The sequence below is a fragment of the Paenibacillus durus genome (genome assembly GCF_000756615.1).
Classification (GTDB): domain Bacteria; phylum Bacillota; class Bacilli; order Paenibacillales; family Paenibacillaceae; genus Paenibacillus_AQ; species Paenibacillus_AQ durus.
This window is the reverse complement of the sequence record NZ_CP009288.1, coordinates 57672-173014: the sequence shown is the minus strand read 5'-3', so window position 1 is coordinate 173014 and position 115343 is coordinate 57672. Positions and strand designations below refer to the sequence as shown.

Sequence of the window (115343 nt, the reverse complement as noted above, 5' to 3'; positions counted from 1 at the left end):
GATAGCCGTAATATCAAGCGGCATCTCTTTCAAGCCGCGAAGCATAACGGACAGTCCGGTTCCGCCGCCCATAACGACGATCCGCGGACGCTGTCCCGATTGTACAGCCACGATTATACCCCTTCTCTCCTAATGCCGGTCGCGTTCGGCATCCCGGTGGCTGACCGATACCGTTTCCGTCTCGCTGACCCCCAACATTTTGCCCAAATACTCCGAAATGGCCACCGAGCGATGCTTGCCGCCTGTGCAGCCGATGCCGATAATGATCTGAGCCTTGCCTTCCTTACGGTATTGGGGAATCAGAAATTGAAGCATATCCAGCAGCTTCTTCAGAAATGCCTGCGTCTCGGGCCACTTCATTACATATTCGTAAACATCGCTATCCTGTCCCGTATGAGGCCGGAGATGATCCACATAATGCGGATTAGGCAAAAAGCGCACATCAAACACGAGGTCCGCATCAATCGGAATGCCATATTTGAAGCCAAATGAGGTGATGTTGACGGAGAGCGTGCTTTTTCCAAGATGAGAGTAGCGGGAGACAATCTTCTCCTTAAGCTGGGCCGGCTTCATATTGCTCGTATCAATAACCTGCGTAGCCGAATTCTTGAGCTCCTCCAGCATTTTGCGTTCGAGCCGGATACCATCAAGCGGCAGGCCCTTCGGAGCGAGCGGATGCCGCCGCCGGCTTTCTTTGTAACGCTGCACCAGTACGGAATCGGTAGCATCAAGAAACAGAATCTCGCAGCCGATCGTAAAGTGATCCTTGATAAAGCTGAGCGATTCCGACAAAGCGGTAAAAAACTCGCGGCCCCGCAGGTCAATAACAAGCGCTACCTTCGCAATTTTCCCCTTGGACTGCTCAATCAGCTCCGCGAACTTGGGAATAAGAACGGGCGGAAGATTGTCAACACAGAAAAATCCGAGGTCTTCGAGACTTTGCACGGCAATGGTCTTGCCTGCTCCCGACATTCCGGTAATTATGATCAGGGTGGCCGCCGACGGAATATTCTCCTCTTCGGTCATCAAGCTTCCCCCTCCCTAGTATTAGTGTATGAATGATTTCCGTTTTCCGTTTCTTAAGAACGCAGCAAAAGGCCGGCTGCGCCGACAATACCTGCATCGTTGCCGAGCAGTGCGGGAATGATCTTTACATCCTTCTGCAGCGGTTCAGGAGTAACCTGAGCGTATACACGGCGGATTTCTTCGAACAGAATTTCACCGGCTTTGGATACGCCGCCGCCGATAATGAATACCTCAGGGTTCAGTACAGCCGCAACTGCCGCCATAGATTTACCGAGGTAAAATGCCGCCCGGTTCACGATCCGCAGCGCTACTTCATCGCCGGCCTTGGCCGCATCGAATACTTCCTTCGCGGCGATCTTCTCCACCGTAGCAAGCGTTGTCCGGTCGCCCCGCGCTACCGCGTCATTTGCCATGCGAATGATGCCCGTTGCCGAGGAAACGGTTTCCAAACAGCCCATCTTCCCGCACCCGCACTGAATCGCTTCCAGATCGGGAACCACGCAAATATGGCCGAGCTCACCGGCAAGACCGGAGAAACCTTGATAAACTTTGCCGTTAATAATAATGCCGCCGCCGACGCCCGTTCCCAGCGTGTAGCAGACACAGTTGTCCACACCGCGCCCGGCCCCGCTCCAAGCTTCTCCAAGCGCCGCCACATTGGCGTCGTTATCTATTTTGACCGGCTTGTTCAATCGACTCTCCAGAATGGCGCGGATTGGCACGTCTCTGAATCCAATGTTAGGCGCAAGAATAATGATGCCTTCACGAATGTTCGTGAAACCGGCGACTCCCGCTCCAACACCGGCTAGCTGGTCCCATTCATATGGCGAATCAGCTACAATTTGACGCACGTATTTCTCGATGTTGTCAATGACAGTATCCGCACCGGTCTCAGTTCCAGTAGGCCCTTCATAGGTATGCAGCAAATGGCCTTCACTATTACAGATGCCCACCTTAATGGCGGTTCCGCCCAAATCCACGCCTACGTAGATATTTTCCGACATGTAACAAGCCACCTTTTCCTATGCTAAAATAGTAAATCCCACGATACCCACTATAATAGAAGCCTTCCCTGCGGTCAAGGCAAGACGGTACACCCGGGTAAGATGCGCCGCCGAAAGTTCTTGGAGTTGTGCTCAAAAGGAAAAAAAGCCTTCAGGATAGTACTCGTCCTCCTCCATTTCCACATCGGGATAACGTGTGAATACAGACTTAAATTCATTATTATTCATCAAAGGGTTATGAAATCAGCCCATAAAAAAACACCCGCCGGGGCGGATGATTCGGGCTGTCCCTAATTTTAGGGAGAGTATGCCAGCTCTTGATTATTCCATTTTTATATATGATCCCGACAGCATCCGCTTCTGGCCTTCCAGCGCCCGAAGAGGCGCGATATTCTGCGTGAATTCCAGCGCTCCCATGTAACGGCCGCTGCCGTCGCGCACGGCAAAGTAACGAATATGAATGAACTGGTCCCGGATATGAATCCAGAACTCCTCGCTCTCCTTGCGTCCGGCTTTGAAGTCCTCCAGAAGCTTTTCGATGGCAGATTCCCCTTGCGGCGGATTGCTGTCCTGTACCGGACATCCCAGAATCGCCCCGGACCTGGTAAAGAGGCTCTCTTTTCCCTGTGAGAAATAACGAATTACATCATTCTCGTCAATAAACGTCAAATCCACCGGCAAATGGTTCAAAATCAGTTCCAGCTGATCCACTGCAAGACTTCCCGTTCCGAAACGGACATAGCCGCGGGGAGAGGTCACCGCCGAATGGGAACTTTGACCCGCTGCCGCCGCCTCATCAATCTTGTGTTCCGGAACCCAGTCCTCCTCCGGCACCGACAGACAGTAGCCGATTTCCGCACTTTCCTTAGCTATTGTAAACCACTCTTCCTCAGTCAGCTTCTCAAGCGCGGCCGGCAGCAGCACATGCTCTTCCTTATAGATCATTTGGTTGACCTCCAGGATGATGCGGGAAAGTGCCTCGCCGACCTCTGTCTTGTTGCCCCGGTAAGGCATAAGCAAAGCTCTGGCGCTCTTAATCATGCTGCGGATGCTGTCGTCTGCGCCCCACATGACGCTGGACGGGCCGTATGCGCCGTGCTTTTTCAAATAAGGAAACAGCAGATCCTCCTTGCGTCTGTAATGCTTGTCGAGATCAAACAGCAGAGCAAGATCATCCTGAAGCTTCCGGGCGTTTTCAGGACTGTCGTTCTTTTGAAATTTACTCGCGTGAAGCTTCAGCTTGAAATTGACGAGACGCTCGACATCCCGGTTCTCCCGCTTGAATGTATGCACAGGATGCCCCGGCTGATCCTCCGGCTTCGAGAAACGGTGAATTTCCTGGATCGTACCCTGAAATACAGCCTCATGCACGGCGCACAGACGCCGAATCTCCGCCGCAGGAACTCCCTCCTCGTTAATTAGCGCATTCTCCATGGCCGCAATCTCGGATACGTTAATTCCGGCTACCGCCTGCTCGAACCGGTCCTTCACCTCATCCACCGACTTGCCCGCATGCAGTTCCTTGATAACCTCTTTCAGCATTTCCCGGCGGCGGCTTTCATGCAATACCCCAGATACCTGCCGGATTATCCGTCTGTTCATGTTTCTCTCCCCTTTTTAAAAAAGTGCTAATAGGTTATCCGATGCTATATATCTGCTCACCAGAGCGGGACTTGTCGAATGATCTGCCTTATCTAATTGAGAATTGTTCTCATCGTATCACAAGGGGAAAAGAATATTTTATGACGTGGGTCACAGGGTTGCGATTTTTCTACATTTTAAATAAAGGGATATTTCCGGCAGCAAAAGCGGTGAACCGACCTTTTCCGGCCGCATCACAACGTTCTGCGAATTCTTTTTAAAGCCAAGGACCATAGGTTCCCTCTCTCTCGCTTCAATTGCCTGCTCTTAACGTTCTCGGCAGCCTGTATTCTCCACTGTCTGTCTGCCAGACAATCAAGCTCTTCCCGGTTCTTCTCCATCAACATTTCCGCTATTGCAGGATGAATCACAATCACAATGATCCTGCCCCTTTCTTTGCCGTATCTCACATCCGGATGTTATTTTTAGTATACCTTTTCCAAAAGGGGTAAAAAGGGTATAATCCGAATTATTCGCTTCACCTTTTTTGCTGAATGAAGGAGGTTGTCCCTTTGCTGGCCACTCTGCAATTTCTTGAGCTTCGATCGTCTTACGCCGACCGCGAACTGAATATTCCCTTTCCCGCCACGGTTCAAACGCTGACCGAGATATGGCATTGTACTCCGCGCAACGTTAAGATCGTCCTCCGCAAACTTTCCGATCTTGGATGGATTAGCTGGCAGCCCGGGCTTGGGCGGGGGAATTCCTCCATGCTCACTTTTCTCGCCGACGCGCAGGATATACTGCTTGAAGAAGCCATAGCTCAAACGAAAAAAGGCGATGTCAAAGGAGCGCTCGAACTGATCGACCGCTTCGGCGAGTCCGCGCAGGTCAAGAACGGATTCCTGGAGTGGCTCTCAGGGGGCATGGGCTTTACCCGGACTTTGGGTACCGACACCGTGCTGGATGCGCTCCGGTTCCCGGTGCAGCGCTCCATTGTAACGCTCGACCCCGCTGCGATTTATTTTGCTTTCGACTCGCATATTATTGGGCATATTTACGATACGCTGGTTGATTTCGATCCGATTAGCGAAACCTTTCGGCCTTCCATTGCCCATTTCTGGGAAAGCTCGCCCGACTGCAGCGAATGGATCATCCACCTGAGAAAAGGCGTAAGCTTCCATCACGGCAGGGAAGTGACGGCCCAGGATGTCATCTATACCTTCGACCGGCTGCGGCTGAATCCGGAGCGCTATGAGCAGAGCTGGATGTTTACGGGAATATCCGATATCCGCATGCTGGACCGCAAAACGGTCCACATTACGCTCACAGGACCCAATTATCTCTTTCTCCACCTTCTTTCCGTCAAAGCGTCCTCCATCCTTCCCGCAGACCTGTGCGGAGCCGATGAAGCCGCCTTTATGAGACAGCCGGTGGGAACCGGGTCGTTCAAGCTGGTCCGGCATGATGAAAGCATCTGCGTATTGGAGGCTTTTTCATCCCATTTTCGGGGCAGGCCGCACATCGACCGGGTAGAAATCATACACCTGTCCGAGCAGGATGCGGGGATGCTAAAGGAGCCGGACTGGTCCCGCGCCTCCTGCACGGAACAGAATGTTTACAATGGATATTTGCGAAAAAGCGCCGGCCCGGACGCCGAATGGCGTGAGGTGGAGACGATTTCTCCGGGCTGCAGCATGCTGGTCTTTAACCAGCGCAAGGAAGGACCCCAGAGCAGCCTCGCCTTCCGGCGGGCGCTTGATCTGATCATTGACCGTAAGCGGATGATTGCAGATCTTGGGGAGAACCGAATTTACCCAGCGCGAGGATTTCGCACTCACCGCAGCGGAGCGGCTGACGAGGTGGAAAGAATGGAACCGTCGCCGGATGCAGCGGATATTTACCGGCTGTTAGAGCAAAGCGGTTACCGGGGAGAGACGATACTGTTGTCAACCCGAAGCCGCCATGTCACCGACGCACAGTGGATTCAGCAGCGCTGCCGCGATCTCGGCATCCGCATGGAAATTAAGGTGCGCAAGGCGGAGGATATGGCGGGTCCGGGCTTTTCGCCAGAGGATGATTGCCAGCTATATGAGGTCGTTCTCGGCAATGACGAAATCCAGGATCTGGAATTATACTTGCAAAAAGGATTTTTTCCTTCAGCCTTGGCGGACGGCATGCGGGAGACTGTAGAAGCTTCGGCTCGTGCGGTGATGTCCGACTCCGACCCGCACAGCCGCTGGCACAGACTCTATGAGCTGGAAGAGCTGCTGCGTCAATCATGCAGCGTTCTCTTTCTGCTCCATAAGAAGAGTAACACCCGGTTCCATTCCTCCATCCAGGGAATCAATCTGAATTCATGCGGCTGGCTCGACTTCCGCACCGTCTGGTTCCAGCCGCATTCCCTCGGGGAATTAGGGAGTAAAGGCATTCGGCTTGGATAGAATGATTTCACGCAAAGAAGCCAAGCTTCCCGTTTCAGGTGAAGCTTGGCTTCTTTATAAGTTTCGGATTATCGCCGCTTGAAGGCTCCCGGCCTTATTATTTATCCAGTGTCTCGCTCCAGTCGTGCACCATCGAGCCTTCAAGATACTTCTCGGCGTCCATCGCCGCCATACAGCCCGAACCCGCTGCTGAAATGGCCTGACGATACCGGGTATCCTGAACGTCACCGCAGGCAAATACACCTGGGATGTTCGTCTCTGTTGTGCCCGGACGGACCACGATATAGCCGTTCGCGTCGGTTGTGATCTGGCCGCCGAGAAAAGCGGTATTCGGCGTATGGCCAATCGCCACGAAGACGCCGTCGGATTCAATGAGTTCTTCCTTACCACTCTCGTTATCGCGGACAAGCAGTCCTTTCACTCCGGTCTCGCCGGTCACAACTTCCAGCGGAGTGCGGTTCAGCGCCCATGAAACTTTGCTGTTTTCTTTTGCGCGGTCCTGCATAATCTTGGACGCCCGCAGCTCCTCGCGGCGGTGCACCAGCGTTACATTGCTTGCAAACCGCGTCAGGAAGCCCGCTTCCTCCATCGCGGAGTCGCCGCCTCCTACGACAATGATCTTCTTCCCGCGGAAGAAGAAGCCGTCGCAGGTAGCGCAGGTGCTGACTCCGCGCCCCACATTGTCCTGCTCTCCGGGGATGCCGAGATACCTGGCCGAAGCGCCCGTTGAGATAATGACCGTTTCCGCTTCCAGCACGCCAAGGCCGTCCACATTCACTTTAAAGGGCCGCTGCGAGAAATCGACGGACTCAACCCAGGCGCTCTTGAATTCAGCCCCGAAGCGTTCCGCTTGCTTGCGCATATTGTCCATAAGATCCGGTCCGAGAATGCCTTCCGGGAATCCGGGAAAGTTCTCCACTTCCGTCGTCGTTGTCAGCTGTCCGCCCGGCTGCAAGCCTTCAATCACCAGCGGATTCAAATTCGCGCGCGCCAAATAAATGGCGGCGGTTAGACCGGCTGGACCGGTTCCAATTACAATAGATTTATACATCTTAAGCCCTCCTCGCAAACGGATTATTATAAAGTTTGGCTGTATGCCAAGCATGTTATCCCTATTATGCCTAAAGGGGACAATCCCGGGGCTCCGCACCCGGACTGCTAGCCGCGCGGAAGCCTTTCTTTTTCTTCGGGGCGCGGTTCCTTGTCCGTCTCCATACCAATAAGCTTCTGCAGGCGGAGAAGACCGGATTCCTCCTGCTTTCCGTCCTGTACCGGCTCGTTAAGCAGTTCCTTGAGGGCTCCGGCCATCTCTTCGTCGCCGATCCAAGTCAGCGCTTCGGTGACCTGCCGCTTCAAGCTGGCATCTCCGTACCGCAGCGCCCAGAAGAAGGACGAGCGCAGCAGCGGATTTACCCTAACCTGCTCAACAAAGCTGCCTTTATTGGCCTTCCACAGCTTAAGCTGCTCCTGAAATGGGAGCTGATAGTTATAGCTAACGGCTGGCAGTTCCGAACCCTCCGCCGTCGACTGATGCAGCAGGTTCAAGAAGAACCGGGGCACCTCCGACTCCGGGTCGAGCTTGGCGGCCTGCCGCCAGCAGCGCTCGGCCTCCAGCCGCAGTCCGCTGTTGCAGGCTGCGGCTGCACAGTAATGATACAGCCCAGCGTCACCGCTGATCTCCTCGTCTTTCAGCAGACGGCGGAAATGACCATAAGCAACTCTGTGCCGTCCCAGAATGCCCATCGTCGTCGCAAGCTTGAAGACATGCTCCCGGTGGAATGGAACGGTGACCTCCAACGTGCGCAGCAGCCCATCCAGCGCGCTCCGGTCCCCTTCGTATTGCAGGAAAATCGCCAGATTGCAGAGCGCATGCAAATTTCCTGGCTCCTTCTCCAGCACCCGCGCAATACATTCCTTCGCCTTGGCAAACCGGCCCATATAAAAATGCGCCAAAGCCAGATTATTATGCGCCGCCAAAAAATCGGGAGTTCCCTCAGTGATCTGTTCCAAGAGACGAACCGCCTCCGGAAATTTCCCTTCTTCCAGCAGGCCCCGGGCACGGTCATGTTCTACCGCCCCTTCCCGGCTGCGGATCCGGTTCAGCGAAACAGGACGGTCGAGCTCGTAGTGCAGCAGCTCCATCAGCTCCTCCGATTCCGCTAGGAACTCCCCGTTCGCATCCTCCTCAAGATATGTCACGAGCGAGCGCTCCGCTTCCTCGAAGCTTTCCATATTGGCAAAGTTATTGGCCATATAAAAATGGCATTCCGTCATTGACGGGTCCACCTGTTCCAGTACATGGGCCAGAATGGCGTTAGACGCCTCGTAATCTCCCATCTCCGACAGTATACCCGCCATATTGCAATGATTAACCGGATTTTCCGGTTCATATTCAGCCGCTTTGCGGAAATTTTTCAGTGCTTTTTCATATTGAAAGCGATCCAGCGAACGGACGGCTCTTTCAAAGAAAAAGTTAGCGTTCAGAGCGACGGGGATAACGTTTCCTGTCCCGTCATCAATCTCTGAAATCTTTTCTATCATGGAAGCTGGCACCTCCTTGTAAGCTCCCTAACCCTCTTTCCAACAGAAGACTCGCTTTGCCCGAGCGGTTCTCCAAACTTCACGTTTGCCGTTACCAGGGTCGGCCCCGGCTGTCTTCACACAGTATACCATAAAACCGAAAGAGGTTTTCAAGTTGAACGGGAGCCTGAAACCGTATCTTATTTCATTCTAGAGATGAAAAAAGACGGGGAATGTTATATTCCCGCGTCTCCAAACAATTTGTCTATAGAACCGCCCTCGATAATAATACTTATGGCCCTCGCCAGCATTGGAGCGACCGAGAGAACGGTGAAGCAGTCGGAATGGTCGGCAGGCAGCTCGATGGAATCAGTTACCACCACTTCCTCAATTCCGGGGTGATCCAGCCGTTCGATCGCCGGACCCGAGAACAATCCATGCGTGGCGCAGACGATGCTGTCCTTGGCCCCTCTCTCCTTCAGTCCTTCGACAACATTGACAATAGTAGTTCCCGTATCGATCAGGTCTTCGATAATGACCGGAGTCCGTCCCTCCACATCGCCAATGACGTGGGTTATGACCGATTCGTTATGGGCCGGACGCTTCTTGATCATAATGGCAAATGGCGAATCCAGCTTGCTTGCCAGCTTCTCGGCCGTGGAAGCACGCCCGGCATCAGGCGAAACAACCACCACATCGGACAAGTTCTTTGCCTTCAGATAGCCGCTGATCAGGTCAAGCGCCGTCAGGTGATCCACCGGAATGTTGAAGAAGCCCTGGATCGCCGCCGCATGCAGATCAATGGTCAGTACGCGCGTAGCCCCGGCTGTCGTCAGCACGTCGGCAACCATTTTGGCGGAGATTGGCTCTCTTGGTGCGGACTTGCGCTCTTGACGGGCATAGCCGTAGTACGGAACGATAATATTGACCGTTCGCGCCGACGCCCGTTTCGCGGCGTCTATCATTACCAATAGCTCGACAAACAGCTCATTGATGGGATGGGAGAGAGATTGCACCAAAAAGACATCGCAATTCCGGATGCTTTCTTCGTAATGCACATAAATCTCGCCACTCTTGAAGCGGGTCAGCTTAATCTTCCCCAGCTCCGCGCCAAGCCTTGAGGCAATATCCGCAGCCAGCTTCGGATTGGACGACCCGGAAAAAATACGCAATGTATGGTGCTGCATAGCGCCCTCCTTAATTCATTCATTATCCTTCAAAAGAGACCATTTCCCGGCAGCGGCCTTCAAACACCGCGAGTTCACGGAATCCCGTATCCCACAGCAGCTTGCGAGCCTCCGCAAGGCCTTCACCAAGCTTGGCCGGATCATGGGCGTCCGAGCCCAGCGTCAGCGGGATGCCCAGCTCAAGCGCTTGCTTCAGCACATGCGGAGCCGGAAACATCTCCGCACACGGCTTGAACAGGCCGGAAGCGTTCAGTTCCATCGCGATTCCCGCATCCGCTATTCTCCGCAGCGCGCTCAGCTCAAGCTCCTTCACTTCCGCCTGCCCTTCTGGTGTATCCGGTCCATAGCCGAATCTTTTGATGACATCCATATGCCCTATTATATCGTATATCCCCGAAGATGCAGCCTTGCTTATGGCTTGATAATAACGCCGGTAGACCGCAAGGGGATCTTGGCCTTCCCAGCCGTGAACCTGCCGGAAGTCGGTAATATCCCACTCGCCCAGAAAATGCACCGAGCCGATCAGGTAATCCCAAGGGTAAGGAGCGAGAAGTTCGCGGATCTCCTCTTCATAGCCTTCGATATAATCGGCTTCAAGCCCTACCCGGATATCAATGACTCCCCGGTAACGCTCCTTCAGGGCCAGACATTCCTCGACATAGCGGGGAAGCTCCTCAAGCGGCATAGCCATCTCCGGATAATACTGCGCCGGGTCGACATGAACCAGCGGCAGATGATCCGACAGGCCGAGCTGCTTAAGGCCGAGTTCGATGCCCCGGCGAACGTAATCTTCGAGCTTGCCTACGGCATGTCCGCAGCGCTCGTGATGGGTATGATAATCGATATGCATGGGAGGCTCCCTTCTGTACTAATCGCGGCGGGGCCGCTCGTGGCGCGCGCTGAGCTCTGCCATAATGTCGTCGAGCGGAAGCTTGCGCTCCTGCAACAGGACGAGCAGATGGTAGATCAAATCGCTGACTTCCAGCCGGAGCTCGGCATTATCCTTGTTTTTGGCCGCAATAATCGTTTCCGCCGTTTCTTCGCCGACCTTCTTCAGGATCTTGTCAACGCCCTTGTCGAACAGATACGTGGTGTAAGCTCCTTCCGGACGCTCCGCCTCTCTCTCGGCGATAACACGCTCCAGTTCGGCCAGCACGGCAAACCGTGCCTCTGTTGACTGACTGCCGCCGCTATGTAATTCATCCGTCTGCGGGTTGGCTGCCCCAGCTTTGCTCCCGAGCGGAAGCTCGCGGTAGAAGCATGACACCTTGCCTGTATGGCAGGCCGGCCCTTCCGGTTTAACCTTCACAAGCAGTGTGTCGCTGTCACAATCGTAGTGTATCGAGGTAATCGCCTGTGTGTTGCCCGAAGTGCCGCCCTTATGCCACAGCTCCCCCCGTGAACGGCTCCAGAACCAGGTCTGTCCGCTCTCCAGAGACAGCTTCAGCGATTCCGGGTTCATGTACGCGAACATAAGCACTTCCAGGGTGGTGTCGTCCTGCACGATAGCCGGAAGAAGCCCGGTTTCATTCCAGCGTATTCCTTCCAAAATTTCCTGCTGCTCAGATGTCGCCTTATTTTGCTGTTCGTTCATCGGATCTCCACACCCTTTTGTTTTAAGTCGGCCTTCAAATCACCGATCCCAATTTCCTTATAATGAAAAATGGTCGCCGCAAGCCCGGCATCCGCCTTGCCCGCAGTGAACACATCGTAAAAATGCTCAATCTTTCCCGCTCCACCCGAGGCGATCACCGGAATATCCACCAGATCACTGACAGCAGATGTGAGTTTTATATCAAAGCCGTCCTTGGTACCGTCGGCATCCATGCTGGTGAGCAAAATCTCACCCGCTCCCAGCTTCTCGGCCTGTTTCACCCACTCCAGCGCCTTGATTCCGGAAGGCTTGCGTCCTCCGTGGGTGTACACTTCCCACTCGCCCCAATTTTCATTATATTTGGCATCTACCGCCACTACAATACACTGGGAACCGAACCGCCGCGCTCCTTCGAGAATGAGCTGAGGATTGTTTACGGCCGCAGTGTTAATGCCGATCTTGTCGGCTCCGGCGCGTAAGATCGTCTTCATATGCTCGGGGGCCGATATGCCTCCTCCCACCGTGAACGGGATGGAGATCTCGCCCGCCGTTCTGCGGACGACCTCGACCATGGTCGCCCGTCCTTCCACCGATGCGGAAATATCCAGGAACACCAGCTCATCCGCGCCTTCCCGGTCGTAAATCGCCGCGAGTTCCACCGGATCGCCGGCATCCCGCAGGTTTACAAAGTTAACGCCTTTTACTACCCGTCCGTCCTTAACGTCCAGGCAGGGTATGATGCGTTTGGCCAGCATTGGTTATACCTCCTTTTTCGATCCCCCTAAATCCCCCTTAGCCAAGGGGGACCCCAAGGGCTCCGCCCTCTGGACACCCGGAAGCTTGGCGGGGTCAGGGGCGAAGGCGCTCCTTAGTTTATTTTTGTGTTGCGACCGCTTATCCCTGCGGGACCGCTTGGACTGCGGCGCTCCTGCTGTTAAGGGCAAAAACTTCAAAACCTAAACCTTCGCGTGCCGCGGGTCTGGCCCCTACGGGGTGGCGGGCTCTGCTCCGCCTGCGAAACAACCTTCAAAACCTTAAAACCTTCGCGTGCCGCGGGTCTGGCCCCTTCGGGGCGGCGGGCTCTGCTCCGCCTGCGAAACAACCTTCAAAACCTTAAAACCTTCGCGTGCCGCGGCTCTGGCCCCTTCGGGGCGGCGGGCTCCGCTCCGCCTGCTAACAGCTAAGACCCTAAACCTTCGCGTACCGCGGTCTTCGCCCCTTCGGGGCGGCGGGCTCTGCTCCGCCTGCGAAACAACCTTCAAAACCTTAAAACCTTCGCGTGCCGCGGGTCTGGCCCTCCGGACCAGATTACTTCAGCGCCGCCAAAGCTTCGGCAAGCTTGATGTTGCCGGTATACAGCGCCTTGCCAACGATGGCGCCGCCGATACCGCTGTTCTTATGCGCACTGAGGCGAAGCAGATCGTCCTGGACGGTAACCCCGCCGGAGGCGATGACGCTCTTGCCACTGGCCTGCGCCATGGCGAGAATGCCCTCCACGTTCGGGCCCTGCATCATTCCGTCACGGGAGATATCCGTATAGATAAACGTTTCCGCACCCTTGGATGCGAGTTCCTTTGCCAAATCCGTAGCCAGCACCTCGGACGTGTTCAGCCAGCCATGAGTAGCGACATAGCCGTTCCGTGCATCGATGCCGATCGCGACTTTATCGCCGTATTTTGCCAATACGGTTTCGGTGAATTCACGGTCATTGATGGCAGCGGTACCGATGATGACCCGGCTGACGCCGAGCGCCAGCAGCTTCTCCACATCCTCCAGCGTGCGCAGCCCCCCGCCAACCTGAACCGGCACGTTCACGCCAGCGGCGATGGATCCGATAATGTCAACATTGACGGGATGCCCGGCTTTCGCGCCGTCCAGGTCGACAAGATGAATGAACTCTCCGCCCTGCTCTTCCCATGATTTGGCCATATCGAGCGGGCTGTCGCCGTAGACCGTTTCCTGATTATAGTCGCCCTGCAGCAGCCTGACGCATTTTCCGTTCCGGATATCAATCGCCGGATACAAGATAAAAGAAGACATTTCGCCGTTCCCCGCTTTCCCGTTACTAAGTTCATTTATGATGTTTGCGGTATGCCGATGACTCCCGCATATCATTTGTTAATTGGATAACGCCCGGTTAGATTTCGAGCTTCAAAAACTGCTCCAGCAGCTTCCTTCCCAGCTCCCCGCTCTTCTCAGGATGAAACTGCATGCCGAATACATTGCCCCGCCCGACGATGGCCGTAACTGGGTGTCCGTAATCCGTCACGGCCAGCAAATCGCTTTTCTGCTCGACCAGCGCATGATAAGAGTGAACAAAATAGACATGTCCATCCTCCAGCGCCTTTAGCAGCGGATTCTCCGGTTGAAGGTACTGCAGCTTGTTCCAGCCCATATGGGGCACTTTATAGCCTTCTCTCGGCTCGAAGCGCACCACTGTTCCCGGCAGAAGATCTAGCCCCTCATGGCTGCCGTATTCCTCGCCTCGGGTGAACAGAAGCTGCATGCCGAGGCAGATCCCAAGCAGCGGCTGCCGTCCCGCAGCAGCAACCTCTTTGACAACCTTGTCCAGTCCGTTCTGCCGCAGATGATCCATCGCGTCTCCAAACGCGCCGACGCCGGGCAGAATAACGCGATCCGCAGCCAGAATCTCGCCGGCTTCCCCGGTTACAAGCGGCTCATGGCCCAAACGCTCAATCGCCTTGCTGACGCTGTGCAGGTTGCCGATCCCGTAATCGACGATAGCAACGGTCATAGGCTACAGCACTCCTTTCGTGGATGGAACGCCCTTCACCCGGGGATCAATTGCTGTCGCCTCGTCCAGTGCACGCCCGAGCGCCTTAAATACCGCCTCAATCATGTGATGCGTATTGAAGCCGTAATGCACGATGACATGCAGGGTCAGCCGCGCTTCCAGCGCAAATTTCCACAGGAATTCATGCACCATCTCCGTGGAGAAGCTGCCGACCTGCTGTGAAGGATACTCCGCGCGGTATTCAAAATGCGGACGGTTGCTGATGTCGATGATAACCTGCGCCAGCGCTTCGTCCATCGGCACAAATACGCTCGCATAGCGCTTGATGCCCTTCTTGTCGCCGAGCGCTTCGCGCAGAGCCTGGCCGAGACAGATGCCGATGTCTTCTACCGTGTGGTGATCATCAATCTCGATATCGCCGCGCGCCTGAACAGACAGATCGAACTGGCCGTGCTTCGTGAACAGATCGAGCATATGGTTCAGAAAAGGGACATCGGTCTCAAGCTCCGCTTGACCGCTTCCATCCACTGTCAGCGACAGCTTAATGTCCGTTTCATTCGTTTTGCGGGAAAGACCCGCCTGCCTGGTTTGCTGCCCGTTATTCTCCATCCGCTTCTCCACCCTTCGCTTCGTTCTCCAGCCTGATTTCCACCGCTCTGGCATGAGCTTCCAGTCCTTCGCGGCGAGCCAGTTCAATGATCGTCTTGCCGTCGCGTAAGAGCGCCTCTTTGCTGTAATAAATCAGGCTCGATTTCTTAATGAAATCGTCCACATCTACCGGCGACGAGAACCGTGCCGTGCCGTTCGTCGGAATAATATGATTCGGCCCGGCAAAATAATCTCCTACCGGCTCCGAACTGTAAGGCCCGAGGAAAATCGCCCCGGCGTTCCGAACCGCCCCGGTCAGCGCCATCGGGTCCTGCGCCACGATTTCCAGATGCTCCGGCGCAAGCCGATTGACTACGGAAATCCCTTCTTCCAGCGTCTCGACTACGATAATAGCGCCGTAATTTTCCACGGAAGCCCGGGCAATTGCCTCACGCGGCAGCTCCCGAAGCTGCCGCTCCACCTCGGCGGCGACCGCCTCGGCTAACGTCTGCGAAGGCGTCACGAGAATGGCCGAAGCCATCTCGTCATGCTCCGCCTGCGACAAGAGGTCTGCGGCGACATAAGCCGGTTCGGCGGTGTCGTCCGCCAGCACGACGATCTCGCTCGGACCGGCGATGCTGTCGATATCGACGGCGCCGTACACCTCGCGCTTGGCCAGCGCGACGTAAATATTGCCCGGTCCGCAAATTTTATCGACCGGAGCTATCGATTCCGTGCCGAAGGCCAGCGCGGCGACCGCCTGAGCGCCGCCGACACGATAGATTTCATTCACGCCAGCCTCAGCGGCGGCGACCAGAATATAAGGGTCGATGCCCTCCTTCCCGCCTGTTGCCGGCGGCGTTACCATAACGATCTCCGGAACGCCAGCAATCTGGGCGGGAATCACGTTCATCAGTACGGAAGAAGGATAGGATGCCTTGCCTCCGGGAACATATACGCCCACACGCTGCAGCGGCCGGATGATCTGTCCGAGGATTGTGCCGTCGGGCTGCAGATCCATCCAGGAGTTGCGCTTCTGTCTGGCATGGAAGGCACGGATGTTGTCCGCTGCGGCCCGGATCGCCGAGACAAAGGATTCTTCAACATGCCCGTAAGCGGCCTGAAGCTCTTCCTGGGTTACACGCACATTGTCACGGCTGAGCCGGGCTCCGTCGAATTTTTCCGTATAGCGGAAAAGGGCGGCGTCGCCCTCCTGCTTGATGTCGGCCACAATTTGCTTAACGGCCTTATTTTGCTCAGGGGTACCATAATCGACATCCCGCTGCAGCTTGAAATCCCTGCTGGATTGCACCTTCACTGGTTTTCCTCCTTATATATCGCCGGATTGCCCTCCTTTGGGCCACCCGTTTACGCCTTTCGTTTCTTCTCAAAAAATTGCCAGGGAACGGCCGGCTGACAGCCGCCGTTCATTGCGCATTAGATGGTGACCAGACTGCCCGGCTGTCATCGTATCCCTGATGTACACCGGAACAGCAACATTAACGCAATTACCGGGCCGGCTCGGCAATAACGCTCTGCAGCCGGTCGCACAGCTGCTGGATTTCCGCATTTTTCATCCGGTAGCTGACCCGATTGGCCACCAGCCGGCTCGTAATCTCGAAGATGCTCTGCTGTTCGACCAGTCCGTTCTCGCGCAAGGTCTGTCCCGTCTCCACCATATCGACGATCCGTTCGGCCAGCCCGATCAGCGGCGCCAGTTCTATAGACCCGTTCAGCTTGATGACTTCCACCTGCTGGCCTTGCTCCCGGAAATACCGGGAAGCGACATTCGGGTACTTCGTCGCCACGCGCTGGTGAATACCCGGCTCCCAGTTTGGCAATCCGATGATCGACATCCGGCAGCGGGCGATGCCAAGGTCCAGCAGCTCGTACACATCCCGGTTCTCTTCCAGCAGAACATCCTTGCCGACGATGCCGATATCCGCCGCTCCGTACTCCACGTAGGTGGGCACATCCACCGGCTTCGCCAAAATAAATTCCATTCCCGCCTCAGGCAGCGGAATGACCAGCTTGCGCGAGGCCTCGCCCTCCGGAGGAATCGGCAGTCCCGCAGCGCGGAACAGCTCCGCCGCCTTGTCATAAATGCGGCCCTTCGGCATAGCCACTTTAAGTATCTCCGCCATTTGCTTATGTCCGCCTTTCAGTTCGTAAATTATTGTTTTATATATCCGTTACGCCTTTGCACGATTCGTCTTTAGCTGCGCTCTTTGACAAATGAAACAAAGGTGTAAATCTCTCCATACCGCTTGCCGTCCTCCGTACCTGCTCCGGCCTTAGCATCGGCTGTTGTTAGATCTCCAGGCTCCGATACCAGCCGCGTTACCACCACATGGCCTTTGGCCCGCAGCCGCATCGACTCCTCAAGTCCCTCCCTGCGCCGCAGCGCATCATATTGAACGAGAGTCGGCAGCTCTTGCCTTTCTTCCGTTCCCCGAACGCCGTCGAGAATACGGTTCGTCTTCAGCGAGAAGCCCGTTGAAGGAACCGATCGCCCGAACTGCTGCAGCAGATTGTCGTAACGTCCGCCGCTGCACACCGGGAACCCGAGTTCGGCGGCATAGCCTTCGAACGTCATGCCCGTATAATAGGTGAAATCACCGACCATGGTCAGATCGATCAGCACATGCTGGGATACTTCATAAGCCTCCAGCACCTCCCACACCTTGCACAGATGCTCAATCGAGGCGCGGGCGAGCGGATGCCGGCTAAGCTCCAGCGCTTGACCGCAGATTTCCTTGCCGCCGCGCAGCCGCAGAAGCCCGTCCATCTCTTCTTTCTGCTCTTCAGTCAGAGTTAGGCGGCCGAGTGCATCACGGAAAGCGACATAATCGCGGCCCAGCAAATGGCTCTTAAGCTCCTCCTGCACTTCCGGCAGCCCCGGAGCCACCTCCTGGAACAGTCCGTTCAGGAAACCGACATGGCCCATGGCAATCTTGAACGTTCCCACTCCCGCCGCCTGCAGTGAAGCAATGGCCAGAGCCACAACCTCCGCATCGGCTTCCGGAGAATCGTCGCCCACCAGCTCGACACCGGTCTGGTAAAATTCAGCCTCGCGTCCGGCCTCCTCCTCAATCGCCCGAAATACATTGGCATGGTAGGACAACCGCAGCGGCAGCGGCTCGTCCTTAAGCAGCGAAGAGACAACGCGCGCCACCGGAGCCGTCATCTCCGAACGCAGCACCAGCGCCTGGCCGCGGTTATTCAGCAGCTTATACAGCTTCTGGTCCGAGGTCGAACTGGCAACCCCAACCGTATCGTAATATTCCAGCGTGGGTGTCATAATCTGGCGATAGCCCCATTGATTCATGCAATTCAGTACATCATTCTCAATTTTGCGCAATTTGCTCACGGCATGCGGGAGATAGTCCCGAAAGCCAATGGGCTTCTCAAAGCCCTTCGGTTTGGACATATTGAAATTCACCTCATCGGTTAGTAGAAAGTCAAAACAATAGATATTTCGTAAAAGATGCTCCTGATCCTTTACCATGGTAAAGTGGTAGTAAAGTAAAGCATTTCTGATATCGTACCATGACATGTTATTTTTCGTCAATTAAAGCCTTTAAATCGACTATTGTCCCCTTATTATAGTCCATTATATCTTTTTTTCGATCGGCCTACCTACTTTAAAAAAGAGCATCAGTAATCGCTTACAAATTTCTCTTTACAAATTTTTGCCTCGGGCGTATGATACAAACAGAAGTTGTATACAGGTATACTTGCATTAATGAAACCGGTTAAAGGGGTGATTAGAGATGAAATTGGGTCTGATAGGACTCGGCAAGATGGGCTACAATCTGACTTTGAATTTGTTGAACCATGGTCATGAGGTTGTTGTAAGCGATCTCAATCCGGAGCCTGTCCGCCAGCTTGAAGGGCTTGGAGCCATCGCGGCCCCCAGCATAGCCGAACTTACCGCACAGCTTCCTCGCCCGCGCATCCTATGGGTAATGGTTCCCGCAGGAGCGCCGGTCGACAGCCTTATTAATACTCTTTCCGGTCTGCTGGATGAAGGCGACATTGTCATCGAAGGAGGCAACTCTCATTACAAGGATTCCATTGCCAGAGCTGAGAAGCTGGGCGAGTCCGGTATTCATTTCTTCGATGCGGGAACTTCAGGCGGAACCGAGGGCGCGGCCCATGGCGCCTGCTTTATGATCGGAGGCAATCCCGAGATTTTCGGCACCATCGAACCGCTGTTCCGCGATCTTGCCGTAGAGAACGGATATTTGTACGCTGGTCCAAGCGGCAGCGGCCACTTTTTAAAAATGATCCATAATGGCATTGAATACGGTATGATGCAGGCGATTGCCGAAGGCTTTGAGCTTCTGGAGAAGAGCCCCTTCGATTTCAACTATGAGGATGTTGCCCGGGTATGGTCGAACGGTTCCGTTATTCGGGGCTGGCTGATGGAGCTTACCGAAAGCGCTTTTTCCAAAGATCCGAAGCTTTCCGGCATTCGTGGAGTCATGCAGAGCTCCGGTGAGGGCAAATGGACGGTGCAGACAGCGCTTGACCTTGAGGCCAGCACGCCGGTAATCGCGCTTTCCCTGCTGATGCGCTATCGTTCACTTGAGGAGAATACGTTCCACGGCAAAGTAGTCGCCGCTCTGCGCAATGAATTTGGCGGCCATGCCGTTGTAAAAGAGGAGTAACGTTCTCCCTGAGGCTGAAGCCTGACCCAAGTCCTGCATTTCATACATAGAACCCGGATGCGCATGTGTGCTATTATCGTAAATAACGAATGTTGGCATACAGCAAAATCGTCCGCAGAGGAGTCGTGTGAAATGCAGTATCCTACCGCCTGGCTGCAGGGTGTCTCGCTTGGAGAGTCTATCGCCTGCCGTCTGAGGCTTCAAATTATAAATGAACAACTTAAAGCTGGAGAAGTTCTCTCGGAGAACCGGATCGCCGAGGAATTCGGAACAAGCCGTTCCCCAGTCCGGGAAGCGCTTAAATCTCTGGCCGCCGAAGGATTGATCCGATTGGAACGGATGGGCGCCGTAATTGTCGGTTTGAATCTTGAGAATGTAAAAGAGCTATACGACGTACGCTATCTTATCGAGAGCTTTGCCCAGCAGCGGCTTGCGGGAAGCCCTCAGGATGCGCTGATACAGCAGCTTGAGCAGACGATTGACCGGATGAAGCTGGCCGTCAAATATAACGACTACGTGGAGTTTGCCTATCAGGATTTTTCTTTCCATGAGGCGATTGTCCTTCAGGCCCGTCATACCCGGATTCTTCATTTATGGAACAGCATCCGCCAGATTGTTATGACCGTTATCCTGGTGACAACCGAACAGGGCTTCGCCGAAGGCGAGGAGAGAATGAATTGGGTCGCAGACAAACACCGAAGCATCGTTGAAGGACTGCGGTCGCAGAATGCGGAAACGATCCGCCAGGTGGTTCAGAACTATTTTGCCGATTCAATGCTGACGCTCGGGCACGCTCTTCCATAACCTTAAAAAATCATCTGCCGAACTCTGTCCAATGTACGCTTTTTCTTGTCGACAAGTATACCAATGAATAAAACTGCTTGTTGAAAACGCTGTACAGCAAAAAATGGAAAATATCCGATGCCGTTCCACTTCCCTGGCATCCACTACTTAAAGGGGGATTATCATGAACAGTTTGTTCGGGCTTAGCCATAATGCGACGCTGCTGGTATGGACACTGCTCGTTATTGTATTTCTGGTTACACTGATTGCCAAATACAAATGGAATCCGTTCGTCACCCTGCTCCTTTCCGCGCTGGCTCTGGGTCTGCTTGCCGGTATGGAGTATCAGAAGCTGATCAAATCAATTACCGGCGGTCTCGGCGGCACCCTCGGCACAATCGCCATCGTCATCGGCCTAGGAACCATGCTGGGGAAAATGATGGCCGAATCCGGCGGCGCCGAGCGCATCGCCACAACACTCGTGGACCGGTTCGGGGAAAAAAGGGTTCACTGGGCCATGATGCTCGTCGGCTTTGTCGTTGGGATTCCCGTATTCTTCGAAGTTGGTCTCATCCTGCTTATTCCAGTCGTCTTCATGGTCGCCCGCAAAACCAAAATGTCTCTGCTGCAAATTGGAATTCCGGTACTCGCCGGTCTGTCCACCGTACATGGTCTTGTGCCGCCGCATCCCGCGCCGATGATTGCCATTGACGCTTACGGCGCTAATTTGGGCAAAACGATTCTGTATGCCTTAATCGTCGGCCTGCCCACCGCTGTGATCGCCGGACCGCTGTTCGGCAAATTTATCGGTAAACGCATTCAGGTGCAGCCGCCAACGGAGTTGGCCGAACAGTTTGCCACTAAAAGCGTAAAGACTCTTCCAAACTTTGGAATTACACTCGTGACAATCCTGATGCCTGTTATTCTGATGCTGATCGGCTCCATTGCCGACATTCTTGATCCCGAAGCTGTACACGTATTTACGCCATTCGCTAAATTCATCGGACATGAAGTCATTGCCCTGCTGATCTCGGCTGTCTTCTCCTTCTTCTCCCTCGGCTTTGCCCGCGGCTTCAAGAAAGAGGATATCTCCCGCTTCACAAGCGAATGTCTCGCGCCAACCGCTTCGATTATCCTGATTATCGGCGGCGGCGGAGCGTTCAAGCAGGTGCTGATCGACAGCGGCGTCGGCGGAGCCATCGCTTCGCTTGCAACGCAGACTCATGTGAATCTGATCTTCTTCGGTTGGCTTGTGGCCGCGTTGATCCGCGTCGCTACCGGCTCCGCAACCGTAGCGATGACGACGGCGGCCGGAATCGTCGCCCCGGTTCTTGCTGTAAGCTCCGGCGCTCCTATCGAGCTTGTCGTTCTGGCGACCGGCGCCGGCTCACTCATCCTCTCACATGTTAATGACGCCGGCTTCTGGATGATCAAGGAATTCTTCGGCATGTCCGTCGTTCAGACTTTGAAAAGCTGGACAGTTATGGAAACACTCTTGTCTGTCGTTGGCCTCATCTTTATCTTGATTTTGAGCGTCTTCATATAATTCAATATAAGAATAAACGGCTTCGCCGTCCTCTGGAAGAGGAAGGCATCCGTTTCTCGTAAAAATATCAGGCCAAGGATAAGCGCGAAGCTTATACTTTCTGATATTTTAAGAAAAGCACATATGGATGGTTATGCGAAGACGTCGCCCTGATCCTTCTTTAGAGGCGGAGAATCAGTCCGGCCCCCTTCGCATCATTTTTGGAAAGAAGGTTTAAGTTATGAGCACTCAATATATGATTGGTGTCGATATGGGAACTACGAGCACCAAGTCTGTGCTGTTCGCGGAGAACGGAACCATCGTAACCAAGGCGGATCAAGGCTATCCGCTATATACCCCCTCACCATCCATCGCCGAGCAGGACCCCGAGCAAATCTTTCGGTCCGTCATGCACACCCTTTCGGCCGTTATGCGGCAGAGCGGGGTGGAGGCCAAGGATATCCTGTTCGTCTCATTCAGCTCCGCCATGCACAGCGTCATTGCCGTTGACAAAGACGGCCATCCGCTGACGAAATGCATTACATGGGCCGACAATCGCAGCGCCGAGCAGACGCTGCGATTGAAGAACGAGCTTGGCGGACATGAGATTTATCTGCGCACAGGTACGCCGATTCATCCGATGTCGCCGATCACGAAGCTAATGTGGCTGCGCGAGGAGCAGCCCGAGGTGTTCGAGGCGACGTATAAATTCATCTCGATCAAGGAATATATCTTCTTGAAGCTGTTCGGGGACTATATCGTGGATCACTCTATTGCCTCTTCCACCGGCATGATGAATCTGGAACGGCTGGAATGGGATAAAGAAGCGCTGAATATTGCCGGCATTGATGAAAGCCGCTTATCCCGCCTTGTGCCGACAACCTATGCCGCCCGCGGACTGCTGCCGGAAGCTGCCAAAGAAATCGGGCTCTTGCCGGATACTCCCTTTATCGTCGGCGCCAGCGACGGCGTTCTCTCCAATCTCGGTGTAGGCGCCATTGAGCCGGGCGTCGTGGCCGCCACCATCGGCACGAGCGGAGCGATCCGTACAGTAGCCGATCGGCCGGTAGTCGATCCGAAAGGGCGGATCTTCTGTTACGCCCTGACCGAGAAGCACTGGGTTATCGGCGGTCCAGTCAATAATGGCGGCATGCTCTTCCGCTGGGTCAGGGATGAATTTGCTGCATCCGAGGTAGAGACGGCCAAACGGCTGGGCATTGATCCTTACGATGTGCTCACCCGGATTGCCGAGCATGTGCCGGCGGGAAGCGAAGGACTGCTGTTCCATCCTTACCTTACCGGGGAGCGCGCTCCGCTCTGGAACGCCGATGCCAGAGGCTCCTTTTTCGGACTCACCATGAACCACCGCAAGGAGCATATGATCCGTTCCGTGCTGGAAGGCGTCATCTTCAATCTGTACACCGTTATGCTGGCGGTGGAGGAACAAATGGGGCGCCCGCAGCGGATTATGGCGACGGGCGGTTTTGCCCGCTCCGCCCTGTGGCGGCAGATGATGGCCGATATTTTCGACCAGGAGGTTGTCGTTCCGGAGAGCTTTGAAAGCTCCTGCCTGGGCTCAGCCGTTCTCGGTCTGTACGCGATCGGGCGAATCGATTCCCTGAGCGCCGTATTTGGCATGATTGGCACAACCCATCGACATTTGCCGAATAAGGCTAACGCAAGCGTGTATAAACAACTGCTGCCTATTTTTATCTCGCTGTTCCGTACCCTGGAAAGCAACTATGAGGCGATTGCCAAATTCCAACGCGAACAGGCTGGGGAATAAGATCTCTTATCCAAGTAGCAGCATCACGTTCCTAAATACCCAAAAAGGGGCGTCCACAGTCACCAATCATGACTGTGAACACCCCTTCTTTTTTTCCATTCAATCCATTGCCCTATACTCCTGCGGCAGATTCTGCGGCTGCTTCACAGGACGCCGCGGGGCCGAGCCGAACAGAACCCAGGCGTACTTGATGTACCGGAAAGCTATCGCCACAATAATCCAGGATAGAATCAGCGCGGCAAGCCAGCCGCCGGCAATCGCCAGCGCATAGGCAAGATAGCCGCCGTGAAAGTCGATCTTCCGGTATAAATAGAGAACTACCGGATGAATCAGGTAAATACCGAACGAGCAAACGCCGGCTGAGACCAACAATCTGGACCAGAGCCTTAGGCCCGTACCATATAACAAAAAGGAAAGCTGGAAGACCACCAGACAGGACAGTAGCGCATGAGCATTCGCCGCTCCTTCGAACCAGAAACTGTTGATCACCGTTTTTTGCGTATAATTGCTGTTCCACAGCTCCACGTGAGCGGTCCCTGCGGCAATCCAAAGCACCCACACAAGCGCCCACACCAGCCACTTGCCAGACCGTAATCCTTCACGTGACGGAATGAGCCACGGCTTCAGCGAAGAATAAAAGACCGCGATCGACGCCCCAAACAGAAAATACGAGAAATAGGTGATCGCCAGACTTCCTTTGGAGACGTGCCAGTAACCGTGATTGACCATGTACTTGTTGAGCACCACGAACCCCCACTGAAGCGCCAGCCCGATAAGCGGCGCCCAGGCCGCCAGAGGGCGGCTTTTTTGCAGGCACCACAACAGCAGCGGAAACAGCACATAGAACTGGATAATGATAATAACGTAGTATAAATGCGTATAAGCCGTTCCGGTAAGCAAATATTTGGACAGCTTCGCTGCCATTTCCTGAGGCGGCATGCTCCACTGATTCCCCGCATACAGCTTAAGCCCAAAATAAAGCACTGAGAATACGACATAAGGCACGATAATGTAGATCAGTCTTCTGCCGTAGAATTTGCCCAGTGTCTTTCCGGTCAGCGGCCGGTCGATATAATTGTAGAACAGCACAAAGCCGCTTAAAAACACAAAGGAAGGCACGGCAAACTGGCTGAATTTATTCATAAACAAAAATGGGTGAAACAGCGGTGTATTCAATGTTTCCGCGAGGGTACGCGAAGTCGCATGGATCGCCAGTACAGCAAGGATGGAGATTGCCCTGAAAATATCCAACTGCGGAATACGTTCTTTTTGTTCCATATTCTCCTCCTGTAACTCCTCCCGCCAATACAAGACAATCTTCCTTCGATTCGTCTTTCTCCCAGCTTAGCGCGGTTCTTGTTGCTCCTCCTCCGTCTCCGGACAACGGCTTCCCTTTAATTCACGAAGCGGATTTCCGCCGACAAACATTCCCGCCGCCACATCCTTGTGAACGACCGAGCCTGCGGCCACAACCGCTCCGTCGCCGATGGTTACACCAGGAAGAATCGTCGTATTGGCCCCAATCATCACATTCTCGCCGATAACAACCTTACCCAGACGATACTCCTTGATCAGATATTCATGCGCCAGAATGGTCGTATTGTAGCCAATAACCGAATTTTCACCCACGGTAATCAGTTCCGGAAAAAACACATCCACCATAGCCATCAGCCCGAAAGCTGTATGCTTGCCTACTTTCATTCCGAGCACACGGCGGTAGATCCAGTTCTTAAGCGGAAGAATCGGACAATAGCGGGCGATCTGAATAAAAATAAAATTTCTGATACCCTTCCACGGGCTGACCGTCCGGTAAATGTACCATAGCGAATTATGCCCTTCCACCGGATAGCTGGTCACCTTTCTGCTCACGGTTTCACTGTTCCCCCGCTAACAATCTCATACAGGTCGGTCATATCCTGAAGAATAAAATCCGGCCCATATTTACGAAGGGTATCCTCACCCTTCAGCGACCATGCCACCCCGGCTGCCAGCACGCCCGCAGCTTTGGCCGATTGAATATCGACTCCGCTGTCGCCGACCATCAGCGTCTTCTCCGGGTTTACGCCCAGATTGCGTACCGCAGTCAGCACCGGCTCCGGGTCGGGCTTAAGCTTAGTGACATCGTTAAGTGTTACAACCGTATCCATGTATTGCTGCAAATCGAACATCTCCAGCGCCCGAATCGTCGTGGGCCGGATCTTGGTGGTTACAACCCCTAGCTTGATCTCCCGGCGGCGCAACTCTTCCAGCGTTTCATTCACATTTGGAAAAGACCGAATCAGCTCGTCGTGGTACTCAACTTGGTAGTGACGGTAGGACGCCTCCAGAGCCGAGACATCTTCGAGATTGGTGAACGCCTTAAGCTGGTCCGGGAGACTGGTTCCCATATGGGGGATCATCTGCTCGCGGGTAATTGCTGGCTGAGCATGCTGCTGCAGTGCGTACATAAAAGAGCTGATAATCAGCTCATTCGTATTGACGATCGTGCCGTCCAAATCAAATAGAACACATTCAATCATAAGTGACTACTCCTTTTTATCTTCCTCCAACGTCGGATGGTTTGGATCAGATGGAGGAACGGAGACATTCTGCTCCGGGGTATCAGGTTGTTCCATTACTACAGGATCGGCTGCATGCGTCTTGGAGGACACAATCGGGTCCGAGTAATGATCTTTGGCTGCTCCTGTTGTCCGGCGGATAATAATGAGCAGCACCGCAGCAACGATAATTAGCAGCGACAGCAGCTGGGATATGCGAATGTTCCCGTAATTCGGGTCGAGATAACCCTGCTCGAAGCCAAGTCCCTTCATCGGGCTCCATAAACCGTTGATGAACGAGGCAAGGCCGCTGCCCCCTTTGAAAGCTAAACTATCCGTCCGCAGCCCTTCAATAAAGAATCGCCCAACGGAATACCAAATGAAATACGACAGAAATAATTCTCCGGCGCGCATAAACCGTTGTCTTCGAAGCACCATAAGCAGGACAATGCCCACCAAGCTCCAGACAGACTCATATAAAAATGTCGGGTGATGATAGGCTTGATTCGCTTCTATGTACATCTGATTTACAATAAAGTCCGGCAGATGCAGATTGTTCCGCAGAAAAGTCTCCTGAACAGGGCCGCCATAGGCCTCCTGGTTCACAAAGTTGCCCCATCGTCCGATCATTTGCCCTGCCAGCAGTGAAGGAGCGCAGATATCGGCAATACGCCAGAAAGAATAGCCTTTATAGCGGAAATAAATGATGCCGCAAATAATGGCACCGATCAGCGCACCGTAGATAGCGATACCACCGTTCCATATTTTGAAGACATCCAAGAGATTATTTCTGTATTCACCCCACTTAAAAGCTACAAAATAAATACGCGCGCCGATAATCGCCGAAGGAACTCCAAGCAGCAGCATATCCATAAAGAATTCTTGCGGTATGCCGAAGCGTTTACCTTCGCGGATTGCAAGATACAGCCCGGCCAAAGCGCCGAATCCAAGAATCAGGCCGTACCAGTGTACACTTAAAGCACCGATTGAAAAGGCGATCGGATTTAAAGCCAACGGAAACATACTCTCATCCTCCTAGTCCAGATCATCCATGTCTTCGGATATAGTAGCCGTAAGCTTGTGGGTGAATTGCAGTGCGGCATTGAAGCCCATCTGCTTCAACCGGTAATTCATCGCCGCCACTTCGATAATAACGGCAAGGTTCCGGCCAGGGCGCACCGGAATGGTTACCAGCGGAACATCGGTGTCGATAATACGCGTCGTTTCCTCGTCCAGTCCAAGCCGGTCATATTGCTTGTCCTGCTGCCATGCTTCCAACCGGACGACAAGCGTAATCCGCTTGTGGTTGCGAATCGCTCCGGCGCCGAACAGCGTCATAACATTAATAATACCGACCCCGCGGATTTCCAGCAGGTGCCGAATCAGTTCCGGTGCGGTTCCATGCAGTTGGTTATCCGACGTCTGCCGGATTTCCACCGCATCGTCGGCAATCAACCGATGTCCGCGCTTAACCAGTTCCAGGGCCGTCTCGCTCTTGCCGATGCCGCTGCTGCCGGTAATCAGCATGCCCACGCCATATACATCACACAGAACCCCATGAATGGTCGCCGTTGGAGCCAGTCTTCCTTCCAAAAAACTGGTCAAACGGCTGGAAAAGATCGTCGTCGCCATTGAGCTGCGCAATACGGGTAGTCCTTTTTCATTACTCACGTCAATCAGCTCTTGAGGAACATCCAGACTGCGTGTGATCACAATGCAGGGCGTCTGGTCGTCAAAAATGCGGCGAATCCGGCTGATCCGTTCCTCTTCAGGGAGCATTGAGAAGAAGGCCAACTCCGTTTTACCCAACAGTTGTACCCGGTCTTCAGGATAATATTCGAAATATCCGGCCATTTCGAGGCCGGGGCGGTTCAGGTCATCGACCGTAATCAGCCTTTTCAGGCCCTCTTGTCCGGAAATGACTTCCAGTTGAAAATGCTGTACCAATTCCGATACTTTTACCTTCTTGGCCATATCTGTTTCTTCCTTTCATCGCCTGCGGTATATTCCCGCTTATCCTGCTTCCCTTGACCGGCAGGGTTGTATAATCCTTCCTTCCGGCAGGTAATTCTCCTGCTATCTTAAAGGATAACGGAGTCGATTGCAATCATTATGCCGGGTAAGGCGGGTCTAGAGGCACAGTCTTTTTGCCAATATCGAGACCTTGAAGACTCTGCATAATCTGGACCCGAGAGTTTTCCAGAGTTTTCCTGAATTTACTTTTTCATAAGAGCGGCGCTTGCCGAACCTGTATCTAATGAAAAAAGCCGCCCAAAAGGGCGGCTCCTCAAAGGACCGAAGCTGGCTCTTATCCCAGCAGAATGTTCAGTTCGGATTCCTTGTCAAACAGATGAACTTTGTTCATGTCGATAGCCAGTTTCGCTTTGCTTCCTTCGCGGGTTGTCGAACGTCCGTCCACGCGGGCGATTACGGAATCTTTGCCTACACCGCTCAGGTACAGCAGCATTTCATGACCGAGGTTCTCGGTTACGTCTACCAATGCGGTAAAAATTGTGTTCGGCGAAGCTTCCAGGAATACCGGCTCTTCGTGGATGTCCTCCGGGCGAATGCCCAAGATGATTTCCTTGCCAATGTAACCTTTGCTGCGGAGCAGTTGAGCTTTGCCCCCTGGAACTTCGACATCCAGATTCTCCGCAAGGAAACGAATAGTACCGTTAACTTCGGACAAAGTGCCCGAAATAAAATTCATAGTCGGGGAACCGATAAATCCGGCCACGAACAGGTTCTCCGGATTGTTGTACAATTCTTCAGGAGAAGCAGCTTGTTGGATGATGCCAGCTTGCATAACGACAATACGGTCGCCCATTGTCATAGCTTCAGTTTGGTCATGTGTTACGTAGATGCAAGTGGTTTCAAGACGTTTAACCAGCTTCGTGATTTCGGCGCGCATCTGTCCGCGCAGCTTGGCGTCAAGGTTGGAGAGCGGTTCGTCCATCAGGAACACTTGAGGATCACGGACGATCGCGCGGCCCAGAGCGACACGCTGACGTTGGCCGCCGGAAAGCGCCTTCGGTTTGCGTTCAAGCAGATGCTCGATATCGAGAATTTTTGCGGCTTCACGCACTTTTCTGTCGATTTCGTCTTTTTTCACCTTGCGCAGCTTCAGACCAAACGCCATGTTCTGGTATACACTCATATGAGGATACAGGGCGTAGGATTGGAATACCATCGCGATGTCGCGGTCTTTAGGAGCCACGTCGTTGACGACGCGTTCGCCGATGAACAGCTTGCCTTCAGAGATTTCTTCCAGCCCTGCGATCATTCGCAAAGTCGTAGATTTACCGCAGCCGGAAGGTCCGACCAGTACGAGAAATTCCTTATCTTTAATGTCAAGATTGACATCGATTACCGTTGCTTTATCGGAACCTGGATATTTTTTGAATACATGCTCTAAACGTACGCCTGCCATTTGAATTTCCCCCTCGGATTCGTAATAGAGTTCGGAAATAATTCCTGTCACTATCTTACCCCAGTCCACCCAAGCTGGCTATTTGTAACGTTCACAAAAAACCTATTTCCTTTTCGTCACTTTATACAATAGCATGGTCAGCTTCATAATCGCCGCGTCTCCAAAGCTCCGTACGTCCGCTCCCGTCTCCTGTTTAATCTTGTCCAAACGATAGAGCAGAGTGTTACGATGAATGTACAATTTCTTCGCGGTTTCACTGACATTGCAATCCATCTGAAAAAAAGTCTCCAGTGTCAGCAGCATCTCCTTTTCGGCCAGCACGGCTGTATAATCGCCAAATTGTCCAAGCAGCTGCCGGCGCCGCCCGTCGGGAATGCTGTTGACCAGCCGCTCCAACTGAAGCCCCCAAGGCAAATGAATGTATTCCCCCACCTGAAAAATACGCCCAAGGCTGATCGTCTCCCTGAGCAGCGTGATCACTCCCGCCAAGCCTTTGACTGGAATGATCGAGGAGGACACGCTTACATGAAATACTCCGACCCACTCAGAGGCGATCAATTCGTGAAGCCCCATACAGGCCTGCGCCAATAGCTCCTCGTCATCGCTCTCCTCAAGCTCGTCCTTGTCTTCCGTGCCGGTTAGCAGCTCTTTACGGGTCAGGATCAGCCATTCCTTTTCCTGCAAAGGGATAAGCAACGCCGAACTATCGAAATAACTTCGTACCAATTTCAGCAGCGGCCGGTATGCAATTTCGGAACCATGTGTATTTTCGCTGATTAGCAGGAAAGGAATCATATCGGTGAACAGTCTGCTTTTTAAAGTAATATCATCGGGAATTTCGCCGGCGTCATCATCCAGCTCAAGCTGAGTGTTCAACCATGCGCTAAGCTGCCGCGCTTCCTTTTCTCCTTCCTCCTTGAAGCCCGAAGCCTTCAGCACGGCGGCATAATTCTCGGCGGCGAACTGCGCTAGTTGCAGCTCTATCGGGGAAAGCCCCTTCTTCTCGATCCAAAGGGCGGTAACCCTCCCTTCGCTTTCATATAAGGGAACCCAGAGACTCCCCTCATATATTACCGACTGCTCTTGCGCTTCCTGTCCAGCACCAAAAAGGGAAGCCGACTGCTGCCTCCCAAATTGCTTGATTCCTGTCTTGTTACCGGTGAGCTGCTCCAATTTTTGCCGCAACGTTTCAGTGTCCATTGTCAACCTACTCCACCACTTTGCTCTTTTCGCCTATTCTATCATATTTACAGCGCTCCGGAAAAAAGTGCTTTTTTTTGCAACTTTCGATACTCTCAAATAGCAAAAACCATCACCCTAAGGTGATGGTTAGCTTGAATCAGAATGAGCCATGAAGGACTCGAACCTTCGACACCCTGATTAAAAGTCAGGTGCTCTACCAACTGAGCTAATGGCTCAAATACTGGTGGAGGCTGATGGATTCGAACCACCGAACTCGTAAGAGAACAGATTTACAGTCTGCTGCGTTTGGCCACTTCGCTAAGCCTCCAAGAAAGTGGCTCGGGACGGAATCGAACCGCCGACACGAGGATTTTCAGTCCTCTGCTCTACCGACTGAGCTACCGAGCCATAAGTTGACATAAAAATGGCGGAACCGACGGGATTCGAACCCGCGATCTCCTGCGTGACAGGCAGGCATGTTAGGCCTCTACACCACGGTTCCGCGTTTGTGACAATGGTGCCGGCGAGAGGACTTGAACCCCCAACCTACTGATTACAAGTCAGTTGCTCTACCAATTGAGCTACACCGGCAAGATGTCATATGTCATTATTAAATTGTCAAATGGTGGAGGCTGAGGGGATCGAACCCCCGACCCTCTGCTTGTAAGGCAGATGCTCTCCCAGCTGAGCTAAGCCTCCGTATGTATGGTAGCGGCGGAGGGGATCGAACCCCCGACCTCACGGGTATGAACCGTACGCTCTAGCCAGCTGAGCTACGCCGCCATACTAATATTAATGAATTTGAAATGGCGGAGAGAGAGGGATTCGAACCCTCGCACCGCTTACGCAGTCTAACCCCTTAGCAGAGGGTCCCCTTATAGCCACTTGGGTATCTCTCCAAACAAATCTTTACGCTTCTTACTAGTGAACCGTTAAAGATGGGTCTTCCAAACTCATTCAGGCTTGATCACCTGAAAACTGGATTCGAAACGAAACATTGCGTTGTTTTGGATAAGCCCTCGACCGATTAGTATTGGTCAGCTCCACACGTTGCCGTGCTTCCACCTCCAACCTATCTACCTCGTCGTCTTCAAGGGGTCTTACATACTGGGAAATCTCATCTTGAGGGGGGCTTCACGCTTAGATGCTTTCAGCGCTTATCCCGTCCGTACGTAGCTACCCAGCCATGCTCCTGGCGGAACAACTGGTGCACCAGCGGTACGTCCATCCCGGTCCTCTCGTACTAAGGACAGCTCCTCTCAAATTTCCTGCGCCCACGACAGATAGGGACCGAACTGTCTCACGACGTTCTGAACCCAGCTCGCGTACCGCTTTAATGGGCGAACAGCCCAACCCTTGGGACCTACTTCAGCCCCAGGATGCGATGAGCCGACATCGAGGTGCCAAACCTCCCCGTCGATGTGGACTCTTGGGGGAGATAAGCCTGTTATCCCCAGGGTAGCTTTTATCCGTTGAGCGATGGCCCTTCCATGCGGTACCACCGGATCACTAAGCCCGACTTTCGTCCCTGCTCGACTTGTAGGTCTCGCAGTCAAGCTCCCTTCTGCCTTTGCACTCTTCGAATGATTTCCAACCATTCTGAGGGAACCTTGGGACGCCTCCGTTACACTTTAGGAGGCGACCGCCCCAGTCAAACTGCCCGCCTGACACGGTCCCCGTACCCGATGAGGGTACCAGGTTAGAACCTAGATACGATCAGGGTGGTATCCCAACGGCGCCTCCACCGAAGCTGGCGCTCCGGCTTCTCAGGCTCCCACCTATCCTGTACAGATCGTACCCAAGTTCAATATCAAGCTGCAGTAAAGCTCCATGGGGTCTTTCCGTCTTGTCGCGGGTAACCTGCATCTTCACAGGTATTAAAATTTCACCGGATCTCTCGTTGAGACAGCGCCCAAGTCGTTACGCCATTCGTGCGGGTCAGAATTTACCTGACAAGGAATTTCGCTACCTTAGGACCGTTATAGTTACGGCCGCCGTTTACTGGGGCTTCGGTTCACAGCTTCGGATTGCTCCTAACCGCTCCCCTTAACCTTCCAGCACCGGGCAGGCGTCAGCCCGTATACTTCGCCTTGCGGCTTCGCACAGACCTGTGTTTTTGCTAAACAGTCGCTTGGGCCTTTTCACTGCGGCCCCCTCGGGCTATTCACCCTACCGAGGCACCCCTTCTCCCGAAGTTACGGGGTCATTTTGCCGAGTTCCTTAACGAGAGTTCTTCCGCGCGCCTTAGAATTCTCTTCTCGCCTACCTGTGTCGGTTTGCGGTACGGGCACCTTCTCCTGGCTAGAGGCTTTTCTTGGCAGTGTGAGATCATGACCTTCGCTACTACAATTTTCGCTCCCCATCACAGCCCAGCCTTACGGTGTACGGATTTGCCTATACACCAGCCTCACTGCTTGGACGGACATCCATCAGTCCGCGTCACTACCCTCCTGCGTCCCCCCATTGCTCATAACGGATTATGGTGGTACAGGAATATCAACCTGTTGTCCTTCGACTACGCCTGTCGGCCTCGCCTTAGGTCCCGACTTACCCTGAGCGGACGAGCCTTCCTCAGGAAACCTTGGGCTTTCGGCGGATCAGATTCTCACTGATCTTTTCGTTACTCATACCGGCATTCTCACTTGTATGCAGTCCAGCTGTCCTTACAGTCAACCTTCAACCCGCATACAACGCTCCCCTACCCCTGATGCAAAGCATCAAGCCATAGCTTCGGTGGTGTGTTTAGCCCCGTTACATTTTCGGCGCAGAGTCACTCGACCAGTGAGCTATTACGCACTCTTTCAATGGTGGCTGCTTCTAAGCCAACATCCTGGTTGTCTGTGCAACTCCACATCCTTTCCCACTTAACACACACTTGGGGACCTTAGCTGATGGTCTGGGCTGTTTCCCTTTTGACAATGGATCTTAGCACTCACTGTCTGACTCCCGGCGACAAGTAGATGGCATTCGGAGTTTGACTGAGCTTGGTAACCCTTGCGGGCCCCGCACCCAATCAGTGCTCTACCTCCATTACTCTTAATCACCGAGGCTAGCCCTAAAGCTATTTCGGGGAGAACCAGCTATCTCCGAGTTCGATTGGAATTTCTCCGCTACCCCCACCTCATCCCCGAACTTTTCAACGTTCGTGGGTTCGGGCCTCCAGTGCGTGTTACCGCACCTTCACCCTGGACAGGGGTAGATCACACGGTTTCGGGTCTACGCCCACGTACTAAGTCGCCCTATTCAGACTCGCTTTCGCTGCGGCTCCGGCTCCTCGCCTTAACCTTGCACGTTAAACGTAACTCGCCGGTTCATTCTACAAAAGGCACGCCATCACCCCTAAAATGGGCTCTGACTTCTTGTAAGCACACGGTTTCAGGACCTGTTTCACTCCCCTTCCGGGGTGCTTTTCACCTTTCCCTCACGGTACTGTTTCACTATCGGTCGCCAGGGAGTATTTAGCCTTGGCAGATGGTCCTGCCGGATTCATACGGGGTTTCACGTGCCCCGCACTACTCGGGATCCGTCTCGGAGGGAACGACTTTTCAGCTACAGGGCTTTTACCTTTTCCAGCGGGCCTTTCCAGACCTCTTCGCTTAAACCGTTCCTTTGTAACTCCATGTGAGACGTCCCACAACCCCGAAGAGCAAGCTCTTCGGTTTAGGCTGTTCCGCGTTCGCTCGCCGCTACTGACGGAATCACTCTTGTTTTCTCTTCCTCAGGGTACTTAGATGTTTCAGTTCCCCTGGTCTGCCTCTAGCTCTCCTATGAATTCAGAGAGAAGTGACTGTGCATTACCACAGCCGGGTTTCCCCATTCGGACACCCCCGGATCCACGCTTGCTTACAGCTCCCCGAGGCCTTTTCGTTGTTCGCCACGTCCTTCATCGGCTCCTGGCGCCTAGGCATCCTCCGTGTGCTCTTACTAGCTTAACCAACGCTCCAATTTTCGCCTGATCGCTCCGTCTTGTTTGAAAGGCTGCTTCCGGATATCTCCGTTCGCTTTCGCCTTTCAAGCCAAAAGTCGCTCTCATTCGAAAATCTTCGCTCTCAGCTAATAACTATTTCAACTTGTTTGGACACAAGTTCAGCTAAAAGATGTTCTAAAACGCAATTTTCGTTTCGGTATCCAGTTTTCAAGGATCAAGACATAACAAATAGATGAAATTTGTTGGTGGAGCCAAGGAGGATCGAACTCCTGACCTCCTGCTTGCAAGGCAGGCGCTCTCCCAGCTGAGCTATGGCCCCATAAAAGGGTATGGAATTATTAGTGGTGGGCCTTAGTGGACTCGAACCACCGACCTCACCCTTATCAGGGGTGCGCTCTAACCAGCTGAGCTAAAGGCCCTTAGTCTTGCATATACTCTTATGGGAAACCCATAAGGTTGCGCTTGGCAGCGTCCTACTCTCCCAGGACCCTTCGGTCCAAGTACCATCGGCGCTGGAGGGCTTAACGGTCGTGTTCGGGATGGGTACGCGTGGAACCCCTCCGCCATCGCCACCAAACGCTTGAAAGAGGTTTGCTCTCTCAAAACTGAGCAACGAGTGAGCGTTGCCGGAAGTCAAGCTTCCGCATTTGAATGTTTCCGCTGCGGGAAACGATTCTCCATAGAAAGGAGGTGATCCAGCCGCACCTTCCGATACGGCTACCTTGTTACGACTTCACCCCAATCATCTACCCCACCTTCGGCGGCTGGCTCCTTGCGGTTACCCCACCGACTTCGGGTGTTGTAAACTCTCGTGGTGTGACGGGCGGTGTGTACAAGACCCGGGAACGTATTCACCGCGGCATGCTGATCCGCGATTACTAGCAATTCCGACTTCATGCAGGCGAGTTGCAGCCTGCAATCCGAACTGAGACCGGCTTTCTAAGATTGGCTCCGCCTCGCGGCTTCGCTTCCCGTTGTACCGGCCATTGTAGTACGTGTGTAGCCCAGGTCATAAGGGGCATGATGATTTGACGTCATCCCCACCTTCCTCCGGTTTGTCACCGGCAGTCACTCTAGAGTGCCCAGCTTGACCTGCTGGCAACTAAAGTCAAGGGTTGCGCTCGTTGCGGGACTTAACCCAACATCTCACGACACGAGCTGACGACAACCATGCACCACCTGTCTCCTCTGTCCCGAAGGCCGCGCCTATCTCTAGACGATTCAGAGGGATGTCAAGACCTGGTAAGGTTCTTCGCGTTGCTTCGAATTAAACCACATACTCCACTGCTTGTGCGGGTCCCCGTCAATTCCTTTGAGTTTCAGTCTTGCGACCGTACTCCCCAGGCGGAGTGCTTACTGTGTTAACTTCGGCACCAAGGGTATCGAAACCCCTAACACCTAGCACTCATCGTTTACGGCGTGGACTACCAGGGTATCTAATCCTGTTTGCTCCCCACGCTTTCGCGCCTCAGCGTCAGTTACAGCCCAGAAAGTCGCCTTCGCCACTGGTGTTCCTCCACATCTCTACGCATTTCACCGCTACACGTGGAATTCCACTTTCCTCTTCTGCACTCAAGCTGTCCAGTTTCCAGTGCGACCACAGGTTGAGCCCATGGTTTAAACACCAGACTTAAACAGCCGCCTGCGCGCGCTTTACGCCCAATAATTCCGGACAACGCTTGCCCCCTACGTATTACCGCGGCTGCTGGCACGTAGTTAGCCGGGGCTTTCTTCTCAGGTACCGTCACTCTTGTAGCAGTTACTCTACAAGACGTTCTTCCCTGGCAACAGAGCTTTACGATCCGAAAACCTTCATCACTCACGCGGCGTTGCTCCGTCAGGCTTTCGCCCATTGCGGAAGATTCCCTACTGCTGCCTCCCGTAGGAGTCTGGGCCGTGTCTCAGTCCCAGTGTGGCCGTTCACCCTCTCAGGTCGGCTACGCATCGTCGCCTTGGTGAGCCGTTACCCCACCAACTAGCTAATGCGCCGCAGGCCCATCCCTTGGTGACAGATTGCTCCGCCTTTCAGCCTCTTAGCAGGAGCTAAGAGGAATTATCCGGTATTAGCTACCGTTTCCGGTAGTTATCCCAGTCCAAGGGGCAGGTTGCCTACGTGTTACTCACCCGTCCGCCGCTAAGTCTTTTGAAGAGCAAGCTCTCCAAAAGACTCCGCTCGACTTGCATGTATTAGGCACGCCGCCAGCGTTCGTCCTGAGCCAGGATCAAACTCTCCAATAAAGTATTGAAAGAGCGATTAGCTCAATTTGAAACATCTGACGAGAATTTGCATTCTCAATTTTGGAACTCGCTTGAAGCGAATTCCCACTCACTCGTTGTTCAGTTTTCAAAGATCAATGTCTCTCTCAGTGCATCACCGCGTCTCACGCAGCGACCTTTATAATATATCACAGGTTGTTCATTATCGTCAAGCATTTTTTTAATTTTATTTTTCAAACGCTTTTCGATAATTGGCCGCTTCATATCTTGTCCGAAGAGCCGAATATTAATGTATCACATAACGCGATTCGCCGTCAACTACCCAAATAAGGTAATTTTTAAACCTACAAGCATGACCACTCCCGGAAGACCGAGAACGGATACGGTTCCTATCGTTGCCGGGTTCAGCGGAATGTACACCGTTCCCGCCAATTGAGTGAAATCGACGATGTATAGCCCCACTGCGGCCAGAATCAGGTGGGAGCCGAAAAGGCCCAGCCACCCCCAGCCTAGTCTTTTTTTAAATACGACTGCCACAAGTAACACTACGGATAGAATCAGTATGCCTGCCGCTATTGCTTTCATTGCCATTGCCTCCTTACCTTCGAACGATTCTTATAACTGGTTACGCTTCAAGCCAACTCTTTTGGCATGCTTCAGGTGAATTTGATATTTTCGCTCTGCGGCTTGCAAAATAAAAATGGCATAATCAATCTGATCTTGGCCGACGGCTTCGTCAAACATCAGATGAGCTCTTTCCCATTCCATTTGAGCCTTCCTCACATCGGTAAACACATCCCAACTCTCATCTTGATCCTCCCCCGGTTCGTTGCCGGCCTTCCGGCGCCACTCGCTCCACCAGCCCATCTTCATTCCTCCTTTGTAATGAATTGTCTATGACGGATAAAGTTGATTGCCGTACATTCTAATTCATATCGGAATAAGGACAAACTTAGAACCAGGAAGTAGCGCATTCTCATCGAGGGATATTTGATGCATACAGGAATATAATTGCCTATTGAGATAAGCCCGTCTTAAAAATTGCATTAAAAAAAGAAGCCCTTGACGGACTTCTGTCTCTAAATGCAGCTATTTCATTAAAAAAGCTCGCGCCGGCCTTCCAGCGCCTTGGACAAGGTCACCTCATCTGCATATTCGAGATCGCCGCCAACAGGCAAACCATGGGCGATCCTTGTTACTTTAACTTCAAACGGACGGACGAGCCGGGAAATATACATCGCCGTCGCTTCTCCCTCAATATTGGGATTTGTAGCAAGAATAAGTTCCTGCACTCTTTCATCACTGAGCCTTGTGAGCAGTTCCTTTAACCGAATATCGTCGGGTCCGACGCCTTCCATTGGGGAGATAGCGCCCTGCAGCACATGATAATATCCGTTGAATTCTTTGGTCCGCTCCATAGCGACAAGATCCTTGGAATCCTGCACCACGCAAATGACCGAGGCGTCGCGCGCTTTGTCTTGGCAAATCCGGCACGGGTCGGTATCGGTAATATTGCAGCAGACCGAGCAATAGTGAAGATTGCGTTTTACGCTGACGAGCGCTTTGGCAAAATCAATCGTCTCGTCTTCTTTCATGTTCAACACATGAAATGCAAGCCGCGCGGCCGTCTTAGGGCCGATTCCCGGCAAACGCGTAAAAGCATCGATCAGCTTGGCAAGCGGTTCGGGGTAATACAATAAGATATCTCCTTTATGTTTAACTTAAGCCTTCAACGTTATTAGAACAGGCCGGGAATTTTCATGCCTCCGGTAAATTTGCCCATATCCGAGCTAGCCAGTTCTTCCGCTTTGGTCAGAGCGTCATTCACGGCCGTAAGAACCAAATCCTGGAGCATTTCCACATCTTCCGGGTCTACCGCTTCCGGCTTGATTTCGATGGATAGCAATTTCTTGTGTCCGTTAACCTGAACGGTTACGACTCCGCCGCCGGAGGAGCCTTCCACCGTTTTGTTGCCAAGCTCTTCTTGGGCTTTCAGCATCTGCTCCTGCATTTTTTTGACTTGCTTCATCATTTGGTTCATATTGTTCATTTGTTATCTCTCCTTGTAAATGCGCGCAACCTGCGCGCTTGATATGCTGCGGGTTAATCTTTGATGACAATGAGGTCTTCACCAAAAAGCTGAATGGCCTCGTCAATCCAGGGTTCCTTGGCGGCTTCTCCGGCCTCATGTTCATGTTCCAGGCGAAGCTCTTCCTTAGGCGCAGGCTGCGCCGATTTCGCGGAGGCTTCATTCCAATCCCGAAGCATGACAGTGACTAAACGGTACGGCTTGCCCAGACGAGTCTCCAGTACACGTTCGATAACCTGCTTGTTAGCCGGCTTCTCGGTGGTTTCCCGGTGTATCGTATTCTTAAACGCCACGAGAACTGCGTCGTCGGTCATTGATACGGGTTCACCGTCGACAAACCAGGCGTGAACCGTTACCTTCTCTTCCTTAACCGCCTGAAGCACCTGACTCCATTGTTTATATGCGTTTGCAAAATCCCCGCTGTCCTTGCCTGCTATGAATTTATCCATTTGCGGCGGAAGCTTAGAGGTGGAGGATACGCGCGGAGCGGCGGAAGCACGGCTACCCGCCGACTTCGAATGAGCACTCTCCCTGCCAGTTCCAGACACACCCCCGGCCTGAAGCGCTTGCTCCAGCTTCTTCTCCAGAGCGGCAATTTGCCGCTTGAGCACATCCAGCTCTCCATGATCGACCGGTATAGCACCGCCGCTAATATGTGCCTGCATCCCAGAGCTGCTCTCCTTCTCCTGTGGACTGCAGAGCTTCATAAGCGCCACCTCAAACAACGTCTGCGGATGCGTGGCATATTTCATCTCACCTAAATAACGGTTCAGCGTGTCTACAATGTCGAACAGCCGCTCACGCGAGAAGGCCGCAGCCATGTCCCGGAATTCCTCCGGACTCAGCACACGGTCAGTCAGCGCGGCCGAACCCGGCACCATCTTGATCATAAGCAGATCGCGGAAGTAATACAGCAAATTTTCGAGGCATTTGTCGGCGCTCTTCCCTTCATGCATCAGCTGCTCGACCAATTCAAGCAGCCTCCCCATATCGCTCTCCAAAATGGCTTTAGCCAGGCGGGCAAATTGCTCCGCCGGTATACCGCCGGTCATCCCGAGTACCTGCTGATAGGTTACATGTCCGTCGGTAAAGGAAGAGATTTGATCCAGGACACTGAGCGCATCGCGCATCCCTCCGTCCGACAGGCGGGCAATGTACTGCAGCGCATCATCCTCGGCGGAAATGCCCTCCTTCTCGCAAATAACCTTCAGCCGGTTCGTCTGTTCCTCCAGCGAAACTCTGCGGAAATCAAAGCGCTGACAGCGTGATATAATCGTCGCCGGCAGTTTATGGGGCTCTGTTGTCGCCAAAATGAACATGACATGTGCAGGCGGCTCCTCCAGCGTCTTCAGAAGGGCATTAAACGCCTCCGTAGTCAGCATATGCACTTCGTCAATAATATACACTTTACGCCGCACCTCGGTAGGAGCGTACTTCACTTTATCCCGCAGGTCGCGAATTTCCTCCACGCCCCGGTTGGATGCAGCGTCGATTTCCTGCACATCCATCACCGCGCCCGAAGCAATCCGTAAGCACGAAGGACATTCATTGCACGGTTCCGGTCCCGGTCCCCGCTCGCAATTGACCGCTTTGGCCAATACTTTGGCGGCACTCGTCTTCCCGGTGCCCCGAGGGCCGCTGAACAGATAGGCGTGTGAAACCCGCTGCTCGCGAATCGCGTTCTGAAGCGTCTGGATAATGTGCTGTTGTCCGACCATGTCCTGGAACGCCTGAGGCCGCCAGGCACGGTACAACGCGATGTGTTCCAATTAAACATTACCCTCTTTCAACCGCCGCTTCCCGGGCGTTTATCGCTTCATTATTATACTATATTCTCCGCCTCAAGACCAAAAACAAAAAGCATCTTCGCTTGTCGCAAAGATGCTGATATGCTCATAATTTAAACCGCGCACCTGTTATTGATGACTGCGATCCGAGCGGCAACCCTACGCGGCTGCTCGGGCTAGGCTGCCCTCCGGCACAAGAGCAAACTTGCTTATGGCTGCTTCCTTCCGGACCTGACCAGGTTCACAAGCGCTCATTGCGGAGGACCCAACCGTCAACACAGCGCGTAGGGACCAAACCTCACATCGACAGCACCTCTAACAGGAATTCAACCTCGCTATAGCGGATTGCGAGTTACAGGGCACCGCTACCTCCCCGTCTAGCACGGCGAAGATAAGTATAGCCTACGCCAAAGCAAAAATCAACTGGATAAGAAAACCGATGTTGTCATCCTTATAAGAGGGCAGCTCCCAAGTCTTCATTAAAGAAAAAACAAAACCCTCCGCCATAAGGCGGAGGGCTTCCTACCGATCATTGCCGACCAGCGGCAAACCGGATTAGATTCCGTATTTCTTCTTGAATCTGTCGACGCGGCCGCCGGCATCCAGGAACTTCTGCTTGCCAGTAAAGAACGGATGGCATGCGGAGCAAATTTCGACGCGCAGATCCTGTTTCACAGAACCAGCTTCGAACGTGTTACCGCAGGCGCAAGTTACAGTTACAAGATTATATTTCGGTTGAATTGCAGTTTGCATTTAGATTTCACCTCTTTTGCCCTGAGCCTCAGGCGGACCCAGAGTTAATATAAGACACATAGACACAGTTTATCACGAACAATGCAGAGAAGCAATAGATTTGCCCTTGGATTAAATATTACGGCTTTGAGGCAAGACTCGTGCAATAGCCTTCTTGGGCCGGGCCTCCCCAGCCGGAGGAACATGTGTATACGAGCCGATCACCACTCCCGGAAGTTCCTCACGAAAAATCTCAAGCATTGTCTTCATTCCCAGGAGCTCGCCCCGGGCTGGCGGGATCAGCTCAAGATAGCTCTCCGGGTCAATATTAAGATTGCGCATCTGGATAAGCTTGAGGCCGGTACGCTTCACAAACTCCACCATCGCTTCAACCTCTTCCTCCCGGTCGGTGACCCCCGGAAATACCAAATAATTGATGGAAGCGTAAACACCCTCCGACGCCGCATACTTTAGCGATTTCTCCACATTGGCCAGCGTGTAGCCGCGAGGCTTGTAATAGGCATTGTAGTGCTCATCCAGCGCACTGATGGTGCTGACGCGCATCAAATCGAGTCCGGCGTCGACAATCCCCCGGATATGATCGCTGAGTCCGGCGTTCGTGTTAATATTGATATAACCCATATCGGTAACGGAGCGGACTTCACGGACCGCTTCAATGATCAGCTTCGCCTGCGTCGATGGCTCTCCCTCGCAGCCTTGCCCGAAGCTGATAATGGATTCCGGTGTCTTCAAGTGCTCCAGCATGACTTCAACAATCTCTTCTACTCTCGGCTTGAAATTCATCCGAGTCTGCGGCGAGACAAAGCCGCTGTCATCCGGCTGTTCGGAAATGCAGCCGAAACAGCCCGCATTGCACGAATAGGATACCGGAACGCCTCCCTCCCAGCGGCTCAGAAAGGTATTGGAGGAAGTCAGACATTCATAGCCGAGCGCACAATTGGAGAGATGTCCGTACAGACGATTCTCGGGATATTTGCTAGTCAGGCTGTTCGCCCCGCTGCGCACCGCATCGCGGTCGCAGTTGAGCGGATTCCATTTGTAAGGATCATCGGTCTGTTCGGCGGCCACGTAGAAGCCTCCGTCTTTCCATACAACAGCTGAATAACCGAACAGCGGGAGCTTGTACGATTTATCAGTCTTGATATATCCCGGCAAACAGAGACGGGTAAAGCCCTGCGGAAGCAGCGCTCCTACCGCATGCGATCCTTCAGGCAGCGGCAGCATCTCGCCGGTAAACGGATTCATTCCGACGGCTCTCGTATTCGGCAGTAGAGAAAGCGTTGCCCCTTCAGGCAGCGGAATCAATTCTTCCTCCAACAGTTCGACAATCATATCTCCGCTGCGGGCCAGCCCGTGCAGTTCGGGATGATCATATACGTTTCCTTGCCCGTCGGCATATACCAGATGCATAGTATTCTCCTCTTGAACTTATTTCTTAGGTGGTAGTCGTTACGGAAGCGGTCTTGGTGCGTATCGGACGCCGAGCGGAAGCCCCGCTGTTCGATGTGCCTCCGCTGCTTGCGGTAGCGGCGGCCGAATCTTTGCTGCCCGAAACATCGAAGGAAGCAAGGAACTCGGCGTTCGTCTTGCTGTCGCGCAGCTTCTTAATAAAGCTCTCTACAAAGTCGTAAGAGTCGTTCATACTTTTGCGGATCGCCCAAATGGTATCCAGCTCTTCCTTGCTCAGCAGCACTTCTTCGCGGCGCGTACCGGAACGGCGGATATCGATAGCCGGAAAAATGCGGCGCTCCGCAAGCTTCCGGTCGAGATGAAGCTCCATATTGCCCGTACCCTTGAACTCTTCATAAATAATATCATCCATCCGTGAGCCGGTATCAATCAGCGCCGTCGCGAGAATGGTCAGACTTCCGCCTTCCTCAACATTCCGCGCCGAACCGAAGAACCGCTTAGGCCGGTGGAATGCCGCCGGGTCAATCCCGCCGCTAAGCGTCCGGCCCGAAGGAGGAACGACGAGATTGTAGGCGCGCGCAAGGCGGGTGATGCTGTCCAGCAGAATAACGACGTCTTTTTTGTGCTCGACGAGACGAAGCGCCCGCTGAAGCACCAGTTCAGCCACCTTGATATGATTTTCGGGTAGCTCGTCGAACGTCGAGGCGACCACTTCGCCTTTTACGGAACGCTGCATATCGGTTACTTCCTCGGGGCGTTCGTCAATCAGCAGTACAAACAGTTCGATCTCAGGGTTGTTCGTGGAGATGCTGTTGGCAATCTCTTTGAGAAGGAGCGTCTTGCCGGCTTTGGGTGGAGCGACGATCAAACCGCGCTGTCCAAGGCCGACAGGTGCGAGCAAATCCATGATCCGGGTGGACAAATGAGTAGGCGAGGCTTCAAGCGAAAGCTTGTCCTGGGGATATAACGGCGTAAGAGCTGGAAAATGAAGGCGCTCGGCCGCACTGGCCGGATTCTCGCCGTTGACGGCATTAACCTGAAGCAGCCCGAAATAACGTTCATTCTCTTTAGGGGTACGGCATTTGCCGGATACCAAATCTCCGGTACGGAGATCAAATTTGCGGATTTGCGAAGCCGAAATATAAATATCCTCAGCGCTTGGCAAGTAGTTGATCGGTCTAAGAAAACCGTAGCCCTCCGGCAATATCTCCAGAACGCCTTCCATAAACATCAGACCGCTCTGCTCCGCCTGTGCGCGCAGAATAGCAAAGATCAGCTCCCTTTTCTTCATCTGCCCATAATAGGGAATCTGATATTTCTTTGCCAACTTGTATAAGTCGGTCAGCTTCATTTCTTCCAAGTCGGAAATTTGAAGATCCATATAATAACCACCTATTCAATTTAGATAAGTTCGAAAAAAGTGTATACCTCAAAAATAATAACGAAGCAATCCTGGCATTTCAGAAAAAATAGGTGACAAAATGCAAGAGGGTGGGTGAGCGGCAACTGGACGCGATAGGCGCCGGTGGGTGACCGCAAGGACATTATGCTGTCTACTAGCAAATGTCTGAATTCAGAAGCGAGGAATCGGTTGCACAACATCATAGCATAGCTGATTTGGCTGAAATATTTGATTTCGCTTAAATAACTGCAGTTGTATGGCAAAAATCCTCATTAGGATAGCATTACCCAAAACGGAAGAAGATATGCAGGTTGTCGAAAATTTTATGAAAAATCGGGGGATTCCTTAACGGGTCGGCACGGCGCCGGCCAATAACAATTAGTTATTGGCGGACCACCGTGCGCTCCGCTTCAGGTGTAAAAGCTCTCGAGGATTACTCTTTCTCCCGCCACACCTCAGCACCCAATTCACGAAGGTTGGGTACGAGATTATCATAACCGCGGTCGATATACTCGACGCCGGTCACTTCCGTAATGCCGTCTTCTACGGTCAGTCCGGCGATAACCAGCGCAGCACCGGCCCTAAGATCCGCCGCTTTAACTTTGGCCGCATTCAGCCTGCTGCCTTCAATAATGGCCGATCTTCCTTCAACGCGTATCTTCGCTCCCATTCGCAGCAGCTCCGGGACATGCTTGAAGCGGTTGCTGTAGACGAAGTCGCTAAGCACGCTTACGCCTTTTGCCTGCGTCAGCATACTGGTCATCGGCGATTGCAAATCGGTAGCAAACCCGGGGTAGATAAGCGCCTTAACATCAGCCGGCTCGTAAGCCATCTTGCCAATCACCCGGATGCTCTCATCCAGTTCCTCGACTTCAACGCCCATTTCCAGCAGCTTCGCCGTTAGCGCCTCCAGATGCTTGGGAATAACGTTGTCTATCAGCACATCGCCGCGTGTAGCTGCCGCCGCGATCATGTAAGTTCCTGCCTGAATCCGGTCGGGAATAATGGAGTGGCGGCAGCCGTGCATCTCCGTTACGCCTTCGATCCGGATGGTTTCGGTTCCGGCGCCCTTAATGACAGCGCCCATGGAGTTAAGTAAAGTCGCTACATCTATAATCTCAGGCTCTTTAGCCGCATTTTCGATAATGGTAGAGCCTTTGGCCCGGGAAGCCGCCAGCATAATATTAATAGTCGCGCCTACACTGGATACATCCAGATATATCTTTGCGCCGCGCAGCTCTTTGGCATATAAATGAATGGCGCCATGTTCGTTGGTTACGCTCGCGCCTAGCGCCTCGAATCCTTTGATATGCTGGTCGATAGGTCTTGGCTCGAAATTGCAGCCTCCGGGAAGTCCGATGGTCGCTTCTTTGAAGCGTCCCAGGAGGGCACCCATCATGTAATAAGACGCCCGAAGCTTCTTGACAGGCCCGTTAGGCATAGGAATTGAAACAATCCGTGAAGGATCTATTCGCATCTGGCTGCCCGACCATGATACTTCAGCGCCAAGCTCTTGCAAGATTTCAGAATAGACGGCCACATCGCTAAGGGAGGGCAAATTATCCAGAATAACTTCCGATTCAGCCAAAATCGCCGCAGGAATGAGCGCAATCGCGCTGTTCTTTGCACCGCTGATTGTCACCATGCCTTGCAGCGGACGCCCACCGCCAATCATTAATTTTTCCATCGAATATCTGGTTCCCCCTAGATGTATTGCAGTTACTGTTGGCAATACGAACTGCGGCATGTTGAATAATGACAGGAGAGCGCGGCATAGCCGCCTGTAACACGGTCCCGCTGCCCGCCATAGGATTAAACCGAAAGGGTGTAGGACATTAATTTTCTGTAATTAAACGGAAAGACACCGGCTAAGCGGTGTGCTCTCCATTTGACGCTATTCAGTTCATTATAACCGAATCAAGCGGACTTGCCTATTATACACGATTTACGCTTTGTTGTTGGAACCGAATTCGCGGATTTTGCCGATTACTGTTTGTTTGATAGCTTCGCGGCCTGGTGCGATAAATGTACGAGGATCATAGGCTTCCGGTTTAGCGGCCAGCACTTCACGGACAACCTTGGCGAATGCGATTTGGTTCTCGGTGTTCACGTTGATTTTGGAAGTTCCCAGGGAGATTGCTTTGTCAATGTCATGTTTCGGGATGCCTGTACCGCCATGAAGAACAAGCGGAATTTTAACCGCGTCGCGAACTTCTTCCATTTCCTTGAATCCAAGGTTAGGCTCGCCGAGGTAAGGTCCATGTACGGAACCAAGCGCAGGAGCCAGGGCATCGACGCCGGTTTCTTTTACGATAGCTACGCATTCTTCCAGTTTGGCGTACATAATGCCGCCAATAACGTCATCTTCCTGACCGCCAACCGTACCAACTTCAGCTTCTACGGAAGCGCCTTTGGAATGAGCGTAATCAACGACCTTCTTGGTCATTTCAATATTTTCTTCAATCGGATGGTGGGAGCCGTCGATCATGACGGAAGTAAATCCGGCGTCGATGGCTTCTTTACACTTGTCGAAGCTCGAACCATGGTCGAGGTGAATAGTTACCGGAACGGTAATTTTCATATCTTGAATCAGACCCTCTACCATTTTCACCACGGTGTTGAATCCGCCCATATGACGAGCTGCGCCTTCGGATACACCCAGGATAACCGGGGACTTCTCTTCTTCAGCAGCACCCAAAATCGCTTGGGTCCACTCCAGGTTGTTGATGTTGTACTGACCAACCGCATATTTTCCTGCAAGAGCTTTGTTCAACATGTCTGTCATTGATACCAATGGCATAATTCATCCTCCTAAAGATAGTTTATAGCTATTTTAATGAAGCCGACATCACATACAGGCCTATTATAGCACAACCTGTCTCAAATACTAAATAGGGTTGATAAAAAAATGTCCCGGCGGGACTAAATTCGTCCACACCCCTTAATATTATGACTCTGTCTGCCGAGCCGGAGTAAACGGCACTCCCCCTAAAAAGGGACTCCGCTCACCGCAGAGTCCCCACTTTAGCTGCACTGGTCGATAGATCCGGTACGTAAATGCAGATTAACCGCTACCCTCATTTCATCAATATCGAAGGGTTTCGTGAAATGCATAAGCGCTCCCAGCTTCGTCGCTTCCTTGATCATGTCCAGTTCGCCGTATGCGGTCATCATGATTACTTTAACCCCCGAATTGATCTCTTTGATATGTTTCAGAATTTCCAGTCCGTCCATTCCAGGGATTTTCATATCGAGGAGGACCAGGTCGGGGCAGTCGCTGCGTACGATGTCTAAAGCCGCTTTTCCGTTAGCTGCCTGTAAAGTCGTGTATCCTTCGCTATTAAAAACCTCCATAAGCAGGATTCGAATCCCATTTTGGTCATCGACAATTAATACTTTCTTTTTCTCCATTCGTAACCCTCCCTGAGTATAACGCAGATTCACCACACCGCTCCGACGGTCCTTCTCATAAATCCGTTACGAAGAACTATAATTCGTGCTTGACCGCCAAAATCCTGCTAACTGGTAAAAATGCGTAATTGCGCGTCCTAAAACAGTACAAATGAGGGTTGCCGAGCCCAAGCCAAAAATAGCCCTGCAAAGCGTGCCCCGGACATCCGAAGCATGACTTAAAGTCCACTCGAGTCCTTCTGGAGGGGCTCCCGAATACTCCGTAAACGTAAAAAAGCCTCCGCAAGGGAAGCTATTTTATGTTCCGGAGGTCCGGATAGGGAAAGTTTAGACTGCTTCTTATAATTGCTCCGCATGGGTGAGCGAGGCTTTGACAAATTCACGGAACAGCGGCTGCGGACGGTTCGGACGGGAGGTAAACTCCGGATGGAACTGTACCGCCAGGAACCACGGATGCCCCGGAAGCTCTACGATTTCGACAAGACGCCCATCCGGGGAAGCCCCGGAAATCAGCAAGCCGGCTTTTTCAATTTGATCGCGGTAAGAATTGTTGAACTCGTACCGATGACGGTGACGTTCATATACCAGCTCTTCCCCGTAACAGGACATAGCCAGGGAATTGGGCTGAAGCTTGCAGGGATAAAGACCCAGGCGCATGGTGCCCCCAAGATCCTCGATATCCTTCTGCTCCGGCAGCAGGTCGATGACCGGATGCGGTGTTGCCGAATCGATCTCCGAGCTGTTGGCTCCCGTGAGTCCCAGGATGGAACGGCCATATTCAATAACGGATACCTGCATTCCCAGACAGATGCCGAAGAACGGAACACCCTGCTCGCGGGCATAGCGAATCGCGGAAATTTTGCCCTCGATGCCCCGGTCGCCAAAGCCGCCCGGAACGAGGATTCCGCCGACGCCGCGCAGCATTTCGGCCACATTCTCGTCCGTTATTTCCTCAGCGTTCACCCAGCGGATGCTGACTTCGGAGTTAGCGTCAAACCCTGCATGGGAGAGGGACTCCACTACGCTGAGGTACGCGTCATGCAGCGCCACGTATTTGCCGACAATCGCGATCTCCACATTGCGCTCCAGCTTGTTGATGCGCGCAAGCATGGCTTCCCATTCGCGCATATCCGGCGCCGGCGTAGTCAGCTTCAGATGGTTGACGACAATCTCGTCAAGTCCTTCGTCGCGCAGATTAAGCGGAACCTCGTACAGTGTCGATGCATCGCGGCATTCCACAACCGCATTTGCGTCGATGTCGCAGAACAGCGCAATCTTAGCCTTCATGTCCGCAGAAAGCTCATATTCCGTACGGCAGACAATCACATTCGGCTGGATTCCGATGCTGCGCAGCTCCTTGACGCTGTGCTGGGTCGGTTTCGTCTTCACTTCGCCCGCAGCCTTGATATAAGGAATGAGGGTTACATGGATATACATTACATTTTCACGGCCGATATCGCTCTTGATCTGACGGATAGCCTCTAGGAATGGCAAGCTTTCGATGTCGCCGACGGTGCCGCCGATCTCCGTAATGACGACGTCCGAACCGGTCTCACGGCCAGCGCGGAATACGCGCTCCTTGATTTCGTTCGTAATATGGGGGATGACCTGAACGGTACCGCCCAAGTACTCGCCGCGTCTTTCTTTGCTGATCACGGAGGAGTAGACTTTACCTGTCGTCACGTTGCTGTTCTTGGACAGGTTGATGTCGATGAACCGCTCGTAGTGTCCAAGGTCGAGGTCGGTCTCCGCTCCGTCATCCGTAACGAATACCTCGCCGTGCTGATAAGGACTCATCGTTCCCGGGTCCACATTAATGTACGGATCGAATTTTTGAATCGTCACCTTGAGACCCCTGTTTTTGAGCAGTCTGCCCAGAGAAGCGGCCGTGATTCCCTTACCCAGGGAGGATACCACGCCACCTGTTACAAAAATATACTTTGTCACTGCATAACCCTCCTAAATAAAATCCGTGTGATTCAGGCGACGTATGATGTTATCGTAACCCGTTTTCAGACCGTCAAAACGAAGAAATTCAAAAGTCGCTGAGTCCTTTCGGGAAAGCTTCCCGCCGTAATTCGAATGGCCTTCAAAACGGCGTTTATCCGGCATCAAAATGCCATCTAAAAAACAAAAAAGTGACACCCGTAGAGCCGGGGCACTTTTTATTTTTGAAATATAGAATTACCTTTCACCATAAGCCCATCAAATAGTTTACTCTGTCGGCTTTATTGATGTCAAGGAAGAATTATTGAATGGAAGTTCCCTTAAAATTTCTCGTCATCTTCCTCATCCAAGCCTTCTTCGTCGGCCTCTTCCTCGGAATCCTCATCGTCCAAATCCTCGTCGTCCAGATCTTCATCATCCATAACGACCTCTTCATCGACTTCCTCGTCGCTGTCATCGTCGGAATACAGGTCGTCGCGGTCCTCGTCGATCACGTCGAAGTCTTCTTCGTCGCCGGAGTAGACATCTTCTTCCTCGGTAAAATCGTCATCCTCCATATCATCGTCGTCATCATTAATGATGCGCGGACGTTTGGAATTGGCGATCGGATCGTCGGAGCGTTCCAGCGGATACCAGCGTTTCAGGCCCCACAGATTCGTTCCGACACAGGCAAAACGCCCGTCGATGTTAATTTCGGTATATAACTGGGCGATCGTATCGTTGATTTCTTTATCGGACATTCCGCGCAGCTTGGCCACCTCGGCCATCAGATCACGGTAATAGAACGGCGTATTGGCCGCCTTCAGAATTAGAAAAGCCAAGTCTACCATTGGCATTTCTTTGATTTTCTCAGGATCAAGCTTCAAATTAAGTGGCGTACTCACTTCTCAGGGACACTTCCTCTCACGCATTGTTCACGCTATGGCTTTATTCGGGCGTTATATCATTAATATCCATTGACAAACCTAAGTAAAACCTATTTGGGAACAAAATGCAAGTCAATTCGGCGCATACGGCAAACCCTGCTCCGTATAGAACGATATCGGCGTTTGGCAGAGATTTCCCGGGTATTTACCGGCAGCTCCAGAAAGCTTGTCCAGTCGGACGGCGGGTATAGGCGGATATGAAAAAAGGCGGAGGAAGTTCCTCCGCACCTGACTGTATCCACGCCAAGGATTGGCTCCGGCGGCGTTTGTTTCAAAGAGGGCTTTTGCCTCTTTCGATATTTTATGTGTTCCGCACTCTTTTGACACGCCAGACGGCCTATTTCGGCAAAAAAGGGCAAGTTCCCATGCGGGCTCCTCCGCTCCTTCATAAGATATCGGAGCACGGCAACAGGAGGGGATGGCGAAAAAAATGGACTATTACGAATTTTGGCAAGCGGTAATTAAAGAAATAGCGACCGCCCCCGCAAACGAAGAACGCCGCATCGTCACCTTTCACGATCCCCGACAGTATGCCGGAGCGCTGTCGCAGTGGAAGTCTCTGAAGCCCAGCCGGCCCGGACTGCGTAAAGTCAAAATTTCTCCGCTGATCCGAGCGTTTGTTGTGCCTGCCGCCAGCGCCGTGAATCTGATGCATAAATACGCCGGTGCTCTCACTATTGAAGAAGATTTGCGCATACAGATCCATTCGTCAGCCGCATCCCCCACCACGCGTAAGACTTCCCATTACCTGCCTTGGGGCGTAAAGGCGATCCGCGCTCCTCAAGCATGGTCAAGATCGACCGGCGTTCATATTAAAATTGGCGTCATTGATACCGGCGCGGATTTCCTTCATCCCGACCTTAAAGCTTCGCTCGCCTCCGGGGTAAATCTGCTGCACCGGGGCATTCTGCCGCTCGACGACAACGGGCACGGCACGCATATCGCCGGAACGCTCGCCGCGGCGGGCGGTACACGGGGTATGATGGGCGTGGCGCCGCGTTCCCTGATCTACCCCGTCAAAGCCTTCGATCATACAGGTTCCGCCTATGTGTCCGACATTGTCCTCGGCATTGACTGGTGCGTCCAGAACCGGATCGACCTCATCAATATGAGCTTCGGAATGAAGACCCGCAGCAAAGCGCTGCATGATGTTGTCGTCAAAGCATACCGCGCCGGCATCCCGATTATCGCCTCGTCGGGCAATGACGGCAAACGTGGAGGCGATTATCCGGCCCGGTACAGCGAAACAATCGCCGTCGGAGCTATCGATAACAAGCGCCGGGTCGCCTCTTTCAGCAACCGCGGCTCATATATCGACGTATACGGGCCGGGAGAGAATGTGCCTTCCTGCTGGCCCAAGGAAGGCTACAGGGAAATGAGCGGCACCTCCATGGCGACCTCGCATGTGACGGGAGCCGCCGCCCTGCTGCTCGCTCTGTGCCCGGGTCTTACGCCCCGGCAGCTCAAGCTGCTGCTGCGCCGCACCTCATCGCCTCTGCGGCTGCGCAAGGGCCAGCGCCGGGCGGCGCTGGGCGGCGGCGCCGTGGACGCAATGCGCCTATTGCGGGCACGGACGCGGGTCCGCCGGATAGCGGCGGGCGAAGGCCCAGCCTCTACGGGATAAGGGGCTTCACGGCACCGATTGCATCCCGGATGAGGCGGCCCCAGGCTCCGGCTGTGCCGCGCAGGGTCAAAACCCTCCCCTCCGGCCCCCAGTGTAACCGCCTCCGGCGATTGAAACTGCAGAAATTTTCCCGGCAATCCGCCAAAAATTTCCCCGGTAATTAAAAGATGCCGCCCCGCAGGACGGCATCAAGCTTATGATTGCGCGGCAGACCGACGCGGGCAGCGGCCCTTCCGGACGCTACATCCGTTCCGGCGCCGTCACGCCAACAAGGCGCAGCACGTTCGCAATCGCTTGGCGAACGGCGCCCAGCAGCGCGAGACGCGCCAGCGTCTGGGCGGCGTCCTCGGTGATTACACGCTCAGCCTTGTAGTAGCTGTGGAAGAGGGACGCCAGTTCGTACACATAGCGGATCAGGCGGTGCGGAGCATACCCTTCCACGGCCAGATCAATCTCGGCCGGAAGCTCGCCGACTTTGCGCAGCAGAGCGTATTCATGCTCTGCCGTCAGCTTGGAATAATCAATTCCGGCGAGATCCGGCAGGACGATGCCCTGCTCCTCGGCTTGACGGAATACGCTACAAATACGCGCGTGCGCATATTGTACATAGAACACCGGATTTTCGTTCGAAGTCGAAACGGCGAGATCCATATCGAAGTCGAGGTGGGAATCCATGCTGCGCATGGTGAAGAAATAGCGGATCGCATCGACGCCAACTTCGTCCATCAGATCCTCCATGGTGACCGCTTTACCGGTCCGCTTGGACATTTTCACCTTCTCGCCGTCCTGGAACAGGCTGACCATTTGGGCAATCAGCACAACCAGCTTGTCCGGATCATTGCCAAGCGACGCCATTGCGGCTTTCATCCGCGGAATATAGCCATGGTGGTCAGCTCCCCAAATATTGATCATTTTATCGTAGCCGCGGCCGAATTTATCGCTGTGATAAGCGATATCCGGCGTCAGGTACGTATAGGTGCCGTCATTCTTGATCAGCACGCGGTCCTTATCGTCACCATATTTCGTCGTCCGCAGCCATGTGGCGCCGTCCTGCTCGTACACTTCCCCGCGGTCCCGCAGCTCGTCAAGCGCCCGCAGCACTTCCCCGGTCTCATACAGCGAGGTCTCGCTGTACCAGATGTCGAAGGCGACGCGGAAGCGTCCAAGATCGCGTTTGATTTTGTCCAGTTCCTTCTCCAGCCCGTAGGCACGGAAAAAGGCGGCGCGGTCGCCGGGCGACAGCTCCAGAAGCGAATCGCTTTTATCTGCGACAAGCTCTTTGGCAAAGCCCTTGATATCTTCGCCGTAATAGCCGTCCTCGGGCATTTCGGCCTGTTGGCCAAGCTCCTGCAAATACCGGACCTCAATCGATTGGCTCAGGTTGGAAACCTGATTGCCCGCATCATTGATATAGTATTCGCGCGTGACCTTGTAACCGGCGAAATCCAGCACATTGCAGAGCGCATCGCCAACGGCCGCTCCCCGGGCATGGCCCAGATGCAGGCTTCCCGTCGGGTTAGCGCTAACGAACTCAACCTCGACCTTTTGTCCTTGGCCCGCGTCCGTGCGGCCGTAATCGGCGCCCTGCTCCAGAGCAAGAGCAATGACCGGATAAAGGTACGATTTGGACAGCGTAAAGTTTATGAAGCCGGGACCGGCGATTTCCGCTTTTTCAATTGAGGCTTGGCTTAGATCCAGATGCTCCACGATCGCCTCGGCGATCTGGCGCGGATTACGCTTGGCAATTTTGGTAAGCTGCATGGCCGCGTTGGTCGCCAGATCGCCATGGGTTTTGTCTTTGGGGACTTCCAGCACGATAGCCGGAAGCTCTTCCCGCTGAACCAGGCCTGCTGCGACAACCGCATCAGCGATGGCCTCTTTCACCCTTTCATTAATGAGGGCAAGCGGATTTGGACTTTTTGTCATACTAAAGGTTCCTCCTGTATATGCAAACTAATGGCGAACTGTCCCGACAACTCGTCGTATACGTATAAATCGTATTCCCATTTCACTGTCAGGGAGCGTTCTTGCCGTGAGATCCCCAGCATCCTTGTCTCGGTGGACAGATTAAACTGGGTATAGGGAGACCGGTAAAATCCGGGCAAACGCGCGCCGCTCCGGAAAGATTGCTCCGACTGGACGCCGCCGTGGCGGATAATCCGCAGCTCGTCATCCAAAATCTTAACCGTCGTCCGAACGGCCGCTTCGGCGCCATCCGGTCCCTGACCGGGTTCCTCAAAACGAATATAAAGCTGCGGTCCCTTTTGCGTGGCCTCGCCGCTTACGTTAAGAATGCTTGTCTCTCCTTCGTGCCGGCTTATGAGTGTAACGGAGACGCCGTATTTATGCGTAAGGTTATCAGGCAACCTGGCACCTCCCGTTCTGCCTTCTTCGTTTGGGCCTTAAATTCCGGTATCTTTCCCATTGTACTACTATATCCAGTTCGCTGGGCCAATTCAATCGCTGTATTTATGTAGAAGTTTAACACACCGGGGGGCAAAATCACATTGTCGCCCGTATTCCGCCCCCCAATGCTGTCTTATTTCGTCTTAAAAGAGAGCTTCAGCTTCCAGGTGGAGCCTCCGTCATGCGTTGCATACAGCGAGGACCGTTCCAATCCCCTGACGGCAAGCCAGCCTTCCTTCGCGCCGGTGAAAGAAATCACGCCGTCAAACCCCGGTATGCCCGGCAGATTACGCCACTTCTTGCCGCCCGTATAGGAGCGGCCCACGCCGACCTGTTCTCCAGCCGGCGAGTAGCCGAGCAGGAAGACTGCGCCGCCCGCAAGCTGCATATTGCCGGGCTTGCCGGAGACCGGGCCCTTGGCCAGCACCTCGCTGCCGCTGCCCGGCGCAGGCCCTCCGCCCGCCGTCGATTGGGCGATGACGCGCCGCCATTTCCCGCCGCCGTCCGCGCTGGCGTACAGGGAATATGACGTCTGGGACATGCCGGATTCACCGTACAGAACCGCCCACACCTGACTGCCGTCCGCATAAATCTCGGCGCCGATCGGGTAGCTGAAGGCCGATTTCAGCTTGAGCACCCAGCTCTTGCCCCCATCCGTGGTCTTCATTATCCGGTATCCGGCTCCCGGAGCAACCGTTACGGCCCAGCCGCTGCTCCGGCTGGTGAACACGGCGCCTCGGGTGTTGGGCGGCGTCGGAATTTTGCTCCAGCTCTCTCCTCCGTCCGCCGTGTAGTAGGCAAATGCCTGGTCATACGCGAAGCCGTGCCTGCGGTCCGTAAACTGAATCTTCGTGTAGGATACAGGCCCGCTTAACAGCCGTTTCCAATGCGAGCCGCCGTCCGCCGTCTGGATCAAATAGACCGGCTGTCCTTCCTGGACGGACGCAAGCGCCCAACCGTACACGTTATCGGGAAAGTCGATTGTCCGAAACGACCACTGGCCTTCATAAATCGTCTGGAACGTGCAGCCGCCATCCGAAGTTCCGATCATAAAGCCGTTCCCCGCCGCGCGGCCGGTTGCTGCGCTAAGAAACTGAATATCGGCAAAGGAAAGCGGCGAGCTGTCAGCATCCATATGCTTTTGCTGAAGCTCCTTCAGCAGCCCGTGATCGCCCGTCCTGCAGACGGGAGCGGAAGCCGCCAAAGCCGGTGTTCCCCCCGTGCTCCAGCCGGATACCGCCAATATTGCAGCGAAGAGAAGAAGAAGCACTTTCGTGCGTATTTTTTTTCGGCTAATTGTTCTTGTCAAATTCATGATCACACCTCCGTGATTTGTTGCCGTATTGGGTCCTCTTCTATATATTACCCTTATTCTGTTCCTGTCTGAATATCCGAACTCTTCCTTCCCCATAATGAGAAGAAGAACCCATTTACGATAAAGGAGCATGGTATCATGGCGTTACAATCTTCTGACAAGCCTGTACGGAAAAAAAACCGCTGGCGCAGGGTCCTCCTGCTTCTGACCGGCCTGGTGGTCCTGCTGCTAATCTCCACAGGCGCGCTGCTCGGCTATTTATACCAGAAGGATCTGCCGCCGATTCCGGAAGATGCCCGCTCCAGACTGATGGACTCCCGTGGAAATGTGATCGCTGTCTTCTCTGCCGATGGGCGCAGCCATGATCCGGTGGGATTAAAGGATATATCGCCTCTGCTGATTCAGGCGACGCTAGCGGTGGAAGACCGTAAATTCTACGAGCATGCGGGCTTTAATATTAGAAGCATGGGCCGGGCGGTGCTGGTCAATCTGGAAAATGGCAGCCGCGCCCAAGGCGCCAGCACGCTGACCCAACAATTGGCGCGAAATCTGTACCTTTCCCATGAAAAAACGTGGACGCGCAAAGCGAAAGAAGCGATGTACACCTTGCAGTTGGAAATGAAGTACAGCAAGGATGACATTTTGCGCATGTACCTTAATGAGATTTATTACGGACACGGCGCATACGGCATCGAGGCAGCTTCCCGGATGTATTTCGGCAAATCCGCCGCTTCGCTTGACCTCGCGGAAAGCACGCTCCTGGCCGGTATTCCGAAGGGGCCGACGTATTATTCGCCATACAATCATCTGGACAACGCCAAAAAACGCCAGAAGATCATTCTGTCCTCCATGGTGGAGATGGGCGAGATCACGCAGGCGGAGGCCGACCGGGCAGCCGGGGAAACACTTGCTTTGAAGCCCCGCGAGGAGCAGACGGCCGCACTGACCGCGCCTTACTTCCGCGACTATGTCGGCGCCGCAGCGGCAAAGCTGCTCGGCATCAGCACCGATGAGCTGGAGCTGGAAGGACTGAGCGTGTATACGACGCTTGATCCGGACATGCAGCAGGCGGCGGAACAGGCGGTGGCGCAAGGGATGGCCGGCGCAGGCGGCCTGGAGACGGCGCTCGTCTCTATCGATCCCCGCACGGGTTATATCAAGGCTATGGTCGGCGGCGTCAATTACCGGGCGAACCAGTTCAATCATGCACTTGCAACCACCCGGCAGCCCGGTTCCTCCTTCAAGCCGATTATGTACCTGACCGCGCTGTCCGAGAAGGAAATGACAGGGCTTTCGGTCTTCAACAGCCAGCCGACCCTGTTCCACTATGATAATAACCGCAAGACGTACCAGCCCCGGAACTTCGGGGACAAATACCTCGGTGAGATCAACATGCGGCAGGCGATAGCGGCCTCGGACAATATTTACGCGGTTAACACGATTATGAAGGTGGGGCCGGAAAAGGTAATCGAAATGGCGCGCAAGATGGGCGTTATCAGCCCGCTTTCCAATGTGCCTTCGCTGGCGCTTGGCACCTCGCCTGTCAGCCCGCTGGAAATGGCCGGGGCTTTCTCGGTTATTGCGGGCGGTGGCGTCAAGATGCCGACAACCGCTATTCTTAAGATCGTAGACGCCCGAGGGAACGTACTATACGAAGCTCCCAAGGCGGAAGGGGAAAACGTCGTCTCGCCGGCATCGGCTTATGTACTAACCCGGCTGATGGAAGGCGTGTTCGAGACGGGAGGGACGGGCAACCGGGTGGCCTCGTTTATCAAACGCCCGGTCGCCGGCAAGACCGGAACCACCGATACCGACGCCTGGATGGTCGGCTTCACCCCGGAGCTGTCTACCGCCGTCTGGGTCGGCTACGACAAAGGCCGCGATATTACGACAACCGAAGGGAGACGGGCGGCGCCAATTTTTGCGCAGTACACGGAAAAGGCGCTAGAGAACGTTCCACCGAAAATTTTCCCGATTCCGGACGGCGTCGTCAGCGTGTATATCAATCCGGAATCCGGCAAGCTGGCGACTGCGGCCTGCCCCGACAAGGTACTGGAGACTTTTATCAGCGGAACCGAACCGACCGCATACTGCGATTTGCACGGAAACGGCCAAGGAGCGGGACAGGCCGGGGGGCTGGAGGTAAAACAGGGCGGCGGCTCCGACAAGGACCGTTCCTGGTGGAGCGATATTAAGCGTTGGTGGCTCAATTAATTCCCGTGCTTGCACAGCGGGCCAAGGACCGGTACGATAATACTCATCAAGCAAGCAGCGGCTTCTATCCGCTCTCGTGAGGGAGGTGTTCTCCACCCGTGGTACCTGTGAATGGAAATGACGGCCACACTCCGTTAAAGCCGCTCTCTTCCCTCTTGGCCTTGCCCGCGATCAAGGCGGCCCCGCTGCTGCTCGGCCAGCACCTCGTCCGCCTTACGGAGGACGGGGAGATACGCTGCCGGATCGTGGAGGCAGAGAGTTACGGGGGAGCGGAGGACAAGGGCAGTCATGCCTATGGCGGGAGGCGGACGAACCGCACCGACGTCATGTTTCACACCGGCGGTACCGCTTACGTCTATCTTATCTACGGAATGCATCACTGCTTCAATATAGTTACAGCAGAGAAGAATGATCCCCACGCGGTGCTGATCCGCGCGGTGGAGCCGCTGACTCCCCGGGATGCGCAGCTTATGGCTGCCTACCGGGGAACCGCCATCCGCAAGCCGTCCGACCTGTCAGGCGGACCGGGCAAGCTGTGCCGGGCGCTGCGCATCGACCGAAGCCTTAACGGGCTGCGTCTTGACCAGCCTGGCGGTCCGCTCCGGCTGGAGAGCGGCGACGATCCCCGCAGCCTTCCGATTGTTCAGGCTGCGCGCATCAACATCCCCTACGCGGAGGAGTATGCCGGCCTTCCTTGGCGCTTCTACATTAGGGATAACCCTTATGTTTCCGCTCATGATAGCAAGGCCGAGCCCTTTATCTGGACAGAGAACCGGCCGTAATATTATAAATACCGAGTAAGCCTCTCCTTATTGTGTGAACAAATGGAGGGGCTTTTCATTTTGCAACCTTTTTAGTCCGACATACGTCATTATCGCACAGCACTTCCAATAATTTGATGTTAAAGTGAATTATCGCTATTTTAAAGAGAAAGAGGTTGTGTCATGAATACGCGAAGCAAAGCCTCCAGACGAACCGCCGCTCTGTTAGCCGCTTCCACTCTCACCACCCTGCTGTTTGCCGCTGCGCCGATTGAGGCAGCTTTCGCCTCCGGTGCTTCCACTCCGCCCACCGTCCCGTCCGCAGCAGAATCGGCCATCCTAAACGATCTGTCCTTGGAGCATTCCGGCTTTCAGGAGAACGGAACCACATACGTGCCATTGAAAGACATTTCATCCTTACTGGATCTTCAGCTGCTCTGGAATTCTGATAAATCCAGCCTCGAAGTGACGGGACTTTATCAGGCCGTCAGCCTGAAAGCGGGCCAGCCCAAAGCCTATACCGCAGCAGGGAAGGTGATTATGCTGGGGGCAGAGACGCTGATCCGGGGCGGAGTGACCTATGTGCCGGAGAAGCTGTTCTCCAAAGCTTTTGGCGTGCCGGTGGTCTGGAAAGGCGATAATCGATTTGCGGTCCCTTATGCGACAAAGTATATCAAGACGTCAACGGGACGCGAGCTGTTCTGGCTGAACCGGGAGCATGGCGTCCTGTACAGCGGACAGAGCGGTACAGTACCCCTGCGCGCAGGTATAATCCGGGTTGCCGGTCTCGATTGGGTGAGTATGTCCGCCCGCAGGATCAACTCGGCTAGCTATGCAGTTGAGATCGAGAATGCGCGCGGCGAGCCGCATATCAACAACACCCGCTGGCGCGCGCTTGTTTCAGGCGGTTCCCTGGTGCGCCAGGCGATGACCCATTACTGGAATCCCCGGATGCTCGGAATGAAGCGGGATGTTTTTGCTTTTCAGGGCAATGTGGTCATGGTCGACGGGCAGACACTGACGCTTGTGAATCCGGACGGGCATATTTTTAAAACCTATGATCTGCTGGAGATTACCGGCATTAATGACGCCTTCGCGGTGGAATTTGTGGATACCGACTTTCTGCTGGTACGGCCCTTCCAAAAAGGCACGCTCAATCTAATCGACCGCCGCAGCGGCCAGAGCGTTCAGCTGTATAAGCAGCTGCTCAGCGCGGACGACCAGGCCTGGCTAGAGGCATATCCCGACACCGAAATCGACTATCCCGGCGACAATCTTGAGTTTACCGGACGCTCGGGAGACACGCTTTCTTTTGAATGGACATCCTTCACTGGAGGGCAAAAGGTTCATTTTACGTACACGCTTTCCCCTTTATCTTAAAATACATTTACTGTTATAATAATTAAATACAACCAAATCTGAAGATATAAATGAGGGACATGAAATGAAGGATACAGGTATGATCCGGAGTTTGGACAATCTTGGACGCATTGTGGTTCCCGTAGAAATCCGTATGACGCGCAATATAGATATTGGGGATCCGATTGAGTTTTTCATTTTGGACGATCACATTATTGTCCTGCGCAAATACACTTCAACGGAATGCACTTTCTGCAGGAGTCTAGACAATGTCACTTATTTTAAGGACCAATTCATCTGCAACAGTTGTCTTCAGGAGCTTGTGAATCACGATCAGGGCGATGACGAAGCGGAGCAGGAGCCGGGTGAGGAAATTCATGTTCCCTCTTCGGATCTTGGCGCAGGCAAAAAGAAAACCAAATCAGACGAACTTCGCGAGCGGCTGGAGCAAACGATGCTGGAACATCCGGGTGCCAATCAGAAGGAACTTGCCGGGATGCTCGGTATCAGCCAGGCAAGAGTCAGCCAGCTTAAGCGAAAGTTCTCAAGCGGCCGGTAGATGCGGCTCCGGCGCTCCTAATTGCATATATCTTAAGAACCCAACTTACGGCCGTGTTTATTCGCCATTACTCCAAGAAATATGAATGGCTTGCAATTCTCTCCGCACGGCCGAACGGCCTTCAAATTTATCTAGACATGCGATCCTCGCCGAAATGCCGAAAATTTTTCTCGAAATGTGCGAAACCCGTGCTGTTTTTGCAAAAAGAGTTCCAGCGGCGTACATATGATCAGCTGACCAGCCATTGCCCTGGTCTTTTTCCCGTTTACGTACAGTTTTATGCCATTTCAGGTTTACACTTAGTATAGAATTTGACCATAAGCTGGACATAAGAAAAACGGTTAAGCCTACCCTTCAGGATGGCATCCGTGTTTCTCGTAAAAATAACAATAAATGATACGCGCACAGCATATCCTTTATATTTTAAAGAGGTGCTGATCCGGATGAAGCCTGTTGTGCTTGTCGCTGATGACGAGCGGGATATTGTCTCGATGGTCTCGGAATATTTGATGACAGAAGGCTATGAGGTATGGGAAGCGGAGAACGGCACGGACGCGCTGGAGCTTGCCTTGAAAGACCCCGATCTGATTCTGCTTGATGTGATGATGCCGGGACTGGACGGCTTTTCCATCTGCCGGGAAATCCGCGAGGCGGTCCAATGTCCAATCCTTTTTCTAAGCGCCAGGGTGGAGGAAGCCGACCGCATCCTCGGCTTATCACTTGGAGGAGACGACTACATTCTTAAACCGTTCAGCATCGGGGAACTGGGTGCCCGGATTCAGGCCCATCTCCGGCGTGAACGGCGCAGGGCAGCGCCGCCAAAACGGTCAAAGTATGGTAATATTTGGATCGATTACGCTTCGCGGGAAGCGGGATACGGGGATACGGCGATTGGGCTTGCACGCAAGGAATACGAGATACTTGAACTGCTGACCCTGAATCCCGGCCTGACCTTCTCCCGTGAAAGGATGTACGAGCGGATCTGGGGATACGACGCGGAAGGCGACGCGCAGGCCGTGACTGAGCATATCAAGCGGCTGCGCGCCAAACTTGCAGACTCCGGCGAAGAGCAGCGAATTGAAACGGTCTGGGGGGTGGGGTACCGTTGGCGAAAATAGACAAATCCCCGTCTCGAAGAAGTACCGGAAAATGGGACCGGAGGCCTTTCATGCCGGGTCTTACTAGTGGACGGTTGACCGGACGGATTCGCAGACTGTCGCTCAAGGTCTGGATTACCCTGCTGCTCCCTGTCTCCTTGCTATGCGTATTCAGTGTGTTTTCGCTGGTGCAGCAAGTTTGGACAGCTTACGAGTCGCGCTTTTACCCTCTCGTCACCGTCCAGGAAGGAACAAACGGCTCACCCGGCGATGTGACGTATGTAACTTGGTCTGGAGATCCGGCATCAGGCATGACAATGAAGCGGATGCGGCAAATCGGGGCGGATACCTGGGGATACCGTATGATGAATCGCCTCTTTCCGGTTATCTCCATCGTCCTGACCGGACTGTCCCTGTTCGGATTGGCGGTTCTGTTCTACCGACTGAAGCTGCGCCGGCCGCTGCTGGAGCTGCGCAGCGGTATAGAGCGGCTGCGGCGGCAGGATCTGGATTTTACGATCCGGTACCGCAGCGGTGACGAATTGGGTGATTTATGCGCGGCATTCGAAGAAATGCGGGGACAACTTGATGCCGCCTTCAAAGAGCTGTGGGACGCGCAGGAAAGCCAGCGCAGGATGATCCAAGCCTTTGCTCATGATCTGCGCACTCCGCTGACCGTACTGAAAGGCTGCTCCGACCTTATTGGCCTGCAGACCGATAAGGGCTCCCTCAGTCTCGAAACCGTAAAGCGCAACACTCAGCTTATGAAAGAAAATATTCTGCGTATGGAACGGTATGCCGATTCACTACGGGAGATGCGCTCCTATGAAGAGTGGGAGCTCAAACCGGAAACCGTCGGCCTGACGGAATGGTGCCGTAAGCTGGAGTCGCAGTGGACCCTGCTCGCCAAACCGGCCAGAATACGCTTAGCGGTGATTTGCCGCGGCGGCGGCTATGCCGAAGTCGATTCCGCGCTCCTGGGGCGGGTTCTCGACAATGTGGCCGGAAATGCGCTCCGCTATGCTTCTTCACGCGTGGACATCACCCTGGACCTTCGCGATGCCGGGCTACAGATCAAAGTCGAAGATGATGGGCCTGGTTTCTCGCCGGAAAGCCTGCGGCGGGGATTCGAACCGTTCTACCGGGCGGATGCGGCGCGCGGAACGGGGCTGGGGCTCGGGCTAACCATCGCCCGCAGCCTGACGAAGCGACACGGCGGGAATATGAGTCTGCGGAATATAGAGGCCGGCGCCTCGGTCCTGCTCCGCGTACCCTGTCGGCTGTATCCGGCGCTTTCGGCCGAATGTTAGGCTGTATAGGGTTACTATAGAATTGAGTGATACACTCCTCCTTGACAATACAGTTTAAGGAGGAGTTTTGATGTCAATTTTATCCTGCCGGCATGTATCCCGCGTTTATGGTCAAGGCGAAGCCCGGGTCACGGCGTTATCGGACGCCACCTTCGACATTCCCGAAGGGCAATTTACGGTGTTTACGGGGCCGAGCGGAAGCGGGAAGTCGACGCTTCTGCACCTGTGCGGCGGACTGGATCTTCCCGACGAAGGCCAAATCCTGATCGGTGGCGAAGATTTGTACGGGATGCCAGAGAAAAGGCGGGCCGTCTTTCGCCGCCGGACGTTCGGCTTCGTCTTTCAGGCTTTCAATCTGATGCCCGTTCTGACGGCCGAAGAGAATATTCTGATGCCCCTGCTGCTCGACAAACGCCGCAAAGACGAAGCCTGGTTCCAGGAGCTTACTTGTCTGCTGGGCATCTCGGACCGCCTGAAGCATCTCCCTGGCCAGCTTTCGGGAGGACAACAGCAGCGGGTCGCCATCGCAAGAGCGCTGATCGCAAAGCCGCGCGTCATCTTTGCCGACGAACCCACCGGCAATCTTGATACGGACACGGGCACCGAAGTGCTTTCGCTGCTCCGTTCCTCGTCCCGGGCGCTTGGGAGTACCGTTGTCATGATCACCCACGATCCCGGAATTGCCGCTCTGGCGGAACGGAGAATACATATCGTCAACGGCCGGCTGAAGGAGGATGGGGCTGAATGAACCATTATCTGGGGGCAAGCCTTCGTTCCCTGCGAAGACAAAAAACGCTCACGCTGCTAACGGTTGCCGCCATTGCCCTCTCGGTCGCTCTGGTCGCCGTTCTCGTCGCGCTCGGAGACGCTCTTGACCGTGCCCGGATCGACCAGGCGGAATCGCTCGCGGGCAGCTTTCATGTTGAATTTAAGAACATCAAGCCCGCCGATGCCAATGCCTTGATGAAAGACAAAGATGTGCAAAAGCTTGGCGTTGGTCAAATACTTGGCAACGCCCGGATTCCGGGCGAGAATTTCACCCTCAATCTGGAACGGTTCGACAAGAACAGCTTTGCCCTGCTTGGAGTCAAGCTGCTGCAGGGCCGATTGCCGGAGAGCTCCTCGGAAATCCTGCTCGATGAACAGACAGCGGATAAGCTGGGAATTGACTTTGCCGCCGGGAAGCCCGTAACGCTTTCCCTGGAAGCTTCACGCTTGGCGGCGGACGGCTCCCTGCGGAACAAAAAGGTTCAAGACACTGTTTATACCCTCGTGGGCATTATGCGTAACCATCCCGCAACTGTGGCCGGCCGTTACGGAATGGGATTTACGGGACTTGATTCATCTTCGCCGGAGGAAACAGTGAATGTGTTCGTCCGCTTCCAAGACGGCGTGAATCCTCAAGCGGCCGCCGGGATGTGGCGAGAACAGCTTAAACTGCAGGAGTGGCAGACGAACGACAATGATATGCTGCTGTCCGCTATGGGCTATCAGGGCGACGACAACGGGAGCGGCGGGGATTTGACTAGAGCCAGTCTGCTTATCGGAGGGCTGGTGCTGCTGGCAGCCTGCCTAGTGATCTACAATATATTCCAGGTCTCGATCGTTCAGAGGACACGTCAGTTCGGCATGCTTCGCGCCGTTGGTGCCGCTCCGTCCCAGGTGCGCCGGAGCGTACTATCGGAAGCGCTGCTGCTGTGCACGGCAGGCATTCCAGCCGGGTTGCTGATCGGAATACTGTCCTCAGGAGCCGTCACCCGGGCCGTTGCGGCGAATATAAATCCTGATACACTCGGAGTCGAAAGCGCGGCCCAGACCATTGATGTCCTGCAGAACCACCTCCGGTTTCCCTGGACCGCCGCCGTCCTCGCGGCCGCTGTGGGACTTGCGGCCACGCTGGTTTCCGTCTGGATGCCGGCGCGCGCAGCCTCCCGTGTACCGCCAGTTATCGCCCTGTCTGGATTTAACGGAGAGAGCGTAGTCAAAATTCGACGGCGGGCACGTACCCGAGCCATCGGACGTTTCTTCTTGTGGGAGACAGCCAGGCTGAATCTGAAACGGAATCGGAGACGAACCGTCGTCACCGTCGTGTCGCTCGCCATGTCCGCCACGATGTTTGTGGCGCTCCAATCCTTTGTGCTATCGTTCAATACCACCGACATGCTGACCGAAAACATGGACAGCGCCTTTTCCCTCTCCGCCGAGAGCCCGATTGCGGTCAAAGACATTGCCTCCATCCGTTCAATGCCCGGAGTCGAAAGGGTTCGAACCGCGAGGGTCTACAAGCCGCCCTACGACCTTAAGGCACACAAAGCGGCCAACATTCAAAACAAAGCCGAATCCAGCGCATGGCTGCTTGCACATACTTTTGAAGCTATCGGCTATGACGATGAAACACTGCGGCTGCTGCTCGCCAGAGCGGGCGTACAGTCGCCATCTCTCCAGGAGATGAGGAAGCAATCACTTGCGCTGGTATGGAACAACGACGTTAATCAGCGTTTTGACCCGAACTGGAAACCGCCCGAACCCGGAACAAGGGTATCATTCGGGAACGCTGCGGTGGATATAGCGGGCGTTTCGGACATCATCGGCATCCACCGGTATTTCACACCACTCGGAACGACGCTGCTCATGCATGAGGATCAGGTTAAAGCAATCTCCCCGGAGAGCGGCATTACCTATGCCGACGTATTTGTGAAGAGCGGGATGACGCCCGGGCAACGGGAAGCGCTTGAAAAGCTGCTTGCATCCATCAAGAAGGACACGCCGGGAAGTACTCTGACATCCCTTGAGGAAGCCAAAACGGAAGTTGAACAGTCTCTGGCCGGCATCCGCAGTATCGGCTATGGATTAATCGCGCTGATTACAATAATCGGTGCGCTGGGTATCATCAACACCACGCTGACCGGACTGCATACCCGCCGGGTGGAATTCGGCACACTGCAAGCCATCGGCATGAGCGGCGTGCAGATGAGCGTGATGATTGTGCTTGAAAGCCTGCACTACGGATTCCGGGCGCTGCTGATCGGACTTCCTGCGGGAATTGGCCTGTCCGCATTCATAATGACGGTTACCCGCGGAATTGAATATTGGAGTCCTCCGGTCGTGGAGTCTCTCTTGGCCGCACTATGCGCTCTGGCTCTGTGCCTGCTCTCAGCCCTGCCTCCGCTTGCGCGGATGAGAAGAACAAGCATTGTACAGAGCATTTCAGACGTGGACTAAGAACCAAGGGGGCTTGTACAACGGCTTTGCTTGAACAACCTGTATCCGACCGCGCTGTCTATCCTTAAAAGAGCAACAGTATCCACTTCCCGTAAAAAAAAGGCTCCGCTCTTCCTTAAACCAAGGAAAAGCGAAGCCTTGCTATGCCTGCAGCGGGTATCCAAACCCGTAAACCCCTAACCTCCCGACGCGCTCTAGCCTTCGAGAGCCTGCTTTAATTCCTCGGGCGACGCATTCCACCAGTCCGCATTATGCGAGACGAGCAACGATTTGAGTGCCGCCTTCTCCTGTGCGCCAAGCCCTTCTACAATGATACGCCGTTTAAGCGCTGAATCCAGCTTATTCACATGATCGGCAAGGATCTTCCAGCCGCGTTTCGCTTCGCTGTCAATCCACATCTCGCAGGCGGTCAGGCCGGCATAGTGCTGTCCTTCCGGCGTGCGTTCAACCGCCACCCACACAACCCACACCTGTCTGCCTCCCGGCGCATCCTCGCGATTCGCGGAGAACTTGATGCCCTTCTCCACCTTGCTCTTGGCATGCATGGCACCAATGTCGATGACTGCTTCGCCGCCGTCGATAATCACAGGCGACACATTGTTCAAGTCGATTGAGCCTGCTCCGAAGCCTTTATGCTTGCTCTTAGCGTTCACAATATTCAAGGCAATCTGTTTCTTGCTGTCCGGCTGCTTATTGTCCATGCCGCACTCCCTTCCCTTGTACAATTTCAGTGATTTATAGGCCGTCAGGCGTTTCTTCTTGAATAATTTAATTTTAGCTAATAATACGGCCGATGCCAACATATACATCCCGTAGAAGCTTGTCAACGGGAGGAATTACAGTATGATGCGACGATTCCGCACAACCTTTCTCTTCGCCGCCCTGGCCGCCCTCTGTCTGCTGGGAGGAGTGCTATGGGCGTTATCCGGATCTCCTGCGGTCTCCCGGTCCGCCGCCGCCCCGGAAACGGCCAAGTCCCCGGCCAGTACCCGCCAGGGGCCGGCTGTAAAGCCCGCTCCGCCAGCCCCGCCGGTAACGCCGTCCACCCAGGCGCTCAGCCGGAGAGTAGCGGAGTATCACCTCAGCGTGCAGCTTGCTCCGGATGAAAAACAGCTGACCGCCGCCGAGACAGTAACATGGATCCATCCCGGCAAGAAACCGGTGAGCGATCTGTATTTTCATCTCTATCCCAATGCTTTTGCCTCGGACAAGACGACATTCATGAAAGAATCCGGCGGGAAGCTGCGCAGCGACCGCATGCCTGAGGACGGATTCGGCTCCATGACGCTGACCGATGTGCGCACGGAAGACGGCGTGTCCCTTCTGCACCGGATGCAGTACGTTCAGCCCGACGATGGCAATCCGGGCGACCGGACGCTGATCAAAATCCATCTCCCGCAGCCGGTAAACGGCGGGGAAAGCGTTACGCTCAGGCTCCAGTATGAAGTGCAGCTGCCGAAAATCTTCGCCCGTATGGGCGAATCCGGGGATTTTGTCATGGCCGGCCAGTGGTTCCCCAAGCTTAGCGTCTACGAACCGGTTGGAACGCGCGGCGTGAAGGAAGAAGGCTGGAACCTTCACCAGTATCACGGCAATTCTGAATTTTACAGCGACTTCGGCATATACAGCGTAGCTATTTCGGTTCCTGCAAATTATACGGTGGCCGCAACCGGATTCCCTGTCAAAAACCCCAGAATCATAGAAGGACGCAAAATCTATCAGTTTTATGCCGACGATGTCCATGATTTCGCCTGGGCTGCTTCCCCTAACTTTATCTATGCGGAGGAAGCGTTCTCTACGGCTGAAGTGCCCGGCGTGCGGATCAAGCTGTATTTGGACCCTCTGCACAAAGATCTGAAGGAGCGCTATTTCCAAGCCGCCAAAGCCGCATTGACCGCTTTCAGCAAATGGTACGGCCCGTATCCCTATACAACGCTGTCTATCGTCGTGCCGCCCAAAGAGGGCAACGGAGCAGGAGGCATGGAATATCCCACTCTGATTACTGCCTTCGCCGCGAATAGAGACTCTGCCGACACCTCGCTGGAGCGGACGGTGATTCACGAGATCGGACACCAGTATTTTTACGGCATGGTTGCAAGCAATGAATTCGAGGAAGCCTGGCTTGATGAAAGCTTTACCTCCTATGCCGAGGACAGGCTGATGGAACAGGAGTATGGGATCGCCTCCAATCTTCCGCTGCAGGCCAGTCTCGTCACTGCCCCCAAGCCGCTGACTCTGAATGCCTGGAAATACGGCGGAGCCAACGCCTACACCCAGAACGTCTACGTGCGGGGCAAGCTGGTGCTCAAGGATATCGAAAGACAGGTCGGCGTGAAGACGATGGATTCCATTATGTCCACCTATGCCCGCAAATATCGCTTCCACCATCCTGCCACTGCCGATTTTCAAAAAATGGTGGAAAAGGCGACCAAAAAGTCGTGGCAAGCTTACTTCGAACATTACGTATACGGCGGGGATGCTCCCGACTTCTCTGTTGAGAGCATTACAGTAAGCAAGAACAAAAACGGCGGTTACGAGTCGCTGACAACCATCACTAATAAGGGCAGCCTATACCCTGGCGTAAACGTCGAGTTCACCTTCGCTGACGGCCGGACGCTGCAGAAAACATGGAATGGCCAAGGGGGCAAAACCACGTTCCGGCTTACTTCTACGGCTCCTCTTGTTTCGGCCGAAGTGGACCCGGGTCACGAAATACTGCTGGAGAACAAGCATATGAACAACTTCAGAAAAGCATCTCTCCCCGCCGCCTTCGTCTCCCGCTGGACCCTCAGTCTGACAAATGCAATCGAAACTGTGCTCGGAACTTTCGTCTGGTGAGGTGAGATCAAATGAGAATTTGGATAACCCGCGGCTGGGGCAGCGTCAAGGAACAATTGTATATTCTGATCCTGCTATTCATCTACCGGCTGCTATGGGGGTACTTGATGTACCGTTTTGTAAGATCGGCGGTTGTCCCGGCGCTGCTGCGCTACCCTTCCGAAAATGCCGGCGGCAGCGCGATAGGCAGGATGCTGTACTATATCGAGGCTCAATTGAGTCTGTCTGCCAATCCCGACGTGCGGCGCTGGCTCTGGACACTGCTGATTCTGGTCGCCGCGCGCCTGCTGGCTGCGCCGTTCATCCGCGCCGGGCTGCTGAATGAGCTGCATCAGGAGAGCAGGGGAGAGCGCGGGCTGTTCTTTTTTCCCGGAATGAAAAAGTACGGGCTGCCCATTCTGCTCTTCAGCGTCACCGAGTGGGTCCTGACCCTTCTCCCCCTGTACTGGCTCCTGCCAAAAGTTTATAGGCTAATTCTGTCGTCCTACTGGGAACCGGCGCTGCTCTTTCGGATTCTTCCCTGGCTTCTCGCATGGCTGCTGTATGTATTTATTATCCGTCTGGTCCTGCTTTATATGCAGTTCGGTTATACTGGCGGCACCGGAGTATTCGCTTCTTTACTTATTGCCTTACGCTGCATCTTCCACGCTTCTGTACTACAGGCTCTGCTGGGGGCAGGCGGTTTCCTGATCTCTCTGATCTGCGCAGTAACAGGCTGGCTATGGCCCGGATTGCCCGCGCTGTTCATAAGGCAGCTAGCGCCCCTTCCCTCTACTCTGTTTGATATGTGGGGATTGTCGGCACAGTATCATTTATGGCATAGTAAAACAGCTGATCCATAACAAGAAAACCCTTTTATTTGCAAAAAAACGGCAAAAAGAGTTCAAATTCCGTGACAGGAATCTGAACTCTTTTTTTGTTTCTTAATCTCCGGGCGGCCTGCCCGCTGAAAAAAGTTGCAAAACTGTAATGCCTCTGATAAAATGAGGTTTGTGTTGAGGTAACAAGTTTGTAATCTTTCAAATTATTTTGTTATTTTGTCATATGATGTTGAATCGAATCGACATACTGGTGCACAACAAGCCAAATCCCCGGGCACCGGGGAGCGGGGGAACCATTTTTTGGGTGAATTGATCTAGCAGCAAAGAGATCATAGGGAACCTTCAAACCGAATCCTTAAGCTAACCACGCAGGCATTGGAAGGAGAACATAAGCTTTGAGAAGTCGACACATAAAGAAAAAACTTGCAGCTGCTGCATTGAGCCTTGTGATGGCTTTCACTTTAGGGTCCGGAAGCGCTTTCGCAGACTCCAAAATGGATACGGTTATTGCAAAAACATTAGGAACCTCATATAAAACCGGCGGAATGAGCACGGCCGGCTTTGATTGTTCCGGATTCACCAAATACGTTTATAAAAAGATGGGATTTACCCTGCCTCGTACTTCCAAAGCGCAATACAAAGTAGGAACCGCCGTATCACGCAGCAAACTGCGTGCAGGAGATCTCGTGTTCTTCAATACGTTCGGAAACGGCGTCTCCCATGTCGGCATTTATGTCGGTAACGGCAAATTCGCGAATTCCTCTTCTTCGCGCGGCGTAACTATCAGTTCAATGAGCCAGTCCTACTGGGCCAATCGTTATGTTGGCGCCAAGCGGGTCATGAGCACAAAAGCATATCAATCCGTAGCTTACGATTAATTTTAACAGCCGCCCGGAGAATGATTACATGTGTAATCAAGCTCCGGGTTTTTCTTTTCCCTATAGTTAAGCTGTACACAAGTTTCGACAGCCTGAAACACTTTTTTTTAAAAATGAAAAAAGAAAATTTAATCTATTAACTGCAAAAAAAGGCTTTTACCTATGTTCCATGATTGAATCTATTGCTACTCTATAAATGTAATCACTGAAAGAGAGTCTTTTTACTATATTAAAAGTGATTGCCAAGCAACAAAAGGTTTGTTACAATATTCGCAATGAGTTTTCAGTAACATTTTTGTAATCAGTACCCCCGTTTTAACATAAAAATTGTCATGATTAGTTACTATAATTCGAACTATACAGCAAATGCCGAATTCCCTAACGATAGGGAAGCGGGGGAACCATCTTTGGGTGAATTGACCTCCTATTTCAAGAGGGGTCATAGGGGACCTTCTACCGAATCCTTAAGCTAACCTCGTAGGCATATGGAAGGAGTCTAGTCCCTTGAAGAAGAAGTTGGCAGCAGCATTCCTGAGTTTGTCCATTGTTCTCACGCTCGGAGCAGGCAGCGCATTCGCTGATTCCAAAATGGATAAAGTAATCGACCGCACGATTGGAACGAAATATGTATCTGGTGGTACGAGTACCAACGGATTTGACTGTTCTGGATTTACGATGTATGTGTTCGACAAGGTCGGCATTAATCTTCCGCATCAGTCAGGCTCCCAATATAAAATGGGAAAATCGGTATCACGCAGTGATTTGAGATCCGGGGATCTTGTATTCTTTAACACTTCCGGACGAGGCGTTTCCCATGTCGGCATTTATGTCGGTGACGGCAAATTTGCCCATGCTTCCTCTTCGAAAGGCGTTACGATCAGTTCCCTGAGCGACAGCTACTACGTTAACCGTTATGTTGGCGCCAAACGAGTTATGAGCTCCGACGCTTATCAAGATGCGACCGTTGATTCTCAAGATAATGATGATGTGCAATAGCACTTTTATATGAGACCCCTTCCCGGATAATACGTTCCGGCGAGGGGGTTTGTTCGTTTATCCTTATTTTACCCCCTCCGAAATTTGCTAAACACACCCGCAGCGCCTGCGCCCATTTTCCGGAAAAGTTTTTGCGTCGCTCTCCCCTTTTTATGTATATAATTTAAGTATTAAGGTTCCTTGCGAGGAAAGGAGGTCGCTGAACGTATGATTAGCTCTCCCGTTATCTTTCACGTCGTACCTATGACAGCTGCGCATGCCAAGGACATTTGCGGGTGGCATTACAAGGCTCCCTATAATATTTACGGCTGGCTGGCGTGGGATAAGATGGAGGCCCTTGGCATTGAATTCGGTGATCCGCGGATCCGAAGAGAGCAGTACGTTTCCGTACTGGATCAAAAGGACAATCTCTGCGGGTTTGCACAGCTCTTTCCGATGGAGGGGACAGTCCGGCTCGGCATCGGCATGCGTCCCGATCTATGCGGTCATGGCCTAGGCCATTTGTTTGTGGGAGCGATAGTGAGGGAAGCGCTGAAGCGTTACCCTAGCCGTGAGGTGGATTTGGAAGTTCTGACTTGGAATCAAAGAGCGATTCGCGCTTACCGCAAATGCGGTTTCACGATCACCGATACGTATGAACGCCGTACGCCAAATGGCGAAAAACCCTTTTACTGTATGGTCTATGATAAGTCCTCTGCTAAAATTTGAACTGAGCTGACCGACGTTCATTTTTTTGACACAAACCCTATGATAACGCTTCACCATCCGTTATAATAAGTGCAGTAGCTTATACAGGGGGGACGAAAGGGATGCAAAAATGGATCATGAGCGGTTTGTTTTTCGCTGCCTGCGCCTTCGCGGTTATCCTGATGTTCACACTGCCGGGCCGGGAGCAGGTTGCCGAGCAGAATAGTCCGACTATGCCGACTGTTGAGGCGAATCCTGCCAAAGCGGAACAGACAGTAAAAGCCAACTGTATCAGCTGCCACGGCGATCAGCTTCAGGGCGGGGTCGGACCGAGCCTGCAGCAAGAAGGAAACAATCATAATGCCGAGCAGATTTACAGCATCGTTACCAAAGGACGGGGGCAAATGCCTTCCTTTAAGGATAAGCTGGCCCCTGATGAAATCGCCAACGTCGCCATGTGGCTGTCCGAGAAAAAGTGACCATGACAGACAATACGCCTCTGCGAAGGAAGGCTAAAGCTTTCCTGGCGCAGAGGCGTATTTTTCAAAAAAATCTTCCCTTATTGCCGCTGTCAAAAATTAACGGGTCTTCTCAAATGCTTCGTTAAACTCGTGGGCTTCGCGTACGTCGAGCGCGGTAATGCCGATGCCGTCTTCCTCACTTGTCGCAAGCCGCAGGATTACCGTTTTATAATTGATTGTAATATGCGGATGATGGTCGAACGCTTCCGAGATGGTGGCGACCTCGTCCACGAACGCAATGCCTTTCATGAAATCGCTAAACATATATTTGCGCACCATGGCCCCACTTTCCAGCTTCCAGCCTTCCAGCTTGCCTACCTGCTCACGCAGTTCTCCATCGGTTAATAGCACTGTATGTTTCCTCCCTTGATAAACAGCCCCCGCGTTACCTTAGCCCGTTCGCTAAACAAAACATCCCTCAGGTTCTTTCGTCCAAGGGATGCGCCAGGATAAAGGTTTATTTTTCGGTTTAATGTATTCTTGAATCCCGGCAATTATAACCTTGGGCACAATCAATTTTACCATGGACCGCAGACTCCGGGCAAATGCGGCGGGTTTTCCATCCGTTTATCGGATTAGATAAGTTCGACCGATTCCATATCCTCGTCGCCGACTAAAATATTGATACGGTGCGCCTCCTTGTCGTAAATGACGACACCGCTGCCGACATGGATGACCGGCTCATTCCCCAAAGCGAAGAATAAATCCTCAGCCAGCGCCTCCCATACCTCCAGCTTCGACTCCTTCGGCAGCTCCCGCCATTCTTCTGGTTCCATCTCAAAAAACAGATAACTGTCCGGTATACTCTCCACCGCTCTCGTCAGATCGCGCAATATATCCCCATAATCTCTTCCGTGCTTCACGCCCATATCGCCATCACTCCGCTTCATAGACATATGAATATTTCCTTTCCTCATCCATTATAGCCGAAATGCCTTCACAAAAAAGGGTGGGCTGTCGATAAATAAGAATAGACCTTATTGTTCTTCGCCTATTGGCCCGCCGCCATTCATGGATGATAGACGCGGCATGGCGAGATCATTAAAACTCATGGACGAGGTGTATCAATGCAAATTTCATCAATTATTGGATTAGTGCTTGGTATCGTAGCAGTCGTTTTTGGTATGTATCTCAAAGGAGCGCCGATAATCGCCCTCAAAAACTACGCCGCCTTTACGATTATTTTGGTAGGTACCGCCGCTTCCGTATTTATGGCCTTTCCAATGTCGGAAATCAAAAAAGTTCCGAAACTGTTCAAAATTTTGTTTTTCGGCGGGAAGAAGCTGATTGATAAAGGCGAGGTCATCTCCATGTTCATGGATTGGGCCTCCATTACCCGGCGGGAGGGCCTGCTGGCGCTGGAGTCCAAAGTGGAAGAGATTCAGGATGATTTTCTGCGGAGCGGCATGCGGATGATTATCGACGGCAACGACCAGGAGTTTGTCAGAGATGTGCTGCTTGAGGATATCCATGCGACCGAAGAGCGTCATAAAGTCGGCGCGCTTATCTTCTCCCAGGCCGGCATGTATGCTCCTACTCTCGGGGTGCTTGGCGCCGTTATCGGCCTGATCGCCGCTCTGGCGGACATGAGCGCGATGGAGAAACTGGCGCATGCGATCGGCGCGGCCTTTATCGCAACGCTGCTCGGTATCTTTACCGGTTATGTGCTGTGGCATCCGATGTCCAATAAGCTCAAGCGGCTCTCTAAACAGGAAATTCAAATCAGAATGATGATGCTTGAGGGTCTCCTGTCTATCCAGTCGGGAGTATCCACCATTGCGATTAACCAGAAGCTTTCCGTGTTTCTGACACCTTTGGAGCGCGACAAGCTGAACAAGAAGGAAGGTGCTTCGGGTGACTAAAAAGGCCAGACACGAGGAGCATGAGGAGCATGCCGACGAATCATGGCTCCTTCCCTATTCCGACCTGATGACGCTCTTGGTCGCCCTGTTTCTTGTGCTGTATGCCATGAGTGCGACGGACGCGAAGAAATTCGAGGAGATGGCCCAAGCCTTCAGCAGTGCCCTTAACGGAGGGTCTGGCGTGCTGGATTATTCGTCAATGTCTCCTACCAACGGCAACCTGGATGCGGGCAAAGCTGATAAAATGGATAATGTTGTCGATAAGAGCCTCGGCGAATCGGAAATTGCCAAGCTGCGTCAAAAGGAGCAGGAAGATCTGGAGAAGCTCAAGCAGCAGTTCGACCAGTATATCCAGAATAACGGCCTTACCAATTTGCTAAGCACGAAGCTGAATCAATCACAGCTCACGATTACGATCAGTGACAATGCTCTATTCGCCTCCGGACAAGCTAGAGTCAAGCCGGAATCGCAGCAGCTCGCAAGAGCCATCTCACAAATGCTGCAGCAGTTCCCCAATTATGATGTGATCGTTCAAGGATTTACGGATAATATTCCGATCTCCAACAGCGAATACTCTTCCAACTGGGACCTCAGTGCTAACCGCGCCCTGCAGTTCATGAAGATTTTGCTGGTGAATCCTTATCTGAATCCGGAGAAATTCAGCGTGATTGGTTATGGGGAATACCATCCGATTGCCACCAACTCAACCGCGGCGGGACGGGCCAAGAACCGCCGGGTAGAAGTGGCTGTTATCCGTAAGTATCAGGAAAATAAGGGAAACCCGCCATCCGCCAAATGATGATCAATTACGAGGAATTCGTTCACTAAAAAGAGCTGTTCTCAACCGCCTGCATTAGGGTTGAAAACAGCTCTTTATTTGTGTGCAGGATATCGCTTGCAGCAGCGGCACTCCGTTCTTTTACAGAAGCTTGTAGCTTAGCATATCTCCAAGCTCCGCCTTCTCCGCTGTTGTCAGATCGCGCCATGCGCCTACCTGCAGGCTGCCTAAGCGGATATTCATGATTCGGATGCGCTGCAGCCGCCGGACTTCATACCCGAAAGCACTGCACATCCGGCGGATCTGCCGGTTCTTGCCTTCGGTCAGAACAATGCGGAATACCCGCTCCGTTATCCGGGTAACCTGGCAGGGCAGTGTCTTCGCTCCGAGAATCTTTACCCCGCTGGACATTCCGGCGATAAAGGAAGGTGTAATCGGGCGGTCGACGGTGACGACATATTCCTTCTCATGCCGGCCTTCAGCACGCAGTATTTTGTTGACAATATCCCCGTCGTTGGTCAGCAGGATCAGTCCTTCCGAATCCTTATCCAGCCGTCCGATTGGGAAGATCCGCTCATGATGCCCGACAAAATCAACGATATTCCCTTTAATATGACTCTCTGTCGTGGAGGTTATGCCTACCGGCTTGTTCAGGGCGATATAGACGGTCTTGGATTCACTCAATAGTCTTTTTCCATCTATGCGCACATCATCTCCCGCCTCAGCCTGGCTGCCGAGCACGGCCCGTTCGCCATTAATGGTCACCCGGCCGCTTTCCACCAGTTTGTCCGCCTCACGCCGTGAGCAGAAGCCGGTCTCGCTGATAAACTTGTTAATTCTCATGCTGGTATTTGTCACTCCGTTTCTTTTCCATCGCCCGTCTCCTCATTGATAGGTTCCGCACTCTCTTTGGCTGCCGGCAGCACAATCGTTACCGAGGTTCCCCGCCCGACCTGACTTTCAATCTCCATCATTCCTTTATGCGCTTGGATAATCCGCTGGCTGATCATCAGGCCAAGTCCCGTGCCCGTCTCCTTATTGGAAAAGAACGGCTGACCCAGCTTCGGCAAAATATTCTCGGGTATGCCTTCCCCCTCATCGGTAATGACAATAACGATGGAATCTCCGATCCGTTTCTGCTCGAGCGTTATCGTTCCACCCGAAGACATCGACTCAATCCCGTTTTTGATAATATTGATAAATACCTGCTTCAACTGGTTCTCTTCACAGTGTACCATTGCCGGACTTACTTCAAACCGGTCCTTAACCTCGATATTATGCAAATGAGCCTGACTGTCCAGCAAGGAGATCACATCATGCAGAACATGGCGGACGTCCTTTTGCTGAAACCGCACCGCCTGCGGCTTGGCCAATATAAGAAATTCGCTGACGATCAGATTGATCCGCTCCAGCTCAGAGAGCATCAAATCCACATGCAGGGGGACAAGCATATTTTTCTCCCTCTGCAGCTGTAAAAATCCCCGGAGCGTCGTCAGCGGATTCCGGATTTCATGCGCCACACCGGCGGCAAGCTGGCCGACGGTAGTAAGCTTCTCGGATTGTCTCAATAGCTCTTCCATCCGGTTGCGCTCCGTCATGTCGCGGGAAACATGCACGAAGGACACCGGCTTGCCCTCTTCGTCCCGTATAACCGAGGTGCTTACGCTGACTTCAACTACGCTCCCGTCCCGTTTCAATCGAAGCGTCTCGGTCGGAGCCAGATGTGCCCCCTTGATTAGCCACTGAAGCCGGGTCTCCTCTTCTTTCAGCACGGAGTCAGGGACGAGACGGATGGTGCTTCCCACGACCTCCCGCTCCTTCCAACCATACAGCTCTTCAAAAGCCCGGTTCACGCTTATCACTGTTCCGCTCATATCCGCCGTATGAATCGCATCGGAAGTGCCGTTAATTACCGACTCCAGATGCTCTTTTACCTTCCGGTTCTCCTCCACTGTCTGCCTGAGCCGGCTTGTGTGCAGGGCAAGATTCCGCGTCATCGCGTTGATCCGCAGCGCCAGCTGCCCCAGTTCATCTCTGCTTCCTACCTCAAGCGGCGGCTCGAACTTTCCACGGGACACATCCTGAACTTTGGCAAGTATTGCCTGAATGGGCCGAATAATAAAGCCTGCCACGATGTAGCTTCCCCCCAGGAAGACCGCAAGCAGCAGGAGAGAAATCCGGATGTTATTCCACAATTGTTCCTTAATAACCGAAGAGATAACCGAGTAGTCGATCACCACGCTAATGACATAGGCGCCTGAATCCGGCAGGGTAACAGGAATAAAGCTCTTGAGCACCCTTGCTCCGCGCACCATCGTATCCATCATGACGGGCTCTTGTTTAGCCAAAGCTTGCTGCACCGCATGTTTATCCTGCTCTACGTTACCGAAACGATAGGTGCCGTACATGATCGGCCGATTGCGCAGTTTGACATTTACGCTGTCTGTTCCGTCCGGAGCCATGGTGGAAGAGCCGAATGTGGAGGGATTGATGCCCGTAATCTCCAAAATATCAGGGTTAACCTTCATGGTCTGCTTCACAATTTCTTCCGGACTCATTATTCTAACATAGTCGCTGATTGAAGTGCTGCGAATATACGGGTCGATAATGTAATTGCTTCGCCCGTCAAAGTAATAGCCCCATTTCTCGATGAACTCGGGGTTCGAGGAAGAGTATTCAAAAGGACCGGACCAGAAATGCTCCATCCTCTGCCCTTTGGCTACCGATACTTCCCGTCCTTCGAACAGGTCGACAAAAGCCGTATACCAATATCCCCAGCCTTTTGTGGGTAAGTCGCGTTCTTTGGGGTCGGAAGATTTCTTAACTACAATGTTATCCTTGGTTCTGACAAGCAGCGATATATTGGAAACGCCCACTTTCGAGGCCAGAGCCTTCAACTCGGCATTCGAAACGTTTACGATATCCGGGTCCAATTCTTGGGATATTAAAATAGCAGCTATCCGCAAGTTTTGCGCCAGCAAATGTTCTGCATATTTGGAGCTGTAATTACTCTGTTCTACGGAAACCGCAATCTGCATGGCCGCCGTCTTCATATTTCTCTCGATCTCGCTTCGCATATTATTGCGAGTTGCATAGGAATTAAGGGTCAAATTCAACGCCAAAATGAGCAGCACGGAGCCAAAAATAATTGCCGAAAGCTTCGTTTTTATGGACAAACTTCTTATTCACCTCTTAAAGGACTGGTAAATCAACCGATCATTCAATAAATATCATACCTTTTGCCCACCCATTTGAAAAGGATTTATATGAAGCTTTCCGTTTATCGAATATTGAAAACCGCCGACTCTTTCTCTACAATAGGATAGAAACCGTCCACAGGTTATTCACATATGAACAAAATCAACATCCCTCATGTGTATAAAACTGTGGACAACAACCGGGTTTTCCACAGAGTTATTCACAATTTGTTAAGAACGAATGCTCGTTCGTAGAACAATCCGGCCCGGAGCGGAAAGGAAGAGTATCTTGGACAATTGCGAGAACGGAACATGCCTTGGGCAGCAGAAAGAACATGAGCGCTGGATGAGCGAGGCAATCGCGGAAGCGCGCAAAGCGGAGGCGCTGGGCGAAGTTCCGATCGGTGCGGTCATCGTCCGGCGGGGCGAAATTATCGGAAGAGGGTATAATTTGCGCGAAACGACAATGGATTCCACCGCGCATGCGGAAATGGTGGCGATTCGGGAAGCCAGCGCCGCGCTGAACTCTTGGCGCCTGCTGGAATGCACCTTATACGTTACACTCGAACCATGTCCGATGTGCGCTGGAGCAATCGTACAATCGAGGGTTCCGCTCACCGTGTACGGCACGCCTGATCCCAAGGCGGGCTGCGCAGGCACATTAATGAATCTGCTGGAGGAACCGCGGTTCAATCACCGGACCGAAGTCATATCCGGCATCATGCGGGAAGAATGCGCAGAACTCCTCACATCCTTCTTCCGCCGGCTGCGGCAGGTACGCCTACAAAAGAGCGCCAGGGAGGAATAAGCGGCAATGTCTTTCAATTTAACTAATCAATCGGTAGGTATTTATCTGGCCCCGATTCGGCCTCAGAACGCGGAGAGCCTGCTGGAACTGCGCTTACGCAACCGCAGCGTCCACAGCCGCTACGAGCCTAAGAGGGAAGAAAGCTTCTTTACACTAACGGGACAGAAGCGTCTCATTCTTCAGCGAATGGAGGAAGAGGAGCTGGACAGAGCGTACATGTTCGGCATCTATTCCTCTGAAGAGAAACGTTTGATCGGACAGATTACAATCAACAATATTGTGCGCGGGGTGGGCCAATTCGCCGATCTTGGCTATTTTATCGATCATGCCCAGCAAGGACGGGGCTACATGACAGGGGCTGTCGGCCTGGCGGCGAACTATGCCTTTCAGTCACTCGGTCTGCACCGGCTGCAAGCTGCCATTCTCTTACAAAATGATGCCTCCAGAAGAGTCTTGGAGAAGAACGGCTTCCAGGTGGAAGGGATAGCCCGCCGTTTTCTTAAGATTGATGGACAGTGGCAGGACCACCGGACCTACGCCCTTTTGGCAGACGAGGTAACCTCCCAGGGAAATCGGCCGATATAATCGAAGAAGTTGAAACTTATAAATTCCTTAATCTTAAAACAGCCCCGTACAAAGCTCTTACGCTTTGACGGGGCTGTTGGGGGTTCAGTGCTTCTTGCTTAGTTGGTACCCAGTGTGCTGAACTGCTGCTGCAGCTCTTCCTCGGTAATAACATTGTCGCCTTGCGGGATACCGATTTTGAATGTCGGCTTCTCGTTGATCTTGCTGTATTGAGTGCTGCCGGTCAGCGACAGCCCTACCTTCGTGCCGTCATCCGGATTGTTTACGTTAACGTCAACGGTCAGATCCTGATATACCGGAAAATCATCCTTGTTGATCGCGGTGTTGAAATTGAACTGATTTATGGTCAGATATTGATCCAGCTTAGCCAGTTCTTTGTCGAACTCCGCTTTCTTCTCGCCGTTCTGCAGTTCAGATTTTACTTCGTCCAACTGCTTCTGGTCGATTTGGAGCGCGCTCTTATACTCCTCCTTGGACAGAATATCAAGAATTTTCGGAAGCACATTATTCACAAAGATAGTAGTGGCTTCCTTCACATTATCATTGGTAATCTGGAACTGGATCACCTGTTTGGCGTCAACACCTTCTGGAAGTTTCGCATCTTTGGCATCGATGTCTTTAAAATACTTGCTCTCGTCATATTCCGCCAGCAGTGCGCTCAAAATCTCGTTGGATAGCTTTTGGGTCTTCTGCGTATCCAGCATACCGGGATTAAATTCGGCGCCTTCCTGTTCGGCAAGCTTCTTCAGATCAAGCATCACGAACTTGCCAACAATATTTTCCGGAATAGGAAGGAACGGAATGCTTGGAATCTTCACATACAGCTTCTCCGCCGTCATCACCATCGGAACGGTAAAGCTCATCGCCATATCGCCTTTTAAATTCAGCACCAGCGTCAATTCCGTCTGCATCGGATCTGCTTGGTACACGCCATCGACCGTAATCTCCGCGTTCTTGAGCATGCTGAGCACCTGCGTGGTCATTGCATCGGATGCTTCAGTTGACGCATCGATCGTCAGATTGTTGATAACCACCTTGCTCTTCATTTCATATGAAGTCATCGTAGCCATCTTGCTGGCAGCACCCTGCAGCGCTTCCTTTGGCTCTTGCTGCTTGCTTCCGCAACCAGGCAAAACTACGGCTGCCGCAAGCAGCATCGCCGCTGCGGAAAGGCCCCACTTTTTAAACATTTTTTCTCTCCTCTCCCAATTGAAGAAATACTCCCCCTTCCCCATGATAAACGATTTACTTTCACAGATAAACCATTTTCAGTAAAATGTTATCCTTGCGGATTATTATGACTGACGTGATTGGCTTGCTTTACCTTTTTGGAGCCGGAAAGCGGCTCGGGACCTTCTTGGTCATAACGCTGCTGTTCTCTATCCCCAGACGGCTGTGTTCCGGGAACCTGGATCGTCTTCGGCTTGCTCATGTCACTTCCTCCTTATGATTAGTGATTGGTCAAGGGTTTCAGCGCTTGGGCGCACTCGTGTATCTTCCGCGTGTACCGCTGCGCCAGCTGCTGCACGGCGTCGGTGCGTTCATCGGTATGCAGACCGGCCCGCTCGACGTCAATCAGGTCTACCGCTACCTCCCGGCTGTCTACATACATGCAGCGGAAGTCCAGTGTGTAGTTCTGGCGTCCCGCGGCGTTGAAGTGAATAAGCAGGCTCTTCTTGTCGCCTTCATCAGCCTGTACGGTATAGCTGTCTCCATCATCCATAAAAGAGGGAAGACGTTCCTGCCAAGCGGATACGAGCTGCTGCTGGTCCAGTTGTAGTTGTTGATCCATAAATGTGATCCTCCTCCTTCCCTAATACATTGCGGAGAAAGAGGGCTTTTTATTCTCTGCTTCCTGCTATCCATGTCTGCTTTAACAAAGCTGCCGCTGCATATAAAAAAGCCGCTCCCCGAAGGAAACGGCTTATATACTCAATTATTCAAGGATAAAAGGAAATGGCGGAGAGGATGGGATTCGAACCCATGTGAGCTTGCACTCTAACGGTTTTCAAGACCGCCCCGTTATGACCGCTTCGGTACCTCTCCATATGCAGCAAATATCACATGCATTAGAGATTGTACCATATTTACCTCTACGGAAGCAACTCCATTTATTGGTTCGCTTTTGGCCGGATCATTTTAATATTGCCCATATAAGGCTGAAGACGCTCCGGAATAAGGACGCTGCCGTCCTCCTGCTGATAATTCTCCAGAATCGCGGCAACCGTGCGCCCTACCGCCAAAGCCGAGCCATTGAGCGTGTGCACGAATTCTGGCTTGGCTTTCGGTTCCTTGCGGAACCGGATATTGGCCCGCCGGGCTTGGAAGTCCTCGGTGTTCGAGCAGGACGAGATTTCCCGGTACATGCCGCTTTCCGGCAGCCATACTTCCAGGTCGTAGGTTTTCGCTGCCGTAAAGCCCATATCGCCCGTACAGAGCGCAAGCACACGGTAAGGCAGTTCCAGCAGCTGCAGTACGCTTTCGGCGTCAGCCGTCATTTTCTCAAGCTCTTCGTACGAGGATTCCGGCGATGTCAGCTTGACCAGCTCTACCTTATTGAATTGATGCTGGCGGATCAGCCCTCGGGTATCCCGTCCCGCCGAGCCGGCTTCCGAACGGAAGCAGGAGCTATAAGCGACAAAATATTTCGGCAAATCGGATGCATTCAGAATCTCTTCCCGATAATAGTTCGTAACTGGAACCTCGGCCGTTGGAATCAGATAATATTCCGTGTCGCGCAGCTTGAATAGGTCTTCTTCGAATTTAGGAAGCTGTCCCGTGCCGTACAGGCTGTCCTTATTGACAATATACGGCGGCAGCATTTCCTCGTAATGATGCTCTCCGCTGTGCAGGTCCATCATAAAATTAATCACCGCGCGTTCCAGACGGGCTCCAAGACCTTTATAAAAAACGAAACGCGATCCCGTTACCTTCGCTGCAGCCTCAAAATCAAGGATATCCAGGTTCTGCGCCAGCTCCCAATGTGACTTGGGTGCAAAGCCGAACTCACGCGGCTGCGACCAGCGGCGAACCTCTTTATTCTCTTCTTCGGATTTGCCGACCGGCACCGATTCATGAGGAATGTTCGGAATGCTCAGCATCAGCTCGGAGATTTGATTTTCCAGTTCGCGCACTTCATCATCCAATTCTTTGATCCGATCGGATACATTTCGCATTTCGGCGATTAGCTCGTCAGCCGGCTCTCCGCTCTTCTTCCGCTTGGCAACCTCGCCCGAGACAGTATTCCGGCGGTTCTTCAGGCTTTCGGTTTCCTGTAGCAATTCGCGGCGGCGAAGATCCAGCACCGGAAATCCGGAGATCAAATCCTGCGATTTGCCCCGCTTGTCGAGCGCCTGCTCCACCTTAGCATAATCGGTGCGCAATATTTTAACATCTAACACGACATTTCCCTCCTGAAACAGCCTTAACTCTTTCAAGCAGCCGGTGAAGGCTTTGAAAGAGTCAGGATGTTATATATACAGTTCTATTGTTCGGCTGTCCGGGTGGTCTGCACCATATCCGCAAAGTACTGGTGAAGCCGGTAATCATCCGTTAATTCCGGGTGAAAAGAAGATACGAGCAGGTTGCCCTCGCGCGCGGTAACAATCTCTCCGTTATAGACTGACAGCACCTCAACGCCCGGGCCCACCTTCTCAATGAGCGGAGCCCGAATGAATACCGCCCGAATCGGCTCCTCGATCCCTTTTACATCCAGATCACATTCAAAGCTCTCCCGCTGTCTTCCAAAGGCATTCCGCGCCACGGTAATGTTCATCAGCTCAAGATGCGCTGGCTCTCCGCCCGTAATTTCTTTGGCCAGTACAATAAGTCCGGCACAGGTGCCGAAGATCGGCTTGCCCTCGCCTGCAAACTCGCGAATCGCATCAATAAAGCCGTATTTACGCATCAGCTTGCCGATGGTCGTGCTCTCGCCTCCAGGGATGATCAGTCCATCCACCTCGGCCAGCTCCTCAACACGCTTGATTGGCGTTCCTTCGGCTCCCGTCTTGCCGATGCTCGCAATATGTTCTGTTACAGCGCCCTGAAGCGCTAATACACCTATCTTCATTCCAAAGCCCTTCTCTCTATTACCAGCCGCGCTCGGACATCCGTTCGGCAGCGGTCAGAGTTGCAATATCAATGCCTTTCATCGGCGTACCAAGGTTCTTGGACACTTCAGCGATCAGCTTATAATCCGTGTAGTGAGTAGTCGCCTCAACAATAGCCCGGGCGAATTTCTCAGGGTTGTCCGATTTGAAAATACCGGAGCCTACGAATACGCCGTCTGCCCCCAGATGCATCATCAGTGCGGCATCGGCCGGAGTAGCCACACCGCCGGCAGCAAAGTTAACGACAGGCAGCTTGCCGAGCTCATGAACTTCAAGCAGCAGGTCATAAGACACGCCAAGATTTTTGGCTTCGGCATACAGCTCGTCCTTCGACAAATTTTGAACCTTGCGGATTTGGCTGTTGATATAACGCATATGGCGCACCGCTTCTACGATGTTGCCGGTTCCCGGCTCGCCCTTGGTACGGATCATGGACGCGCCTTCGCTGATGCGGCGCAGCGCTTCTCCCAGATCCTTCGCTCCGCAAACGAAAGGCACGGTGAATTCACGTTTGTCAATATGGAACACTTCATCCGCCGGCGTCAGCACTTCACTTTCGTCCAAGTAGTCAACACCCAGGGATTCCAGCACCTTTGCTTCTACATAGTGGCCGATACGGGCCTTTGCCATAACGGGAATGCTTACAACCTTGATGACCTCTTCCACGATGGTAGGATCGGCCATACGGGCTACGCCGCCTGCCGCACGAATATCAGAAGGTACACGCTCCAGTGCCATTACAGCCACAGCGCCTGCGGCTTCGGCAATTTTTGCCTGCTCCGCATTCATGACGTCCATGATGACGCCGCCTTTTTGCATTTCGGCCATACCTCTTTTAACTCTAGATGTTCCTGTTTCCATATCTTCAAGCCTCCCGATAATCTATCTTAATCTAACTTTTTATTTTACCGCATGGCGGATAAATATACAAGCCATTTACTCGGAATTAAGTGCTTATCCGTTAATTTTAGAATAAATTTTTAATTCCCGAAAAAATATCCCTAAAAAAGTTTCCAATTGCCCTGAAGAGCAGTTTGAACCATCCGGCTTTCTCCGCTTCCTCGGATGTAATCAGATTGACCGTTTTTTGCTGGGGGTTTAAGCCGTTAACTTTATAAGTATAGGTTACTTTCCCCACCTTCGTACCTTGGGCGATTGGCGCAACCAACGTCGACGGGTCATTGATCTGTACCGCTGTCGTAATCTGCGGAGAGGCTGTTCCCTTGGGAACGACGAACGTAGCGCCTGCGTCAGTCACCACCGGCACTTCACTCTTCTTGCCCTTCTCAACCGGAACCGTTTCATTGCCGGCAACAGTCGCCTTGGCTGAAACCACCTGCTTGACTTCAAAATTGTTAAATCCGAAATCAAGCACCTTCCTCGTCTCCGTAAAGCGGTGGGCTTCGGAGTTCGCACCCATGACCACGCTGATCAGACGCATGCCGTCCCGTACGGCAGTACCCGTAAAGCAGTTGCCCGCACTAGAGGTATGTCCCGTCTTCAACCCGTCGAGGCCCGGATAAGCATAAGCTTTGAAGTTGGCGATATTCTTATTCGCTTCGAGCATCCAGTTGTAGTTTATCATTGGCGCTGCATCACGTTCGCGGAACTTATAGGATTGAATGGTCGTATACTTCGAGAAATCCGGATGATCTGTAACGATATGCTGGGCGAGAATCGCTGCATCCATCGCCGACATTACCGTTTCTTTATCCGTATCCGGACGGTATTTGGCCGGCATGTCATCTCGGCTAAGTCCCGTGGAGTTGATAAAATAGGCGGTCTTCATCCCCATCTTCCGGGCCGTCTCATTCATTAATTTAACGAATTCCTGTTCCGACCCGGAGAGAGTTTCAGCCAGGGCAACCGTGGCATCATTCGCTGAGCCAACAGCCATGGCTATGTACAGTTCTTCAATGGTATGTTGATCTCCCACGGCCAAAAAAATGCGCGAGCCAATCTGCTCGGCGGCATTTTCGGCAACGGTCACTTTCTGATCCCAGGACAGCTTGCCATTCTTGACCGCATCGGCGATCAGATATTCCGTCATCATTTTCGTCATACTGGCCGGAGGAAGCGGCTGATCGGCATTCAGGGACAACAGCACCTTCCCAGTGGTAGGCTCAAGCAATACAGCCGATTTCAGATTCAAACCGAGCGATTGGATAGAAGGAATGGTTACTGCCGTTCCCGATGTGGCAGGCGTCGCCGTGGCTGTACTCGCCCCTGCAGGAGCCGGTGTCTGCACACTTTCGGCCATCGCCGGAATTGGAGATAACACAAGCATATTTAAAAGCAAACCCGCTGTTACTGTCTTCACTGCCATCTGTTTCACACTGGATTTACGCTTGAACTTCAATGGATTTAAACTCTCCTTATAAACATCATCTCATTTGCTTGTTCTATTCTAACACAGGGGTACCTCCAAAAAAAGACGGACCAGGCGAAATTCATCCTGTCCGTCCATATTTTAAATTATATGCCGCTTATACCGAATAGTTAGGGGCTTCCTTCGTAATCTGCACATCATGAGGATGGCTTTCACGAAGTCCTGCTCCGGTAATCCGGATAAAGGATGTGTCATCGCGCAGTTCGGAGAGCGTTCCTGTTCCGCAGTAACCCATACCGGAACGCAAACCTCCGATCAACTGATGCACCGTATCAGACATCGGACCCTTGAAAGCGACACGGCCTTCGATACCTTCCGGTACGAGCTTTTTGTCGTCGTCCTGGAAGTAGCGATCTTTACTGCCTTGCTTCATGGCGCTCATGCTGCCCATGCCGCGGTATACTTTGAACTTACGGCCCTGATAAATCTCGGACTCCCCAGGGCTCTCCTCCGTACCTGCAAAGAGGCTTCCCAGCATAACGGCATGTGCGCCGGCTGCGATAGCTTTTGTAATCTCACCGGAGTATTTGATACCGCCATCGGCGATAATCGGCACTCCGTATTCACGCGCAACAGCTGCACAGTCGTAAATGGCCGTAACCTGTGGAACTCCGATGCCCGCTATGACCCGTGTTGTACAGATCGAGCCAGGTCCGATGCCAACTTTGACCACGGAAGCCCCCGCTTCGATAAGATCGCGCGTAGCCTCGCCAGTCGCTACATTCCCCGCCACGATCGTCAAATCCGGATACAGCCCGCGCAGTTTGCGCACAGCTTCAATGATATTGATGTGATGGCCGTGAGCCGAATCGACGACAATCAGATCGACTCCGGCGTTAACCAACGCTTCAGCCCGTTCAAAGGTATCTTTAGAAATACCGATGGCTGCACCAACCAGCAGACGGCCTTGAGCGTCCTTCGCACCGTTAGGGAACTGAATCGCCTTTTCGATATCTTTAATAGTAATGAGACCCTTTAAAATGTAGTTATCATCAACAAGCGGAAGCTTCTCAATCTTATGGCGCTGCAGTACAACCGCTGCCTCCGTAAGCGTTGTGCCGACAGGAGCAGTGACCAGATTTTCCTTAGTCATGACTTCGCTGATCGGTATATTAAAATCATGGATAAACCGCAAATCCCGATTCGTAATAATTCCTACCAGTTTGTTGTTATCATCCACAATCGGAACGCCGGAAATACGGTATTTGCCCATTAAACGTTCAGCATCGGAAACCATGTGAGTCGCGGTAAGTGAAAAAGGATTCGTAATAACGCCGCTCTCAGAACGCTTAACGCGGTCAACCTCTTCCGCTTGCTGCTCAACCGACATATTTTTATGAATAATACCAATACCGCCTTCGCGCGCCATGGCAATCGCCATAGCTGCCTCAGTGACCGTATCCATACCGGCGCTGATGAGCGGAATATTCAGCTTTACATTCTTGCTTAACACTGTGGACAGGTCAACTTCCTTGGGCAGCACTTCCGATTTGCGCGGCACCAGCAGCACATCATCAAAAGTCAGTCCCTCTTTACCAAACTTATCTTCCCACACCTGAGTCATTCCTCCTTGTATTCTTTGTTCTTACGGCCCGCAAACTTTATAAAAAAGAACAACCTTCATCTCAGTCCATCCATGGAAGACAGATGTTCTGAGATGGCAGTATAACGGTTCTTATCTTCAAAGTAGGTAGGAGCAGCATGCCCAAAAATATATTATTGCCATCTTAGCAAAGGGTTTATATACTGTCAAGAACATAACATGAGCAAGAATTCTCCTGAAAAAAAGGGTTTCGTCACAAATAAATCCCTAGACATTTGTCCATCAACAGCGCACAAATTCATCTTTTATAGGATAGGAATTTAGGGTTTACACAGAGCGTATACAATATACAAAAAAACCACTGCTGAGTTTCAGCAGTGGTTCATGTGCTTGGCAGCGTCCTACTCTCCCAGGACCCTTCGGTCCAAGTACCATCGGCGCTGGAGGGCTTAACGGTCGTGTTCGGGATGGGTACGCGTGGAACCCCTCCGCCATCGCCACCAAACGGCAGGCTTGATCGCCTGAAAACTGGATCGAAACGAAACATTGCGTCTTCCCCATTCCGGGGTCCCCGCAAAGTACTCGGATTCAGCTTCGTCAGCCTCATCTTCACTTTGTGGGGTGAATTTGGATAAGCCCTCGACCGATTAGTATTGGTCAGCTCCACACGTTGCCGTGCTTCCACCTCCAACCTATCTACCTCGTCGTCTTCAAGGGGTCTTACTAATTGGGAAATCTCATCTTGAGGGGGGCTTCACGCTTAGATGCTTTCAGCGCTTATCCCGTCCGTACGTAGCTACCCAGCCATGCTCCTGGCGGAACAACTGGTGCACCAGCGGTACGTCCATCCCGGTCCTCTCGTACTAAGGACAGCTCCTCTCAAATTTCCTGCGCCCACGACAGATAGGGACCGAACTGTCTCACGACGTTCTGAACCCAGCTCGCGTACCGCTTTAATGGGCGAACAGCCCAACCCTTGGGACCTACTTCAGCCCCAGGATGCGATGAGCCGACATCGAGGTGCCAAACCTCCCCGTCGATGTGGACTCTTGGGGGAGATAAGCCTGTTATCCCCAGGGTAGCTTTTATCCGTTGAGCGATGGCCCTTCCATGCGGTACCACCGGATCACTAAGCCCGACTTTCGTCCCTGCTCGACTTGTAGGTCTCGCAGTCAAGCTCCCTTCTGCCTTTGCACTCTTCGAATGATTTCCAACCATTCTGAGGGAACCTTGGGACGCCTCCGTTACTCTTTAGGAGGCGACCGCCCCAGTCAAACTGCCCGCCTGACACGGTCCCCGTACCCGATGAGGGTACCAGGTTAGAACCTAGATACGATCAGGGTGGTATCCCAACGTCGCCTCCACCGAAGCTGGCGCTCCGGCTTCTAAGGCTCCCACCTATCCTGTACAGATCGTACCCAAGTTCAATATCAAGCTGCAGTAAAGCTCCATGGGGTCTTTCCGTCTTGTCGCGGGTAACCTGCATCTTCACAGGTATTAAAATTTCACCGGATCTCTCGTTGAGACAGCGCCCAAGTCGTTACGCCATTCGTGCGGGTCAGAATTTACCTGACAAGGAATTTCGCTACCTTAGGACCGTTATAGTTACGGCCGCCGTTTACTGGGGCTTCGGTTCACAGCTTCGGATTACTCCTAACCGCTCCCCTTAACCTTCCAGCACCGGGCAGGCGTCAGCCCGTATACTTCGCCTTGCGGCTTCGCACAGACCTGTGTTTTTGCTAAACAGTCGCTTGGGCCTTTTCACTGCGGCCCCCTCGGGCTATTCACCCTACCGAGGCACCCCTTCTCCCGAAGTTACGGGGTCATTTTGCCGAGTTCCTTAACGAGAGTTCTTCCGCGCGCCTTAGAATTCTCTTCTCGCCTACCTGTGTCGGTTTGCGGTACGGGCACCTTCTCCTGGCTAGAGGCTTTTCTTGGCAGTGTGAGATCATGACCTTCGCTACTACAATTTTCGCTCCCCATCACAGCCCAGCCTTACGGTGTACGGATTTGCCTATACACCAGCCTCACTGCTTGGACGGACATCCATCAGTCCGCGTCACTACCCTCCTGCGTCCCCCCATTGCTCATAACGGATTATGGTGGTACAGGAATATCAACCTGTTGTCCTTCGACTACGCCTGTCGGCCTCGCCTTAGGTCCCGACTTACCCTGAGCGGACGAGCCTTCCTCAGGAAACCTTGGGCTTTCGGCGGATCAGATTCTCACTGATCTTTTCGTTACTCATACCGGCATTCTCACTTGTGTACGCTCCAGCTGTCCTTACAGTCAACCTTCAATGTATACACAACGCTCCCCTACCCCTGATGCAAGCATCAAGCCATAGCTTCGGTGGTGTGTTTAGCCCCGTTACATTTTCGGCGCAGAGTCACTCGACCAGTGAGCTATTACGCACTCTTTCAATGGTGGCTGCTTCTAAGCCAACATCCTGGTTGTCTGTGCAACTCCACATCCTTTCCCACTTAACACACACTTGGGGACCTTAGCTGATGGTCTGGGCTGTTTCCCTTTTGACAATGGATCTTAGCACTCACTGTCTGACTCCCGGCGACAAGTAGATGGCATTCGGAGTTTGACTGAGCTTGGTAACCCTTGCGGGCCCCGCACCCAATCAGTGCTCTACCTCCATTACTCTTATTCACCGAGGCTAGCCCTAAAGCTATTTCGGGGAGAACCAGCTATCTCCGAGTTCGATTGGAATTTCTCCGCTACCCCCACCTCATCCCCGAACTTTTCAACGTTCGTGGGTTCGGGCCTCCAGTGCGTGTTACCGCACCTTCACCCTGGACAGGGGTAGATCACACGGTTTCGGGTCTACGCCCACGTACTAAGTCGCCCTATTCAGACTCGCTTTCGCTGCGGCTCCGGCTCCTCGCCTTAACCTTGCACGTTAAACGTAACTCGCCGGTTCATTCTACAAAAGGCACGCCATCACCCCTAAAATGGGCTCTGACTTCTTGTAAGCACACGGTTTCAGGACCTGTTTCACTCCCCTTCCGGGGTGCTTTTCACCTTTCCCTCACGGTACTGTTTCACTATCGGTCGCCAGGGAGTATTTAGCCTTGGCAGATGGTCCTGCCGGATTCATACGGGGTTTCACGTGCCCCGCACTACTCGGGATCCGTCTCGGAGGGAACGACTTTTCAGCTACAGGGCTTTTACCTTTTCCAGCGGGCCTTTCCAGACCTCTTCGCTTAAACCGTTCCTTTGTAACTCCATATGAGACGTCCCACAACCCCGAAGAGCAAGCTCTTCGGTTTAGGCTGTTCCGCGTTCGCTCGCCGCTACTGACGGAATCACTCTTGTTTTCTCTTCCTCAGGGTACTTAGATGTTTCAGTTCCCCTGGTCTGCCTCTACCTCTCCTATGAATTCAGAGAGAAGTGACTGTGCATTACCACAGCCGGGTTTCCCCATTCGGACACCCCCGGATCAAAGCTTGCTTACAGCTCCCCGAGGCGTTTTCGTTGTTCGCCACGTCCTTCATCGGCTCCTGGCGCCTAGGCATCCTCCGTGTGCTCTTACTAGCTTAACCAACGCTCCAATTTCCGCCTGATCGCTCCGTCTTGTTTGAAAGGCCGCTTCCGGATGTCTCCGTTCGCTTTCGCCTTTCAAGCCAAAAGTCGCTCTCATTCGAAAATCTTCGCTCTCAGCTAATAACTATTTCAACTTGTTTGGACACAAGTTCAGCTAAAAGATGTTCTAAAACGCAATTTTCGTTTCGGTATCCAGTTTTCAAGGATCAAGATTTGAGAGATTGAACTCTCAAAACTGAGCAACGAGTGAGTGTTGCCGGAAGTCAAGCTTCCGATTTGAATGTTTCCGCTACGGGAAACGATTCTCCATAGAAAGGAGGTGATCCAGCCGCACCTTCCGATACGGCTACCTTGTTACGACTTCACCCCAATCATCTACCCCACCTTCGGCGGCTGGCTCCTTGCGGTTACCCCACCGACTTCGGGTGTTGTAAACTCTCGTGGTGTGACGGGCGGTGTGTACAAGACCCGGGAACGTATTCACCGCGGCATGCTGATCCGCGATTACTAGCAATTCCGACTTCATGCAGGCGAGTTGCAGCCTGCAATCCGAACTGAGACCGGCTTTCTAAGATTGGCTCCGCCTCGCGGCTTCGCTTCCCGTTGTACCGGCCATTGTAGTACGTGTGTAGCCCAGGTCATAAGGGGCATGATGATTTGACGTCATCCCCACCTTCCTCCGGTTTGTCACCGGCAGTCACTCTAGAGTGCCCAGCTTCACCTGCTGGCAACTAAAGTCAAGGGTTGCGCTCGTTGCGGGACTTAACCCAACATCTCACGACACGAGCTGACGACAACCATGCACCACCTGTCTCCTCTGTCCCGAAGGCCGCGCCTATCTCTAGACGATTCAGAGGGATGTCAAGACCTGGTAAGGTTCTTCGCGTTGCTTCGAATTAAACCACATACTCCACTGCTTGTGCGGGTCCCCGTCAATTCCTTTGAGTTTCAGTCTTGCGACCGTACTCCCCAGGCGGAGTGCTTACTGTGTTAACTTCGGCACCAAGGGTATCGAAACCCCTAACACCTAGCACTCATCGTTTACGGCGTGGACTACCAGGGTATCTAATCCTGTTTGCTCCCCACGCTTTCGCGCCTCAGCGTCAGTTACAGCCCAGAAAGTCGCCTTCGCCACTGGTGTTCCTCCACATCTCTACGCATTTCACCGCTACACGTGGAATTCCACTTTCCTCTTCTGCACTCAAGCTGTCCAGTTTCCAGTGCGACCACAGGTTGAGCCCATGGTTTAAACACCAGACTTAAACAGCCGCCTGCGCGCGCTTTACGCCCAATAATTCCGGACAACGCTTGCCCCCTACGTATTACCGCGGCTGCTGGCACGTAGTTAGCCGGGGCTTTCTTCTCAGGTACCGTCACTCTTGTAGCAGTTACTCTACAAGACGTTCTTCCCTGGCAACAGAGCTTTACGATCCGAAAACCTTCATCACTCACGCGGCGTTGCTCCGTCAGGCTTTCGCCCATTGCGGAAGATTCCCTACTGCTGCCTCCCGTAGGAGTCTGGGCCGTGTCTCAGTCCCAGTGTGGCCGTTCACCCTCTCAGGTCGGCTACGCATCGTCGCCTTGGTGAGCCGTTACCCCACCAACTAGCTAATGCGCCGCAGGCCCATCCCTTGGTGACAGATTGCTCCGCCTTTCAGCCTCTTAGCAGGAGCTAAGAGGAATTATCCGGTATTAGCTACCGTTTCCGGTAGTTATCCCAGTCCAAGGGGCAGGTTGCCTACGTGTTACTCACCCGTCCGCCGCTAAGTTGATCGAGAGCAAGCTCTCTCACAACTCCGCTCGACTTGCATGTATTAGGCACGCCGCCAGCGTTCGTCCTGAGCCAGGATCAAACTCTCCAATAAAGTATTGAAAGAGCGATTAGCTCAATTTGAAACATCTGACGAGAATTTGCATTCTCAATTTTGGAACTCGCTTGAAGCGAATTCCCACTCACTCGTTGTTCAGTTTTCAAAGATCAAACTTCTTTGCCGTCGCTCAACTTCTCATCATCAGCAACTTTTATAATATATCATATCCGACCGTTTAATGCAAGCTCTTTTTTTTAAATTTCTTTCAAACCAGAACTCGTATTTCTTGGCCGGAATTAGAATATATCATATCTATTTATATATTGCAATAGTATTTTTAAAATATTTAAAAACAAACCCGGGAATGCAGGCTTTCACTTCCCTCCCGGGTTATAAAGCTTCTAAAAGATGAGAAAATGCGCTGCCTTATTCTCCCGCGCGGTTGCGCATATGCGGGAACAGCAGTACATCACGGATAGATGCCGAGTCGGTCAGCAGCATAACCAGACGGTCGACGCCAATTCCAAGGCCGCCGGTTGGAGGCATGCCATATTCAAGCGCACGGATGAAGTCCTCATCCATTTCATGCGCTTCATCATTACCCTGCTCCTTCTCTTGAAGCTGAGCTTCAAACCGCTGGCGCTGGTCAATCGGGTCGTTCAGCTCGCTGAACGCATTGGCATGCTCGCGAGCCACGATAAACAGCTCGAACCGGTCGGTAAACCGGGGATCATGATCGTTCTTCTTGGCAAGCGGCGAAATTTCGACAGGGTGGCCCGTTACAAATGTAGGCTGAATCAGCGTCTCTTCGACAAATTGTTCAAAGAAAGCATTAAGAATATGACCGAAAGTCATATGCTTCTCTACCGGCACACGGTGTTCCTTAGCCAGACGATGGGCTTCTTCGTCAGTCATATGCACGCCGAAATCGACACCGGTTACTTCCTTGACCGCATCGACCATCGATACGCGGCGCCACTCCGGAGTCAAGTCGACTTCATGGCCTTGATAGTTGATTTTTTGCGTACCGAGCACTTCCTGGGCAATATGGGCAATCAAACTCTCGGTCAAACGCATGATATCCGTGTAATCGGCATAAGCCTCATAAAGTTCGATCATGGTGAACTCAGGGTTGTGGCGGGTAGAAATCCCCTCGTTGCGATAGACGCGGCCGATTTCATATACTTTTTCCAGACCGCCGACGATGAGCCGCTTCAAATGCAGTTCGATAGCGATCCGCATGTACAGTTCCATCTCCAGCGTGTTGTGGAAAGTAATGAACGGCCGGGCCGCGGCACCGCCTGCAATGGCGTGAAGAGTCGGCGTCTCAACTTCCAGATAACCGAGCGAATCAAGATAACGGCGCATCGACTGGATAATCCGCGAACGGGTGATAAACGTCTGCTGAACCTCAGGGTTGATGATCAGATCAACATAACGCTGACGGTAGCGCAGTTCGACATCCTTAAGACCATTATATTTATCAGGAAGCGGGAGCAGCGATTTGGACAGCACCTCAAGCTCGCTTACCTTAATGGTAGTCTCTCCGGTCTTCGTCTTGAAGACGGTGCCGGTCACGCCGATAATATCCCCGAGATCAAGCACGCTGAAAGCCGCATATTGGACTTCCGGCACGCTGTCCTGACGGACGTAAATTTGAATTTTTCCGCTAAGATCCTGAATGTGGGCGAAGCTGGCTTTACCCATCGTCCGTTTGGCCATGATCCGACCTGCGATGTTTACTCGCACAGCCTGCTCGTCCAGCTCTTCCTTGGTCATTCCATCATATTTGGCCAAAATATTTCCGGCGTTATGCGTACGCTGGTACTTTTTGCCGAATGGATCGATCCCGAGCCCGCGAAGCTCGTCCAATTTGGCACGTCGGATCTGCAACAGCTCGCTAAGCTCGCTTTCCGTAGCCTCTTGATTGCTGATTTCTTCACTCATTGCGTGTCATCCCTTCAAAACAGATTTGAACCTCTTTAGACGTAAGAAGAAACGGCTGTCACCCTACCGCTCTGACAGTACCGTTCCTTTGAACATATAACGATAGTTACACTGCGGGTCATGCCCGTATAATTGGCCGAAGCGTTCGTTTCCCTAAAGAAATCTAAGGCCACAGCTAAGCGCACAGTTATACTTTCTTATATCCCAAGAAGAAACGCCTGACGGCGTCCTTGAAGGACGCAATTACGTTTCTCGTAGAAATATAAGACCATTTATAAGCGTGTAACTTATAAATTCTTATATTTTGAAAAAAGCTTCCCTAAGGAAGCTTTTTCAAACGGTTCCCCGCCTGCAAGATCCGGCATGGTTAATCCTGGCCGGCTGCGCAGTGTGATGCGACCTTAACTGCTTAAGGTCCAATCTTATTTCATTTTAATATCAATGATTTTATATTGAATAACGCCTGCGGGCACGGTAACGTCTACGACAGTACCTTTTTTCTTTCCGATAATGGCTTTGCCCACCGGGCTTTCGTTGGAAATCTTATTATTGAGCGGGTCCGATTCGGCCGTGCCGACGATCGTGTACTCCATAATATCCCCGAACTCCATATCTTCAACAGTAACGGTTACCCCGACACTGACGCTCTCGGTGTCAATTTCATCGCTGTTAATGATGCGGGCGTTACGGAGCATTTTCTCCAAGGTAATGATGCGGCCCTCGATAAAAGCCTGTTCATTCTTAGCATCCTCGTACTCCGAGTTCTCGCTTATATCTCCATATCCGATAGCCACTTTGATCCGCTCGGCCACTTCGCGGCGTTTGACGGATTTGAGGTTCTCCAGTTCCTCTTCCAGACGCTTCAAACCATCCGGAGTGAGAATGACTTCTTTGTCGCTCATCTTAACCGATTCTCCTGTCGTATACATTTATTGAAAACACCATAACTATATGCGAATCCAAAGGGATAAGAACCCTTCGCTGCATTGCTTCAAAATTTGGAACGGCGAATTTATACTGTGAAATTATATGGGAACCGTTACAAAATGTCAATGACAGCCTTCGTATCGCCAGGTGGATTCAAATCAAGCGCGACAGCAGGCGTTATACCGCGGAAACAGACGCTTCAGCGCCCACCGTATCACCTGTTTCTTCTACTGTAACCCGGTCGACAAAATCATTTAAAATCCGTACCATTTCGTCACGTTTCGTTTCTTCCATAATGACATCTTTTACGCGGGCCGCGCCTTTCAGACCTTTCAAATACCAGGCCAGATGCTTGCGCATTTCGCGGACGGCAACCGCTTCACCTTTCAAATCGACCAGACGGTCCATATGCAAAATGGCAACCGCGATTTTCTCCTTCGGTGAAGGATCGGGCAGCAGCTCTCCAGTGCTGAGGTACTGGACGGTGCGGTACAGCATCCACGGATTGCCGAGCGCGCCGCGCCCAATCATTACTCCGTCGCATCCGGTCTGATCGAGCATAGCCCGGGCATCCTGCGGGGTCTGTACATCGCCGTTGCCGATAACCGGAATCGAGACCGCTTCCTTAGCTTGGCGGATGTAACTCCAGTCGGCATGGCCGGTGTATAGCTGCTCGCGAGTACGCCCGTGCACACTGATGGCCTGGCCTCCGGCCCGTTCCACCGCGCGCGCGTTATCGACGACGTAAATATGCTCGCTGTCCCAGCCGATCCGCATTTTGACGGTAACCGGCTTGTCGACGGCGTCGACAACTGCGGCGACCATTTCGTAGATTTTGTCAGGCTCAAGCAGCCAGCGCGCTCCAGCGTCGCATTTTGTAACTTTCGGCACCGGACAGCCCATGTTGATATCAATGATATCGGCGTTCGTTTCTTTATCGACTACCTTCGCGGCTTCCACCAAAGACTCGCGGTCTCCCCCAAAAATTTGCAGGCTGAGCGGTTTCTCCCGATCGTCGACAAACAGCATTTCGCGCGTTCGCTTGTTGCCGTGCACAATCGCCTTGTCGCTAACCATTTCGGCGCAGACGAGGCCGGTTCCGAACTCCTTGGCGATAAGCCGGAAAGCCGGGTTGCATACACCGGCCATAGGAGCAAGCACTATCTGATTTTTCATTTCGATGTTGCCGATTTTAAGCATACGATTCACTTCCTTTTATATTGAGGATGTTATATTGAGGATGAGTCGGTCAATTCCTTGACCCCGACTTCCAAAACTATCGCAATTTTATCTAAAATTTGATCTTCCAAACATCGGTTTCCCCGCTCCACCGCCCCAAGCACAGCGAGTGAAATGCCCGTGCGGTCCGCCAGTTCCTGCTGTGTGTAGCCTTTTAGCTTTCGGTACGCCCGGATCCGTCTTCCCATACGCTTGTTGTCCACAACTTGATTCCTTCCCTTCCGTCTAACTTGCCCAGCGCTTTCGTCATTAACTCCAGCAGGCCGGACGTTTCGTCCTTCGGCACTATATCACGGAGCGGAAAAAGCACGAATGCGCGTTCCTGCATACGGGGATGCGGCAGAATCAAATGCGGAGTGTGCAGCACCTTGCCATCCATCCACAGCAAATCCAAATCTACCGTCCGGGGGCCATTACGTATAGTCCTCACCCGCCCCAGCCGGTCCTCAATCTCCAGCATCACACTCAGCAGCGCTTCTGGCATCAGCGATGTGCGTACAGCCGCCGTCATATTTAAAAAATTGGGCTGGTCCGCATAACCGACAGGCTCGGTCTCGTATACGCCGGAACAGCGCAAGACTTCAATATCGGCATGAGCATTGAGCAGGGTAAGGGCATCATAAAGACTTTTTTCGCGATCCCCCAAATTAGCCCCTAAAGCAATATAAGCCTCTGACTGCTCAGAGGTGGAATGATTACTCATAGATCGGTTCTCACTTTCTCGCTCTATGCAGTTCTACGGTCACTCCCTGGAAATGAACGTCGAACGGCGGATGCGGTTTGGTCACCTTGACCGTTACCGCGTTGATAATAGTATAAGTGTGAAGTATCGCAGATGCAATACGTTCACCCAAAGCTTCAATCAGCTTATAGGACTCCTGTTCGACAATATTTTTAACCAGAGCATGGGCTTCGGCGTAGTTTACCGTCTGCTGCAGATCGTCGCTTCGCCCTGCCCCGCTTAAGTCAAGCTCGAACTCGAGATCAATGTAATAACGCTGGCCCAGCCTGCGCTCCTCTTCAAAAACGCCATGATAGCCGTAGTATTCCATGCGGTGAAGCTTCATTTTGTCCATGGGCGATGCCACCTTTCATTATTTAACATCGGAGTAGAGCATAGCGTCGCACATCGTAACCGTCCGCTTGATCAGCCGCACATCGTGAACGCGCACGATCTGACAGCCCTGGGCGATGCCAAACGCTACGGTTGCCGCCGTCCCTTCGACAATATCGTCCACCGGCAGGTCAAGCGCCGTGCGGATAAACCGTTTGCGCGATGTGGCTAGCAGCACCGGATAGCCGAGCTCTGTCAAAGCGTCCAGCGACATCATTGCCCGTAAATTCTCATGATAGTCCTTGGCAAAGCCAATGCCAGGATCGAGGATGATATGCTCCGCCCGGACTCCCGCCAGTAAAGCTAAATCGATGCTCTCACGCAGATCTGCGATCATATCGGCCTGCAAATCGGTGTAATTCCGCTCTTCCCGGTTATGCATCAAAATGATTGGGCAATTGGCTTCAGCGGCGACCGTTGCCATTAAGGAATCGGCCTTGCACCCCCAAATGTCGTTGATGATATGCGCTCCGGCGGCAATCGCCTGCTTCGCCACCTCCGCCTTATAGGTGTCGATCGATAGCGGAATTTGCGGCGCGGCGCGGTGAATCGCCTCAATAACGGGAAGAATGCGTGACAGCTCCTCGTCAGCGCTCACCGGTTCGTGACCGGGACGTGTCGATTCGCCTCCGATATCGATCATGTCGGCGCCTTCCTCCACCATCTGCAAGGCATGGCGGACCGCCGCTTCGGGCTTGTCCCATAATCCGCCGTCGGAGAACGAATCGGGTGTCACATTCAGGATGCCCATAATCAATGTCCGCGTACCTAAGGTAAGCTCCATAGGACCGCTGGTATATTTTCGCGTATACAGTATAGGCTTCATTGCTCGACTCCCGCTCTCTGTCTGTATTTCTTTAGGAGTAAGGAAGTGACGGGACCCGCCAATCCGCTTCCAACTACCGTCCCTTCATTCTCTTCCCATAGAATCGTCACTGGCACAATTTCCTGAATGGAGTTGGTCAAAAAAACTTCGTCCGCTTCCTTCAGCGTTTCCCAAGGGTACAGTCCGGTTTGGGCTTCAAGACCTTCGCTTCGCGCAAGCTCCATGACCATTTCCCGGGTAATTCCCGGTAGGATACCGGCCGACTCATCCGGTGTGAATAAACGCCCCTCTTTTATGAAAAACACATTGCTGACAATGCCTTCCGCAACCTCTCCGCGCTCGGTTAACATCAATCCTTCAGCGCCGCGGGCCGCGGACGTGTAGAGCGACAGTTCTCTTTTGGCCAAAATATTGTTCATATAATGCAGTGACTTGAATCGTACCGGGCCTTCCGGCGTATTCCGGGGCAGCTTAAGCAGTTGCAGCTCTTTACCATTTATATCTAATTTGACAGGCCGCTGCGGCAGCGCTTTGGTGAACAGCACTTGATTGGGACAGGTATAGTCTCCCGCCGGAAGGCCGAGAACATCCTCGCCGGCGGTTACGGTGTGACGGATGTAGGCTTCTTGCAGCCCGTTACGCTTCATCAGCTCCGCGATCCATTCCGTTAGGCCGGCAGGGTCGGGCTTAAAAGGAATGCCGAGCTGACGGCAGCCCTCCGCCATCCTCTTCAGATGCCGTTCCAGCAAAAACGGCCTGCCCACGTACGTCCGGAACGTCTCGAATAAGCCGATGCCATACAAAAAGCCGTGATCCCTGACGGAAACCACGGCATCTCCGGCGTCTACGACGCCGCTATTAATTCCTATATAATTCATACCGTCTTCCCGGCTTTTCGCTTGAGGAAATTACGGAGCATCGTATGGCCGTGATCGGTGATAATCGACTCCGGATGGAACTGAACTCCCTCGATTGGATATTCCTTGTGACGGAGCCCCATAATTTCACCTTCCGCCGTTTCAGCGGTGATTTCCAGACAACCCGGCAGGCTCTCGCGCTCCACTAGCAGGGAATGATACCGGGTGGCCGTAAACGGTGATTCCAGCCCTTCAAAGACAGACCCGCCTTTATGGTGGATCGGCGAGGTTTTGCCATGCATCAGCCGCTCCGCGCGGATGACATTGCCGCCAAATGCCTGTCCGATCGCCTGATGGCCAAGGCAAACGCCGAAGATCGGGATCACTCCCTTAAAATGGTTGATCAGTTCGAGACTAATGCCCGCCTCATTCGGTGTGCACGGTCCCGGAGAGATCAGGATATGATCCGGTGCCAGCTGTTCAATCTCTGCGATGCTGATTTCATCGTTGCGATAAACCTTGACCTCTTCACCGAGTTCCCCCAAATACTGCACGAGATTATACGTAAAAGAGTCATAGTTGTCGATAACCAAAATCATGTTTATTTTGCTCCCTCCGCGCCGCCGCCAGGCTGCGATTCCCGAATCGCTTCACTGCAAAGAACCGCTTTTACGATGGCCTTGGCTTTATTATGGCATTCCCGGTATTCGCGGTAAGGATCGGAGTCGATCACAATGCCCGCGCCCGTCTGAATATAGCCGGTTCCGTCCTTGACAACCAACGTTCGTATAATAATATTTAATTCCATATTGCCGCCGTAGTCAATCCAGCCCATTGAACCGGTGTACGGACCGCGCCGGACAGGTTCCAATTCCTCAATGATCTCCATCGTCCTTACCTTAGGTGCACCGGTAATAGTCCCCCCTGGAAATAGGGCCGCGATCACATCGTAAGCATCCTTACCCTCCGCAATCCGCCCGTTGACCTGGGAAACGAGGTGCATGACATGCGAGTAGCGTTCCACGGTCATAAGCTCCGGTACCTTGACCGTACCATAAACGGAGACGCGGCCGATGTCGTTGCGCTCCAGATCGACGAGCATAATATGCTCGGCCGTCTCTTTGGCGCTCCCGCGCAGTTCCGCCTCCATGGCGGCGTCCTCCGCGGGAGTCAGGCCCCGGCGCCGGGTTCCGGCGATCGGCCGCGCGCTCACTTTGTCCCCGTGCAGCTTAACCAGCAGCTCCGGCGAAGCGCTGGACAGCGCAAAGCCGGGCGAGCGCAGCAGGCCCATGTACGGGGACGGGTTGAGCCTGCGCAGCCACTCGTATACCTCCTCCGGGGAGGAGGTAAGCGCCGCTTCCTGCCGCAGCGACAGGTTCACCTGGAATACATCGCCTTGGCGAATGTATTCCTGGATATCCAGCACCGCCTGCTGGAACTTCTCTCTGGTGAAGGCCGAGGTCATCCCCGGCCATTCACCGGATTCGGCTGCTGCGGGGATATCGGGAACACTGGGAGTGTACGATTCAGCTTCCTCAGCAGCTTCCGCTACTTCGCAAATCTGCCGCCACTTTTCCAGCATCTCCTCTGCTTTTTCCAACGTCTCTTCATAGAGCACTTTAAGTTCTGCGGCGGAAACGGCGGCTGAGACGTTGGCTGGGATCGAAGGATGCAGTGCGCAGTACAACTGGTGCTGCTCGTGGTCGTAGATCCACATCTCATCCAGCCGCATCCAGAGATAATCAGGGAATCCCGGATGATCCTCCGAGGAAGAAGGCAGCCGTTCAAGCGAGCGGACTACATCATACGACAGGAAGCCGACGCAGCCCCCCGTAAACGGCGGAAGCCCGGAATCCTCAGGCCGTGGCGCCTTAAAGGGCGCCATCCATTCACGCAGCACCTCAAGCGGCGCGTCTTCCAGCGTCACGGCCCCATCTCCGGCCGCACTGTCAGCATTTGACGCGCTTCCGGCGGCAATCCGCAGTACCTCGGCATGTCTCTCCTTGCCTGTCAACACGGATGAAGGGCGAAGTCCAACGTACGTATAACGCCCGCCCTTTCCGCTTTCCAGCACCACAGAATAAGGCGTTGCCATTTCCCACGCCTTTTTCCAAGAGCTCGGCAATCCGCCCGGGCCGAGCTGCGACCGTATGATCAGAGGCAGGATATTCCAGCCTTCACCGGCCCACTTCTCCCATTCCTTCCAACCCGTAACGATCTCCAAGTTCATCCTCCTAAACGCCTCAATAGCTATTTGCCTGTCAGTATACTTTATTTTCAGCAATTTTGAAAAGTCTATCCGACAAGAAGCGCTTATTTTTGCCTGGAAAGGATGTCTGTCAAATTCAAAGAGCCTTGGGCAACCGCGTAAAGGCGGAAGTCAAAGGCTCTTTTCCGTACAATTAAAATATTATTACTATAGAATAAGGTTTAGGCTTCGTAGTTGTACAGAGGTGTGCTGAGGTAACGTTCGCCGTTACTCGGAACGATTGCAACCACACGTTTGCCGGCGCCCAGTTCCTTGGCCACTTTGATCGCTGCAAAAATCGCGGCTCCCGAAGAAATACCGGACAGGATGCCCTCTTCTTTCGCTACGCGGCGCGCTGTATCAAACGCTTCGTCATTTTCAACATGAATAATTTCATCGTAAACATTTTGATTCAGAATATCAGGGATAAAGTTGGCTCCGATACCTTGAATTTTGTGAGGTCCCGGTTTACCTCCCGCAAGAATTGGCGAAGCCGCAGGCTCTACCGCGTAAATCTTGATGTCCGGATATTTCTCTTTCAGCACTTCGCCGGCGCCTGTAATCGTTCCGCCTGTGCCAATACCCGCGATGAAAGCGTCCAGCGATCCGCCGATCGAATCGATCGCTTCGACGATTTCCGGTCCCGTTGTTTCACGGTGAATCTTCACATTGGCCGGATTCTTGAACTGCTCGGCAACAAAGTAGCTCGGGTTCTCAGCCAGAATAGCTTCGGCCTTCTTGACCGCGCCGTTCATGCCTTCCGATCCCGGTGTCAGAACCAATTCCGCACCATAAGCGCGAAGCAGGTTACGGCGCTCCAAGCTCATCGTCTCAGGCATAACGATAATGGCTTTGTATCCTTTAGCCGCCGCTACCATTGCCAGACCGATACCCGTATTGCCGCTGGTTGCCTCCAGGATCGTATCTCCCGGTTTCAGGCGGCCTTGCTTCTCAGCTTCTTCCACAATGCTGATCGCAATCCGGTCCTTAACGCTGGAGCCCGGGTTCTGATATTCAAGCTTCACATAGATTTCCGCAGCACCTTCCGGCACGATCCGGTTCAGGCGTACAAGCGGGGTACCTCCAATTAGTTCGGTTACATTGTTGACCACTTTAGACATGAGCAAAAACCCCCTTAGAATAATGAACGATGAAAGATTGCGTAACTTTGTGACATAAGTCTTCAGCATTTGCCCCTTGGGTCATCAGCGGCCGCCTTCAATTTAACATGGTCATACCGGATCTGTCCCCGAAAGTTCAGGAAACGCCGCACGCTAAGCCGCGCGCTGCATAGGCCTAATGCAAGCTGCCGTGCTATTCCGACTAAATCAGTAGGTTTTACGTTAATCCCATCTTATCAATCTTGAAGTCCCTTGTCAATATCTATTGCGGCATCATATTTGGCGCGCAGATCATTCTCGACCTTCTGCAGCGGAGGAGCCTGTTCGAGGGCAAGCTCCATGCGGACCTGCTCTCTTATTTCCCGTTCGCTCGGCATCTTCGGGACGGTTACTTTGTCTGTCCGAATCACGGCATAACCGCCATCTACCTGAAACGGACCGGCAACAGCGCCAGGGTCCAGCTCCGCCGCTGCCTCCAGCAGATCCTGCGGCCAATAAGGATTATCCTCCTCCACTGTACCAACCCGGCCCCCTCGTACCCTGCTATCCTCATCAATCGAAAGCTGCTCTGCCAAATCTGTAAAATCCTCACCGTCTTCCAGACGGTCCAGCACCTTTTCCGCTTCCCTTTCGGAGATTACCTTAATGATTGACAGCTCGATCTCCTTAACCGGGCGAAGGAGGCTCGGATCCTGCTGTAAATACGCATCGATCTCCTTTTCTCCGATTACAATTCCTGTCGTTGCCACCGCTTGGAGCATAAGCCTGTACCTGGTTTCTTCCCGGACTTCCTCCTTGGTCATGCCAAGCTCTGTTTCCATTTGCAAGTAATACTGTTCCTCCGAGCCGTAACCGGAAGCCGCCGTTTGCAATTCCCGGTCGATCTCCTGCTCCGGGACGGAGATTCCAAGCTTCTTGGCTTCGGTCTCTACCGCGATCCGGTTAAGCATGGCTAGCAGCACTTCGTCGCCATATCTCTTTTGGAGCTCATCTCTCCACTGCCGCAGTGAGACGGATTGGCCGGCCACCTTCGCTATTCTTTTTCCGTCTTCGTCGTTCCCAGCGGTCTCTTTTCCCCTGCGCCATTCCCATATGAGAAGGACGGAAAGAAGCAGAACGAATCCGGCCAGAACGAGAACGGATTTGCGCAAAGCGCGTTCCTGTCTTGTCATTCCTACACGATCCTATTTCGCTTGATTGAGAATTTCCTGCAGCTCCGCCTTGTTAAAAGAATAGGCTTCGTTGCAGAAATGGCATACCACTTCTGCCTGACCGTCTTCCTCGATTATCTGCTCCAATTCATACGCGCCGAGGCTGACCAGAGTCTGCTCCACTTTCTCGCGGGAGCAATGACACTTAAATCTAATTTCCGTTTCGTCCAGCACTTCCGTATCGGGTAAAATGCGGCGCAGCATTTCCTCCGGCTCCATACCCTGATCCAGCAGCGCCGTAACCGAAGGAGTCGAGCTTAAGTTTTGTTCGATTTCCGTAATCTCTTCATCGGTCAGGCCCGGCAGCAGTTGAATAATAAATCCGCCAGCCACCTTGACGCTGTTATCTGCCTCAACCAGCACACCTAATCCCACTGCGGAGTTCGTCTGCTCGGAAACGGCAAAGTAATATGTAAAATCGTCGCCGAGCTCGCCGGAAACAATCGGCACACTGCCGCGGTAAGGCTCCTTCAGACCGAGATCCTTGATGACATGGATAAAGCCATCGGTTCCGACTGCCCCTGCCACGTCCAGCTTGCCTAAACTGTTACTCGGCAGATGGACATGAGGATTCTGGACATAGCCGCGGACCTCTCCCTCGGCATTTGCCTCTGCGACAATCTGCCCGATCGGACCGCCGCCTTTGATCTGGATATTGATCATTTCCTTGCCTTTGAGCATGGCGCCCATCATGGCGGCTGCGGTAACCGTACGTCCGAGCGCGGCCGTAGCCGTCGGATACGTATCATGCCTGCGCTGAAGCTCGGCAGTAAGCTCCGTCGTGCGAACCGCAAAAGTCCGTACCCTCCCGTTAAGTGCCGTTCCCCGTACCAACTTGTCTTTTTTATTTTGCATGGGTGATCAGCCCTCCTGTCATAAATTGAATCCCGATGTTATTGATTGCGGTCATAAATAATGCGCAGCCCCTCCAGCGTAAGCAGCGAATCGATTTCATCAATGCAGTCCGTCTCGCCCGCAATCAGGGGCGCCAATCCTCCCGTCGCGATGACCTTCAGTCTGGGAGCGTTCATCTCGGCCTTAATGCGCCTTACAATACCTTCCACTTGTCCCGCGTAGCCAAAAATAATCCCGGCCTGCATCGCATGCACGGTATTTCGGCCGATTACTTTCTTGGGCTTCTCCAGTTCGATTCTCGGCAGCTTGGACGCTCGCTCATATAAGGCCTCGGTGGAAATGCCGATGCCCGGCACAATGGCGCCTCCAAGATAATTGGCGTTTCCGTCGATACAGTCAAATGTTGTGGCGGTTCCAAAGTCGACGACGACAAGCGGACATTGATAACGCTCAATGGCGGCCACGGCGTTCACAATACGGTCCGCGCCGACCTCCCGGGGATTCTCGTAACGTAAGTTTAGCCCGGTCTTGATTCCGGGCCCGACTACCAGCGGCTCTTTGCCGATATATTTGACACACATTTCCACGATTACATGCACGAGCGGAGGTACGACGGAAGAAATGATGACTCCTTCCACATTTTTAACGGATAGACCCGACATATTAAATAAATTGTGAATCAAAATCCCGTACTCATCCGCAGTCGATTGCCGCGCCGTGCTCAGCCGGAAATGGTGCAGGAGTTCCCGCTGCCGGTAAACCCCAAGCACAATATTCGTATTGCCGATATCCACGGCCAGCATCATGACAAAGCGCCCTCCTTCTTCTCATTCAGATCCAGACTGATATCCAAACTGGAAAAGGAGTAAGTGAGCCGTCCGACGGAGATCACATCGACGCCCGTTTCTGCGATGCCGCGCACCGTTTCCAGCGAAACGTTTCCCGAAGCCTCCGTCTTCACATGCGGCGCCTTCGTCTTAATTTTGCGCACAGCCTCTGTCATTAATTCAAGAGACATGTTATCCAGCATAATAATGTCCGCCCCTGCGGCCAGCGCCTCCTCAACCTGTTCCAAGCTTTCCGTTTCCACTTCAATCGTCATAGTATGCGGAATGTTGGCCCGGGCTCTGCTGACGGCCTTCTGAATGCCCCCTGCGCCTTTTATATGGTTATCCTTGATCATAACGGCATCGTATAAGCCGAACCGGTGATTGGCGCCCCCGCCAATTCGAACCGCGTACTTCTCCAGCATCCGGTGTCCCGGCGTAGTCTTGCGTGTATCTACCAGCTTCGCCGGCAGTCCGTCCAGCGCCTGCACGAACGAGGCTGTCCGCGTCGCCACTCCCGAAAGCCGCTGCATCAGATTCAGAGCAAGCCGCTCGCCTGTTAAAATCGCGTGGGTGCTGCCCTCTACTTCTGCAATCACGGTTCCCTTGGCCACACGCTCGCCTTCCTTCACGAATAGGGTAAAGGACAGGCTGGGATCGACGACCTCGAATACCAGCTCCGCGACGGGAATGCCGCAGACCACGCCTTCTTCTTTTGCATGAATAATTCCTTTGGACTGATGTCCGGGCGCAATCGTCGTCAACGTGGTCACATCACCGGAGCCGACATCTTCCTTCAGCCAGTTCTTGATGGATTGCACCAGCTGTTCGTTATATCCGTTAAACATCATCGCTTGTCTCCTCCACTATGCCCAGTTCGCGAATCTGGAGCAAATGCTTGCGCCAATGCTCATCATCCCGCTGCGGAAAATCTTCGCGGTAATGGGCTCCTCTGCTCTCCTCGCGCGTCAACGCCGATTCCGTCACAAGCAGGCTGCAGGTCAGCATATTGGCAAATTCATATTCTTCGCGCTTGGTTAGCGCCCCCCCAAAAATCGGCAGCTGCCGCTTCAGCTCTTCGAGTCCTTTGGACAGCATCTCCTCATTCCGCCGCAGTCCGACATAGCGGACCATGATCTTCTGCAGCTTCAGGCGGCGTTCCACAATGGCTTGCGTCGAATGCTCATGGCGGCCCATATCACAGCCAGCGGATAGATCTCTCTTGTCCAATTTCGGCAGGCTGCGGATCCGCTCAACAATGCGGTGTCCGAATACGACTGCTTCCGAGAGCGAATTGCTGGCAAGGCGGTTAGCGCCGTGCACGCCTGTAGAGGATACTTCCCCACAAGCAAAGAGTCTTCGAATGCTGCTCTCCCCGTTCAGATCGGTCTTGATGCCGCCCATCATATAGTGAGCAGCCGGAGCCACCGGAATCCAGTCGCTTGTGATGTCCAGGCCGTAGCCGATGCAGGTCTGATATATCGTCGGGAACCGGCGCTTCACCATTTCCGCCGATTCATGAGTAATGTCTAGGTATACAAAAGTCGATTTCGTCTCTTCCATTTCGCTGACAATCGCCCGGGCAACGATATCGCGCGGCGCAAGCTCCAGCAGCTCATGATACCGCTCCATAAAACGTTCGCCCCGTATATTACGCAGCACAGCTCCTTCACCCCGAACCGCCTCTGAAATCAGAAACCGGGGGGCTCCGGGATAACTGAGCGCCGTCGGGTGGAACTGAATAAATTCCATATCGCGGATATGCGCTCCCGCACGGTAAGCAATCGCCACTCCGTCGCCTGTCGCGACCTCGGGATTGGTCGTATAGCGGTACAGCTGACCCGCTCCGCCTGAACAGAGGACCGTCGCTGACCCCTTCAGAAAGAGTCGCTCACCGTTCGGTTTTTGTACAAGCGCTCCGACGCACTCACCATCTTCCGTAACCAGGTCGATCACATAGTGATCATCCCACACCTCAATATTGTGGTGTTCGAGTACCTGCTGCACCAGCGCGCGCACAATTTCATAGCCGGTAGCGTCTCCGTTGGCATGCAGAATCCGCCGGTGGCTATGCGCTCCTTCCTGCGTCAGCGCCAATACACCGTTCTCCTTATCAAAAAGCGTTCCAAGCCGGATTAGTTCACGAACACCATACGGCCCTTCATTGACGAGTGCATCTACAGCAGCCGAGGAACACAGTCCGGCCCCGGCCATCAGAGTATCCTGCCGATGGTACAGCGGAGAATCGTCTTCCGCGATTACGGCGGCGATGCCTCCCTGAGCATAACGCGTGTTGCTCTCCATCAGCGATTTCTTCGTAATCATTATGACCCGCCGATCCTCGCTTACCTTGATGGCTGTGAACAGTCCGGCGATACCAGAGCCGATGACAATGCAATCCGTTTCTACGGTGGGAAGCTCCCGCAGGTCGAAATCAACCAAATACTGTGGAATCATGACCACTTTTCACCTGTTTCAATGAAAGAGTAGCGCATGCTACTTGACTTGTAGCATGCGCTCTAGAGATTGTCTGGCTTTGTCTGCGACAGTTGGCGGCACATAAATTTGCGGCTTCATCGTCTCCAGGCATTTTACCAATTTTTTGAGATTGTTGACTTTCATATTGGGACAAACCAGGAATTTGGAAGCGAAATGGAAGTCCTTCTCCGGACTGTCCTTTCGCAGTTGGTAGCCTGTCCCGTCCTCGGTTCCCACGATAAATTCCTGGACGTCCGATTTTTTGCAGTAATCGATAATGGCGGTAGTGCTGCCGACAAAATCACCCATAGCCACGACCTCCGGACGGCATTCGGGATGAACCACAAACTGGGCATTCGGGTATTTGGCCTTCATTTCGACGACATCTTTGACGGTAAGCATATCATGCGTGTTGCAGTAACCTTCCCAAATAATCAGCTTTTTGCCGGTCTTCTCCTGCACATAGTGCCCCAGATTCTTATCCGGAACCCAAATGATCTCCTCCGCATCCAGCGACTCGATGACCCGGACGGCATTGGCGGAGGTACAGCATATATCCGTCTCCGCTTTAATTTCGGCGGAGGAATTGATATAGGTAACCACCTTGGCATTCGGATGCTTAGCCTTCAGCTTGCGAAGGCCCTCTACGTTAACCATGTCGGCCATGGGGCAGCCGGCACGCTCGTCAGGGATAAGAACCGTCTTGTCCGGGGCCAAGATCTTGGCGCTTTCACCCATAAAATGAACGCCGCAGAATACGATCACTTCCGCTTCCGTTGCGGCGGCCTTTTGAGCCAGCAAAAAAGAGTCGCCGCGAAAATCGGCAACTTCCTGAATTTCATCGCGCTGATAATAGTGAGCCAAAATGATGGCATTCCGTTCCTTCTTAAGCTGTTCGAGACGTTCACGCAGTTGACGGTTTTGTTCTTGCTTGCGCTCCAGCGCCAGAGCTTCCACGGTATACGTTCCCCCTTATATTTAACGGCATATTCACCGGCATATCAAATCTGAAATGAGGCAGATTGTAAGAAGATATTCAGCATCATGTAAACGGTATATAGTTCGTAATATTTATCACTAATGTACACAACGTTCCTTGCCGTGTCAATCTAATGGATACGCTCTTACAGAAGCGGCTATTTCCGGCAGCTTACCTCTCGACGATTAAAAAAAATCCGGAGAACAAATTCGTTCTCCGGATTTTATTGATCCCTGCCCTGCGGCGGAATATCGGATTAGCTCAAGCTTGCTCCGCCGCCCTTGTTCTCGTCATTTCCACTCTCTCCATCTTGCTGTGGATTGTTCGGAATATCTTTGGGCGAATCTCCCAGCGTAGCCTGAGGCTCATCAGTCTTGCCCTGAATGCGGACTTTTACATCGCCGATCGAATCAATAACCGGCTCCGCACCTTCATTCGCAAGACTTTGGCCGTCAACCGGCTTGCCGTCTTCAGTCAGATAGCCCTGCTCGATCAGCTCTTTGATCTGCTCAAGCTCAAGCGTCTCTTTCTCCAGCAGCGTACCTGCGATGAGATGCATTTCCTTCGAGTGCTTCTTCAGCAGCTCTCTGCATCGCTCATAGCATTCGCTGATGAAACGCTGCATTTCCTGATCAATCTCATAAGCGATCGAATCACTGTAATTCTGCTCGTGCCCGATATCGCGGCCCAGGAATACCTGGCCTTGGGAAGTGCCGAACTGCATCGGACCGAGCTTCTCGCTCATACCGTATTCCATAATCATGCTGCGTACGATCCGCGTTGCTTGCTGGAAGTCGCTGTATGCGCCTGTGCCAATCTCGCCGATGAACATTTCCTCGGCTACCCGGCCGCCGAGCAGCCCGGTTACCTTATCAAGCAGCTCCTGCTTCGTAACGAGCATGCGGTCTTCCTTCGGAAGCATGATGACATATCCGCCTGCGCGTCCGCGCGGGATGATCGTCACCTTGTGAACCATATCGGCATGCTCCAGGAAATATCCGGCGATCGTATGCCCTGCTTCGTGATAAGCGACGATCCGCTTCTCGCGGTCGCTGATCACGCGGCTGCGCTTCTCGGTGCCGACGATGACGCGGTCGATTGCCTCATCCACTTCCCGCATGGAGATATCCTTGCGGTTGCGGCGGGCGGCGAGCAGCGCCGCTTCGTTCAGCAGGTTCTCAAGATCCGCGCCGGTAAACCCGGTTGTACGCTTGGCGATAACGTCAAGCTTCACGTCCTTGGTCAGCGGCTTATTGCGGGAGTGAACCTTCAGTACGGCCTCGCGTCCCTTCACGTCAGGGCGGTCAACCGTAATCTGACGGTCAAAGCGTCCCGGACGGAGCAGAGCGGGGTCAAGAATATCGGCGCGGTTGGTAGCCGCGACGATGATAATGCCTTCGTTGCCGCCGAAACCGTCCATCTCAACGAGCAATTGGTTAAGCGTCTGCTCGCGTTCATCATGCCCGCCGCCAAGTCCGGCGCCGCGCTGACGGCCGACAGCGTCGATTTCGTCGATAAAGATGATGCAAGGCGCATTCTTCTTCGCGTTCTCGAACAGGTCGCGTACCCGCGAAGCACCGACGCCGACGAACATTTCAACGAAGTCGGAACCGGAGATGCTGAAGAACGGAACCCCGGCTTCGCCTGCCACCGCGCGGGCAAGCAGCGTTTTACCTGTACCCGGAGGACCTACGAGCAAGACCCCTTTAGGGATGCGCGCGCCCACCGCAGCGAATTTCCGCGGGTCTTTCAGGAATTCCACGACTTCGACAAGCTCCTGCTTCTCTTCGTCGGCCCCTGCCACGTCTTCAAAAGTGACCCGCTTCTTCTCTTCATTGTAGAGACGGGCCTTGCTCTTACCGAAATTCATCACTTTCCCGCCCCCGCCCTGCGCCTGATTGAACAGGAAGAAGAACAGGATGAACATAATAACAAGCGGAATGATCGAAGACAGGAAGGTCAGCCAAATGCTGTCGCCCTCCATTTTCTTCTGGACGAATGGTATGTTGTTGGCCTGACTGGCTGCAGTCAATTCTTCGATAGCCGCGTCCGTAGGAGGAATATATGTGGAGAAGCTTTGCGATTTAGCCCATTCCGGCTTCTCTTTATAAGAGCCGGTTACATTAAAGGCGTTGCCTTCGAACTGAACCGTCAAATCCTTCACATTGTTACTCTTAAGCTCCTGCCGTAACTGGTCATATCTGGGGAAATCGGCGGCTTCATTTCCATTGCTGACGAATTGGACAATGCCCACCACGACTAGAAATAAAATCAAATAAAAACCAGAATTTCGGATGAACCGATTCATCCCCTACCTCCTCTCGCAACACTTAAGTTATTGTACCATAGCCTGTCGGAGCACCTCAAACGCGAGGCGGCTTCAGGTAAATAATCCGGAAGACCAAGGCTGTGAATGAATTATTTAGAGTAGACCTCCGGCTTCAATACCCCGATGTAAGGGAGATTCCGATACTTTTCGGCATAGTCAAGTCCGTATCCTACAATAAATTCGTCAGGAATGACAAAACCGGTATAATCTGCCTCAAGGCTTACAGTACGACCCGCCGGTTTATCGAACAGAGTCACGACGGAAACCGATGCGGCGTTGCGGTTGCGAAGCAGCTCAATCAGATAACTCAGCGTAAGACCGCTGTCGATAATATCCTCAACGATCAGCACGTGGCGGCCATCGACCGGAACGTCCAGATCCTTGATAATTTTCACTACGCCCGAAGATTTGGTTGTCGCGCCATAGCTGGATACGGCCATGAAGTCCATCTCGACCGGCACCGTTATGACTTTGACCAAATCGGCCATAAAAATAAACGCACCTTTCAGCACGCAAATGACCAGCGGGTTGCGCCCCTCATATGCATCGCTCAGCTTGGCGCCGAGCTCTTTGATCCTCTGTTGAATCTCCTCTTCGCTGATCAAAATCTCCTGGATATCGTTCTGCAACCTGCGAACCTCCTAAGTTATACTATGAAAAACTGCCTGCGGCCATTACGGCTATCCTCTACAAGTCTTCAATCGACAGCAGCAGAACCGAAGCCGTATGATCCCCGACGGCGGCATGAACCGAACGGCGAATGCCCGGAATCCAGACAATGTTTCCGAGTCCGTCGCATACAAGGGGAATGCGTGAACGCTCGGTAGAAGGTATTTTGTCATCAATGTAAATATCTTTTACCTTTTTGCTTCCGTTTAATCCCATGACTTTAATGGTATCTCCAGGCAATCGGGAACGAATCGTGAGCGGGAAGACCAGCTCTTTATAATCGAACCGGGCTGACATCCTGCTGCCTTCTCCCTTCAGAGCGGCTATATTCCCTCGCTCCGCCAGCGTCATTACGAGCGCCTTGTTAATCTCGCTAAGCTCAAGACGAGGCTGGGGCTTAGGCAGACGATAGGCGTAGCTTGCCTGATGATCCAAAGGAGCGGACAAGAAATAAATGGTATTATACTGCCGGATACAGGTTATGCCGCGCCCCAAATCGAGACTCCACGCAGTGGGCATATCTTGCAGTATTCCCCGCCGCACAGCTTCAATCTTCGGAAAATCGGTTTCCGGCGTATCCGCCGACAGATAATTTAATATTAGTTTAATCAAACGCCGTTGTAAAGCGGAGGGCACGACGGCAAAAGCCGCTCTGTCCAGGGTGCATTTACCTTGTTCCTGCAAGACGATATCAGCGAAGCACTTAGCGGCCGCATCTTCCATAAAATCATCCTCGGCGCCGGCAATTTCCGCCAGCTGCGTCAGCGAGCGGCTCAGTTTCGGACTGTAACGCGTCAGAAAAGGAAGCACTTTCAGTCTGACCGCGTTGCGCCGGTACTTGGTCTGCGCGTTGCTGGGATCTTCGGCATAAAGAAAGCCTCGCCGCCGGCATACATCAACAAGCGCCGCTTTGTTAATACGAAGGAACGGTCGGATAAGTTCCACGTTTTTTTCAGTTCTTCTCCAGCGCATTCCGGCAAGCCCCGACAGGCCGCTGCCCCGCAAGAGACGCATCAGAACCGTCTCGGCCTGGTCGTCGGCATGATGGGCGAGCGCGACGGAACGAGCGCCCCGGCGCTTCGCCGTATCAATTAGAAAGCGGTAACGCTTCTCCCTGGCTGCTTCCTGCGGGCCAAGCCCGCTTTCCTTCATAAAGGAAGGAATATCAAACTCGGCGAGTTCAAAGGGGATTCCGAGCTCTTTGGCCGTCCGGCGCACAAGCTCGGCTTCCTGCGCCGATTCGGCGCGGAAACCGTGGTTCACATGAGCGCAAATCAGTGTAAGCGGCATCCGGCTCTGGGATATTTCATGCAGAACATGCAAAAGAGCCACAGAATCCGGCCCTCCGGACACTGCGACTACGATGGCGTCTCCCGGCCCCCACAGCCTGTGTTCTGCCGCGGCATCCATCACCGAATCCACCAGTTCATTCCATATGGCCATATCCGGCTTCCTTTCCTGCCCGGCCGCGGTCTGTCCGCAGCTTGATGACGGCATGAATCGGCATGCCATCCGTATGTATAATCATAGAATATTAAAAATGATAAATCCAGTAGACGGTAAAAGCCAGCAGGCACAGCGACAGCGCAAAGGCGCCGGTCAGCCAGCCCGGAGTTGCGATTGGCTCCGGCTTGCGGAGACGTAATGTGTAAACATGGCTCTTCCACATGTCCCTGGCTTCAGCCGACGTGGAAAATCCGCCCTTCAGCGCGAGCCTCAGCCAAGAAGCGAGCTTCTTATCGGGAAGCTGGCCCGCAAGCTTGATCAGATCATCTCCGCTTCTTGTCTGCGGAAGCTGCCGCGACGCATTCTGAAGTCCGGTCTCGTCAAGAAGCCGCAAGCAGAGCACGGCGAAGGCGAACAGATCATAGCTTTCATCCCCGATCCGGCTGCCGGCATTCCAGTAGCCGCGGTCATGCCATTCCGTAAACTGTTTCACGCTGCGGCCGATAGGACCCGCTCCTCCGAAATCGATCAGCTCAGCGA

Annotated in this window: 98 protein-coding genes, 11 tRNA genes, 6 rRNA genes, 1 other RNA gene and 2 riboswitches (2 of these 118 cut by a window edge); of the genes, 24 read left to right on the top strand and 92 right to left on the bottom strand. The window is 53.0% G+C overall.

Annotation, left to right across the window (positions count from 1 at the left end):
* The 5 genes from PDUR_RS00850 to PDUR_RS00830 form a co-directional block, all read right to left on the bottom strand.
* Positions 1-72, bottom strand: partial view of a gluconeogenesis factor YvcK family protein gene (locus PDUR_RS00850; RefSeq protein WP_156130651.1) — the beginning only. Its footprint begins 870 nt before the window's first position; the window shows 72 of its 942 coding nt (coding positions 1-72); its start codon is at positions 70-72; the stop codon falls past the left edge of the window.
* 57 nt (positions 73-129) lie between these two features.
* Positions 130-1026, bottom strand: coding sequence for an RNase adapter RapZ (gene rapZ, locus PDUR_RS00845; RefSeq protein WP_042204663.1), 897 nt, complete (start codon positions 1024-1026; stop codon positions 130-132).
* A 53-nt stretch (positions 1027-1079) separates the two neighbouring features.
* Positions 1080-2030, bottom strand: a complete 951-nt coding sequence (locus tag PDUR_RS00840) for an ROK family glucokinase (RefSeq protein WP_042204662.1) — start codon at positions 2028-2030, stop codon at positions 1080-1082.
* Positions 2031-2351: 321 nt separating this feature from the next.
* Positions 2352-3632, bottom strand: a complete 1281-nt coding sequence (locus PDUR_RS00835; RefSeq protein ID WP_042204661.1) for a DUF438 domain-containing protein — start codon at positions 3630-3632, stop codon at positions 2352-2354.
* 233 nt (positions 3633-3865) lie between these two features.
* Complete coding sequence (locus tag PDUR_RS00830) at positions 3866-4048, bottom strand: hypothetical protein (protein WP_042204660.1); 183 nt, start codon at positions 4046-4048, stop codon at positions 3866-3868.
* 135 nt (positions 4049-4183) lie between these two features.
* On the opposite strand from PDUR_RS00830, the gene PDUR_RS00825 reads away from it, so the two are divergent.
* Positions 4184-6055 (top strand): ABC transporter substrate-binding protein, encoded by a 1872-nt coding sequence (locus tag PDUR_RS00825; RefSeq protein WP_052409885.1) that lies wholly within the window; start codon positions 4184-4186, stop codon positions 6053-6055.
* A gap of 97 nt (positions 6056-6152) precedes the next feature.
* Here the strand turns inward: PDUR_RS00825 and trxB are convergent, their stop codons facing one another.
* The 12 genes from trxB to PDUR_RS00760 all read right to left on the bottom strand — a co-directional run bounded on the left by trxB (position 6153) and on the right by PDUR_RS00760 (position 18129).
* Complete coding sequence (trxB, locus tag PDUR_RS00820) at positions 6153-7106, bottom strand: thioredoxin-disulfide reductase (RefSeq protein WP_042204658.1); 954 nt, start codon at positions 7104-7106, stop codon at positions 6153-6155.
* 107 nt (positions 7107-7213) lie between these two features.
* Positions 7214-8596: a tetratricopeptide repeat protein gene (locus PDUR_RS00815; RefSeq protein ID WP_407944274.1), complete on the bottom strand. Its 1383-nt coding sequence runs from the start codon at positions 8594-8596 to the stop codon at positions 7214-7216.
* A 215-nt stretch (positions 8597-8811) separates the two neighbouring features.
* Positions 8812-9762 (bottom strand): ribose-phosphate diphosphokinase, encoded by a 951-nt coding sequence (locus PDUR_RS00810; RefSeq protein WP_042204657.1) that lies wholly within the window; start codon positions 9760-9762, stop codon positions 8812-8814.
* Between the two features lie 22 nt (positions 9763-9784).
* Positions 9785-10612, bottom strand: coding sequence for a histidinol-phosphatase HisJ (hisJ, locus tag PDUR_RS00805; protein WP_042204656.1), 828 nt, complete (start codon positions 10610-10612; stop codon positions 9785-9787).
* Between the two features lie 18 nt (positions 10613-10630).
* Positions 10631-11356 (bottom strand): bifunctional phosphoribosyl-AMP cyclohydrolase/phosphoribosyl-ATP diphosphatase HisIE, encoded by a 726-nt coding sequence (gene hisIE / locus PDUR_RS00800; protein ID WP_042204655.1) that lies wholly within the window; start codon positions 11354-11356, stop codon positions 10631-10633.
* On the bottom strand, positions 11353-12084 hold the full coding sequence (hisF, locus tag PDUR_RS00795) for an imidazole glycerol phosphate synthase subunit HisF (protein WP_407944304.1): 732 nt from the start codon (positions 12082-12084) through the stop codon (positions 11353-11355). The genes hisIE and hisF overlap by 4 nt, the downstream gene beginning before the upstream one ends.
* A 580-nt stretch (positions 12085-12664) precedes the next feature.
* Positions 12665-13396: a 1-(5-phosphoribosyl)-5-[(5-phosphoribosylamino)methylideneamino]imidazole-4-carboxamide isomerase gene (hisA, locus tag PDUR_RS00785; RefSeq protein ID WP_042204652.1), complete on the bottom strand. Its 732-nt coding sequence runs from the start codon at positions 13394-13396 to the stop codon at positions 12665-12667.
* A 97-nt stretch (positions 13397-13493) separates the two neighbouring features.
* Positions 13494-14111, bottom strand: a complete 618-nt coding sequence (hisH, locus tag PDUR_RS00780) for an imidazole glycerol phosphate synthase subunit HisH (RefSeq protein WP_042204651.1) — start codon at positions 14109-14111, stop codon at positions 13494-13496.
* Between the two features lie 3 nt (positions 14112-14114).
* Positions 14115-14720, bottom strand: a complete 606-nt coding sequence (gene hisB, locus PDUR_RS00775) for an imidazoleglycerol-phosphate dehydratase HisB (protein WP_025688676.1) — start codon at positions 14718-14720, stop codon at positions 14115-14117.
* Positions 14710-16017, bottom strand: a complete 1308-nt coding sequence (hisD, locus tag PDUR_RS00770) for a histidinol dehydrogenase (protein WP_042204650.1) — start codon at positions 16015-16017, stop codon at positions 14710-14712. The genes hisB and hisD overlap by 11 nt, the downstream gene beginning before the upstream one ends.
* Positions 16018-16207: 190 nt before the next feature.
* A complete protein-coding gene (gene hisG, locus PDUR_RS00765; RefSeq protein ID WP_042204649.1) occupies positions 16208-16843 on the bottom strand; it encodes an ATP phosphoribosyltransferase in 636 nt (211 codons plus the stop codon).
* Between the two features lie 71 nt (positions 16844-16914).
* Positions 16915-18129 carry an ATP phosphoribosyltransferase regulatory subunit gene (locus PDUR_RS00760; RefSeq protein ID WP_042204648.1) on the bottom strand — a complete coding sequence of 405 codons (1215 nt, stop codon included), beginning with the start codon at positions 18127-18129 and terminating at the stop codon, positions 16915-16917.
* A 343-nt stretch (positions 18130-18472) separates the two neighbouring features.
* On the opposite strand from PDUR_RS00760, the gene gnd reads away from it, so the two are divergent.
* From gnd to gntK, 4 genes are all read left to right on the top strand, one after another.
* Entirely contained in the window at positions 18473-19372 is a 900-nt protein-coding gene (gnd, locus tag PDUR_RS00755; protein ID WP_042204647.1) for a phosphogluconate dehydrogenase (NAD(+)-dependent, decarboxylating), read from the top strand.
* A 132-nt stretch (positions 19373-19504) separates the two neighbouring features.
* Positions 19505-20176 (top strand): GntR family transcriptional regulator, encoded by a 672-nt coding sequence (locus PDUR_RS00750; RefSeq protein ID WP_042204646.1) that lies wholly within the window; start codon positions 19505-19507, stop codon positions 20174-20176.
* 163 nt (positions 20177-20339) lie between these two features.
* Complete coding sequence (locus tag PDUR_RS00745; protein ID WP_042204645.1) at positions 20340-21701, top strand: GntT/GntP/DsdX family permease; 1362 nt, start codon at positions 20340-20342, stop codon at positions 21699-21701.
* 220 nt (positions 21702-21921) lie between these two features.
* Positions 21922-23466 (top strand): gluconokinase, encoded by a 1545-nt coding sequence (gntK, locus tag PDUR_RS00740; protein ID WP_042204644.1) that lies wholly within the window; start codon positions 21922-21924, stop codon positions 23464-23466.
* Between the two features lie 99 nt (positions 23467-23565).
* Here gntK and PDUR_RS00735 read toward each other — a convergent pair whose 3' ends face one another.
* The 34 genes from PDUR_RS00735 to rpoE all read right to left on the bottom strand — a co-directional run bounded on the left by PDUR_RS00735 (position 23566) and on the right by rpoE (position 50443).
* Positions 23566-24744 (bottom strand): acyltransferase, encoded by a 1179-nt coding sequence (locus PDUR_RS00735; RefSeq protein ID WP_042204643.1) that lies wholly within the window; start codon positions 24742-24744, stop codon positions 23566-23568.
* Between the two features lie 66 nt (positions 24745-24810).
* On the bottom strand, positions 24811-25335 hold the full coding sequence (locus PDUR_RS00730; protein WP_042204642.1) for an acyltransferase: 525 nt from the start codon (positions 25333-25335) through the stop codon (positions 24811-24813).
* On the bottom strand, positions 25332-25985 hold the full coding sequence (ppaX, locus tag PDUR_RS00725; protein WP_042204641.1) for a pyrophosphatase PpaX: 654 nt from the start codon (positions 25983-25985) through the stop codon (positions 25332-25334). The genes PDUR_RS00730 and ppaX overlap by 4 nt, the downstream gene beginning before the upstream one ends.
* A gap of 6 nt (positions 25986-25991) precedes the next feature.
* On the bottom strand, positions 25992-27026 hold the full coding sequence (lgt, locus tag PDUR_RS00720; protein ID WP_042204640.1) for a prolipoprotein diacylglyceryl transferase: 1035 nt from the start codon (positions 27024-27026) through the stop codon (positions 25992-25994).
* Positions 27027-27038: 12 nt separating this feature from the next.
* Entirely contained in the window at positions 27039-27977 is a 939-nt protein-coding gene (hprK, locus tag PDUR_RS00715) for an HPr(Ser) kinase/phosphatase (protein ID WP_042204639.1), read from the bottom strand.
* A gap of 334 nt (positions 27978-28311) precedes the next feature.
* The gene (locus tag PDUR_RS00710) at positions 28312-29433 is read right to left on the bottom strand and encodes an ABC transporter ATP-binding protein (RefSeq protein WP_042204638.1); all 1122 of its coding nucleotides are present in this window, start codon (positions 29431-29433) and stop codon (positions 28312-28314) included.
* A gap of 102 nt (positions 29434-29535) precedes the next feature.
* Complete coding sequence (locus tag PDUR_RS00705) at positions 29536-30633, bottom strand: PucR family transcriptional regulator (protein ID WP_042204637.1); 1098 nt, start codon at positions 30631-30633, stop codon at positions 29536-29538.
* 145 nt (positions 30634-30778) lie between these two features.
* A tRNA-Lys gene (locus PDUR_RS00700) sits at positions 30779-30851 on the bottom strand.
* 6 nt (positions 30852-30857) lie between these two features.
* Positions 30858-30943, bottom strand: a tRNA-Tyr gene (locus tag PDUR_RS00695).
* A 7-nt stretch (positions 30944-30950) separates the two neighbouring features.
* Positions 30951-31023, bottom strand: a tRNA-Phe gene (locus tag PDUR_RS00690).
* Between the two features lie 17 nt (positions 31024-31040).
* Positions 31041-31117 (bottom strand) — tRNA-Asp (locus PDUR_RS00685).
* Between the two features lie 13 nt (positions 31118-31130).
* Positions 31131-31206, bottom strand: a tRNA-Thr gene (locus PDUR_RS00680).
* A gap of 32 nt (positions 31207-31238) precedes the next feature.
* Positions 31239-31314 (bottom strand) — tRNA-Val (locus tag PDUR_RS00675).
* A 7-nt stretch (positions 31315-31321) separates the two neighbouring features.
* Positions 31322-31398, bottom strand: a tRNA-Met gene (locus tag PDUR_RS00670).
* 24 nt (positions 31399-31422) lie between these two features.
* A tRNA-Ser gene (locus tag PDUR_RS00665) sits at positions 31423-31514 on the bottom strand.
* Between the two features lie 108 nt (positions 31515-31622).
* Positions 31623-34550: ribosomal RNA gene (locus PDUR_RS00660) — 23S ribosomal RNA — on the bottom strand.
* Between the two features lie 236 nt (positions 34551-34786).
* A tRNA-Ala gene (locus tag PDUR_RS00655) sits at positions 34787-34862 on the bottom strand.
* Between the two features lie 23 nt (positions 34863-34885).
* A tRNA-Ile gene (locus PDUR_RS00650) sits at positions 34886-34962 on the bottom strand.
* A gap of 41 nt (positions 34963-35003) precedes the next feature.
* Positions 35004-35120 (bottom strand): 5S ribosomal RNA (rrf, locus tag PDUR_RS00645).
* Between the two features lie 106 nt (positions 35121-35226).
* Positions 35227-36781 (bottom strand): 16S ribosomal RNA (locus PDUR_RS00640).
* Together the 16S, 23S and 5S rRNA genes with 10 tRNA genes alongside form the textbook arrangement of a ribosomal RNA operon.
* A gap of 297 nt (positions 36782-37078) precedes the next feature.
* Positions 37079-37345: a pro-sigmaK processing inhibitor BofA family protein gene (locus PDUR_RS00635; RefSeq protein ID WP_042204636.1), complete on the bottom strand. Its 267-nt coding sequence runs from the start codon at positions 37343-37345 to the stop codon at positions 37079-37081.
* 30 nt (positions 37346-37375) lie between these two features.
* Positions 37376-37633 carry a DUF2508 family protein gene (locus PDUR_RS00630; protein ID WP_042204635.1) on the bottom strand — a complete coding sequence of 86 codons (258 nt, stop codon included), beginning with the start codon at positions 37631-37633 and terminating at the stop codon, positions 37376-37378.
* A 224-nt stretch (positions 37634-37857) separates the two neighbouring features.
* Positions 37858-38457 carry a recombination mediator RecR gene (recR, locus tag PDUR_RS00625; protein ID WP_025702379.1) on the bottom strand — a complete coding sequence of 200 codons (600 nt, stop codon included), beginning with the start codon at positions 38455-38457 and terminating at the stop codon, positions 37858-37860.
* Between the two features lie 41 nt (positions 38458-38498).
* Complete coding sequence (locus PDUR_RS00620; protein WP_025692709.1) at positions 38499-38810, bottom strand: YbaB/EbfC family nucleoid-associated protein; 312 nt, start codon at positions 38808-38810, stop codon at positions 38499-38501.
* Between the two features lie 53 nt (positions 38811-38863).
* Complete coding sequence (gene dnaX, locus PDUR_RS00615) at positions 38864-40618, bottom strand: DNA polymerase III subunit gamma/tau (RefSeq protein WP_042204634.1); 1755 nt, start codon at positions 40616-40618, stop codon at positions 38864-38866.
* 136 nt (positions 40619-40754) lie between these two features.
* Positions 40755-41022, bottom strand: an RNA gene (ffs, locus tag PDUR_RS27655) — signal recognition particle sRNA large type.
* Positions 41023-41191: 169 nt separating this feature from the next.
* Positions 41192-41389, bottom strand: a complete 198-nt coding sequence (gene rpmE / locus PDUR_RS00610; protein WP_042204633.1) for a 50S ribosomal protein L31 — start codon at positions 41387-41389, stop codon at positions 41192-41194.
* A 111-nt stretch (positions 41390-41500) separates the two neighbouring features.
* On the bottom strand, positions 41501-42799 hold the full coding sequence (locus PDUR_RS00605) for a radical SAM family protein (RefSeq protein WP_042204632.1): 1299 nt from the start codon (positions 42797-42799) through the stop codon (positions 41501-41503).
* A 25-nt stretch (positions 42800-42824) separates the two neighbouring features.
* A complete protein-coding gene (gene rho / locus PDUR_RS00600) occupies positions 42825-44180 on the bottom strand; it encodes a transcription termination factor Rho (protein ID WP_042204631.1) in 1356 nt (451 codons plus the stop codon).
* A 454-nt stretch (positions 44181-44634) separates the two neighbouring features.
* Complete coding sequence (locus PDUR_RS00595; protein WP_042204630.1) at positions 44635-45888, bottom strand: UDP-N-acetylglucosamine 1-carboxyvinyltransferase; 1254 nt, start codon at positions 45886-45888, stop codon at positions 44635-44637.
* A 258-nt stretch (positions 45889-46146) separates the two neighbouring features.
* On the bottom strand, positions 46147-47001 hold the full coding sequence (gene fba / locus PDUR_RS00590; protein ID WP_042204629.1) for a class II fructose-1,6-bisphosphate aldolase: 855 nt from the start codon (positions 46999-47001) through the stop codon (positions 46147-46149).
* A 224-nt stretch (positions 47002-47225) separates the two neighbouring features.
* Entirely contained in the window at positions 47226-47612 is a 387-nt protein-coding gene (locus PDUR_RS00585; protein ID WP_042204628.1) for a response regulator, read from the bottom strand.
* Between the two features lie 339 nt (positions 47613-47951).
* Positions 47952-49559 carry a CTP synthase gene (locus PDUR_RS00580; RefSeq protein WP_042204627.1) on the bottom strand — a complete coding sequence of 536 codons (1608 nt, stop codon included), beginning with the start codon at positions 49557-49559 and terminating at the stop codon, positions 47952-47954.
* Positions 49560-49879: 320 nt separating this feature from the next.
* Positions 49880-50443: a DNA-directed RNA polymerase subunit delta gene (gene rpoE / locus PDUR_RS00575; RefSeq protein WP_042204626.1), complete on the bottom strand. Its 564-nt coding sequence runs from the start codon at positions 50441-50443 to the stop codon at positions 49880-49882.
* A gap of 472 nt (positions 50444-50915) precedes the next feature.
* Between rpoE and PDUR_RS00570 the strand changes: the two genes are divergently transcribed.
* Complete coding sequence (locus tag PDUR_RS00570; protein ID WP_042208935.1) at positions 50916-52109, top strand: S8 family peptidase; 1194 nt, start codon at positions 50916-50918, stop codon at positions 52107-52109.
* 240 nt (positions 52110-52349) lie between these two features.
* Here the strand turns inward: PDUR_RS00570 and argS are convergent, their stop codons facing one another.
* From argS to PDUR_RS00555, 3 genes are all read right to left on the bottom strand, one after another.
* The gene (argS, locus tag PDUR_RS00565) at positions 52350-54035 is read right to left on the bottom strand and encodes an arginine--tRNA ligase (RefSeq protein ID WP_042204625.1); all 1686 of its coding nucleotides are present in this window, start codon (positions 54033-54035) and stop codon (positions 52350-52352) included.
* Positions 54032-54475, bottom strand: a complete 444-nt coding sequence (locus PDUR_RS00560; protein WP_042204624.1) for a YwiB family protein — start codon at positions 54473-54475, stop codon at positions 54032-54034. Before PDUR_RS00560 ends, argS begins: the two co-directional genes overlap by 4 nt.
* 173 nt (positions 54476-54648) lie before the next feature.
* Complete coding sequence (locus PDUR_RS00555) at positions 54649-55830, bottom strand: beta propeller repeat protein (RefSeq protein WP_042204623.1); 1182 nt, start codon at positions 55828-55830, stop codon at positions 54649-54651.
* A 138-nt stretch (positions 55831-55968) separates the two neighbouring features.
* On the opposite strand from PDUR_RS00555, the gene PDUR_RS00550 reads away from it, so the two are divergent.
* From PDUR_RS00550 to PDUR_RS00515, 8 genes are all read left to right on the top strand, one after another.
* Complete coding sequence (locus PDUR_RS00550; protein WP_042204622.1) at positions 55969-58044, top strand: transglycosylase domain-containing protein; 2076 nt, start codon at positions 55969-55971, stop codon at positions 58042-58044.
* Between the two features lie 98 nt (positions 58045-58142).
* The gene (locus PDUR_RS00545; RefSeq protein WP_330217234.1) at positions 58143-58826 is read left to right on the top strand and encodes a DNA-3-methyladenine glycosylase; all 684 of its coding nucleotides are present in this window, start codon (positions 58143-58145) and stop codon (positions 58824-58826) included.
* Positions 58827-58988: 162 nt separating this feature from the next.
* Complete coding sequence (locus tag PDUR_RS00540) at positions 58989-60185, top strand: copper amine oxidase N-terminal domain-containing protein (protein ID WP_042204621.1); 1197 nt, start codon at positions 58989-58991, stop codon at positions 60183-60185.
* Between the two features lie 64 nt (positions 60186-60249).
* A complete protein-coding gene (locus tag PDUR_RS00535; protein WP_042204620.1) occupies positions 60250-60723 on the top strand; it encodes an AbrB/MazE/SpoVT family DNA-binding domain-containing protein in 474 nt (157 codons plus the stop codon).
* Positions 60724-61091: 368 nt separating this feature from the next.
* The gene (locus tag PDUR_RS00530) at positions 61092-61841 is read left to right on the top strand and encodes a response regulator transcription factor (protein ID WP_330217233.1); all 750 of its coding nucleotides are present in this window, start codon (positions 61092-61094) and stop codon (positions 61839-61841) included.
* Between the two features lie 50 nt (positions 61842-61891).
* A complete protein-coding gene (locus tag PDUR_RS00525; RefSeq protein ID WP_042204619.1) occupies positions 61892-63130 on the top strand; it encodes a HAMP domain-containing sensor histidine kinase in 1239 nt (412 codons plus the stop codon).
* 70 nt (positions 63131-63200) lie between these two features.
* A complete protein-coding gene (locus tag PDUR_RS00520; protein ID WP_042204618.1) occupies positions 63201-63878 on the top strand; it encodes an ABC transporter ATP-binding protein in 678 nt (225 codons plus the stop codon).
* Complete coding sequence (locus PDUR_RS00515; RefSeq protein ID WP_042204617.1) at positions 63875-66352, top strand: ABC transporter permease; 2478 nt, start codon at positions 63875-63877, stop codon at positions 66350-66352. The genes PDUR_RS00520 and PDUR_RS00515 overlap by 4 nt, the downstream gene beginning before the upstream one ends.
* A 194-nt stretch (positions 66353-66546) precedes the next feature.
* On the opposite strand, the gene PDUR_RS00510 is transcribed toward PDUR_RS00515, so the two are convergent.
* The gene (locus PDUR_RS00510; RefSeq protein ID WP_042208932.1) at positions 66547-67053 is read right to left on the bottom strand and encodes a YwhD family protein; all 507 of its coding nucleotides are present in this window, start codon (positions 67051-67053) and stop codon (positions 66547-66549) included.
* Between the two features lie 145 nt (positions 67054-67198).
* On the opposite strand from PDUR_RS00510, the gene PDUR_RS00505 reads away from it, so the two are divergent.
* The 6 genes from PDUR_RS00505 to PDUR_RS00480 all read left to right on the top strand — a co-directional run bounded on the left by PDUR_RS00505 (position 67199) and on the right by PDUR_RS00480 (position 73051).
* The gene (locus PDUR_RS00505) at positions 67199-69190 is read left to right on the top strand and encodes a M1 family metallopeptidase (protein ID WP_042208931.1); all 1992 of its coding nucleotides are present in this window, start codon (positions 67199-67201) and stop codon (positions 69188-69190) included.
* An 11-nt stretch (positions 69191-69201) separates the two neighbouring features.
* Positions 69202-70032: a hypothetical protein gene (locus tag PDUR_RS00500; protein ID WP_042204616.1), complete on the top strand. Its 831-nt coding sequence runs from the start codon at positions 69202-69204 to the stop codon at positions 70030-70032.
* A 229-nt stretch (positions 70033-70261) separates the two neighbouring features.
* Positions 70262-70401: riboswitch (cyclic di-AMP (ydaO/yuaA leader) on the top strand.
* A gap of 20 nt (positions 70402-70421) precedes the next feature.
* Positions 70422-70889 carry a C40 family peptidase gene (locus PDUR_RS00495; RefSeq protein WP_042208930.1) on the top strand — a complete coding sequence of 156 codons (468 nt, stop codon included), beginning with the start codon at positions 70422-70424 and terminating at the stop codon, positions 70887-70889.
* A 357-nt stretch (positions 70890-71246) separates the two neighbouring features.
* Positions 71247-71388: riboswitch (cyclic di-AMP (ydaO/yuaA leader) on the top strand.
* 5 nt (positions 71389-71393) lie between these two features.
* Entirely contained in the window at positions 71394-71885 is a 492-nt protein-coding gene (locus PDUR_RS00490) for a C40 family peptidase (protein WP_042204615.1), read from the top strand.
* Between the two features lie 207 nt (positions 71886-72092).
* Positions 72093-72593, top strand: coding sequence for a GNAT family N-acetyltransferase (locus tag PDUR_RS00485; RefSeq protein ID WP_042204614.1), 501 nt, complete (start codon positions 72093-72095; stop codon positions 72591-72593).
* Positions 72594-72694: 101 nt separating this feature from the next.
* Entirely contained in the window at positions 72695-73051 is a 357-nt protein-coding gene (locus PDUR_RS00480) for a c-type cytochrome (RefSeq protein WP_042204613.1), read from the top strand.
* Positions 73052-73150: 99 nt separating this feature from the next.
* On the opposite strand, the gene PDUR_RS00475 is transcribed toward PDUR_RS00480, so the two are convergent.
* A complete protein-coding gene (locus PDUR_RS00475) occupies positions 73151-73444 on the bottom strand; it encodes a 4a-hydroxytetrahydrobiopterin dehydratase (RefSeq protein WP_042204612.1) in 294 nt (97 codons plus the stop codon).
* A 224-nt stretch (positions 73445-73668) separates the two neighbouring features.
* Positions 73669-73962, bottom strand: a complete 294-nt coding sequence (locus tag PDUR_RS00470) for a hypothetical protein (protein ID WP_042208929.1) — start codon at positions 73960-73962, stop codon at positions 73669-73671.
* Positions 73963-74160: 198 nt separating this feature from the next.
* Here PDUR_RS00470 and motA point away from each other — a divergent pair, with 198 nt between their 5' ends.
* Positions 74161-74955 carry a flagellar motor stator protein MotA gene (gene motA / locus PDUR_RS00465; RefSeq protein ID WP_042204611.1) on the top strand — a complete coding sequence of 265 codons (795 nt, stop codon included), beginning with the start codon at positions 74161-74163 and terminating at the stop codon, positions 74953-74955.
* Positions 74948-75754 carry a flagellar motor protein MotB gene (gene motB / locus PDUR_RS00460; protein WP_042204610.1) on the top strand — a complete coding sequence of 269 codons (807 nt, stop codon included), beginning with the start codon at positions 74948-74950 and terminating at the stop codon, positions 75752-75754. Before motA ends, motB begins: the two co-directional genes overlap by 8 nt.
* A gap of 120 nt (positions 75755-75874) precedes the next feature.
* Here the strand turns inward: motB and rluF are convergent, their stop codons facing one another.
* Both rluF and PDUR_RS00450 read right to left on the bottom strand, forming a co-directional pair.
* A complete protein-coding gene (gene rluF, locus PDUR_RS00455; RefSeq protein WP_042208928.1) occupies positions 75875-76576 on the bottom strand; it encodes a 23S rRNA pseudouridine(2604) synthase RluF in 702 nt (233 codons plus the stop codon).
* A gap of 11 nt (positions 76577-76587) precedes the next feature.
* Positions 76588-78909: an ATP-binding protein gene (locus PDUR_RS00450; protein WP_042204609.1), complete on the bottom strand. Its 2322-nt coding sequence runs from the start codon at positions 78907-78909 to the stop codon at positions 76588-76590.
* Positions 78910-79219: 310 nt separating this feature from the next.
* Between PDUR_RS00450 and tadA the strand changes: the two genes are divergently transcribed.
* Positions 79220-79738 (top strand): tRNA adenosine(34) deaminase TadA, encoded by a 519-nt coding sequence (gene tadA / locus PDUR_RS00445; RefSeq protein WP_269079198.1) that lies wholly within the window; start codon positions 79220-79222, stop codon positions 79736-79738.
* A 6-nt stretch (positions 79739-79744) separates the two neighbouring features.
* Positions 79745-80323, top strand: a complete 579-nt coding sequence (locus PDUR_RS00440; protein ID WP_042204608.1) for a GNAT family N-acetyltransferase — start codon at positions 79745-79747, stop codon at positions 80321-80323.
* Between the two features lie 98 nt (positions 80324-80421).
* Here PDUR_RS00440 and PDUR_RS00435 read toward each other — a convergent pair whose 3' ends face one another.
* From PDUR_RS00435 to PDUR_RS00275, 33 genes are all read right to left on the bottom strand, one after another.
* The gene (locus PDUR_RS00435) at positions 80422-81513 is read right to left on the bottom strand and encodes a hypothetical protein (protein ID WP_042204607.1); all 1092 of its coding nucleotides are present in this window, start codon (positions 81511-81513) and stop codon (positions 80422-80424) included.
* An 89-nt stretch (positions 81514-81602) separates the two neighbouring features.
* Positions 81603-81755, bottom strand: a complete 153-nt coding sequence (locus tag PDUR_RS00430; RefSeq protein WP_042204606.1) for a small acid-soluble spore protein P — start codon at positions 81753-81755, stop codon at positions 81603-81605.
* Positions 81756-81773: 18 nt separating this feature from the next.
* Entirely contained in the window at positions 81774-82115 is a 342-nt protein-coding gene (locus tag PDUR_RS00425) for a hypothetical protein (protein ID WP_042204605.1), read from the bottom strand.
* 165 nt (positions 82116-82280) lie between these two features.
* Positions 82281-82369, bottom strand: a tRNA-Ser gene (locus tag PDUR_RS00420).
* A 65-nt stretch (positions 82370-82434) separates the two neighbouring features.
* Entirely contained in the window at positions 82435-83724 is a 1290-nt protein-coding gene (gene serS, locus PDUR_RS00415; RefSeq protein ID WP_042204603.1) for a serine--tRNA ligase, read from the bottom strand.
* An 83-nt stretch (positions 83725-83807) separates the two neighbouring features.
* On the bottom strand, positions 83808-84392 hold the full coding sequence (gene pdxT / locus PDUR_RS00410; protein WP_042204602.1) for a pyridoxal 5'-phosphate synthase glutaminase subunit PdxT: 585 nt from the start codon (positions 84390-84392) through the stop codon (positions 83808-83810).
* Positions 84393-84411: 19 nt separating this feature from the next.
* Positions 84412-85293 (bottom strand): pyridoxal 5'-phosphate synthase lyase subunit PdxS, encoded by an 882-nt coding sequence (gene pdxS / locus PDUR_RS00405; RefSeq protein WP_042204601.1) that lies wholly within the window; start codon positions 85291-85293, stop codon positions 84412-84414.
* 106 nt (positions 85294-85399) lie between these two features.
* Positions 85400-86791 (bottom strand): D-alanyl-D-alanine carboxypeptidase family protein, encoded by a 1392-nt coding sequence (locus PDUR_RS00400; RefSeq protein ID WP_233277449.1) that lies wholly within the window; start codon positions 86789-86791, stop codon positions 85400-85402.
* Positions 86792-86918: 127 nt separating this feature from the next.
* Positions 86919-88376: an IMP dehydrogenase gene (gene guaB / locus PDUR_RS00395; RefSeq protein ID WP_042204600.1), complete on the bottom strand. Its 1458-nt coding sequence runs from the start codon at positions 88374-88376 to the stop codon at positions 86919-86921.
* Between the two features lie 376 nt (positions 88377-88752).
* A 5S ribosomal RNA gene (rrf, locus tag PDUR_RS00390) occupies positions 88753-88869 on the bottom strand.
* 122 nt (positions 88870-88991) lie between these two features.
* A 23S ribosomal RNA gene (locus PDUR_RS00385) occupies positions 88992-91918 on the bottom strand.
* Between the two features lie 313 nt (positions 91919-92231).
* Positions 92232-93784 (bottom strand): 16S ribosomal RNA (locus tag PDUR_RS00380).
* 372 nt (positions 93785-94156) lie between these two features.
* On the bottom strand, positions 94157-95677 hold the full coding sequence (gene lysS, locus PDUR_RS00375; protein WP_042204599.1) for a lysine--tRNA ligase: 1521 nt from the start codon (positions 95675-95677) through the stop codon (positions 94157-94159).
* Positions 95678-96099: 422 nt separating this feature from the next.
* The gene (greA, locus tag PDUR_RS00370) at positions 96100-96579 is read right to left on the bottom strand and encodes a transcription elongation factor GreA (RefSeq protein ID WP_025689755.1); all 480 of its coding nucleotides are present in this window, start codon (positions 96577-96579) and stop codon (positions 96100-96102) included.
* Positions 96580-96781: 202 nt separating this feature from the next.
* Complete coding sequence (dusB, locus tag PDUR_RS00365; RefSeq protein ID WP_042204598.1) at positions 96782-97804, bottom strand: tRNA dihydrouridine synthase DusB; 1023 nt, start codon at positions 97802-97804, stop codon at positions 96782-96784.
* A gap of 29 nt (positions 97805-97833) precedes the next feature.
* Positions 97834-98031, bottom strand: a complete 198-nt coding sequence (locus PDUR_RS27650; protein WP_330217232.1) for a helix-turn-helix domain-containing protein — start codon at positions 98029-98031, stop codon at positions 97834-97836.
* The gene (folK, locus tag PDUR_RS00355; protein ID WP_042204595.1) at positions 97998-98546 is read right to left on the bottom strand and encodes a 2-amino-4-hydroxy-6-hydroxymethyldihydropteridine diphosphokinase; all 549 of its coding nucleotides are present in this window, start codon (positions 98544-98546) and stop codon (positions 97998-98000) included. The genes PDUR_RS27650 and folK overlap by 34 nt, the downstream gene beginning before the upstream one ends.
* A 10-nt stretch (positions 98547-98556) precedes the next feature.
* Entirely contained in the window at positions 98557-98919 is a 363-nt protein-coding gene (gene folB / locus PDUR_RS00350) for a dihydroneopterin aldolase (protein WP_042204594.1), read from the bottom strand.
* Between the two features lie 18 nt (positions 98920-98937).
* The gene (folP, locus tag PDUR_RS00345) at positions 98938-99783 is read right to left on the bottom strand and encodes a dihydropteroate synthase (RefSeq protein WP_042204593.1); all 846 of its coding nucleotides are present in this window, start codon (positions 99781-99783) and stop codon (positions 98938-98940) included.
* Positions 99780-100661 carry an aminotransferase class IV gene (locus PDUR_RS00340; protein ID WP_042204592.1) on the bottom strand — a complete coding sequence of 294 codons (882 nt, stop codon included), beginning with the start codon at positions 100659-100661 and terminating at the stop codon, positions 99780-99782. The genes folP and PDUR_RS00340 overlap by 4 nt, the downstream gene beginning before the upstream one ends.
* Positions 100658-101239: an aminodeoxychorismate/anthranilate synthase component II gene (pabA, locus tag PDUR_RS00335; protein WP_042204591.1), complete on the bottom strand. Its 582-nt coding sequence runs from the start codon at positions 101237-101239 to the stop codon at positions 100658-100660. The genes PDUR_RS00340 and pabA overlap by 4 nt, the downstream gene beginning before the upstream one ends.
* A 2-nt stretch (positions 101240-101241) precedes the next feature.
* Positions 101242-102870 carry an anthranilate synthase component I family protein gene (locus tag PDUR_RS00330; protein WP_042204590.1) on the bottom strand — a complete coding sequence of 543 codons (1629 nt, stop codon included), beginning with the start codon at positions 102868-102870 and terminating at the stop codon, positions 101242-101244.
* Between the two features lie 200 nt (positions 102871-103070).
* Positions 103071-104009, bottom strand: a complete 939-nt coding sequence (gene cysK, locus PDUR_RS00325; RefSeq protein ID WP_042204589.1) for a cysteine synthase A — start codon at positions 104007-104009, stop codon at positions 103071-103073.
* A gap of 236 nt (positions 104010-104245) precedes the next feature.
* A complete protein-coding gene (locus PDUR_RS00320) occupies positions 104246-105181 on the bottom strand; it encodes a peptidylprolyl isomerase (RefSeq protein WP_042204588.1) in 936 nt (311 codons plus the stop codon).
* A 12-nt stretch (positions 105182-105193) separates the two neighbouring features.
* The gene (gene hslO, locus PDUR_RS00315; RefSeq protein WP_042204587.1) at positions 105194-106075 is read right to left on the bottom strand and encodes an Hsp33 family molecular chaperone HslO; all 882 of its coding nucleotides are present in this window, start codon (positions 106073-106075) and stop codon (positions 105194-105196) included.
* A gap of 38 nt (positions 106076-106113) precedes the next feature.
* The gene (locus tag PDUR_RS00310) at positions 106114-106881 is read right to left on the bottom strand and encodes a type III pantothenate kinase (RefSeq protein WP_042204586.1); all 768 of its coding nucleotides are present in this window, start codon (positions 106879-106881) and stop codon (positions 106114-106116) included.
* Positions 106878-107753, bottom strand: a complete 876-nt coding sequence (nadC, locus tag PDUR_RS00305; protein WP_042204585.1) for a carboxylating nicotinate-nucleotide diphosphorylase — start codon at positions 107751-107753, stop codon at positions 106878-106880. Before nadC ends, PDUR_RS00310 begins: the two co-directional genes overlap by 4 nt.
* On the bottom strand, positions 107743-109359 hold the full coding sequence (nadB, locus tag PDUR_RS00300) for an L-aspartate oxidase (protein WP_042204584.1): 1617 nt from the start codon (positions 109357-109359) through the stop codon (positions 107743-107745). Before nadB ends, nadC begins: the two co-directional genes overlap by 11 nt.
* Before the next feature lie 39 nt (positions 109360-109398).
* A complete protein-coding gene (gene nadA, locus PDUR_RS00295) occupies positions 109399-110337 on the bottom strand; it encodes a quinolinate synthase NadA (protein ID WP_042204583.1) in 939 nt (312 codons plus the stop codon).
* Positions 110338-110615: 278 nt separating this feature from the next.
* Positions 110616-112667, bottom strand: coding sequence for an ATP-dependent zinc metalloprotease FtsH (ftsH, locus tag PDUR_RS00290; RefSeq protein WP_042204582.1), 2052 nt, complete (start codon positions 112665-112667; stop codon positions 110616-110618).
* 110 nt (positions 112668-112777) lie between these two features.
* Complete coding sequence (gene hpt, locus PDUR_RS00285; RefSeq protein ID WP_025700119.1) at positions 112778-113317, bottom strand: hypoxanthine phosphoribosyltransferase; 540 nt, start codon at positions 113315-113317, stop codon at positions 112778-112780.
* Between the two features lie 58 nt (positions 113318-113375).
* Complete coding sequence (gene tilS, locus PDUR_RS00280; RefSeq protein WP_042204581.1) at positions 113376-114800, bottom strand: tRNA lysidine(34) synthetase TilS; 1425 nt, start codon at positions 114798-114800, stop codon at positions 113376-113378.
* A 91-nt stretch (positions 114801-114891) separates the two neighbouring features.
* Positions 114892-115343, bottom strand: the final stretch of a protein-coding gene (locus PDUR_RS00275) for a serine/threonine protein kinase (RefSeq protein WP_042204580.1). Its footprint extends 490 nt past the window's final position; 452 of the gene's 942 nt are visible here — the last part of the coding sequence; its start codon lies beyond the right edge, outside the window; the stop codon is at positions 114892-114894.

Coding starts and splice junctions, on each gene's coding strand:
- folP (WP_042204593.1), bottom strand. CDS start 99,783: ATGAAGCCTATACTGTATACGCGAAAATATACCAGCGGTCCTATGGAG.
- PDUR_RS00425 (WP_042204605.1), bottom strand. CDS start 82,115: ATGGATCAACAACTACAACTGGACCAGCAGCAGCTCGTATCCGCTTGG.
- PDUR_RS00745 (WP_042204645.1), top strand. CDS start 20,340: ATGAACAGTTTGTTCGGGCTTAGCCATAATGCGACGCTGCTGGTATGG.
- PDUR_RS00480 (WP_042204613.1), top strand. CDS start 72,695: ATGCAAAAATGGATCATGAGCGGTTTGTTTTTCGCTGCCTGCGCCTTC.
- PDUR_RS00735 (WP_042204643.1), bottom strand. CDS start 24,744: ATGGAACAAAAAGAACGTATTCCGCAGTTGGATATTTTCAGGGCAATC.
- tilS (WP_042204581.1), bottom strand. CDS start 114,800: ATGGCCATATGGAATGAACTGGTGGATTCGGTGATGGATGCCGCGGCA.
- gnd (WP_042204647.1), top strand. CDS start 18,473: ATGAAATTGGGTCTGATAGGACTCGGCAAGATGGGCTACAATCTGACT.
- PDUR_RS00510 (WP_042208932.1), bottom strand. CDS start 67,053: ATGGACAATAAGCAGCCGGACAGCAAGAAACAGATTGCCTTGAATATT.
- lysS (WP_042204599.1), bottom strand. CDS start 95,677: ATGAGTGAAGAAATCAGCAATCAAGAGGCTACGGAAAGCGAGCTTAGC.
- pdxS (WP_042204601.1), bottom strand. CDS start 85,293: ATGGAAACAGGAACATCTAGAGTTAAAAGAGGTATGGCCGAAATGCAA.
- PDUR_RS00595 (WP_042204630.1), bottom strand. CDS start 45,888: ATGGAAAAATTAATGATTGGCGGTGGGCGTCCGCTGCAAGGCATGGTG.
- PDUR_RS00710 (WP_042204638.1), bottom strand. CDS start 29,433: ATGGCAGGCGTACGTTTAGAGCATGTATTCAAAAAATATCCAGGTTCC.
- gntK (WP_042204644.1), top strand. CDS start 21,922: ATGAGCACTCAATATATGATTGGTGTCGATATGGGAACTACGAGCACC.
- hisB (WP_025688676.1), bottom strand. CDS start 14,720: ATGGAGAATAACGGGCAGCAAACCAGGCAGGCGGGTCTTTCCCGCAAA.
- PDUR_RS00570 (WP_042208935.1), top strand. CDS start 50,916: ATGGACTATTACGAATTTTGGCAAGCGGTAATTAAAGAAATAGCGACC.
- rpmE (WP_042204633.1), bottom strand. CDS start 41,389: ATGCAAACTGCAATTCAACCGAAATATAATCTTGTAACTGTAACTTGC.
- folK (WP_042204595.1), bottom strand. CDS start 98,546: ATGAGTAATCATTCCACCTCTGAGCAGTCAGAGGCTTATATTGCTTTA.
- PDUR_RS00835 (WP_042204661.1), bottom strand. CDS start 3,632: ATGAACAGACGGATAATCCGGCAGGTATCTGGGGTATTGCATGAAAGC.
- PDUR_RS00630 (WP_042204635.1), bottom strand. CDS start 37,633: ATGAAGATGGGCTGGTGGAGCGAGTGGCGCCGGAAGGCCGGCAACGAA.
- nadB (WP_042204584.1), bottom strand. CDS start 109,359: ATGATTCCACAGTATTTGGTTGATTTCGACCTGCGGGAGCTTCCCACC.
- nadC (WP_042204585.1), bottom strand. CDS start 107,753: ATGATGTTTAACGGATATAACGAACAGCTGGTGCAATCCATCAAGAAC.
- PDUR_RS00750 (WP_042204646.1), top strand. CDS start 19,505: ATGCAGTATCCTACCGCCTGGCTGCAGGGTGTCTCGCTTGGAGAGTCT.
- hprK (WP_042204639.1), bottom strand. CDS start 27,977: ATGGCCAAGAAGGTAAAAGTATCGGAATTGGTACAGCATTTTCAACTG.
- rapZ (WP_042204663.1), bottom strand. CDS start 1,026: ATGACCGAAGAGGAGAATATTCCGTCGGCGGCCACCCTGATCATAATT.
- rluF (WP_042208928.1), bottom strand. CDS start 76,576: ATGAGAATTAACAAGTTTATCAGCGAGACCGGCTTCTGCTCACGGCGT.
- PDUR_RS00470 (WP_042208929.1), bottom strand. CDS start 73,962: ATGGGCGTGAAGCACGGAAGAGATTATGGGGATATATTGCGCGATCTG.
- lgt (WP_042204640.1), bottom strand. CDS start 27,026: ATGTTTCCGTTGGCTTTAAATCCGATCGCCTTTTCAATCGGTGCTTTA.
- PDUR_RS00840 (WP_042204662.1), bottom strand. CDS start 2,030: ATGTCGGAAAATATCTACGTAGGCGTGGATTTGGGCGGAACCGCCATT.
- hisG (WP_042204649.1), bottom strand. CDS start 16,843: ATGGCGGAGATACTTAAAGTGGCTATGCCGAAGGGCCGCATTTATGAC.
- PDUR_RS00540 (WP_042204621.1), top strand. CDS start 58,989: ATGAATACGCGAAGCAAAGCCTCCAGACGAACCGCCGCTCTGTTAGCC.
- hisH (WP_042204651.1), bottom strand. CDS start 14,111: ATGACCGTTGCTATCGTCGATTACGGGATCGGCAACCTGCACAGCGTC.
- cysK (WP_042204589.1), bottom strand. CDS start 104,009: ATGTCTAAAGTGGTCAACAATGTAACCGAACTAATTGGAGGTACCCCG.
- PDUR_RS00555 (WP_042204623.1), bottom strand. CDS start 55,830: ATGAATTTGACAAGAACAATTAGCCGAAAAAAAATACGCACGAAAGTG.
- PDUR_RS27650 (WP_330217232.1), bottom strand. CDS start 98,031: ATGGGAAGACGGATCCGGGCGTACCGAAAGCTAAAAGGCTACACACAG.
- motA (WP_042204611.1), top strand. CDS start 74,161: ATGCAAATTTCATCAATTATTGGATTAGTGCTTGGTATCGTAGCAGTC.
- PDUR_RS00320 (WP_042204588.1), bottom strand. CDS start 105,181: ATGACAAGACAGGAACGCGCTTTGCGCAAATCCGTTCTCGTTCTGGCC.
- PDUR_RS00810 (WP_042204657.1), bottom strand. CDS start 9,762: ATGCAGCACCATACATTGCGTATTTTTTCCGGGTCGTCCAATCCGAAG.
- pdxT (WP_042204602.1), bottom strand. CDS start 84,392: ATGAAGATAGGTGTATTAGCGCTTCAGGGCGCTGTAACAGAACATATT.
- PDUR_RS00605 (WP_042204632.1), bottom strand. CDS start 42,799: ATGCATCTGGTATATGCCGACGGGCAAGGAAACGTATATGATCATCCC.
- hisA (WP_042204652.1), bottom strand. CDS start 13,396: ATGTCTTCTTTTATCTTGTATCCGGCGATTGATATCCGGAACGGAAAA.
- PDUR_RS00310 (WP_042204586.1), bottom strand. CDS start 106,881: ATGATGCTGGCCGTGGATATCGGCAATACGAATATTGTGCTTGGGGTT.
- ppaX (WP_042204641.1), bottom strand. CDS start 25,985: ATGATTGAATGTGTTCTATTTGATTTGGACGGCACGATCGTCAATACG.
- PDUR_RS00535 (WP_042204620.1), top strand. CDS start 60,250: ATGAAGGATACAGGTATGATCCGGAGTTTGGACAATCTTGGACGCATT.
- PDUR_RS00485 (WP_042204614.1), top strand. CDS start 72,093: ATGATTAGCTCTCCCGTTATCTTTCACGTCGTACCTATGACAGCTGCG.
- PDUR_RS00705 (WP_042204637.1), bottom strand. CDS start 30,633: ATGGACACTGAAACGTTGCGGCAAAAATTGGAGCAGCTCACCGGTAAC.
- hisIE (WP_042204655.1), bottom strand. CDS start 11,356: ATGAACGAACAGCAAAATAAGGCGACATCTGAGCAGCAGGAAATTTTG.
- ftsH (WP_042204582.1), bottom strand. CDS start 112,667: ATGAATCGGTTCATCCGAAATTCTGGTTTTTATTTGATTTTATTTCTA.
- PDUR_RS00340 (WP_042204592.1), bottom strand. CDS start 100,661: ATGAATTATATAGGAATTAATAGCGGCGTCGTAGACGCCGGAGATGCC.
- PDUR_RS00620 (WP_025692709.1), bottom strand. CDS start 38,810: ATGAACAATATGAACCAAATGATGAAGCAAGTCAAAAAAATGCAGGAG.
- PDUR_RS00550 (WP_042204622.1), top strand. CDS start 55,969: ATGGCGTTACAATCTTCTGACAAGCCTGTACGGAAAAAAAACCGCTGG.
- pabA (WP_042204591.1), bottom strand. CDS start 101,239: ATGATTTTGGTTATCGACAACTATGACTCTTTTACGTATAATCTCGTG.
- fba (WP_042204629.1), bottom strand. CDS start 47,001: ATGCCATTGGTATCAATGACAGACATGTTGAACAAAGCTCTTGCAGGA.
- PDUR_RS00635 (WP_042204636.1), bottom strand. CDS start 37,345: ATGAAAGCAATAGCGGCAGGCATACTGATTCTATCCGTAGTGTTACTT.
- trxB (WP_042204658.1), bottom strand. CDS start 7,106: ATGTATAAATCTATTGTAATTGGAACCGGTCCAGCCGGTCTAACCGCC.
- dusB (WP_042204598.1), bottom strand. CDS start 97,804: ATGCTTAAAATCGGCAACATCGAAATGAAAAATCAGATAGTGCTTGCT.
- hslO (WP_042204587.1), bottom strand. CDS start 106,075: ATGCAAAATAAAAAAGACAAGTTGGTACGGGGAACGGCACTTAACGGG.
- PDUR_RS00515 (WP_042204617.1), top strand. CDS start 63,875: ATGAACCATTATCTGGGGGCAAGCCTTCGTTCCCTGCGAAGACAAAAA.
- hisJ (WP_042204656.1), bottom strand. CDS start 10,612: ATGCATATCGATTATCATACCCATCACGAGCGCTGCGGACATGCCGTA.
- PDUR_RS00525 (WP_042204619.1), top strand. CDS start 61,892: ATGCCGGGTCTTACTAGTGGACGGTTGACCGGACGGATTCGCAGACTG.
- argS (WP_042204625.1), bottom strand. CDS start 54,035: ATGACAAAAAGTCCAAATCCGCTTGCCCTCATTAATGAAAGGGTGAAA.
- PDUR_RS00440 (WP_042204608.1), top strand. CDS start 79,745: ATGTCTTTCAATTTAACTAATCAATCGGTAGGTATTTATCTGGCCCCG.
- rho (WP_042204631.1), bottom strand. CDS start 44,180: ATGGATCTTCAAATTTCCGACTTGGAAGAAATGAAGCTGACCGACTTA.
- PDUR_RS00760 (WP_042204648.1), bottom strand. CDS start 18,129: ATGTCCAAACCGAAGGGCTTTGAGAAGCCCATTGGCTTTCGGGACTAT.
- PDUR_RS00520 (WP_042204618.1), top strand. CDS start 63,201: ATGTCAATTTTATCCTGCCGGCATGTATCCCGCGTTTATGGTCAAGGC.
- greA (WP_025689755.1), bottom strand. CDS start 96,579: ATGAGCGACAAAGAAGTCATTCTCACTCCGGATGGTTTGAAGCGTCTG.
- PDUR_RS00435 (WP_042204607.1), bottom strand. CDS start 81,513: ATGTTTAAAAAGTGGGGCCTTTCCGCAGCGGCGATGCTGCTTGCGGCA.
- PDUR_RS00500 (WP_042204616.1), top strand. CDS start 69,202: ATGAGAATTTGGATAACCCGCGGCTGGGGCAGCGTCAAGGAACAATTG.
- folB (WP_042204594.1), bottom strand. CDS start 98,919: ATGGACAAAATGAAGCTTCACCGCATGGAATACTACGGCTATCATGGC.
- PDUR_RS00330 (WP_042204590.1), bottom strand. CDS start 102,870: ATGAACTTGGAGATCGTTACGGGTTGGAAGGAATGGGAGAAGTGGGCC.
- PDUR_RS00430 (WP_042204606.1), bottom strand. CDS start 81,755: ATGAGCAAGCCGAAGACGATCCAGGTTCCCGGAACACAGCCGTCTGGG.
- PDUR_RS00815 (WP_407944274.1), bottom strand. CDS start 8,596: ATGATAGAAAAGATTTCAGAGATTGATGACGGGACAGGAAACGTTATC.
- PDUR_RS00505 (WP_042208931.1), top strand. CDS start 67,199: ATGCGACGATTCCGCACAACCTTTCTCTTCGCCGCCCTGGCCGCCCTC.
- PDUR_RS00585 (WP_042204628.1), bottom strand. CDS start 47,612: ATGGAGAAAAAGAAAGTATTAATTGTCGATGACCAAAATGGGATTCGA.